This is a genomic window from Aeromonas sp. R7-4 (assembly GCF_040908055.1).
Classification (GTDB): domain Bacteria; phylum Pseudomonadota; class Gammaproteobacteria; order Enterobacterales; family Aeromonadaceae; genus Aeromonas; species Aeromonas sanarellii.
This window is the reverse complement of the sequence record NZ_JBFODA010000063.1, coordinates 1-114,967: the sequence shown is the minus strand read 5'-3', so window position 1 is coordinate 114,967 and position 114,967 is coordinate 1. Positions and strand designations below refer to the sequence as shown.

General features: G+C 63.8%; 95 protein-coding genes, 2 tRNA genes and 4 pseudogenes (1 of these 101 cut by a window edge). 42 read left to right on the top strand and 59 right to left on the bottom strand.

Annotation, left to right across the window (positions count from 1 at the left end):
• The 4 genes from AB5Y72_RS17395 to ompA form a co-directional block, all read left to right on the top strand.
• On the top strand, positions 1-412 hold the final stretch of the coding sequence (locus tag AB5Y72_RS17395) for a branched-chain amino acid transaminase (protein ID WP_325782744.1). 521 nt of this gene lie to the left of the window's left edge; the window shows 412 of its 933 coding nt (coding positions 522-933); its start codon lies beyond the left edge, outside the window; its stop codon occupies positions 410-412.
• 146 nt (positions 413-558) lie between these two features.
• Complete coding sequence (gene ilvD, locus AB5Y72_RS17390; RefSeq protein WP_042078188.1) at positions 559-2,400, top strand: dihydroxy-acid dehydratase; 1,842 nt, start codon at positions 559-561, stop codon at positions 2,398-2,400.
• A gap of 65 nt (positions 2,401-2,465) precedes the next feature.
• Complete coding sequence (gene ilvA, locus AB5Y72_RS17385; protein WP_325782745.1) at positions 2,466-3,998, top strand: threonine ammonia-lyase, biosynthetic; 1,533 nt, start codon at positions 2,466-2,468, stop codon at positions 3,996-3,998.
• Between the two features lie 253 nt (positions 3,999-4,251).
• Positions 4,252-5,379, top strand: a complete 1,128-nt coding sequence (gene ompA, locus AB5Y72_RS17380) for a porin OmpA (RefSeq protein WP_042078186.1) — start codon at positions 4,252-4,254, stop codon at positions 5,377-5,379.
• A 155-nt stretch (positions 5,380-5,534) separates the two neighbouring features.
• Here the strand turns inward: ompA and priA are convergent, their stop codons facing one another.
• Entirely contained in the window at positions 5,535-7,742 is a 2,208-nt protein-coding gene (gene priA, locus AB5Y72_RS17375) for a primosomal protein N' (RefSeq protein ID WP_325782746.1), read from the bottom strand.
• A gap of 147 nt (positions 7,743-7,889) precedes the next feature.
• Between priA and rpmE the strand changes: the two genes are divergently transcribed.
• The 3 genes from rpmE to AB5Y72_RS17360 all read left to right on the top strand — a co-directional run bounded on the left by rpmE (position 7,890) and on the right by AB5Y72_RS17360 (position 11,091).
• Entirely contained in the window at positions 7,890-8,105 is a 216-nt protein-coding gene (gene rpmE / locus AB5Y72_RS17370) for a 50S ribosomal protein L31 (protein WP_042078184.1), read from the top strand.
• Positions 8,106-8,221: 116 nt separating this feature from the next.
• Entirely contained in the window at positions 8,222-9,655 is a 1,434-nt protein-coding gene (locus AB5Y72_RS17365) for a DUF2867 domain-containing protein (RefSeq protein ID WP_325782747.1), read from the top strand.
• A gap of 179 nt (positions 9,656-9,834) precedes the next feature.
• Positions 9,835-11,091 carry a malic enzyme-like NAD(P)-binding protein gene (locus tag AB5Y72_RS17360; RefSeq protein WP_325782748.1) on the top strand — a complete coding sequence of 419 codons (1,257 nt, stop codon included), beginning with the start codon at positions 9,835-9,837 and terminating at the stop codon, positions 11,089-11,091.
• An 83-nt stretch (positions 11,092-11,174) separates the two neighbouring features.
• Here AB5Y72_RS17360 and AB5Y72_RS17355 read toward each other — a convergent pair whose 3' ends face one another.
• From AB5Y72_RS17355 to trmA, 5 genes and pseudogenes are all read right to left on the bottom strand, one after another.
• A complete protein-coding gene (locus AB5Y72_RS17355; protein WP_209794398.1) occupies positions 11,175-11,351 on the bottom strand; it encodes a hypothetical protein in 177 nt (58 codons plus the stop codon).
• Between the two features lie 54 nt (positions 11,352-11,405).
• The gene (rstB, locus tag AB5Y72_RS17350; RefSeq protein WP_325782749.1) at positions 11,406-12,731 is read right to left on the bottom strand and encodes a two-component system sensor histidine kinase RstB; all 1,326 of its coding nucleotides are present in this window, start codon (positions 12,729-12,731) and stop codon (positions 11,406-11,408) included.
• 118 nt (positions 12,732-12,849) lie between these two features.
• A pseudogene (locus tag AB5Y72_RS17345) lies at positions 12,850-12,939 on the bottom strand (two-component system response regulator RstA); the annotation flags it as partial.
• A gap of 25 nt (positions 12,940-12,964) precedes the next feature.
• Positions 12,965-13,672, bottom strand: a complete 708-nt coding sequence (gene rstA / locus AB5Y72_RS17340) for a two-component system response regulator RstA (protein WP_325782750.1) — start codon at positions 13,670-13,672, stop codon at positions 12,965-12,967.
• 340 nt (positions 13,673-14,012) lie between these two features.
• Positions 14,013-15,146 carry a tRNA (uridine(54)-C5)-methyltransferase TrmA gene (gene trmA / locus AB5Y72_RS17335; protein WP_325782751.1) on the bottom strand — a complete coding sequence of 378 codons (1,134 nt, stop codon included), beginning with the start codon at positions 15,144-15,146 and terminating at the stop codon, positions 14,013-14,015.
• 179 nt (positions 15,147-15,325) lie between these two features.
• On the opposite strand from trmA, the gene AB5Y72_RS17330 reads away from it, so the two are divergent.
• The gene (locus AB5Y72_RS17330; RefSeq protein ID WP_325782820.1) at positions 15,326-16,456 is read left to right on the top strand and encodes a DUF5610 domain-containing protein; all 1,131 of its coding nucleotides are present in this window, start codon (positions 15,326-15,328) and stop codon (positions 16,454-16,456) included.
• Positions 16,457-16,551: 95 nt separating this feature from the next.
• Entirely contained in the window at positions 16,552-17,085 is a 534-nt protein-coding gene (locus AB5Y72_RS17325; RefSeq protein WP_325782752.1) for an ATP--cob(I)alamin adenosyltransferase, read from the top strand.
• Positions 17,086-17,169: 84 nt separating this feature from the next.
• Here AB5Y72_RS17325 and malZ read toward each other — a convergent pair whose 3' ends face one another.
• From malZ to AB5Y72_RS17280, 9 genes are all read right to left on the bottom strand, one after another.
• Positions 17,170-18,999, bottom strand: coding sequence for a maltodextrin glucosidase (gene malZ, locus AB5Y72_RS17320; RefSeq protein ID WP_325782753.1), 1,830 nt, complete (start codon positions 18,997-18,999; stop codon positions 17,170-17,172).
• A gap of 245 nt (positions 19,000-19,244) precedes the next feature.
• Positions 19,245-20,093, bottom strand: coding sequence for an HDOD domain-containing protein (locus tag AB5Y72_RS17315; RefSeq protein WP_042077096.1), 849 nt, complete (start codon positions 20,091-20,093; stop codon positions 19,245-19,247).
• Positions 20,094-20,163: 70 nt separating this feature from the next.
• Entirely contained in the window at positions 20,164-20,583 is a 420-nt protein-coding gene (locus AB5Y72_RS17310) for an META domain-containing protein (RefSeq protein WP_318162387.1), read from the bottom strand.
• Positions 20,584-20,793: 210 nt separating this feature from the next.
• Positions 20,794-22,155 carry a molecular chaperone gene (yegD, locus tag AB5Y72_RS17305; RefSeq protein WP_325782754.1) on the bottom strand — a complete coding sequence of 454 codons (1,362 nt, stop codon included), beginning with the start codon at positions 22,153-22,155 and terminating at the stop codon, positions 20,794-20,796.
• A gap of 114 nt (positions 22,156-22,269) precedes the next feature.
• Complete coding sequence (locus AB5Y72_RS17300) at positions 22,270-23,259, bottom strand: 2-hydroxyacid dehydrogenase (RefSeq protein WP_325782755.1); 990 nt, start codon at positions 23,257-23,259, stop codon at positions 22,270-22,272.
• 77 nt (positions 23,260-23,336) lie between these two features.
• On the bottom strand, positions 23,337-23,813 hold the full coding sequence (locus AB5Y72_RS17295; RefSeq protein WP_042077103.1) for a CreA family protein: 477 nt from the start codon (positions 23,811-23,813) through the stop codon (positions 23,337-23,339).
• Positions 23,814-23,833: 20 nt separating this feature from the next.
• Positions 23,834-24,280 (bottom strand): Mpo1-like protein, encoded by a 447-nt coding sequence (locus AB5Y72_RS17290; RefSeq protein WP_325782756.1) that lies wholly within the window; start codon positions 24,278-24,280, stop codon positions 23,834-23,836.
• 52 nt (positions 24,281-24,332) lie between these two features.
• Positions 24,333-25,190 carry a hypothetical protein gene (locus tag AB5Y72_RS17285; RefSeq protein ID WP_368199317.1) on the bottom strand — a complete coding sequence of 286 codons (858 nt, stop codon included), beginning with the start codon at positions 25,188-25,190 and terminating at the stop codon, positions 24,333-24,335.
• 155 nt (positions 25,191-25,345) lie between these two features.
• On the bottom strand, positions 25,346-25,732 hold the full coding sequence (locus AB5Y72_RS17280) for a TraR/DksA C4-type zinc finger protein (protein ID WP_042077108.1): 387 nt from the start codon (positions 25,730-25,732) through the stop codon (positions 25,346-25,348).
• A 462-nt stretch (positions 25,733-26,194) separates the two neighbouring features.
• Here AB5Y72_RS17280 and AB5Y72_RS17275 point away from each other — a divergent pair, with 462 nt between their 5' ends.
• The 10 genes from AB5Y72_RS17275 (at position 26,195) to AB5Y72_RS17230 (ending at position 38,848) form a co-directional block, all read left to right on the top strand.
• Entirely contained in the window at positions 26,195-27,526 is a 1,332-nt protein-coding gene (locus AB5Y72_RS17275) for a glutamine synthetase family protein (RefSeq protein WP_042077110.1), read from the top strand.
• Positions 27,527-27,805: 279 nt separating this feature from the next.
• Positions 27,806-29,167 (top strand): aspartate aminotransferase family protein, encoded by a 1,362-nt coding sequence (locus AB5Y72_RS17270; protein WP_219143107.1) that lies wholly within the window; start codon positions 27,806-27,808, stop codon positions 29,165-29,167.
• Positions 29,168-29,221: 54 nt separating this feature from the next.
• Entirely contained in the window at positions 29,222-30,319 is a 1,098-nt protein-coding gene (locus tag AB5Y72_RS17265) for a polyamine ABC transporter substrate-binding protein (protein ID WP_201996861.1), read from the top strand.
• Between the two features lie 120 nt (positions 30,320-30,439).
• On the top strand, positions 30,440-31,525 hold the full coding sequence (locus AB5Y72_RS17260) for a polyamine ABC transporter substrate-binding protein (protein WP_084202771.1): 1,086 nt from the start codon (positions 30,440-30,442) through the stop codon (positions 31,523-31,525).
• 76 nt (positions 31,526-31,601) lie between these two features.
• The gene (potA, locus tag AB5Y72_RS17255; RefSeq protein WP_042077118.1) at positions 31,602-32,756 is read left to right on the top strand and encodes a polyamine ABC transporter ATP-binding protein; all 1,155 of its coding nucleotides are present in this window, start codon (positions 31,602-31,604) and stop codon (positions 32,754-32,756) included.
• The gene (locus tag AB5Y72_RS17250; protein ID WP_042077120.1) at positions 32,753-33,658 is read left to right on the top strand and encodes an ABC transporter permease subunit; all 906 of its coding nucleotides are present in this window, start codon (positions 32,753-32,755) and stop codon (positions 33,656-33,658) included. Before potA ends, AB5Y72_RS17250 begins: the two co-directional genes overlap by 4 nt.
• Positions 33,655-34,497 carry an ABC transporter permease subunit gene (locus tag AB5Y72_RS17245; RefSeq protein ID WP_042077122.1) on the top strand — a complete coding sequence of 281 codons (843 nt, stop codon included), beginning with the start codon at positions 33,655-33,657 and terminating at the stop codon, positions 34,495-34,497. Before AB5Y72_RS17250 ends, AB5Y72_RS17245 begins: the two co-directional genes overlap by 4 nt.
• Positions 34,498-34,545: 48 nt before the next feature.
• Positions 34,546-35,271 (top strand): MOSC domain-containing protein, encoded by a 726-nt coding sequence (locus tag AB5Y72_RS17240; RefSeq protein WP_042077123.1) that lies wholly within the window; start codon positions 34,546-34,548, stop codon positions 35,269-35,271.
• Between the two features lie 140 nt (positions 35,272-35,411).
• A tRNA-Pro gene (locus AB5Y72_RS17235) sits at positions 35,412-35,488 on the top strand.
• A 381-nt stretch (positions 35,489-35,869) separates the two neighbouring features.
• Positions 35,870-38,848 carry a hypothetical protein gene (locus tag AB5Y72_RS17230; protein WP_325782758.1) on the top strand — a complete coding sequence of 993 codons (2,979 nt, stop codon included), beginning with the start codon at positions 35,870-35,872 and terminating at the stop codon, positions 38,846-38,848.
• Positions 38,849-39,447: 599 nt separating this feature from the next.
• On the opposite strand, the gene AB5Y72_RS17225 is transcribed toward AB5Y72_RS17230, so the two are convergent.
• Together AB5Y72_RS17225 and AB5Y72_RS17220 are read right to left on the bottom strand one after the other, a co-directional pair.
• Positions 39,448-39,975, bottom strand: a complete 528-nt coding sequence (locus tag AB5Y72_RS17225) for a hypothetical protein (protein ID WP_084202773.1) — start codon at positions 39,973-39,975, stop codon at positions 39,448-39,450.
• Positions 39,976-40,099: 124 nt separating this feature from the next.
• Positions 40,100-40,564: a thioesterase family protein gene (locus AB5Y72_RS17220; protein ID WP_042077125.1), complete on the bottom strand. Its 465-nt coding sequence runs from the start codon at positions 40,562-40,564 to the stop codon at positions 40,100-40,102.
• A gap of 133 nt (positions 40,565-40,697) precedes the next feature.
• Here AB5Y72_RS17220 and recQ point away from each other — a divergent pair, with 133 nt between their 5' ends.
• Positions 40,698-42,521: an ATP-dependent DNA helicase RecQ gene (recQ, locus tag AB5Y72_RS17215; protein ID WP_216991438.1), complete on the top strand. Its 1,824-nt coding sequence runs from the start codon at positions 40,698-40,700 to the stop codon at positions 42,519-42,521.
• A gap of 51 nt (positions 42,522-42,572) precedes the next feature.
• Here the strand turns inward: recQ and AB5Y72_RS17210 are convergent, their stop codons facing one another.
• Positions 42,573-42,875, bottom strand: a complete 303-nt coding sequence (locus AB5Y72_RS17210) for a cytochrome c (RefSeq protein WP_368199315.1) — start codon at positions 42,873-42,875, stop codon at positions 42,573-42,575.
• Between the two features lie 103 nt (positions 42,876-42,978).
• Here AB5Y72_RS17210 and AB5Y72_RS17205 point away from each other — a divergent pair, with 103 nt between their 5' ends.
• The 3 genes from AB5Y72_RS17205 to AB5Y72_RS17195 all read left to right on the top strand — a co-directional run bounded on the left by AB5Y72_RS17205 (position 42,979) and on the right by AB5Y72_RS17195 (position 45,555).
• Positions 42,979-44,406, top strand: coding sequence for a YdiU family protein (locus tag AB5Y72_RS17205; protein WP_368199314.1), 1,428 nt, complete (start codon positions 42,979-42,981; stop codon positions 44,404-44,406).
• 17 nt (positions 44,407-44,423) lie between these two features.
• Complete coding sequence (locus AB5Y72_RS17200) at positions 44,424-44,711, top strand: DUF3630 family protein (protein ID WP_368199312.1); 288 nt, start codon at positions 44,424-44,426, stop codon at positions 44,709-44,711.
• A 169-nt stretch (positions 44,712-44,880) separates the two neighbouring features.
• On the top strand, positions 44,881-45,555 hold the full coding sequence (locus AB5Y72_RS17195; protein WP_368199310.1) for a 7-cyano-7-deazaguanine/7-aminomethyl-7-deazaguanine transporter: 675 nt from the start codon (positions 44,881-44,883) through the stop codon (positions 45,553-45,555).
• A 282-nt stretch (positions 45,556-45,837) separates the two neighbouring features.
• Here AB5Y72_RS17195 and rraA read toward each other — a convergent pair whose 3' ends face one another.
• Positions 45,838-46,323, bottom strand: coding sequence for a ribonuclease E activity regulator RraA (gene rraA / locus AB5Y72_RS17190; protein WP_042077135.1), 486 nt, complete (start codon positions 46,321-46,323; stop codon positions 45,838-45,840).
• Between the two features lie 145 nt (positions 46,324-46,468).
• Here rraA and AB5Y72_RS17185 point away from each other — a divergent pair, with 145 nt between their 5' ends.
• Positions 46,469-48,322, top strand: a complete 1,854-nt coding sequence (locus AB5Y72_RS17185; protein ID WP_368199308.1) for a methyl-accepting chemotaxis protein — start codon at positions 46,469-46,471, stop codon at positions 48,320-48,322.
• Between the two features lie 58 nt (positions 48,323-48,380).
• On the opposite strand, the gene mgtE is transcribed toward AB5Y72_RS17185, so the two are convergent.
• The 12 genes and pseudogenes from mgtE to AB5Y72_RS17125 all read right to left on the bottom strand — a co-directional run bounded on the left by mgtE (position 48,381) and on the right by AB5Y72_RS17125 (position 62,209).
• Positions 48,381-49,805, bottom strand: a complete 1,425-nt coding sequence (gene mgtE, locus AB5Y72_RS17180) for a magnesium transporter (RefSeq protein WP_325782764.1) — start codon at positions 49,803-49,805, stop codon at positions 48,381-48,383.
• Between the two features lie 132 nt (positions 49,806-49,937).
• Positions 49,938-51,344 (bottom strand): siroheme synthase CysG, encoded by a 1,407-nt coding sequence (cysG, locus tag AB5Y72_RS17175; protein WP_368199306.1) that lies wholly within the window; start codon positions 51,342-51,344, stop codon positions 49,938-49,940.
• 12 nt (positions 51,345-51,356) lie between these two features.
• Complete coding sequence (nirC, locus tag AB5Y72_RS17170; RefSeq protein WP_368199304.1) at positions 51,357-52,169, bottom strand: nitrite transporter NirC; 813 nt, start codon at positions 52,167-52,169, stop codon at positions 51,357-51,359.
• A gap of 57 nt (positions 52,170-52,226) precedes the next feature.
• Entirely contained in the window at positions 52,227-52,544 is a 318-nt protein-coding gene (nirD, locus tag AB5Y72_RS17165) for a nitrite reductase small subunit NirD (RefSeq protein ID WP_041204400.1), read from the bottom strand.
• A gap of 35 nt (positions 52,545-52,579) precedes the next feature.
• Positions 52,580-52,651: pseudogene (gene nirD / locus AB5Y72_RS17160) on the bottom strand (nitrite reductase small subunit); the annotation flags it as partial.
• Entirely contained in the window at positions 52,651-55,197 is a 2,547-nt protein-coding gene (gene nirB, locus AB5Y72_RS17155; RefSeq protein WP_368199302.1) for a nitrite reductase large subunit NirB, read from the bottom strand. The pseudogene nirD (AB5Y72_RS17160) and the gene nirB, both read right to left, overlap by 1 nt.
• 294 nt (positions 55,198-55,491) lie before the next feature.
• Positions 55,492-56,580: an ABC transporter permease gene (locus AB5Y72_RS17150; protein ID WP_368199300.1), complete on the bottom strand. Its 1,089-nt coding sequence runs from the start codon at positions 56,578-56,580 to the stop codon at positions 55,492-55,494.
• Between the two features lie 2 nt (positions 56,581-56,582).
• A complete protein-coding gene (locus AB5Y72_RS17145; protein ID WP_368199298.1) occupies positions 56,583-57,698 on the bottom strand; it encodes an ABC transporter permease in 1,116 nt (371 codons plus the stop codon).
• The gene (locus AB5Y72_RS17140) at positions 57,695-59,434 is read right to left on the bottom strand and encodes an ATP-binding cassette domain-containing protein (protein WP_368199296.1); all 1,740 of its coding nucleotides are present in this window, start codon (positions 59,432-59,434) and stop codon (positions 57,695-57,697) included. The genes AB5Y72_RS17145 and AB5Y72_RS17140 overlap by 4 nt, the downstream gene beginning before the upstream one ends.
• Positions 59,431-60,399 (bottom strand): secretion protein HlyD, encoded by a 969-nt coding sequence (gene hlyD, locus AB5Y72_RS17135; protein ID WP_368199295.1) that lies wholly within the window; start codon positions 60,397-60,399, stop codon positions 59,431-59,433. Before hlyD ends, AB5Y72_RS17140 begins: the two co-directional genes overlap by 4 nt.
• Positions 60,396-61,028, bottom strand: coding sequence for a TetR/AcrR family transcriptional regulator (locus AB5Y72_RS17130; protein ID WP_318162408.1), 633 nt, complete (start codon positions 61,026-61,028; stop codon positions 60,396-60,398). The genes hlyD and AB5Y72_RS17130 overlap by 4 nt, the downstream gene beginning before the upstream one ends.
• A gap of 257 nt (positions 61,029-61,285) precedes the next feature.
• Positions 61,286-62,209 carry a LysR family transcriptional regulator gene (locus AB5Y72_RS17125; RefSeq protein WP_325782772.1) on the bottom strand — a complete coding sequence of 308 codons (924 nt, stop codon included), beginning with the start codon at positions 62,207-62,209 and terminating at the stop codon, positions 61,286-61,288.
• Between the two features lie 164 nt (positions 62,210-62,373).
• Here AB5Y72_RS17125 and AB5Y72_RS17120 point away from each other — a divergent pair, with 164 nt between their 5' ends.
• Positions 62,374-63,798 (top strand): MFS transporter, encoded by a 1,425-nt coding sequence (locus tag AB5Y72_RS17120; RefSeq protein ID WP_325782773.1) that lies wholly within the window; start codon positions 62,374-62,376, stop codon positions 63,796-63,798.
• 144 nt (positions 63,799-63,942) lie between these two features.
• Here AB5Y72_RS17120 and hslU read toward each other — a convergent pair whose 3' ends face one another.
• From hslU to argS, 4 genes are all read right to left on the bottom strand, one after another.
• Entirely contained in the window at positions 63,943-65,271 is a 1,329-nt protein-coding gene (gene hslU, locus AB5Y72_RS17115; RefSeq protein WP_042078733.1) for an HslU--HslV peptidase ATPase subunit, read from the bottom strand.
• A gap of 53 nt (positions 65,272-65,324) precedes the next feature.
• Positions 65,325-65,858: an ATP-dependent protease subunit HslV gene (gene hslV / locus AB5Y72_RS17110; protein ID WP_042078734.1), complete on the bottom strand. Its 534-nt coding sequence runs from the start codon at positions 65,856-65,858 to the stop codon at positions 65,325-65,327.
• Positions 65,859-66,044: 186 nt separating this feature from the next.
• Positions 66,045-66,893 (bottom strand): SPOR domain-containing protein, encoded by an 849-nt coding sequence (locus AB5Y72_RS17105; RefSeq protein ID WP_216991453.1) that lies wholly within the window; start codon positions 66,891-66,893, stop codon positions 66,045-66,047.
• A 3-nt stretch (positions 66,894-66,896) separates the two neighbouring features.
• Entirely contained in the window at positions 66,897-68,642 is a 1,746-nt protein-coding gene (gene argS / locus AB5Y72_RS17100) for an arginine--tRNA ligase (protein WP_319919276.1), read from the bottom strand.
• A gap of 314 nt (positions 68,643-68,956) precedes the next feature.
• On the opposite strand from argS, the gene AB5Y72_RS17095 reads away from it, so the two are divergent.
• The 3 genes from AB5Y72_RS17095 to AB5Y72_RS17085 all read left to right on the top strand — a co-directional run bounded on the left by AB5Y72_RS17095 (position 68,957) and on the right by AB5Y72_RS17085 (position 70,871).
• On the top strand, positions 68,957-69,523 hold the full coding sequence (locus AB5Y72_RS17095; protein ID WP_209794335.1) for an LON peptidase substrate-binding domain-containing protein: 567 nt from the start codon (positions 68,957-68,959) through the stop codon (positions 69,521-69,523).
• 120 nt (positions 69,524-69,643) lie between these two features.
• Positions 69,644-70,213, top strand: coding sequence for a sigma-70 family RNA polymerase sigma factor (locus tag AB5Y72_RS17090; protein WP_042078738.1), 570 nt, complete (start codon positions 69,644-69,646; stop codon positions 70,211-70,213).
• A complete protein-coding gene (locus tag AB5Y72_RS17085) occupies positions 70,206-70,871 on the top strand; it encodes a ChrR family anti-sigma-E factor (RefSeq protein ID WP_368199292.1) in 666 nt (221 codons plus the stop codon). Before AB5Y72_RS17090 ends, AB5Y72_RS17085 begins: the two co-directional genes overlap by 8 nt.
• A 61-nt stretch (positions 70,872-70,932) precedes the next feature.
• On the opposite strand, the gene bacA is transcribed toward AB5Y72_RS17085, so the two are convergent.
• From bacA to AB5Y72_RS17035, 10 genes are all read right to left on the bottom strand, one after another.
• A complete protein-coding gene (gene bacA / locus AB5Y72_RS17080; protein WP_368199291.1) occupies positions 70,933-71,748 on the bottom strand; it encodes an undecaprenyl-diphosphate phosphatase in 816 nt (271 codons plus the stop codon).
• Between the two features lie 226 nt (positions 71,749-71,974).
• On the bottom strand, positions 71,975-72,970 hold the full coding sequence (locus AB5Y72_RS17075) for an aldo/keto reductase (protein ID WP_368199290.1): 996 nt from the start codon (positions 72,968-72,970) through the stop codon (positions 71,975-71,977).
• A gap of 292 nt (positions 72,971-73,262) precedes the next feature.
• Positions 73,263-74,549, bottom strand: a complete 1,287-nt coding sequence (locus AB5Y72_RS17070; protein WP_368199289.1) for a carbohydrate porin — start codon at positions 74,547-74,549, stop codon at positions 73,263-73,265.
• Between the two features lie 1,062 nt (positions 74,550-75,611).
• Positions 75,612-76,163, bottom strand: coding sequence for a family 43 glycosylhydrolase (locus AB5Y72_RS17065; protein WP_325782779.1), 552 nt, complete (start codon positions 76,161-76,163; stop codon positions 75,612-75,614).
• Positions 76,073-76,618, bottom strand: a complete 546-nt coding sequence (locus tag AB5Y72_RS17060) for a family 43 glycosylhydrolase (protein WP_325782780.1) — start codon at positions 76,616-76,618, stop codon at positions 76,073-76,075. Before AB5Y72_RS17060 ends, AB5Y72_RS17065 begins: the two co-directional genes overlap by 91 nt.
• Positions 76,619-76,661: 43 nt before the next feature.
• Positions 76,662-77,762, bottom strand: coding sequence for a sn-glycerol-3-phosphate ABC transporter ATP-binding protein UgpC (locus AB5Y72_RS17055; protein ID WP_325782781.1), 1,101 nt, complete (start codon positions 77,760-77,762; stop codon positions 76,662-76,664).
• A 71-nt stretch (positions 77,763-77,833) separates the two neighbouring features.
• Complete coding sequence (locus tag AB5Y72_RS17050) at positions 77,834-78,661, bottom strand: carbohydrate ABC transporter permease (protein ID WP_042078745.1); 828 nt, start codon at positions 78,659-78,661, stop codon at positions 77,834-77,836.
• A 1-nt stretch (position 78,662) separates the two neighbouring features.
• On the bottom strand, positions 78,663-79,502 hold the full coding sequence (locus AB5Y72_RS17045) for a carbohydrate ABC transporter permease (RefSeq protein WP_226989652.1): 840 nt from the start codon (positions 79,500-79,502) through the stop codon (positions 78,663-78,665).
• 116 nt (positions 79,503-79,618) lie between these two features.
• Positions 79,619-80,905 (bottom strand): extracellular solute-binding protein, encoded by a 1,287-nt coding sequence (locus AB5Y72_RS17040; RefSeq protein ID WP_368199286.1) that lies wholly within the window; start codon positions 80,903-80,905, stop codon positions 79,619-79,621.
• A gap of 56 nt (positions 80,906-80,961) precedes the next feature.
• Positions 80,962-81,960 carry a cellulase family glycosylhydrolase gene (locus AB5Y72_RS17035; protein WP_325782784.1) on the bottom strand — a complete coding sequence of 333 codons (999 nt, stop codon included), beginning with the start codon at positions 81,958-81,960 and terminating at the stop codon, positions 80,962-80,964.
• A gap of 395 nt (positions 81,961-82,355) precedes the next feature.
• On the opposite strand from AB5Y72_RS17035, the gene AB5Y72_RS17030 reads away from it, so the two are divergent.
• Positions 82,356-83,393, top strand: coding sequence for a LacI family DNA-binding transcriptional regulator (locus AB5Y72_RS17030; RefSeq protein WP_042078747.1), 1,038 nt, complete (start codon positions 82,356-82,358; stop codon positions 83,391-83,393).
• A gap of 309 nt (positions 83,394-83,702) precedes the next feature.
• Here the strand turns inward: AB5Y72_RS17030 and AB5Y72_RS17025 are convergent, their stop codons facing one another.
• The 7 genes from AB5Y72_RS17025 to galE form a co-directional block, all read right to left on the bottom strand.
• The gene (locus tag AB5Y72_RS17025) at positions 83,703-84,029 is read right to left on the bottom strand and encodes a SemiSWEET family sugar transporter (protein WP_084203018.1); all 327 of its coding nucleotides are present in this window, start codon (positions 84,027-84,029) and stop codon (positions 83,703-83,705) included.
• A gap of 89 nt (positions 84,030-84,118) precedes the next feature.
• Positions 84,119-85,465, bottom strand: coding sequence for an MFS transporter (locus tag AB5Y72_RS17020; RefSeq protein ID WP_325782785.1), 1,347 nt, complete (start codon positions 85,463-85,465; stop codon positions 84,119-84,121).
• Positions 85,466-85,528: 63 nt separating this feature from the next.
• On the bottom strand, positions 85,529-86,623 hold the full coding sequence (locus AB5Y72_RS17015) for a cellulase family glycosylhydrolase (RefSeq protein WP_042078749.1): 1,095 nt from the start codon (positions 86,621-86,623) through the stop codon (positions 85,529-85,531).
• Between the two features lie 305 nt (positions 86,624-86,928).
• Positions 86,929-87,900 (bottom strand): aldose epimerase family protein, encoded by a 972-nt coding sequence (locus tag AB5Y72_RS17010; RefSeq protein WP_325782786.1) that lies wholly within the window; start codon positions 87,898-87,900, stop codon positions 86,929-86,931.
• A 79-nt stretch (positions 87,901-87,979) separates the two neighbouring features.
• Positions 87,980-89,128: a galactokinase gene (gene galK / locus AB5Y72_RS17005; RefSeq protein WP_325782787.1), complete on the bottom strand. Its 1,149-nt coding sequence runs from the start codon at positions 89,126-89,128 to the stop codon at positions 87,980-87,982.
• Positions 89,125-90,171, bottom strand: a complete 1,047-nt coding sequence (locus AB5Y72_RS17000; protein ID WP_325782788.1) for a UDP-glucose--hexose-1-phosphate uridylyltransferase — start codon at positions 90,169-90,171, stop codon at positions 89,125-89,127. The genes galK and AB5Y72_RS17000 overlap by 4 nt, the downstream gene beginning before the upstream one ends.
• A 50-nt stretch (positions 90,172-90,221) precedes the next feature.
• A complete protein-coding gene (galE, locus tag AB5Y72_RS16995) occupies positions 90,222-91,235 on the bottom strand; it encodes a UDP-glucose 4-epimerase GalE (protein ID WP_042078754.1) in 1,014 nt (337 codons plus the stop codon).
• Between the two features lie 215 nt (positions 91,236-91,450).
• Here galE and AB5Y72_RS16990 point away from each other — a divergent pair, with 215 nt between their 5' ends.
• The 6 genes from AB5Y72_RS16990 to AB5Y72_RS16965 all read left to right on the top strand — a co-directional run bounded on the left by AB5Y72_RS16990 (position 91,451) and on the right by AB5Y72_RS16965 (position 101,646).
• Positions 91,451-92,455, top strand: a complete 1,005-nt coding sequence (locus AB5Y72_RS16990; protein WP_042078755.1) for a substrate-binding domain-containing protein — start codon at positions 91,451-91,453, stop codon at positions 92,453-92,455.
• 521 nt (positions 92,456-92,976) lie between these two features.
• On the top strand, positions 92,977-96,051 hold the full coding sequence (locus AB5Y72_RS16985) for a beta-galactosidase (protein WP_368199284.1): 3,075 nt from the start codon (positions 92,977-92,979) through the stop codon (positions 96,049-96,051).
• 217 nt (positions 96,052-96,268) lie between these two features.
• Positions 96,269-97,255 carry a galactose/glucose ABC transporter substrate-binding protein MglB gene (gene mglB, locus AB5Y72_RS16980; RefSeq protein WP_042078757.1) on the top strand — a complete coding sequence of 329 codons (987 nt, stop codon included), beginning with the start codon at positions 96,269-96,271 and terminating at the stop codon, positions 97,253-97,255.
• A 52-nt stretch (positions 97,256-97,307) separates the two neighbouring features.
• On the top strand, positions 97,308-98,828 hold the full coding sequence (gene mglA / locus AB5Y72_RS16975) for a galactose/methyl galactoside ABC transporter ATP-binding protein MglA (RefSeq protein WP_325782790.1): 1,521 nt from the start codon (positions 97,308-97,310) through the stop codon (positions 98,826-98,828).
• Between the two features lie 15 nt (positions 98,829-98,843).
• A complete protein-coding gene (gene mglC / locus AB5Y72_RS16970; protein ID WP_042078760.1) occupies positions 98,844-99,854 on the top strand; it encodes a galactose/methyl galactoside ABC transporter permease MglC in 1,011 nt (336 codons plus the stop codon).
• A 58-nt stretch (positions 99,855-99,912) separates the two neighbouring features.
• Positions 99,913-101,646: a methyl-accepting chemotaxis protein gene (locus AB5Y72_RS16965; protein ID WP_325782791.1), complete on the top strand. Its 1,734-nt coding sequence runs from the start codon at positions 99,913-99,915 to the stop codon at positions 101,644-101,646.
• A 779-nt stretch (positions 101,647-102,425) separates the two neighbouring features.
• On the opposite strand, the gene AB5Y72_RS16960 is transcribed toward AB5Y72_RS16965, so the two are convergent.
• On the bottom strand, positions 102,426-102,602 hold the full coding sequence (locus AB5Y72_RS16960; RefSeq protein ID WP_152551730.1) for a hypothetical protein: 177 nt from the start codon (positions 102,600-102,602) through the stop codon (positions 102,426-102,428).
• A 746-nt stretch (positions 102,603-103,348) separates the two neighbouring features.
• Here AB5Y72_RS16960 and arcA point away from each other — a divergent pair.
• From arcA to AB5Y72_RS16940, 4 genes are all read left to right on the top strand, one after another.
• Positions 103,349-104,569: an arginine deiminase gene (gene arcA, locus AB5Y72_RS16955; RefSeq protein ID WP_042078763.1), complete on the top strand. Its 1,221-nt coding sequence runs from the start codon at positions 103,349-103,351 to the stop codon at positions 104,567-104,569.
• A 61-nt stretch (positions 104,570-104,630) separates the two neighbouring features.
• On the top strand, positions 104,631-105,557 hold the full coding sequence (arcC, locus tag AB5Y72_RS16950) for a carbamate kinase (RefSeq protein WP_209794301.1): 927 nt from the start codon (positions 104,631-104,633) through the stop codon (positions 105,555-105,557).
• 80 nt (positions 105,558-105,637) lie between these two features.
• Positions 105,638-106,642 (top strand): ornithine carbamoyltransferase, encoded by a 1,005-nt coding sequence (gene argF, locus AB5Y72_RS16945; protein WP_033114793.1) that lies wholly within the window; start codon positions 105,638-105,640, stop codon positions 106,640-106,642.
• A gap of 123 nt (positions 106,643-106,765) precedes the next feature.
• Positions 106,766-108,172 carry a YfcC family protein gene (locus AB5Y72_RS16940; RefSeq protein WP_325782792.1) on the top strand — a complete coding sequence of 469 codons (1,407 nt, stop codon included), beginning with the start codon at positions 106,766-106,768 and terminating at the stop codon, positions 108,170-108,172.
• A gap of 130 nt (positions 108,173-108,302) precedes the next feature.
• Here the strand turns inward: AB5Y72_RS16940 and AB5Y72_RS16935 are convergent, their stop codons facing one another.
• From AB5Y72_RS16935 to AB5Y72_RS16915, 5 genes are all read right to left on the bottom strand, one after another.
• Positions 108,303-108,794: an arginine repressor gene (locus AB5Y72_RS16935; protein WP_042078766.1), complete on the bottom strand. Its 492-nt coding sequence runs from the start codon at positions 108,792-108,794 to the stop codon at positions 108,303-108,305.
• A gap of 220 nt (positions 108,795-109,014) precedes the next feature.
• The gene (gene pyrI / locus AB5Y72_RS16930) at positions 109,015-109,479 is read right to left on the bottom strand and encodes an aspartate carbamoyltransferase regulatory subunit (protein WP_042078768.1); all 465 of its coding nucleotides are present in this window, start codon (positions 109,477-109,479) and stop codon (positions 109,015-109,017) included.
• A gap of 16 nt (positions 109,480-109,495) precedes the next feature.
• The gene (gene pyrB / locus AB5Y72_RS16925) at positions 109,496-110,416 is read right to left on the bottom strand and encodes an aspartate carbamoyltransferase (protein ID WP_042078770.1); all 921 of its coding nucleotides are present in this window, start codon (positions 110,414-110,416) and stop codon (positions 109,496-109,498) included.
• Complete coding sequence (locus AB5Y72_RS16920; RefSeq protein WP_216991476.1) at positions 110,397-110,591, bottom strand: hypothetical protein; 195 nt, start codon at positions 110,589-110,591, stop codon at positions 110,397-110,399. The genes pyrB and AB5Y72_RS16920 overlap by 20 nt, the downstream gene beginning before the upstream one ends.
• Positions 110,592-110,690: 99 nt before the next feature.
• Positions 110,691-111,233, bottom strand: a complete 543-nt coding sequence (locus AB5Y72_RS16915) for a hypothetical protein (RefSeq protein WP_325782795.1) — start codon at positions 111,231-111,233, stop codon at positions 110,691-110,693.
• A 202-nt stretch (positions 111,234-111,435) separates the two neighbouring features.
• Between AB5Y72_RS16915 and AB5Y72_RS16910 the strand changes: the two genes are divergently transcribed.
• Positions 111,436-111,512 (top strand) — tRNA-Trp (locus AB5Y72_RS16910).
• Positions 111,513-111,718: 206 nt separating this feature from the next.
• A pseudogene (locus tag AB5Y72_RS16905) lies at positions 111,719-113,088 on the top strand (phosphatidylserine decarboxylase family protein).
• Between the two features lie 47 nt (positions 113,089-113,135).
• On the opposite strand, the pseudogene AB5Y72_RS16900 reads toward AB5Y72_RS16905, so the two are convergent.
• Positions 113,136-113,435, bottom strand: a pseudogene (locus AB5Y72_RS16900) (CYTH domain-containing protein); the annotation flags it as partial.
• 105 nt (positions 113,436-113,540) lie between these two features.
• On the opposite strand from AB5Y72_RS16900, the gene AB5Y72_RS16895 reads away from it, so the two are divergent.
• The gene (locus tag AB5Y72_RS16895; RefSeq protein ID WP_201972752.1) at positions 113,541-114,959 is read left to right on the top strand and encodes an IS66-like element ISUnCu16 family transposase; all 1,419 of its coding nucleotides are present in this window, start codon (positions 113,541-113,543) and stop codon (positions 114,957-114,959) included.
• The last annotated feature ends 8 nt before the right edge of the window (positions 114,960-114,967 follow it).

Below are 114,967 nucleotides of genomic sequence, written 5' to 3'. Positions count from 1 at the left end.
CGAGGCCAAGCGCAACGGCTTCGCCGAGGGGCTGGCGCTGGACGTGAACGGCTACCTGAGCGAAGGGGCGGGGGAGAACCTGTTCCTGGTGAAGAACGGCGTGCTGTTCACCCCGCCCGCCACCGCCGCCATCCTGCCCGGCATCACCCGCGACACCATCATGACGCTTGCGCGTGACTTGGGTTATGAGGTGCGGGAGCAGGCGCTGCCCCGCGAGGCGCTCTACGTGGCGGACGAGATCTTCATGACCGGCACGGCCGCCGAGGTGACCCCGGTGCGCTCGGTGGATCGGATGCAGGTGGGCGCTGGTTGCCGTGGCCCGGTGACCGAACAGCTGCAGAACGCCTTCTTCGGCCTATTCAACGGCAAGACCGAAGACAAGTGGGGTTGGCTGACCCCCGTCAACGACTGATGAGAGCGGGGAGGCGTCACGCCTCCCCGAGTCGCTTCCGGTGAAGGCTCCCCGAGGTGCCTTCACCAGGATCGATTCCCGATCCGCGAATCACACATTCATGTTGAAAGACAATGCGCCCTAGGGGCATTCAGGGAGTAGAGACAATGCCGAAGTTGAGATCCGCCACCACCACCCACGGACGTAACATGGCCGGGGCCCGCGCCCTCTGGCGTGCCACCGGCATGACCGATCAGGATTTCGGCAAGCCCATTATCGCCGTGGTCAATTCCTTCACCCAGTTCGTGCCCGGCCACGTCCATCTCAAGGATCTCGGCCAGCTGGTCGCCCGGGAGATCGAGGCGGCCGGCGGCGTCGCCAAGGAGTTCAACACCATCGCCGTGGATGACGGCATCGCCATGGGCCACGGTGGCATGCTCTATTCCCTGCCGTCCCGCGAACTCATCGCCGACTCGGTGGAGTACATGGTCAACGCCCACTGCGCCGACGCCATGGTCTGCATCTCCAACTGCGACAAGATCACCCCGGGGATGCTGATGGCGGCCCTGCGCATCAACATCCCGGTGATCTTCGTCTCCGGCGGCCCCATGGAGGCGGGCAAGACCAAGCTCTCCGACCAGATCATCAAGCTGGATCTGGTGGACGCCATGATCCAGGGCGCCGACCCCAAGGTCTCCGATGCCCAGAGCGATCAGATCGAGCGCAGCGCCTGCCCCACTTGCGGCTCCTGCTCCGGCATGTTCACTGCCAACTCCATGAACTGCCTGACCGAGGCGCTCGGTCTCTCCCAGCCGGGCAACGGCTCCCTGCTGGCGACCCACGCGGATCGCGAGCAGCTGTTCAAGCTGGCGGGCCAGCGCATCGTCACCCTGGCCAAGCGCTGGTATGAGCAGGACGATGCCTCGGCGTTGCCGCGCAATATCGCCACCAAGGCGGCGTTCGAGAACGCCATGGCGCTGGATATCGCCATGGGGGGGTCCACCAACACCGTGCTGCACCTGCTGGCGGCGGCCCAGGAGGCGGGTGTCGACTTCACCATGGCCGACATCGACCGCATGTCCCGCAAGGTGCCCCAGCTGTGCAAGGTGGCGCCCTCCACCCAGAAATACCACATGGAGGACGTGCACCGCGCCGGCGGCGTGGTCGCCATCCTGGGCCAGCTGGAGAAGGCGGGCCTGGTGCACGGGGATGCCCGCAATGTGCTCGGCACCTCGCTCAGCGAGCTGCTTGAGGCGTACGACGTGAGCCGCTGCGATGACAAGGCGGTGCACGACTTCTACCGCGCCGGCCCGGCCGGGATCCGCACCACCAAGGCGTTCAGCCAGGATTGCCGCTGGCCCGAGCTGGATCTGGACAGAGCGGAAGGCTGCATCCGCTCCTTCGACAACGCCTACAGCCAGGAGGGCGGTCTCGCCGTACTCGCCGGCAACCTGGCGCTGAACGGCGCCATCGTCAAGACCGCCGGGGTGGATGAGGAGAACCTCCGCTTCCGTGGCCCGGCCCGGGTGTTCGAGAGCCAGGAGAGCGCGGTGAGCGGCATCCTGGACGGCACGGTGAAAGCCGGTGAGGTGGTGGTGATCCGCTACGAAGGGCCGAAAGGGGGGCCGGGCATGCAGGAGATGCTCTACCCCACCACCTATCTCAAGTCGATGGGATTGGGCAAGGCGTGCGCCCTGATCACCGACGGCCGCTTCTCCGGCGGTACCTCGGGTCTCTCCATCGGCCACGTCTCGCCGGAGGCGGCCTCCGGCGGCACCATAGGCCTGGTGGAGGATGGCGACATCATCAACATCGACATCCCGGCCCGCAGCATGGTGCTGGAGGTGGCCGACAGCGTGCTGGCCGCCCGTCGCGTGGCCGTCGAAGCCCGTGGCTGGAAGCCGCTGGATCGTCAGCGCGAGGTCTCGTTCGCCCTGCGTGCCTACGCCATGTTCGCCACCAGTGCCGACAAGGGTGCGGTGCGCGATCGTACCCTGCTGGGGGAGTGAAGATGATGACCAGTCATGATGTGGGTGCATTGCGTGCCCTTCGCCACGAGACGGAGGAATAAGCCATGGTCTCTGCGGCGGATTATCTGCGCAAGGTGCTGCTCTCCCCCGTCTACGAGGCGGCGCGGGTCACCCCCCTGCAAACCCTGAAGAAGCTCTCCGAGCGGCTCGGCAATCACGTCAGCCTGAAGCGGGAGGACCTGCAACCTGTCCACTCCTTCAAGCTGCGCGGCGCCTACCACAAGATCGCCACCCTGACCCAGGAGCAGAAGGCGCGCGGCGTGGTGGCGGCCTCGGCGGGCAACCACGCCCAGGGGGTCGCCCTGTCGGCTGCCAAGCTCGGTATCAAGGCGATCATAGTGATGCCCAAGACCACGCCAGACATCAAGATCGACGCGGTGCGCCGTCAGGGCGGCAACGTGCTGCTGTTTGGCAACAGCTTCGACGAGGCCTATGGCGAGAGCCGCCGCCTCGCCGAGAGCGAGGGCTATACCCTGATCCCGCCCTTTGACGACGTCGAGGTGATCGCGGGTCAGGGCACCATCGGCAAGGAGCTGCTGGAGCAGGATACCCACCTCACCCACGTCTTCGTGCCGGTGGGGGGCGGCGGCCTGGCCGCCGGGGTGGCGGTCTACATCAAGCAGCTGCTGCCGGACGTCAAGGTGATCGGGGTGGAGGCGGAGGGCTCCGCCTGCCTCAAGGCCGCGCTGGCGGCCGGCGAGCCGGTCAACCTGGAGCGGGTCTCCCTGTTTGCGGACGGGGTGGCGGTCAAGCGCATCGGCGAGGAGACCTTCCGCCTGTGCAACCAGTATCTGGACGAGGTGGTGACCGTCTCCAACGACCAGATCTGCGCCGCGCTGAAAGACATCTTCGACGACTGCCGCGCCATCGCCGAGCCGTCGGGGGCCCTGTCCCTGGCCGGCCTCAAGGCCTATAGCGAGCGGGAGCAGGTGAAGGGCGGGCGGATGGCGGCCATCCTGTCGGGCGCCAACGTCAACTTCCACAGCCTGCGCTACGTGTCGGAGCGCTGCGAGATCGGTGAGAAGCGCGAGGGCATGCTGGCGGTGACCATCCCCGAGCGCAAGGGGGCTTTCCTCGACTTCTGCCGTCAGCTCGGGCCCCGCATGGTGACCGAGTTCAACTACCGCTATGCCGATGCGGTGCAGGCGTCGCTGTTCGTCTCGGTGCGCCTCAGCGGCGGTGACGAGGAGCTCGGCCAGATCATCGATCAGCTCGGCGGCAACGGCTATCCGGTGGTCAACATGACCGAGAGCGAGCTGGCCAAGAACCACGTGCGCTACATGATTGGTGGCCGGCCTGCCCGGCCGCTCGGTGAGCGGCTCTACAGCTTCAAGTTCCCGGAGCAGCCGGGGGCCCTGATGCGCTTCCTCGAGACCCTGGGCTGCCGCTGGAACATCAGCCTGTTCCACTATCGCAACCACGGCGCCGACTATGGCCGGGTGCTCTGTGCCTTCGAGCTGCCGGACGAGGACGTGGCCGCCTTCCACGATTACCTGCACGAGATCGGCTACGGCTGGAAGGAGGTGAGCGACGATCCCGCCTACCGGTTGTTCCTGGCGAGCCAGGGCAGTCAGTGACTGCGGCTTGACGATCCGCGCTACGAGATGAGAAACGAAGAGCCCGGCTCTTCGTTTTTTTATGGGCGACGTTCCAACCCCCCATGATTGGGGGCGCGGTGGTCGATAATGTCGCCAATATCACACTCCTGAGGCCCTGGTCGTTTGAGGCTGGTTGCAGATGGGATAATCTGAAGACGGGGCTTGGATTCGGGGCCCCGTCAGGGAAGAGAGGCGCAGTCGCGTCATAACAATTCATTGCAGGGGCTCATCCATGAACAGATCTATGCTCGCCGTCCTGATCGGCGCTCTGATGGCAACGGGGACGGTGCAGGCTGCCGCCCAGGACAACACCTGGTACGCCGGTGGCAAGGCCGGCTGGTCCAGTTTTTACGGGGTGGATTACGACGATCAGGTCAAGGATCTGCTCGATACCTATGATCCGGACAAGGATCACAGCGACCTGGGCCTGGGGCTCTTCGCCGGTTATCAGGTCAACCGGAACGTGGCGATCGAGCTGGGTTACGACTGGCTCGGCAAGTACCAGGTGGATCAGCGCTTCTCGGGCAACGGTGTCGATGCGGGTCTGAATGGGGAAGCCAAGGCCCAGATGATCCAGGCCACCATGAAGATCGGCTTCCCGGCGACCACGGCGCTGGACATCTATGGTCGGCTGGGGGGCGCCTACGCCTGGACGGAGAGCACCATAGATGCCTGGGCCAACGACGGCACCACCAATCTCACCGAGTCGGGTGGGGGCAAGTACCACGGTGCCGCCTTCGTGGGGGCCTTGGGGGTGGAATACGCCATCGACAAGGACTGGGCCGCCCGCCTCGAATACCAGTACACCACGCCGCTCGGCAAGACCTCGCTGGATGAGTCCGGCATAGAGATGGACAACGGCCTGCTGTCGGTCGGCATGCTCTATCGTTTCGGCCAGATAGGCGACGAGCCGGTGGCGCCGACCCCCGCGCCCGAGCCTGCGCCCGCCCCGGCTCCCGTGCTGGTGGAGAAGCAGTTCAACCTGGATTCCGACGTGCTGTTCGAGTTCAACAAGGCGACCCTGAAGCCCGAAGCCAGCCAGGCCCTGGACAACCTGTTTGCCCAGATCCTGGCCGCCAATCCCAAGGACGGGGTGGCGACCGTGATCGGCCACACCGATCGCATCGGCTCGGAGGCCTACAACCAGTCCCTCTCCGAGCAGCGGGCCCGTACCGTGGCGGATTATCTCATCGCCAAGGGGCTGTTTGCCGACAAGGTACGCGCCGAGGGGCGGGGCGAGTCTTCCCCGGTGACGGGGGGCAGTTGCCCGGATGGCGCCAAGGCGCAGATGATCGCCTGCCTGGCCCCGGATCGCCGGGTCGAGGTGCGGCTGACCGGGGTGTCCCAGGTCGCCGAATAAGCCATCTTTGCCTTGCTATTAAACAACGAGGGGGTCCTGGCCCCCTCGTTGCATTCTGGCTCCCCCCTCATCCCCAACCCTTCTCCCGCGAGGGGAGAAGGGAGCAGGGACGTAGGTTCGATTAGCGAAGCGTAATCGGACCAGCGCAGCGACCCTCAATTCAACTCCGTGGGGTCTATATCCAGGCTCCAGCGCACCTTCTTGGTCTCGGGCCAGGTCTCCAGCTCCTTCACCGCCCAGTCCAGCAGCTGGGCCAGCGGTGCACGGCTCGGTCCCTGCACCAGCAACTGCATGCGAAACTTCCCCGCCTTGCGCTCCATGAAGCCGCTGATGGGCCCCAGCACCTGCACCTGGGGATAGCGGGCGCTGCGCAGGGTATCGGCGAGGCGAGCGAGGAACAGCTGCACCTCGTCCCGGCCATTGGCCTCGGCCCGAAACAGCCCCTGATGGCTGAACGGCGGCAGCCCCAGCAGGCGGCGCTCCTTGAGCGCCGTGTCGGCGAAATGGCCATAGCCGTTCTGGGTCAGATCCTGCAGCAGGGCATGCTCCGGGTGGTGGCTCTGCAGCACCACCAGCCCGGGTTTGCTGGCCCGGCCTGCCCGGCCCGCCACCTGGGTGTAGAGCTGGGCCAGCTTCTCGGCTGCCCGAAAATCGGCGCTGAACAGGGCGCCATCCACATCCAGCAGACCCACCAGGGTCACGTCCGGGAAGTGGTGGCCCTTGGCCAGCATCTGGGTGCCGATCAGGATCTTGTACTTGCCCGCCTTGATGTCGCCGAGATGGACTTCCAGCTCCCCCTTGCGGCGGGTGTTGTCCCGATCGATGCGCACCACGGGGTATTGCGGGAAGATAGTGGTGAGCAGCTGCTCCAGCTGCTCTGTGCCCACCCCGGAGCCGATGAGCTCGCTGCTGCCGCATTCGGGGCAGTGGTGGGGCAGGGGGCGCACGCTGTCGCAGTGATGGCAGTGCAGCCGCCGCCCGGCCTGGTGCCAGGTGTACCAGGCGTCGCAGCGTTCGCAGGCGGCGCTCCAGCCGCACTGGTGGCAGATGAGGGCCGGCGCATAGCCACGGCGGTTGAGAAACAGCATCACCTGGTTGCCGGCCGCCAGGTGTTCCGCCATCAGCTGCTCCAGCTGGGGCGAAAGCCCGGCCTGCAGCCGCACGTTCTTGATGTCGAGGATCACCTGGCGGGCGGTCTGGGCGTTGCCGGCGCGCCGGGTCAGGCTGAGGTGGTGATACTTGCCGGTGCGGGCGTTGTGCAGCGTCTCCAGCGACGGGGTGGCCGAGCCGAGCAGGATAGGGATGCCGGCGCGATGGGCCCGCATCACGGCGAGATCCCGCGCGTGGTAGCGAAAACCGTCCTGCTGCTTGAAGGAGCCGTCGTGCTCCTCGTCGATGATGATGATGCCGAGATCCTTGAACGGCGTGAACACCGCGGAGCGGGTGCCGATCAGGATGGCGGCGCCACCGTCGCGACAGGCCAGCCAGGCGTCGAGCCGCTCCCTGTCGTTCATGGCGGAGTTCATCGCCACCACCGGCACCTTGAAGCGGCGCCGGAAGCGGTTGATGGTCTGCGGAGTGAGGCCTATCTCCGGGACCATCACCAGGGCCTGCTTGCCCGCCTTGAGCAGGGGCTCGAGGATGCTCAGGTAAACCTCGGTCTTGCCGGAGCCTGTGATGCCATCCAGCAGGAAGGCGCCGAACCTGTCGCTCTGGCTGGTGACGGCGGCCACCGCCAGCGCCTGCTCGCCGTTGAGGCGCAGACCCTCCCCCGGCTCGAAACGGGCGGCCCAGTCGCCGTCATGGCTCGGCTCCAGCGAACGCTTCTCCAGCAAGCCTTTCTTCTCCAGCGCGGTGAGGGCGGCGCCCTGGATCTCCTCCTGCTTGAGGGCGGATGGCGTCTGCGATCCCTTGCGCAGCAGGGCGAGCGCCTGCTGCTGTTTGGCCGCCCGCTTGAGCTCGTTGAGGTCGATGGCCATGCCGGCCTCGGTGGCGAACCAGAACTCCAGCTCCCGATAGGCGGCGGGCTCCCCCTTGCGCACCAGCACCGGCAGGGCGTGGGGCAGCACCTCCCCCAGGGGGTGCTGGTAGTAGCCGGCGCTCCAGGCCATCAGCGCCAGGATGTCGGGCCCCAGCACGGGGGCGCTGTCGAGTACGCGCTTGATGGGCTTGAGCTTGTTGCGCGGCACCTGGCTCTCGGCCGGATGATCGACCACCAGGCCGACCAGGGTCTGGGGGCCGAACGGGATCTCGACCCGGCAGCCGGGGGCAGGCAAGGGCAGGGGGGAGAGATAGTCGAAATGACGGCGCAAGGGCACCGGCACTGCCACACGAACCAGATCAAGGGTTTGGGAAGAATTCACCAGGGATTGCCTATTTTTTCTGCGAAGCCACTTGCCTGATCTCAGGCGTTTCCTATATTATTCGCAGCCTTTGAAACTGTGTTCAACAATCGTGTGGTGTCCGACAAGAGATCGGATGGCGACACGGCCTGATAATTGAGGTTGTCCATGAAAGCTGGTATCCATCCTGACTACGTAGCCATCACCTGCAAGTGCTCTTGCGGTAACGTCATCAACACTTTCTCTACCATCGGTAAAGATCTGAACCTGGACGTGTGCTCCGAGTGCCACCCCTTCTACACCGGCAAGCAGAAAGAAGTTTCTAGCGGCGGCCGCGTAGACAAGTTCAACAAGCGTTTCGGTGGCTTGACCTCCAAGAAGTAATCTTGCTTCTGAAGAATTCTGAAAAAGGCGCCCATCGGGTGCCTTTTTTATTGCGCGGCATTCTGTAATTCCCCGCTTTGCCCTATGGTGTTGGCTCAACCAAGGGAGAAGAGCCGATGCGCACATGTCTGGTGATGGGGGCGGCCGGGTACATAGGATCCTACCTGGTGCCCCATCTGCAGGGTCTGGGGTACAGGGTCATCGCCGGGGCTCGCCGCCCCTGCCGCCTGCCGGAGGGGGTGGCGTTTCGCCTCGCCGACAGCCTCAAGCCCATCACCCTGTTGCCCGCGCTGGCGGGGGTCGACACCGTCTTCTATCTGGTGCACGCCATGGGGGCGGGAGCCGGTTTTCACCGGCTGGAGCAGCAGGGGGTGAAGAACTTCGCCGCCGCCGCCCGCGCGGCCGGGGTGCGGCGCATCGTCTATCTCGGTGCCATCCAGCCCGACCCCTGCAACAGCCGCCACCTCAACTCCCGCCGTTACTGCGGCGAGCTGTTTCGGGAGGCCGGCGTGCCCACGGTGGAGCTGCGGGCCGGCATCATCATAGGTCCCGGATCGGCGGCGTTCGAGGTGATGCGGGATCTGGTGTTCAACCTGCCCATGATGGTGACGCCCAAATGGGTGCGATCCCGTACGCCCCCCATCGCCCTCTCCAACCTGCTGCACTATCTGGTCGGGCTGGTGGAAGCGGAAGGGGTGGATGGCCAGATCTTCAACGCCGCCGGCCCCGAGCTGCTCAGCTACCAGCAGCAGCTCCAGAAATTTGCCGCCCATATCGGCAAGCGTTGCCCCATCATACCGCTCCCCTTCCTGAGCCCGCGGCTCTCCGCCTGGTGGCTGCAGTTCGCCACCTCGGTGCCCCAGCCGGTGGCCAAGGCGCTGGTGGGCGGCCTCAAGCACGACATCCCGGCGGACGACGGCCCGCTGCGCGCCCTGCTGCCGCAAACCCTGCTCAGCTTCGACGAGGCGCTGACCGAGAGCCTGGCCCTGGAGCAGAGGCTCGGCGCTGAGCAGCAGGGAGAGGAGACGCCGCTCGGCCTGCGTTGGCGCCACCCCGAATACGGCTTCTACGACCGTACCGCCAGCGGCGAGGCAGACAGCCTCGCCTCCCCCGAGGTGGTGTGGCAGGTGCTGCAGCAGCTGGGGGGCGAGCAGCGCTACTTCTACATGAACGAGCTGTGGGTGGTACGGGAGTGGATGGATCACCTGATCGGCGGCCCGGCCCTGACCCGGGGGCGCACCAACCCGGATCGCTTCGTGAAGGGGGACATGCTGGACTCCTGGCAGATCCTCGGGGTGGACGAGGGGCGCAGGCTGGATCTGCTGTTCAACATGAAGGCCCCCGGCGTCGGGCGGCTGGAGTTCAACATCCAGCCGCTGGAGTCCGGCCTGACCCGGCTCAGGGTGACGGCCCACTGGCACCCGCAGGGGGCCTGGGGACTGGCCTACTGGCTCGCCATGCTGCCCTTCCACCTCTTCATCTTCCAGGGGATGACGGAAGCCATCGCCCGCCAGGCGGAGGAGCGGGCCGGCATACCCGTGATGGATTGAAACCATATCTATAACTAAATGGGTATTAATGTTTGGTGTTACCTGCTGACAAGCGCCTCATCAGTAGATCTGGGCAATACTTTCTGCTGTGAAAGGGGGCGGGTTTTCTTTATGATCCCCAGCCCTCGCCCATCGGCGAGCCAATGCACCACTCATTCACTTCCGTATCGGGGTCCCCCATGTCCGATCAGCAGCACGATCTTCGCCAACAGGCACTCGACTACCATGCCCAGCCCGTGCCGGGCAAAATCGCCATCGCCCTCACCAAGCCCGCCGAGACCGCGCGGGATCTGGCGCTGGCCTACAGCCCGGGTGTCGCCGAGCCGGTGCGCGAGATCGCCGCCAACCCGGCCGATGCCTACCGTTACACCGGCAAGGGCAACCTGGTGGCCGTCATCTCCAACGGCACCGCCATCCTGGGGCTGGGCAACCTGGGGCCGCTGGCCTCCAAGCCGGTGATGGAGGGCAAGGCCCTGCTGTTCAAGCGCTTTGCCGGCATCGACGCCATCGACATCGAGGTGAAGCACGAGACCAGCGCCCAGTTCATCGACACTGTGGCCGCCATCGCCGACACCTTCGGCGGCATCAACCTGGAAGATATCAAGGCCCCCGAGTGCTTCGAGATTGAAGAGGCGCTGATCGCCCGCTGCGACATCCCGGTGTTCCACGACGACCAGCACGGTACCGCCATCGTCACCGCCGCCGGCCTGCTCAACGCCCTGGAAGTGCAGGGCAAGGTGATCGGCAGCAGCCGCATCGTCTGCATGGGCGCCGGTGCGGCCGCCACCGCCTGCATGGACCTGCTGATCAAGTGCGGGGCTGCGCCCGAGAACATCTTCATGCTGGACCGCCAGGGGGTGATCCACAGCGACCGCACCGATCTCAACCGGTACAAGCAGCGCTTCGCCAACGACACGCCCCTGCGCACCCTGATGGAGGTGATCGACGGGGCGGACGTGTTCGTCGGCGTCTCCGGCCCGGACGTGCTGCCCGCCGAGGCGGTGGCCCTGATGGCCCCCAACCCGGTGATCTTCGCCTGCTCCAACCCGGACCCCGAGATCAAGCCCGCCCTGGCCCACGGGGTACGCGGCGACCTCATCATGGGGACGGGCCGCTCCGACTACCCGAACCAGATCAACAACGTGCTCTGCTTCCCCTTCATCTTCCGCGGCGCCCTGGACGCCCGCGCCAGCCGCATCAACGATGCCATGAAGATCGCCGCGGTGGAGGCGATCCGCGCCCTGGTGAAAGAACCCGTGCCGGCCGAGGTGCTGGTGGCCGCCGGGGTGAGCGAGCTGGCGTTTGGCAAGGAGTACGTCATTCCCAAGCCGATGGATGCCCGCCTGCTGCCGCGGGTCGCCCGCGCCGTGGCGCTGGCGGCGGTGGCCTCCGGGGTGGCCCGCATCGAACTGCCGGCGGACTATATGCTGGGGTGAACCTGAGCCGATGAGGGCAGGACAAGCGACAAGAGGGGCCCCGTGATGGGGCCCCTCTTCATTGCGGGAAGCTTGTGGCTGGATTACTTGGTCTTGGGAGCCACCTGGGCGGTCGGCGCCTTGGCGGCCTTGTGGTGTTTTTTCACCATCTTGGTCTGGGTAGCCTGGGGGGCGGCGGCCTTGGTCGGGGTGGCCGCCATGGTGAAGCCGGAGGTCAGGGCGAAGACAGCGGCCAGGCTCAGGGGGATCAGCTTGTTCATATTCCAGTTCCTCGTTCGGGTTGATGGCATGGAGCGTTTCTCCATGAGTTCATCCTAAGGCTGCCCCCGGTTTGCTTCAGTGAGGGAGTGGTGACGGTGTGTATCCAAATGTACGGGCAGGGTCAGGCAGAAACGGGCGCCGCTGGGGCTGGGCAGCAGCTGCACCTCGCCGCCGTGGTGGCGGGCAATGCTGCGCACTATGGCCAGGCCCAGACCGGCGCCGCCGGTGCGCCTGTCCCGGCTCTGATCCAGCCGCACGAAGGGCTCGAAGATCTGGCCCGCCAGTGCGGGAGCTATGCCGGGCCCGTCGTCGGCCACTTCCAGCAGATAGTCGTCCCCCTGCCGCGCCATGCGCAGGGTCACCTGGCGGGTGGCGTGACGCAGGGCGTTGCCGATGAGGTTCTCCAGCGCCCGATCCAGCAGGCGGGTGTCGCCGCGCCAGGGCAGGGGATCGACGGGGGACTCGAGTTCGAGCCGGGTCTCGGGGCGCAGCGCCTGCCAGTCGGCGAGGCGGCTGCCGGCCCAGTGGCCCAGCTCCAGTTCGCTGCACTGGAGCGGCAGCTCGGGGCGATCGAGCCTGGCGTAGGTGAGCATCTCCTCGATCAGGGCGTCCAGCGCGCCGAGGTCCCGCTCCAGCCCCTGCTGCTCCTCGGCCGAGGGGGCCCGCTCCAGCATGGCGAGCCGGTATCTCAGCCGCACCAGGGGAGTGCGCAGCTCGTGGGCGATGGCGTCGGTCAGCTGCTTGCGGCTGGCCAGCATGGCCTGCAACTGCTCGGCCATCTGATCGAAGGTGCGACCGACCCGGCCCAGGCTGCTGCCCGCAGGCAGGTCGGTGCGGCAGGAGAGATCCCCGTCGCCGACCCGGCGGGCGGTCTGCTCCAGCCGCTGCAGGCCGCGCCAGTGGGGGCGCAGCCAGAGCAGGATGGGCAGTCCCAGCGAGAGGCCGATGAGCAGCAGCAGCCCCACGTCCACCCAGCGTAGCTCGTGCAGGTAGGAGAGGTAGGGGACGGGGCCGACGATCAGCACCCGGTCCGTGCCTGGAATGCGCTGCAGGAAGGTGTCGTCCTCCTCGACGATGACGATGTTGCCCGCCGCGAGGAAGGCCCGATCCTCGCGGGCGAGGGGCTGGCTGGCGAGGGGGCCAACCTGCAGCGGCAGGTTGAGCTGGCGGCTCTGCTCCGCCGTGCGGGCGGCCCAGTGTTCCGGCGGCAGCCGGGCCAGCTCGCCGGTGAGCAGGCCGAGTGAGCCTTGCATCATCCGCTCCAGGTAGCGATCCCCCGCCCGCTCGGCGCTGACCTGATAGACCAGGCCGATGAGCAGGATGGCCAGGGCGAAGCAGCCCATCAGCAGCAGGTAGAACTGGATAAACAGGCGTCGCATCGGGAGGCTCTCCTCTTGCCTGGATTGCGTCTGGACATTGCCTTGTTGCCCCTCATCCCCAACCCTTCTCCCTCAAGGGGAGAAGGGCGCTGAGTGCATCAAGGTCATTCGGCGAGGCTTATTCCCAGGCCTGGGGCACCAGCAGGTAACCTTTCTGGCGCACCGTCTTGATCCAGATCGAGTTGTTGCTGTCATTCCCTGGCTTCTGGTGTGCAGGCGTGTGAGACACCAGCTCATTCCCAAGCCTGGGGTACGAGTAGATAACCCTTTTGGCGCACCGTCTTGATGCGGGTCGGGTTGTTGCTGTCGTCCCCCAGCCGGCGGCGCAGACGGGAGATGGCCACGTCCATGCTGCGATCCTGGCCGTCGTAGTCGCGCCCCCGCAGGCTGCGAAACAGCGCCTCCCGCCCCAGGATCTGGCCGGCGTGGCAGGACAGCTCCCACAAGAGGTCAAAATCGGCGGTGGAGAGGGGAATGCTCTCGCCATCGAGGCGCACGTCCCGGCCCGGGCCGTCAATCCGCAGGCGGCCGAACTGCAGGCGCTGGGGCGGGGGACTCGGGGCCACGGGGTGGGGAGCCTGTCCCTGCTGGCGGAACTGGACCCGCAACCGGGCCAGCAGCACGGGGGGCGGCGTGGTCTTGAGGATGTAGTCGTTGGCGCCCAGCTCCAGGCTGAGGATCTGGTTCATGTCGCTGTCCAGCGAGGTGAGCATGACGATGGGACCCTTGAAGCGCGGGCGCAGATCCCGGCACAGGGAGAGGCCGTCCTGCCCCGGCAGCATGATGTCGAGCAGCACCAGGTCCGGCTGCTCGGCCTCCACCCTGGCGAGTGCCCGATCGCCCCGGGTCTCCAGCAGCACCTCGATGTCGTGGCGACCGAGCCAGCTGCTGATGAGCTGGCCTATCTCGAGATCGTCTTCAACAAACAGAACGCGTGGCATGGTGGCGTGGCCCCCCGATCATGGCGCGAATGCGCGTGTCGCCAGCATAACGGCTGCGCCCGCGCCCTGCACCGGTATAACTAATCAAACAGGGCCCGCGGGCCCTGTCTTGTCTTGCTGGTCGAGTGGGGAGCTGTTCCCCGGCGGCATCAACCCGCCTTGCGCTTGAGATAGACCCCGGCCTCCATATGGTGGGTCCAGGGGGAAGTGGCTCGAACAGGGAGAAGCGGTCTACCCCTGTGACATCAGCCCGCCTTGCGCTTGAGATAGACCCCGGTTTCCATGTGATCGGTTCAGGGGGAAATGGTTCGGACAGGGCGAAGCGGTCTTCCCTGTGACATCAACCCGCCTTGCGCTTGAGATAGACCCCGGCCTCCATATGGTGGGTCCAGGGGAACTGGTCGAACAGGGCGAAGCGGGCGATCTCGTGGGTGTCGCCCAGCACCGCCATGTTGGCCTGCAGGGTCTCGGGGTTGCAGGAGATGTAGAGGATGTTGTCGTACTCCTGCACCAGTTTGACGGTCGCATCGTCCAGCCCGGCGCGGGGGGGATCCACGAAGATGGTGTTGCACTGGTAGCTCTTGAGATCCACCCCCTTGAGGCGGTTGAACTCCCGCTCGCCGCGCATCGCCAGGGTGAACTCCTCGGCGGACATGCGCAGGATGATGAGGTTGTCGACGCCGTTGGCGGCGATGTTGAACTGGGCGGAGTCCACGCTCGGCTTGGCGATCTCGGTGGCCAGCACCTTGCTAAAGTTCTGCGCCAGGGCGATGGAGAAGTTGCCGTTGCCGCAGTAGAGCTCCAGCAGATCTCCCTCGCTCCCCCTGGTCACGTCCAGCGCCCAGCCCAGCATCTGCTCGTTGATGGCGGCGTTGGGCTGGGTGAAGCTGTTTTCCACCTGCTTGTAGACCAGCTCGCGACCCTGCACCTTGAGCCGCTCTATGACGAACTCCTCCCCCAGGCAGATCTTCTGCTTGTGGGCGCGGCCAATCAGCTGCAGATCGAAGCCCTGGGCTCTCAGGTCGGCCTGCAGGGCCTCGGCGGCCTGCTGCCACTCGCTCTCCAGCTTGCGGTGGTAGAGCAGGCTGACGCAGATCTGGCCGGACTGGGTGGAGAGGTAGTCTATCTGGAACAGCTTGCGGCGCAGCACGGGGTGCGGGCGCAGCCCGGCCAGCAGCACCGGCATCAGCTGGTTGATGAGCAGGCTGGCGGTGGGGAACTGGTCGACCCGGATGATCTCCTTGGTGGCCGGTGCATACATGCAGTGGTAGAGGTCATCCCCCTCGTGCCAGATGCGGAACTCGGCGCGCATCCGGTAGTGCTCTGCGGGGGAGGCATGGACCTCCAGCGCGGGCGGGTTGAAGGGGGCGAACAGCTGGGCGAGGCGATCGCGCTTCTCGTCGAGCTGGGCCTGGTAGTCGGCGGGAGTCCGTCTGGCCTGGGTGTCGGCGGAAGATGGCTGGGATTGAGTCATGGATACCTCGCATGCGCCGGCTGAGCCGGGTAAAGACCGGGGGAGGGCCGCAGCCAAGCAACAGCCAACCAAAGGGTGGGGATTTTAAAAGGCCACCGCGGATTGTCCAAGTTTTTTGTGGTCAAGAAGTGGCCAGTCGGGCCGATAACCGATCCACCACTATAGGCGGGAGAGTGATGATGCAGATCGATGGCATGGGCGCGGCCCAACCCAAGGGAGTGGGCACTGCTCCCAAATCGCCCCAACAGACGGCGTCGAAAGCGGCGGACAAGGGGGAGGAGGTCTCCCTGAACAAGCCTCCGAAGTGGGCCCAGGTGCTGATCCAGCAGGCGCTGCAATTTGCACTGGAGATCAACGGCCAGCACTATCAGGCCCCCAGGAGTCAGGAGTTCAAGCTGGAATCGCCGGAGGCGATCACCCCGGAAACCCTGTTCGATTACGAGACGGTGGCGGACAACGTGCTGCAGTTCGTCACCGGACGGCTCGGCGCGGCCCGTGCCGACGGCAAGAGCGACGAGGATCTGGCCGAGATGATGGCCCAGGCCCGCAAGGGGGTGGACATGGGCTTTGGCGACGCCAGGAAGCAGCTCGGCGACTGGGCGGACAACGAGGATATCAAGACCGGCATGGATCAGAGCTACAAGCTGATCCAGGAGGGGCTGGAGTCCTTCGAGAAGGAGTTCTTCGGCGAGGTCTCGACCACGGATCTGGGGGCGGCCAGGATGGCCAGCCGGCAGCAGGCCTTCCTCGAGATCGAGACCCGGGACGGGGACAAGGTGATGCTGCGCTTCAGCGACAGCTGGCAGTTCAGGTCCCGTAACGACGGGAGCGGCAGCCAGTTCAGCCTGAAGTCGAGCCAGAGCTTCGACTTCTCCCTGGAGGGCGATCTCGACGGTGCCGAGATGGAGGCCATCGGCACCCTGGTCAAGGGACTGGACGAACTGGCCGGCCAGTTCTTCGGGGGAACGGATGGCAAGACCCTGGCCGACAGGCTGGCGGGGTTGCAGCTGGACGACAGCCAGCTGGTCTCCTACTCCCTCAAGCTCAAGCAGTCGGCCAAGCTGAGTCAGGCCTATCAGGGGGCTCACTCCCTGCAGGAGAGCCTCAAGCCCCTGGCGGACTACCTGCCACGGCTGAGCAGGGTGCAGCAGGCCGATGCCCTGCTGCCGACCGCCCAGCAGCAGGCGTTGACGCCGGCCGTGTTGGCGGCGCGGGGCCAGGACGGGGCGACGGGGGCCGGCTTCATGGGCTTCAACCAGCGGATGCTGGAAGCCATGCGGCTGCTCGGCCAGCAGATGGCCGCAGGCTAGCCTCGCCGCATCGCCCCTGATGTGCCCGAGGGAGGGCCGTTTGCCAGCCTGCCCCCGGGCTGGCACACTGCCCTTTTCCCCAGCCAGATCATGCCATGAACCCCAAGAAGCCAAGAGACAAGCGCGAACTCTGCTACCCCTTCATCTTCGAGACCCAGTTCCAGTGCGACTACGAGATCGCCACCGACGAGCTCTGCTGCCAGGTGGGGGCCGTGCTCTCCCATCTGGTGCCGGATGAGGATACCCGACCCGTGATGGCGGATCTGGCGACCCTGCAGCGGCTCATCTACAACCTCAACGGCTCGGTGCGGGGCAGGCTCGGGATCTTCGAGGAGGATCTGGCGTGGCTGAAGGGGCGTTACGATCACTACAACGAGGCGAGCCGTGGCCGGGTCACCGGCTTCGTGCTGCCCCAGGGGCCCCAGCCCATCCCCACCCTGCACCTGTGCCGCTGCGGCAGCAAGAAGGTGGTGCGCCTGCTGGTGCGCCTGGAGGAGAGCGGCGTGCGCTTCGATCCCATCCTCTACCGCTTCGCCAACCTGCTGGCCAACTTCTTCTTCGTGCTCACCGTCTACCTCAAGCAGGCTTGGGATGTGACCGAAGTCCCCTATGTCAGCATCAACTACTGAGGTCGCCGGGATTTGCCGAAGCGGCATAAAGAAAAACCGGAGCCTTGGGCTCCGGTTTTGCTTTTCAGCGCGCCAACAGCGCATTCAGCTGGAGAGCAGCACCCTGGCCGAGTTGGCGGGGATGGTGAGCTGCACCTCCCCCTGCACCACTTCGAACTTGTCGCCGTTGAAGGCGTCGGTGAAGCGGCTGGCGGGGCTGGCGGTCTGCCACAGGGGCAGGCTGATGGTGCGCGGCTCCGTGGGGTGGCGGTTGCAGGCCACCACCACCTGATCGCTTTGCAGGGTGCGGGCGAACACATAGCTGTGGGGGCCGGCGTAGAGGGTCTGGATGTCGCCGCGGCGCAGGGCAGGGCGCTGCTTGCGCAGCTGGATCAGGCGGCGATAGTGGTCGTGCAGCACGTGATCCCAGTCCGTGGTGTCCCAGGGGAAGCAGCGGCGGCAGTCCGGATCGTTGCCTCCCGACAGCCCCACCTCGTCGCCGTAGTAGATGGAGGGCACGCCTATGTAGGTGATCAGCAGGGTGGCGGCGAGCCGCATCCGCTGCTTGTCCTCCCCCAGCAGGTGCAGGAAGCGGGCGGTGTCGTGGCTGTCCAGCAGGTTGAACTGGGCCAGCTGGTTCTTGAACGGGATATGGGCCCGCGCCAGCTTGAGCCAGTGGTCCAGCTCGGTGGCGCTGATCTTGATGGGGTGGTAGGCGATGTCCTGCCCCGCCAGGAAGGCGCGGACGGGGTGGGCGAAGCCGTAGTAGTTCATGGCACCGTCCTCCTGATCCCCCTGCAGCCACTGGCTCGCCTCGAAGAAGTGCTCGCCGAGCACGTAGGCGTCCGGGTTCTCCTGCTTCACCGCGCCGCGAATGGCGCGCACGTGGCCACGGTTGCCCTCGGCGGTGCCCCGCTCCCCCAGCATGTGGATGACGTCGAAGCGCCAGCCGTCGATCTGGTAGGGCGCCCGCATCCAGTAGCGCAGGATGGCGTTGTCTGCCCGGTAGACGGCGTCCTGCACCTGTTCGCTGGCGAAGTCGAGCTTGGGCAGGCTGCGGATCCCCTTCCAGCTGACGTAGTCCCCCTCCTGGTCGAAGGTGTAGAAGCTGCGCCAGGGGGAGTCCGGGTTGCTCTGGGCACCGAGCGGCGGACAGAACCAGGGGTGCTCGGTGGAGGTGTGGTTGACCACGGCATCCAGGATGATCTTCATGCCGCGCTGGTGCAGGTTGCGGGTCAGCTCGGCGAACTGGGCGTTGTTGCCGAGGTGGACATCCACCTTGAAGTAGTCCTGGGTGTCGTATTTGTGGTTGCTCGGCGAATCGAAGATGGGGTTGAGGTAGAGCGCCGTCACCCCCAGGGATTGCAGATAGTGCAGCTTGGCGTCGATGCCCGCCAGATCCCCGCCGTAGAACTCGCAGGCGCCGTGCCCCTCCTCGTGACGGCTGACCGGCTCGCCCCAGGCCTTGCTGATGACCGCCTTGCCCCTGTACTCGTACTCGTGATGCTTGACGCTGAGGGACGGATCGCCGTTGCAGAAGCGATCCGGGAAGATTTGGTAGAACACCTGATCCTGCACCCAGGCCGGCGGCTGGTGGCGGCTGTTGAAGCGAAAATGTTGCTCGCGCGGCGGCATGGCGGCGCTGACGCCGGCGCCGTGCAGCCACCACTGCTCCTCGTCGGTGAGGCACTTGAAGCAGTAGAGGTGGATCTCCTGCCCTCTGGCGAGCGGCAGCTCGACCTGCCAGACCTGGAGCCTGTCCCGGGTGGCGACCGGCGTCATGGCGACCAGGTACTCCTCGTTGTCCGGCTCGTGGCGCAGCCACACCTCGCGGATGGGGGCGTCCAGCTCGCTGAACAGGGTGAGCTGCAGGGTGTCGGCACTCTCTTTGAACCAGGGTGCCGCCTGGGGGTGAAACAGGAAGGGATGGGTCATGGTGTCTACTGTGTCAGAGAGGCTACCGGGTCAGGGGATGCACGAGGGCCATCCTAGCCTGCCCATGGGGTTGAGTATGTGACGACCGACCAGAATGAGGCGGTTGCCCGGCTCCGCGGGTCGGCCAGCCGTGAGTCTATTGCGTCAGCAGCTCGGCCAGGGCATTGCCCTGCTCGTGGAGCTGTTCGAGCTGATCCGCCAGAATGAGACGGGGATCCGGCTCCTGATGATCGGCCGTTGTACATCTACTGGGTCAGCAGCTCGGCCAGGGCATTGCCCTGTTCGTGGAGCTGTTCGAGCTGATCCGCCAGGCTGGCGGGATCCAGCCCCAGCTGGTCGGCCAGGGGCCTGGGGAAGCGGGCGATGATGGCCTGGGCCGGTACTCCCGCATGCCAGGCGAAGGAGACGAAGACGGCGAGCCGGATCAGCACGGCCTCCTTGCTGACCGGTTCGTGGGAGAGGGGGTCGAGCTGCTGGGCGATGGCGTCGACGAAGGCAGTCGACAGGTTCCAGCGCCGCGCCAGCTCGGCGCCGAGCTGGGCATAGTCGTAACCCAGCATCTCCCGCTGGGCCTCGACCCGGCTGCTCCCCTTCTCGATGGCCAGATTGATGAGCCCGGCCTCCTCCGGCAGGGTGCTCTGGATCAGCAGCTCGCCGATGTTATGAATGAGGGCGCAGGTGAAGGCGGTCTCCGGATCCACCGCCCTGGTCTGCTGGGCCAGGGTGCGGGCTATGGTGGCGACCTGGAAGGTCTGGGTCCAGAAGTGGTGCTTGTCGAAACCGGGGGGCGCCTTGAAGCTGCTGATGATGCCGGAGGCGACCACCACGGAGCGCAACCGGTTGAAGCCGAGCCGGATCACCGCCTGCTCGATGGAGGTCACCTCGTTGCCCCGGCGCAGGGCGGCGGAGTTGGCCATCCGCAGCACCTTGACACTGATCACCTGGTCCATGGCGATCTTGGCCGCGATCTCGTCGATGCGGGCATTCTCGTCGTTGAAACTCTGCATCAGCTCGTGCAGCAGCTTGGGGATTGTGGGCAGTTGCTTGATCTTGCCAAACAGGCGATCCATCGACATGGCTGAGGCAGCCTCCATTGCTAACAGTGCCTCATATTGTGCCACAGCCTGGCCAGTTGTTCCTGTACCGGATCTGGTTTCGTCGGCCTCAGTACACCCAGTCTTGCAGTCTGTATTCCAAACGGTGCCGTTTTCCCTGCAGGATCAGGGTCTGGGTGGAACCGCTCAATGTGGCCCCCTCCGTCAGGGTGGCGAGCACGGCCTGTTCGACCTGGTCGAGCCCGGAGGGGCAGGCCATGGCGGTGCTGCCGAGGCTGGTGACCCAGAGCCGGTTCCCCTTGAGGTGACCCTGGCCGAAGTAGCGGTTGCAGCCGGCGATGCCGTTGACGGTGAAGTGCTCCCCGATCTCGAGATCGGGGGGATTGACGCGGCTGTCGGTGACGGCCTGGCCATCCAGCCGGTCGAGCACCCAGTGGTGGTGCTGCAGATCGTGCGAGGCGAAGCGGGGAGTACTGCTGCAGGCACTGAGCAGAAGCAGGGCGAGCAGCAGTAGCAGGTATCTGGGCATTGAAGGGGCTCCGGTGATGGGTAGGACAAGCATACCCGTCCCGGGGCCTGCGAGGCAGGGCGAGGGGGGAGGTGCCCGACCGCTTCTGTCGCCCCGGGGGAAGAGGGGGTGTCGGTAAATGGCAACACTTGCCCCGAGCGAGCCTCGTCACACACAAAAGGGGCCACGATGTGGCCCCCTGCTATCCCTGCGCCTTGGCGAGCCTGCCCATCAGCGGGCAAACAGCCGCTCGGCGTAGCGGGCGAGGCCGGAGGCGACCGAGCCGAAGTCGTCTCCCCCTTCCAGCGGTACCCTGGGCAGTTTCTGCTGGATGAAGGCCTTGATGAGGGGCGAACGGGCGCTGCCGCCTGTGATGAAGATCCGGTCAGGCTGCACCCCGGCGGCCTGGATCGCCTCCTCCATCAGCTCGCCTATCTTCTCCAGCAGCGGTGCGGAGGCGGATGCCAGCTGGTCGCGCCCCAGCTCGGCCTCCAGCCCCTTCTCCAGCTCGTTCAGGGTCTGGTGATTGCGCTCGTGTTCGGAGAGGGCGATCTTGCCCTGCTCGGCGCGCCACACCAGCTGGTGGCTCAGCTTGTGGGCCCGCAGGCTGGCGAGACGGGGCAGCTTGCTGCCGGGCTGGCTGTCGAGCTGGAGATCCTGCAGCTGGCGGCCCGTCTCCAGGCTGTAGAAGCGGCTCTGGGCGCTGACGTCGTTGATGGCTGCCGCGTCCCAGAACAGGGGGTGGGGCAGCGGTTTGCCGGTCTTGAGGGTCTCGTGCATGCCGAGCAGCGGCATCATGCCCTCCACCGTCAGGCGGATGTCGAAGTCGTTGCCGCCGATGCGCTGGCCGCTGTGGCCGAGCAGATCGCCGCTGCGATCCAGCCGGTCGCGATGGCTCGGGCCCATGCGCAGCACGGAGCAGTCCGTGGTCCCGCCGCCGATGTCCACCACCAGCACCACCGCATCCTCGCTGAGGCGCGCCTCGAACTCGAAGCCGGCGGCCACCGGCTCGTAGAGGAATTCCACCCGCTCGAACCCGGCGAGGCGGGCCGCCTCGCTCAGGATGGCGATGGCCTGGCGGTTGCTCTCCTCCCCCGCCAGCCCCTGGAAGTTGACCGGCCGGCCGATCACCGCCTGGCGGACGGGGGCGCCCGTCTGTTGCTCCGCCTGCTGGCGCACGTGCAGCATCATGGCGCAGACGATGTCCTCGAACAGGGCGATCTGGGGGGCCTTGAGGCCATAGGCGCCGAGGAAGGATTTCGGCGACTTGATGTAGTAGCCCTCGTCCGGCTCTTCCAGGTAGCGCTCCAGCGCCGCGCCGCCGAAGCTGAGCTCGTCGATCAATCCCTCTTCGCGCATCTGGCGGCGCACCGCCTGGGCCCGGGTCACCACGGGGCCGCGCAGCTTGAGGTACTCCGCCTGCTGGGCGGGAGCCAGCCCTTCGGCCAGCAGGCCGGCGATGGCATCCCGGTGCGGGGCGTGCAGGGTGGAGGGGAGGTAATGGGAACCGGAGAGGGTCAGCAGCCTGGGGCTGCCCTGTTCCATCACGGCGACGGCACAGTTGGAGGTACCGTAATCAAATCCGATAAACATGGGCGGCCAGACTCCTGCACAAAAAAAGGGCTGGTAGCCTACCCGAAGGCGCCGGGTCTCACAACCCGGCGAGTCTGAATGGTGAGCGAAAGGCGAGCGAAAGGCGAGGAGGGCTTATTCCACCTCGTTGTCGCAGCGACCCTGGCTCTCGATGGCCTGGATGTTGCTGAGGGTGGTGTCGGCGATGGCGTGCAGCGCCTCCCGGGTCAGGAAGGCCTGGTGACCGGTGAACAGCACGTTGTGGCAGGCGGAGAGGCGGCGGAAGACGTCGTCGGTGATCACCTCGTTGGACTTGTCCTCGAAGAAGAGATCCTCCTCCTCCTCGTAGACGTCCAGCCCCAGGGCGCCGATGCGGGCGGTCTTGAGGGCCTCGATGGCGGCGTTGGAGTCGAGCAGGCCGCCCCGGCTGGTGTTGATGATCATCACCCCGTCCTTCATCTTGGCGAAGGCCTCCTTGTTCAGCAGGTGGTAGTTCTCCTTGAACAGGGGGCAGTGCAGGCTGATGACGTCGGACTGGCGCAGCAGGGTGTCGAGGTCCACGTACTGGGCGCCAAGATCGATGGCCGCCTGGTTCGGATAGGGATCGCTCACCAGCAGGCGCATGCCGAAGCCCTTGAGGATGCGCAGGGTGGCGATGCCGATCTTGCCGGTGCCTATGATGCCGGCGGTGCGGCCGTGCATGTTGAAGCCCACCAGCCCCTCCAGGGAGAAGTTGGCGTCGCGGGTGCGCTGATAGGCCTTATGGATGCGGCGGTTGAGGGTCATCATCAGGCCCACCGCGTGTTCGGCGACCGCCTCCGGGGAGTAGGCGGGCACCCGCACCACTTTCAGCCCCAGCTCCTTGGCGGCCACCAGATCCACGTTGTTGTAACCGGCGCAGCGCAGGGCGATGACCTGGGTGCCGTATTGTGCCAGCTCGGTCAGCACCTCGCGGTCGGCGTCATCGTTGACGAACAGGCAGACCACGGGGAAGCCGTGGGCGAGGCGGGCGGTCTTGGCCTCTAGCCGCACGTCGAAGAACTCCAGCTCGAAACCGTACTGGCTGTTGGCCTGGTGGAAGTGTTCCTTGTCGTAGCTCTTGGTACTGAAAACGGCGACTCTCATGGTGCGCTCTCCGCAGATAATGATGTGGTTAAATTACAACAAATATGGGCCGTCATCACGGGATAAATGGCGGGGCATCAGCCCCAGGGCATGATGGGCACGGCGCTCACCGCACTCTTGTAAGAACCATCCACCAGCTTGGTGCTGTAGGTCAGATAGACCAGGGCATTGCGCTTCTCGTCGTAAAAACGCACCACCTTCTGTTCCTTGAACACCAGGGAGGTGCTGACGTCGAACACCTCCTCCCCCGCCTTCAGCCTGGCGGGCAGGGTGATGGGGCCGATCTGGTGGCACGAGAGGGAGGCGTGGGAGGGATCCTCCGCCAGCCCCAGGCCACCCTTGACGCCTCCTGTCTTAGGACGCGCCAGATAGCAGGCGACGCCGGCGATCTTGGGGTCGTCGAACGCCTCCACCAGGATCTTGTGGTTCGGGCCGACCAGCTTGAAGGCGGTGCTCACCTCGCCGACGGGGTCCGCCTTGTCGGCCAGCGCCGGGCCGGCCAGCAGCGCCAGCATCAGGGGCAGGGTACGGGCGAGGGGGGAAGGGTGTGTCATGGTTTCTCCTTCAGGCTCCCTCAGTAGGGGATGCCCAAGCGACGATAGAGGCTGGCCAGCACCCAGGCGGGGCCTACCAGCAGAAATTGCAGGTCGGTGAGGAAGGAGGGGCGTTTCCCCTCGATCCGGTGACCGACGAACTGGGCCAGCCAGAGCAGCACGAAACCGGCCAGGGCGGGCCACAGTAGCGGGCCTTGCCAGGTGTAACAGAACGCCAGCCCAAGGGTGGTCAGCGCCGCCATCCCTACAAACAGCGAAAACGACAGATGCAGATAGAAGGCCAGCACCGGGATGACCACCAGCCCCGCCCAGTTGAGGGACGCTGGCAGGGGCCCGGCCGGCAGGCACCAGAGCAGGGCCAGGGCGCAGAGGTAGATGCCGGGCACCGCCACCTTGTGGATGGCCACATTGACGGGATGCCGGTGGCTCTGGCCGTAGTCGCTGAACCATTCGTCGAGTCGTTTCATGGCACCTCCCTGGCGCGCGGCTTGTGCCACCCCGGTCGAGGTGGCCGAATCTTCATCCCTGCGGGGGATATTCCCAATATTGGGCCGGTATGCTCCTGAGCAAGGGGGTCATGTCCGGGTTGGGCAGGGAGATGGTGACCCTCTGCTCCAGGTTGGCGCTGGCCAGGGCCTCGCGGATCTTGGGATTCTCGTGGAAGAACTTCATGAAGCTGCCGTCGGCGTAGGCCCGCTCCAGCCCGGTCTGGATCGCCTTGGCCAGCTTGGGCGACTCCGGGCTGACGAAGAAGAACTCGGCGAAGGGGTAGCGGATCAGCAGGTGCTGATCGATGACCAGGTTGGGATATTGCGCCACCAGCTCGCTGCGCTCGGCGAAGATCTCCACCAGGCCGCGGGGGAAGAAGTCCAGCTTGTCGCCGTCATTCATCAGGCGGAACAGGTTGCTGTAGCGCCCCGCATAGGTGGGAATGCCCGCCTGCTCCAGGATCTTGTTGTCGGCCCAGCCCACCCCCTGCGCCGCCTTCAGCTTCTTGAGATCCGCCAGGGTGTTGACCTGGTTGAACTTCTCCTGGGCGTCGGCGTGGATGAAGGAGAGGCGCAGCCCTTCCAGCCCGCGAAAGAGCGGAATGGGGACGGTGATCAGGGAGGATTCGAGGGCGCTGGAGGTTCCCATCCAGAACACGTTGATGGTCTTGCCCCTGGCGAGCGCCTGCTGGAGGCTGTACTGATTGAGGTTGAGGTCGACCCGCTCCAGCTTGTAGGGCTGACCGGCACGGGTGAGGGCCAGATCCAGCAGCTTGAGCTGGTACTCGTTGTCGAGGTCGTTGATCGGTCGGCTGGGGACCTTGACGGTGAGGGTCTGTGCCTGTGCCAGCAGCGGCAGGCACAGGCACAGCCTGATGAGCCATTTCACGCTTTGATCTCCTGTAGAGTCCGGGGCCTGCCCGGAGTCTAACAGAAGTTGTCACGCCCTTGCGTGATGCCGTGGGTGGGGGTCAGGCTCGCCGCTGGCGACACGGCCCCCGGCCTGCGGGGCTGGCCCAGGCGGGACGGGGGTCTGTCGGAGCATCAGGCGACGCGGCGGAACACGTGGGTATCGTTGAATTCCTTGGTGCTCTGACACTCGACGCAGAAGCGGGACTCGGGCCGCGCCTGCAGCCGCTTGAGGGAGATCTCGTCGCCGCAGGATTCGCAGTAGCCGAAATCCCCTTCATTGATACGCTTGAGCGCCCCCTTCAGCTTGCGCAGATGCAGCTTGTCGTGCTCGATGCGGTTCAGCTCCAGACGGCGGGCCTCCTCGACACTGGCGCGATCGATCTCGTCCGCCATTTCGTTGGTATCGGTGGCGATAGCCTGGCTGGCCTGGGAGTTGAGACGTTCTTCGAGCTCGAGGATCTGCCGCTCGATCTGGCCCTTGTAAAAGGCCAGTTGGTCTTCAGTCATGAAATCACACATATGGTTTGCTACCAGTCAGTTTCCCAATTTTTCCCATTTATGGGGGCTGTCTGTCTTCAGACCAAGCCCTTGTATCCCGATTTGCACCAAATCCAGGCAGGAGAGTGCAAATCAGGGCGGGCCTTGTACCAAAAAAATGCAGGCATGCAAAGAAAATTGGATAAGGAGTGTGCGCCCTTGCAAAGAAATGAGCCTTCTCCGACAGGGGCTGACTGAGTATCGCGCGGCGGCTGTCCGCTGTTGGCATCCGGCTTGCAGTGGGCTGATCGTGGCACCGAGTGTTTAGTATTTGGTGCCGCCCTGGTCATTTTACAGGCCGTTGTTTATAGTTTTTTAAACACCACCGCTTGACAAAGGGCTTTATGGCGGGCTTTTATGGTGTTGTCGATTACATTTTCTTAACAAGGGTGTTCCTTATATTAGACACCCTTGCCTATGACAACCGTAGAGTCGGGGTTTAACATGGACAGTATCAAGGGCTGGATGGAGAGCAATCGCATCACGGAAGTGGAGTGCCTGTTCCCGGATTTCACCGGCAATGCCCGAGGCAAGATCATTCCAGCCAACAAATTTCTGCGCGAGGGGGGCATGCGGCTGCCCGAGGTCATCTTCACCCAGACGGTGACCGGCGAATACCCGGATGACGACAGCATGATAGACCCGCTGGAGCGGGACATGCAGCTCTATCCCGATCCCAACACCATTCGTTTCGTCCCCTGGGCGCTGGAGCCCACCGCCCAGGTGATCCACGACTGTTTCGACGTCAACGGCAAGCTGATCGACATCGCGCCGCGCTCCGTGCTGCGCCGGGTTCTGTCATTCTACGAGAAGCAGGGCTGGAAGCCGGTGGTGGCGCCGGAGCTGGAGTTCTACCTGGTGACCCGCAACGAAGACCCCGACTACCCGCTGGTGCCGCCGGTGGGTCGCAACGGCCGCCCGGAGACCGCCCGCCAGTCGTTCAGCATCGATGCGGTGAACGAGTTCGACCCCATCTTCGAAGACATGTACGACTACTGCGAGGCCCAGGAGCTGGAGGTGGACACCCTGATCCACGAGTCCGGCGCCGCCCAGATGGAGATCAACTTCCTGCACGGCGATGCCATCGATCTCGCCGACCAGGTGTTCCTGTTCAAGCGCACCATGCGCGAGGCGGCCCATCGCCACGGCATCTATGCCACCTTCATGGCCAAGCCCATGAGCAACGAGCCGGGCTCCGCCATGCATATCCACCAGAGCCTGGAGGACATGGACGGCAACAACCTGTTCGGCACCAGCGAGGGGGGCAACTCCGCCCTCTTCATGCACTTCATCGCCGGCCTGCAGAAGTACACCCCGGCGGTGACCGCCCTGCTGGCGCCGAACGTCAACTCCTACCGCCGCCTCACCTTCGGCGAGAGCGCGCCACGCAACGTGCAGTGGGGGGTGGAGAACCGCACCTGCGGGTTGCGGGTGCCCTTCTCCGAGCCCAGCGCGCGCCGGGTGGAGAACCGCTTCGCCGGCGCCGATGCCAACCCCTATCTGGCCCTGGCCGCCACCCTGGCCTGCGGCTATCTCGGCATGCTGGAGAAGCTGGAGCCCATGCAGGAGATGAAGGCGAGCGCCTACGACCTGCCCTACAGCCTGCCCCGTTCCCTAGAGGAGGCGCTGAGCCATCTGGAGCAGTGCGAGCCCATCAAGGACATGCTGGGCGAGCGCTTCATCCGAGCCTTCGTCGCGGTCAAGCGCAAGGAGTACGAGACCTACTTCGGCGTGATCAGCCGCTGGGAGCGCGAGTTCCTGCTGTTGAACGTGTGACCCGTTTTGGGGAGAGGCGTCGGCCTCTCCCGTCAGATCGCAAGCAAGAGTGCACTGGACTCGTGAGTGCCGGCAGACGGTGCCGGCCTCGCGACGGCGTGCGCGAAGCCGCGTGACCGTGCCGAGCGCCTTCTAATGGATGGGCGGCGACGCTCGCCACATGGAAAGGCATCGAGGAGCAGGCGAGGCAGCATACCCGCGACTGGCAGTGACCGGGGGCCCGCACCCTCATCAAGGGGCGGCAATGACCGCCGAATCGAAGGAACCGAGGAGCAAGCAATGCAGCACACCACCCGTGAGTGGCAGCAACTGGAAGCCAGCCACCACCTGCACCCCTTTACCGACTTTCAGGCCCTGAACAAGAAGGGCAGTCGCATCATCACCAAGGCCGAGGGGGTCTATCTGGAAGACTCCGAAGGCAAGCGAATCCTGGACGGGATGGCGGGCCTGTGGTGCGTCAACCTGGGCTATGGCCGTCAGGAGCTGGTGGACGCCGCCACCCGGCAGATGCAGCAACTGCCCTACTACAACCTCTTCTTCCAGACCAGCCACCCCCCCGCCGCCGAACTGGCGACCCTGCTGGCCGAGATCACGCCCCCGCACCTCAACCACGTCTTCTTCACCGGCTCGGGCTCCGAGTGCAACGACACCGTGCTGCGCATGGTGCGCCACTACTGGGCCAGCAAGGGGCAGCCGGACAAGCAGGTGATCATCAGCCGACACAACGCCTACCACGGATCCACGGTGGCGGGTGCCAGCCTGGGTGGCATGAAGGGCATGCACGCCCAGGGCGGGTTGCCCATCCCCGGCATAGTGCACATCGACCAGCCCTATCACTTCGGCGAGGGGCAGGGGATGAGCGCCCACGAGTTCGGGCTGGCCCGTGCCCGCCAGCTGGAGGAGAAGATCCTGGCGCTGGGGGTGGACAAGGTGGCGGCCTTCATCGGCGAGCCCATCCAGGGCGCCGGCGGCGTCATCATCCCGCCCGACAGCTACTGGCCCGAGATCCAGCGCATCTGCGATAAGTACGGCATCCTGCTCATCGCCGACGAGGTGATCTGCGGCTTCGGTCGCACCGGCCACTGGTTTGCCAGCGAAGGCTTCGGCATCAAGCCGGATCTCATGTGCCTGGCCAAGGGCATCACCTCCGGCTATCTGCCGATGGGGGCCGTGATGGTGGGGGACAGGGTCGCCAGGGTGCTGGTGGAGGAGGGAGGCGAGTTCAACCACGGCTTCACCTACTCCGGTCATCCGGTGGCCTGCGCCGTGGCCATCGCCAACATCCAGCTTATGCAAAGGGAGAGCATAGTTAAGCGCGTTCATGATAGTATCGGCCCCTATTTGCAGCGCCGCTGGAGCGAGCTTGCCGATCACCCTCTGGTGGGAGAAACCCGGGGCAAGGGCCTGGTCGCCGCGCTGGAAATAGTCCAGGACAAGCAGACGAAACGTCGTTTCCCGGCCGAACGCCATGCCGGGATGACTTGTCGGGAGTTCTGCTTTAACAATGGCTTGGTGATGAGGGCGGTCGGCGATACCATGATCATATCGCCCCCCTTGGTGATCACCGAGGAACAGGTGGATGAATTGGTCAAACTGGCCAGGCTCAGTCTGGACCTGACGGCGGAAAAGCTGCGGGAATAGGCCGTGCCAGGCTGGGTTGGCTTACGCATACAATTTGCTTAGGAGACAAGGACTATGTCTTTTAAAAAGGGAATGATGGCTGCTTCCGTGGCGCTGGCCATGATGAGTTCCGGGGCGATGGCCGACGAGAAGGTGCTGCACGTCTACAACTGGAGCGACTATATCGCGCCGAACACGCTGGAAGACTTCCAGAAGGAGACGGGCATCAAGGTGGTGTACGACGTGTTCGACAGCAACGAGGTGCTGGAAGCCAAGTTGCTGGCGGGCAGCTCGGGCTATGACATCGTCGTGCCGTCCAACTCCTTCCTGGCCAAGCAGATCCAGGCGGGCGTCTTCCAGAAGCTGGACAAGTCCAAACTCTCCAACTGGCAGAACCTGGATACCGCCTTGCTCAAGGCGCTCGAGCCGAGCGATCCGGGCAACCAGTACTCGGCGCCCTATCTGTGGGGCACCATCGGCTACGCCTACAACATCGACAAGGTGAAGGCCGTGCTGGGCAAGGACGCGCCGGTCGACTCCTGGGATCTGGTGTTCAAGCCGGAGAACATGGCCAAGCTGAAGGAGTGCGGTGTCTCCTTCCTCGACTCGCCGACCGAAATGCTGCCGGCCGCCCTGTTGTATCTGGGCTTCAAGCCGGACAGCCAGAAGCCGGACGAGCTGAAGAAGGCTGAGGAGCTGTTCCTCTCCATCCGTCCCTACACCGCCTACTTCCACTCCTCCAAGTACATCTCGGATCTGGCCAACGGCAACATCTGCGTGGCGGTCGGCTACTCCATGGACCTGCAACAGTCCAAGGCCCGGGCGATCGAGGCCAAGAACGGGGTCGATCTGACCTACGTGATTCCGAAGGAGGGGGCTGGCAGCTTCTTCGACATGCTGGCCATTCCGGCCGATGCGAAGAACGTGGAAGAGGCCCACGTGTTCCTGAACTACCTGATGAAGCCCGAGGTGATCGCCAACATCACCAACCAGATCCATGCGCCCAATGGCAACAGCGCGTCCACCCAGCTGGTGGACAAGGCCATCAGCTCGGATCCGGGCGTCTACCCCGATGCGGCGACCCTGCAGAAGATCTATACCTTCCCGGCCTTGCCGGCCAAGGTGCAGCGTCTGATGACCCGCAGCTGGACCAAGATCAAGTCAGGCAAGTAAGCAAGACGAGCAGTACCCCTCCCGGTCCGCAGTTCGGCCGGGAGGGGAGTGACCACCCGACAGGTTGGACGGCGCGTAAGGATGCGCGACTGGCAAAATCACACAAACGAGGACTGACAAGTGCACATGACCAAGATGGCAACGCTGGCCCTGACCCTGGGGTTTGCAAATCTGACCCAGGCAGCCCCTGTGGTTCATTTTTACAACTGGTCCGATTATATCGGCGAGACCACCCTCAGCGACTTCCAGCAGAAGACCGGGATCAAGACCGTCTACGACGTCTTCGACTCCAACGAGACGCTGGAAGGCAAGTTGCTGACCGGACGCACCGGTTACGATTTGGTCGTGCCCTCCAACAATTTCCTGGCCAAGCAGATCAAGGCGGGGGCCTTCCAGAAGCTGGATCCCGCCCTGCTGCCAAACCTGAGCAACCTGGATCCCGTGCTGCTCAAGCAGCTCGACAAGGTGGATCCGGGTCATCAGTACGCCGTGCCCTATCTGTGGGGCACCAACGGCATCGGTTACAACGTCGAGAAGGTCAAGGCGGTGCTCGGGGTCGACAAGATCGACTCCTGGGCCGTCATCTTCGAACCTGAAAACATGAAGAAGCTCTCCCAGTGCGGGGTGGCCTTCCTCGACTCGGCGGACGAGATGATCCCGGCCGCGCTCAACTACCTGGGGCTCAACCCCAACAGCCATGAGCCGGCGGATCTCAAGCGGGCCGAGGAGCAGTTGCTGAAGGTGCGTCCCTACGTGACCTACTTCCACTCCTCCAAGTACATCGGCGATCTCGCCAACGGCGACATCTGCGTGGCGGCGGGTTTCTCCGGCGACATCCTGCAGGCGGCGGCCCGGGCCGAGGAGGCGGGCAAGGGGATCCAGATTGCCTACAGCATCCCCAAGGAGGGTGGCAACCTCTGGTTCGACATGATGGCGATCCCGGCCGATGCCACCAACGTGAAAGAGGCGCACGCCCTGATCAACTACATTCTCGAGCCGCAGGTGATCGCCAAGGTGAGCGACTACGTGGGCTACGCGAACCCGAACATCAAGGCGGGCGAGTACATGGACAAGGCCGTCCGCGAGGACGAGTCGGTCTATCCCCCCCAGGCGGTGCTTGAGCGGCTCTATGTGCAGGAAGCGCATCCCCGCTCGGTGCAGCGTCTGATCACCCGGAGTTGGACCAAGATCAAGTCCGGAACCTAACCTTGGCGCCCATCCCGGGGCGCCAGATTGTATTGATGGATCGGCCCAGGCCGATCTCACCTTTGGGAGTTTGGTAATGGCGATAGCCTCCAGTGCCTACAAGAAAGCCCTCGAGGGCAGCCAGCAGCGTAAAGAAGTGCTGGTCAAAATAGACAGGGTAAGCAAGCAGTTCGACGAAACGCTGGCGGTCGACAACGTGTCTCTCAACATCCACAAGGGCGAGATCTTCGCCCTGCTGGGTGGCTCCGGCTCCGGCAAGTCCACCCTGCTGAGGATGCTGGCGGGGTTCGAGCGCCCCACCGAGGGACGGCTGTTCCTCGACGGTGTCGACATTACCGACATGCCGCCCTACGAGCGCCCCATCAACATGATGTTCCAGTCCTATGCCCTGTTCCCCCACATGACGGTGGCGCAGAACATTGCGTTCGGCCTCAAGCAGGACGGCCTGCCCAAGGCGGAGATCGACGCCCGGGTGGAGGAGATGCTCAAGCTGGTGCAGATGACCCAGTACGCCCGCCGCAAGCCGCACCAGCTCTCCGGCGGCCAGCGCCAGCGGGTGGCCCTGGCCCGTTCCCTGGCCAAGCGTCCGAAACTGCTGCTGCTGGACGAACCCATGGGGGCGCTCGACAAGAAGCTGCGCTCCACCATGCAGCTGGAGCTGGTGGAGATCATCGAGCGGGTCGGCGTGACCTGCGTCATGGTGACCCACGACCAGGAAGAGGCCATGACCATGGCCGAGCGGATCGCCATCATGCACCTGGGCTGCATCGAGCAGATCGGCAGCCCCATGGACATCTACGAGACCCCGGCCAGCCGGCTGGTGTGCGAGTTCATCGGCAACGTCAACCTGTTCGACGGCCTGCTGGTGGAGGATGAGCAGGACCACGCCACCATCGCCTGTGCGGATCTGGAACAGCCCATCTACGTGGGCCACGGCATCAGCTCCCGCGCCGAGAACAAGAAGGTCACCTATGCCCTGCGTCCGGAAAAGCTGCTGATGAGCCTGCACAAGCCGGAGGAGATCGAGCATCCGGACTTCAACTGGACCAAGGGCGAGGTCTACGACATCGCCTATCTGGGCGGCCACTCCGTCTATCACATCCAGCTGCCCTCGGGCAAAATCGTTCAGGCTTTCATCGCCAATGCCGAGCGCCACGGCAAGCGGCCGACCTGGGATGACCAGGTGTTCCTGTACTGGGAAGATGACAGCGGCGTGGTGCTGCAATCATGAAGGCATTGAGACGACTGCAACAGGCGGGGGGGCGCCAGCTGGTGATCGGCATCCCCTTCTTCTGGCTCTTCCTCTTCTTCCTGCTGCCCTTCATCATCGTCGTGAAGATCAGCTTCGCCGAAGCGGACGTGGCGATCCCGCCCTACACCGACGTGGTGAGCTGGGCGGACAACCAGCTCACCATACTGCTCAACATGGGCAACTACCTGCTGCTGGAGGAGGATGAGCTCTACATCGCGGCCTATCTCGGCTCCCTCAAGATGGCCCTGGTCAGCACCATCCTCTGCCTGCTGATCGGCTATCCCATGGCCTACGCCATTTCGAAGGCCAACAAGGAGACCCAGACCGTTCTGCTGCTGCTCATCATGATGCCGACCTGGACGGCTATCCTGATCCGGGTCTACGCCTGGATGGGCATCCTCAGCAACAACGGCCTGCTCAACGGCCTGCTGCTGGAGCTGGGCCTCATCAGCGAGCCGCTGCAGATCCTCAACACCAACCTGGCGGTCTACATCGGCATCGTCTACTCCTACCTGCCCTTCATGGTGCTGCCGCTCTACGCGAACCTGGTCAAGCACGATCAGAGCCTGCTGGAGGCGGCCTCCGACCTCGGCGCCCGCAACCTGACCCGGTTCTGGCAGATCACTGTGCCGCTCTCCAAGAACGGCATCATCGCCGGCTGCATGCTGGTCTTCATCCCCGTGGTGGGGGAGTTCGTCATCCCCGAGATGCTGGGCGGCCCGGAGACCCTGATGATCGGCAAGGTGCTGTGGCAGGAGTTCTTCAACAACCGTGACTGGCCGGTGGCCTCCGCCCTGGCGGTGGTGATGCTGGCGGTGCTGATCGTTCCGATCATTCTCTTCAACCGCAACCAGGCCAAGGAATTGGAGGGCAAGGCATGAGACGTTTCGGTTTTGCCAAGCTGATGCTGTGGCTGGGGCTGCTGTTCATCTACCTGCCCATGATCATCATGGTGATCTACTCCTTCAACGCCTCCAAGCTGGTGACGGTGTGGGGCGGCTGGTCCATGAAGTGGTACTTCGGCCTGCTCGACAACAAGCAGCTGATCGGCTCCGTGTTCCGCTCCCTGGAGATCGCCTTCTACACCGCCATCGCGGCGGTGGCGCTGGGGACGGTCGCTGCCTTCGTGCTGACCCGGATCCCCCGCTTCCGTGGCCGGACACTGTTCGGCGGCATGGTGACGGCGCCCCTGGTCATGCCCGAGGTGATCACCGGTCTGTCGCTGCTGCTGTTGTTCGTGGCCATGGCCCAGCTGGTGGGCTGGCCCGCCGAGCGGGGCATGCTGACCATCTGGATAGCGCACACCACCTTCTGTACCGCCTACGTGGCTATAGTGGTGTCGGCGCGACTGCGGGAGCTGGATCTCTCCATCGAGGAGGCGGCCATGGACCTGGGGGCCAAGCCGTGGAAGGTGTTCTTCCTGATCACCATCCCCATGATAGCCCCGTCCCTGGCGGCGGGTGGTATGATGTCATTCGCCCTGTCGCTGGATGACCTGGTGCTGGCGAGCTTCGTCTCCGGTCCGGGGTCGACCACCCTGCCGATGGAAGTGTTCTCGGCGGTGCGTCTCGGGGTGAAGCCCGAGATCAACGCCATCGCGAGCCTGATCCTGCTGTCCGTATCCCTGTTCACCTTCGGTAGCTGGTACCTGATGGCGAGGGCGGAGAAGCGTCGCCGCGCCGAGATCGCCATGACCACCCAGATGCAGGCAGTGGCCTGACCTGCCCCGTGATAAGATCCGCATTCCCCCATCCGTCAGGAGAATGGAATGCGGATCTCCCTCTTTATCGGCCAGAGCGCCGAACTGAACCCCGAACAGGCTCCCGGCCTCGTCAGCGCCATCCACAAGCAGCCTGTCGACACACCCCTGTGGTGCGGCTTCCTCGGCCTTCGCGGGGATGAGCAGAGCGACCGACGCCATCACGGCGGCCCGGATCGGGCCCTGCACCATTATCCTGCGGATCACTACCCCTGGTGGAAGACCTGGCAAACCGCGCTGGGCCTGCCCGCGCCCCGCACCCCCTGGCAGCCCGCCGCCTTCGGCGAGAATCTCTCTGGCCTGGGGCTCGGCGAGACGCAGGCCTGCATCGGCGATGTCTATCGTCTCGGCGAGGCGCTGATCCAGATCAGCCAGCCGAGATCCCCCTGTTTCAAGCTCAACCAGCGCTTTGGCTATGGTCAGCTGTCCCAGGTGATGCAGCTCAATGGTCGCTGCGGCTGGCTGCTGCGGGTGCTGGAAGAGGGAAGGGTGGCCCCCCAGGCCGAGCTGGTATTGGTGGACAGGCCCTACCCCGAGCTGACGGTGAAGCGCACCGCCGACATCCTGTTCAACCAGACCCGCAACGAGGAGGATCTGCAACTGCTGCTGGAGAATCCTGCCCTCTCTCCCAACTGGCGCCAGCATGCGGCTCATTGGCTGGAGCATGGTGTGGTGGCGGACTGGCGCCGGCGTCTGCTGGGGCCGGCCGAGTTCCAGGTGCCGCCGCAGGCGTGATGACGTCACAGGAGGACGGTCGCGCTCGTTTTTTCCTCGATGCGCTGAATTGTTGAGCGGAAAGCCATTTTTTTGATGTGAATGCAAAAAAAGGCTTGTGTCGGGTCGGGGCTTTCGGTAAATTCTCGCCCCGCAGACATCGGTGTGTAGCGCAGCTTGGTAGCGCACTTCGTTCGGGACGAAGGGGTCGGAGGTTCGAATCCTCTCACACCGACCAAATTCAACAAGGGCTTAGCTTCGGCTAGGCCCTTGTGCTTTTCCGGCCTTCCCGTTCTGGTGGGCATGCCCTCTTCGCCCCCTTCTTCTTCTGTTGCATGACCCTGAACTCCCCAGTATCAATCCCGATACAGTGTGTGCCTGGTTCGTTTGGTTTATTTATCAACGCATTGCCGTTCCCCATGACGGGTTGCGGGGTGCCCCCTGTTTCAGGCCTGTGACAGGTCTCGGCATCAGTTCCTGTAACCCCTTGTTTTTTCACTCTCCACCCGCTGGCATATGGCTTGCTCCATCGCTCTCGTCATGACGACAGGCGGTCGCAGGTGTCCGTGTTGATCGGCGCCACCCGGCCACACAAGGACAACGTCAAGGAGAGATCGACATGTTCGTCAGTAAACGATGGGCGACTATGCTGGGGGCCGTGCTCACGCTCGGACTGCTCGGCACGACGCCGGCACAGGCCGCCGACCCCGTTGGGGTCCAGACTACGCTGGAGGGCTGCCGCAAAGACGCGAGCTTCACCTTCCCCGATGGCGGTCCCTTCATCTGCCCCGACGAGGACTACACCACAGGCAACCTAGGCAAGACGTGGAACGAACTCGACCTCGTTCCTTACCGCATCACGCTGCAGGCCGGCAATTCGGCCCCGGCCAGCCAGACATACACCCTGGGGGTGGTACTGGACAACGAGGACGCAGGCAAACCCGGATATGACATCCTGTCGGCCCCCGTGCTGAATGTGGGCAAGTCGAACGCATCCTGCGTGGCGGCCCAATCGACACAGCAAACGCCATTGGATCCCGGCATCGGCGGAACCGACGTCTCGATTTACCGGCTGATCACGGTCACTCAGGCGAAAAACACCACCTGCGTTTACGACTACTACGGCCGGCTGGCCCTGGGGTCGCACCTGTTCCCGGGCTCGTCGCTGCACGCCAATCTCCTGGCCGAGGATCTCGGCACGGGGGGCGCTGGCGCACGGGATGTGTCGATCCCCGTCAAGGAGATCGAACCGCAGGAAATATCCAAGACGATGACGGCTCACCAGGGGGCGGAGCAGACCTGGAATATCTCCAAGGGAACCGAAGATACCCTGGACTTCGGCAACGTCTGTCGCAGTGACGCGCCGGCATCCCTGCCCGTCCAGATCACGGTGACCTGGACCAAGGCGGAGGTCATCGGCGGCAAGGTCGCGGTCAACATAGTGCTGAACGCGAAGAACCCGGCCGCGCGCACCATCACCATCGACTTGACGGACAAGCTCTATAAGGGCTCGAACAACAGTGGCACCCTGCTGGGCACCTACAATGAGGGTCCATTCGACCTCGCCCCCGGCTTCAACGGCATGGTCGCCGAATTCACGGTCGAATTCGACGCGGCCACGGCGGGCAAGGTCGGCGACTGGCTGCACAACGAGGTGTCAGGAGTCTATACGGACAAGGCAACCGGCATCGCGGTGCCGGGCACGACGACGGCGGTCGCGGACGCCCAGATCCAGCAGGGCGCCATCACCAATGCTTCGACGACCATCAAGGACGTGGAGGAGATCGACGGCGATGGCCTGACCTATTCAGTCGCAACACCGTCACTCGGCGGCTTCCTGGACGGCTACCTCGCGGGCGACAAGACGGATGGCGTGGTAGGGTGGCAGGTGACAGGCCAGACAGACAGCGGTTCCATTACCTTCAACAAGGAGGTCTACCTCGATGATCCCAAGCGGGTCACGACAGGCGTATTGAGAGATACCGCCTACCTGACCGCGTCGGACGGATTCGCAGCCAGCACCGACGAGCTGCAGATCCCGATCGCCTCCTCGGCCAAGGCCAAACTCACCATCGAGAAGAGCATCCCCAGCTTCCTGGATACGGGCGAGAAGCTCGAGATAACGTTCCACATTACCCGCGCCAATGATGGCACATTCAGCAAGACCAAGGTCATCACCTTCACGGGCGGTGGCGCGACGACGCAGTCCGTCACGGCATGGGGCCTGGTTCCCGACACCTATTACGTCGAGGAGCAGGGCAGCATGTTCTTCGCCGCCGGCAGCGACACGGGCGTTCCCATCGGTCTGGCCGATCCGCGCGATCCAACGGTGTACCCGAATCCCAGGACGGTGAACCTCCAGCTCGAAGACGGTATGGCGACCCGTTGCTCGGCAACCGTCGACTTCCAGAACGAGCCGACGGACGAGCCTGCCAAGGCACAGGTGGAGAAGACCACTGAGCCGGCGCTGGAAAGCTCGGATGACGACTACTACTGGACCTTCAAGCTGTATGGTCCGGGCGGCGCGCTGCTGAGCACGCAAGAAGTCGGCGCGGGTGCGGGTTACGGTACCTTCCAGGGGGGCGGTGGTGACCTGCTGCTCATGACCGAGGGTACCTACACGGTCGTGGAGACCACCAAGGCGGGCTGGGATCTGATTTCGGCCAATCCGGACTCACCGATCCAGGACAAGGTCTGCGACTTTACGGTCGACTATCCGGAGGATGCAGGCAAGGTCTTCTCCTGCTCGTTCCTGAACCGGGAACGCGGCAGGGCACAGGTCCTCAAGACCGTGAATGGCAGCGGCGATCTGGGCAGCTACTCGTTCACCTTCGTGCTGCGGCAGGGGGCGACTACCTTCTCCATCGGCGAGACTCTGGAGTCGATGTCGGCCAATGCCGGGAACGGCGGCACCCTGGCGTTTACGCAGGAGCTCATCCCCGGCCAGACCTATCAGATCTGCGAGATCGTGGGTCCGGGGTGGCTCACCAACTTCGGAACCTTCGTGCCGAATGCCTTCATGCCACCGGATGGTGTCGTCATCAACCCGAATGTCGACAACAGCATACTCTGTGGCGACTTCGAGGTGGGTCCGGGGGAAACCAAGGTGTTCAGGATCGACAACACACCGCCCCCAGGGGGTCGTGCATTGACCATCGGTTTCTGGCGGAACTGGGCGTCCTGCGCCAAATCCAATGGCAAACAGAACCCCGTGCTTGACCAGACGCTGGCCTCCTTCGCCGGTGGCGGAGTCTACATCGGCAACCTGTTCGTGGATACCTGCCAGGAGGCCGTACGTATCCTGAGCAAGCAGGATGTCGGGAGCGGCAAGCAGAAGTCGAGCGATCCGGCGTTCAACATGGCGGCGCAACTGCTCGCCGCGAAGCTGAACGCACAGGCCGGGGCCGGTGTGTGCCCGAATGCGGCCACGGCTATGGTTGCTGGCCAGGCCATCCTCGATGGCGCACCGCCGAGCTATGCGGTGAGCTTCACCGGGATGGGGGATTATCCGAAGAAGGGTCAATTTGCGACCGAGGCGAACAACCTCGCCACGTCGCTTGACCAGTACAACAACAACTACCTGTGTGCCGGGCCGTAAAGAGGCCGCACACAAGGTGTCCAGCGAGGGCCCGGCGCAAGCCGGGCCCTCTTTTTAATCTGGCGGGCAAGGCGGTGGCTGTATGTGGTGGGTTTGGCAGCACCTGCTCGGTGCCTTGCCACTGTGCGGTCAGACAGGGGGCAGGGCTGCTGCTGGTGTCTTGTGGCCGGCATACGGACGGTCAGACGTGAGGGAGCCGGGTTGGCAGAGCATCGGCGAGCTTCGACAAGATGAGGCACCAGCGCGCCAGCCGGCGGCTTGCGGGAGTCGGAGCCTGCCGTCATCTTGTCGCGCTGAGGCGGTTCACCCCCATGGCAGCCTGTCTGCAGGGATCGTGGGGAACATGGGGTGACGCTGTCCCGGACCTGGGGTCTTGCTGACAGCTCTCCACCAAGGGCCGCATCGCGTGCAGTTGGACATTCGGCACTGACTGGCGTGTCTGAATGGCGGGGAGATAGACGGGGCATGGCGCCCAATTAAAAGGGCCACCGCTCGGTGGCCCCACGGGTGGAGTCTGATCCTGACTCCGGCACTCTAGATTGTGGCAATCTCGTTGTGGGTCTTGTCGATGGTGCCCTCCTTGCGCGCCAGGCGCGTGATCAGATATGCCAGTGTTGATGGCGCAATGCCTTGAAGCCGTGTTGAGTTTGCAGAGCCGCATGCTTGGGGTACTCGCTGATGAAGTGTTCGAGACCCTCCACCAGTTGTGAGCGCAACGAAGACACGGGCTCATGCCAGGCTTGCAGGCAGAGATGGCCGGGGATCAACTGCTCTCGATACGCTTCCAGCAGTTGTTCTGGCCAGGGCTCGATATGGGAATCATGACGCAGCAAATAGTGGGCGGCGGGTTCACGGGCATAGATGAACTGAACTTGGGCCAGGTCGCGTTGGCTTAGCGTTTGGCTGCCGATGTGGCAAGTCAGATATTTTCCCGTCTTCAGATTCAGGAAGTGACCGCGTTGCCGACAGGCAATGATGCGATACCAGGGCAGGGGTGAACAGAGAGAATACCCCTCCAGCTCCTGTTCCAACCAGTGACGACACTCAGGCGTCTGCACCTGTTCGCGCATGGCCTCGAGCTGTGTCAACAAGGCTCTGGATGGTTGGGTAGCCAGTGTCGCGCTCATCGTCTGCAATCCTCCCTCTGCACAGAATCCCGACTTTCAGTATGGACCTTGGCCGACGGAGGGGGGTAGCAATTCTAATGATTAAAATCGGCTTAGAAGCGCACTTTTTATTCAATAAAGGCCACTATCCGACCAGGTAGGTGCCGGTGCCGAAGGCGATGTGGGTCCCTTCTTCGTTGTGCAGTTCCATACGGGCGACGGCCACCTTGCTGCCGGCCCGGATGATGTGGGCGGTGGCGATGAACTCGTTGCCGCGCCCCGGGCGCAGGTAGTCCACCCGCAGGTCTATGGTGCCGAGGCGGGAGAAGCGCTCCTTGAGGTAGCTGGGGGAGAAGTCCTCCAGCTCGTCGATGCAGGAGGCTGCCACTATCATGCCGCCGGCCACGTCCAGCAGGCTGGCGGTGACGCCGCCGTGCAGGATGTTGTGGAAGGGGTTGCCGACCAGCTTCTCCTCCATCCTGATGCGCAGCTCCACCCGGTCGAAGTCGTAGTGGGTCACCTGCATGCCGATCAGCTTGTTGAAGGGCATCTTCTCGGCGAACAGGTTGGCAATGCCACTGAGCGCCATCTTCTTGAGCATCTGTTTCATTCTCTGAGTCCGATCCCTGTCATCAAAGCCGAGTAAAAACTCCAGCCAGTCTGCAACACTTCCTTAACAGTCGCAATGCCAGGTTTATTGTGAGCGGCGGCTGCTTTAGAATGGCGACCCCAAAGGAGAGCCCATGACCGCGATTGCCGATACCTTGCCCGATACCCCCCTTGCCCTGCTGCAGGCGGTGTTTGGCTATCAGCAATTCAGGCCGGGTCAGCTCGAGATCATCGAGCAGATAGTGGCGGGGCGCGATGCCCTGGTACTCAAGCCCACCGGTGGCGGCAAGTCCCTCTGCTACCAGATCCCGGCGCTGCTGCGCCCCGGCCTGGGGGTGGTCGTCTCGCCGCTTATCTCGCTGATGAAGGATCAGGTGGACAGTCTGCGCGCCAACGGGGTGGCAGCGGTCTACATCAACTCGGCCCTGAGCCGGGAGGAGATGATCCAGAACTTCGCCGCTATGCGCCGCGGCGAGATAAAGATCGTCTACGTCTCCCCCGAGCGGCTGCTGCAACACGAATTCATGGATCGGCTGGCGGAGCTGCCGCTCGGCCTGTTCGCCATCGACGAGGCTCACTGCGTCTCCCAGTGGGGCCACGATTTTCGGCCGGAATACGCGGCGCTGGGGCGGCTCAAGCAGTGGTTCCCCCAGGTACCCGTGGTGGCGCTCACCGCCACCGCCGACGAGGCGACCCGCAGCGATATGCTGCACCGGTTGGAACTGAGCGATCCCTTTATCCACACCGCCAGCTTCGACCGGCCCAATATCCGCTACAGCCTGGTGGAGAAGTTCAAGGCGGCGGAACAGCTGCTGCGCTATGTGCAGAGCCAGAAGGGCAACTGCGGCATCGTTTACTGCTCCAGCCGCAACCGGGTGGAGGAGGTGGCCGAGCGGCTCTCCCGCCACGGCTGCAAGGCGGCCCCCTACCACGCCGGCCTGCCGCTGGAGCTGCGCCAGCAGACCCAGGAGGCCTTCCTCAAGGACGACATCGAAATCGTGGTGGCGACGGTGGCGTTCGGCATGGGCATCGACAAGCCGAATGTGCGCTTCGTGGTGCACTACGACATCCCCAAGAACATCGAGTCCTACTATCAGGAGACCGGCCGCGCCGGTCGAGACGGCACCCCGGCCGAGGCGTTGCTGCTCTACGATCCCGCCGACATCGGCCGGGTGCGGCGCCTGCTCGACAACATCGAAAACCCCCAGCAGTTGCAGGTGGAGCAGTACAAGCTCAACGTGATGGCGGCCTTCGCCGAGGCACAGACCTGCCGGCGCCAGGTGCTGCTCAACTACTTCGGCGAGTACAACGACAAGCCGTGCGGTAACTGCGACATCTGCCTCGATCCGCCCCAGAGCTATGACGGCACCGAAGATGCCCAGAAGGCGCTCTCCTGCGTCTGGCGGGTGGGGCAGGCCTTCGGGGTGGGCTACGTGGTCGAGGTGCTGCGCGGCTCGCTCAACCAGCGCATCAAGGATCACGGCCACGACAAGCTCTCCACCTACGGCATCGGCAAGGATCAGAGCCACGAGTACTGGATGAGCGTCATCCGCCAGCTGATCCACAAGGGGCTCTTGACCCAGAACATCACCCGCAACCTGGTGCTGCAGCTCACCGAGGCGGCCCGCCCGGTACTGCGCGGCGAGGTGAAGCTGGATCTGGCGGTGCCCCGCTTGCAACCTATCTCCAGCCGCAAGGAGAAGCGCAACGGTCTGCTCGACAGCGCCAACTACGACAAGCGGCTGTTCAAGGAGCTGCGCGCCCTGCGCAAGCAGATTGCCGAGGAGGAGGAGGTGCCGCCCTACGTGGTGTTCAACGACGCCACCCTGGTGGAGATGGCGCAGCTCATGCCGATGACCGAGGACGAGATGCTGGCGGTCAACGGCGTCGGTCACCGCAAGCTGGAGCGCTTCGGTGAGGCCTTTATGGACCTTATCATCGACTACTGCCGGCGGTAGGGTCGATTAGCGCAGCGTAATCGACCGCATCGGGGATAGGGCGTCGCCAGGCTACTTCAGGCTGGCGTAATAGGCTGCCAGGTTCTCCATGTCCGCCTCGGTCAGGGCCACCATGAAGGGCACCATCAGGGGCTCCTTGCGGCTGCCATCCTTGAAGGCCTTCAGCTGTTTCACCAGATAGGCGGCATTCTGGCCAGCCAGGTGGGGATAGACGGGCACGCTCGCCTTGCCATCCACGCCGTGGCAGGCGGCACAGACCGCCGCCTTGGCCTTGCCCGCGTCGATGTCGGCGGCCTTGACCTGATGTCCCCAGGTCAGCGCCAGCAGGGGCAGGGTATAGACCCACTTTGGCATCTTCTTCTCCTTGAAATGAATAATCGCGATCGCCTGTTAGCCTCAAGGGGCTGGCGGCGGTATAAAGGTGACACGAGCATACGCAGGGACAACCCCCATCACCATGAAGCTGATCAACACTTTCGCCACCGAGCTGCCCTGGGCCTGCGAGCCCGTCGCGCCCCAGCCCCTGCATGAGCCCAGGTTGCTGCACCTCAACCAGGGGCTGCTGCGGGAGCTGGGACTGGACCGGGTCAGCGCGGCCGATTGGCTGGCCTGCTGTGGTCTGGGGCAGCCCCTGTCCGGCATGCAGCCGGTGGCCCAGGTCTATGCGGGCCACCAGTTCGGCGGCTACAGCCCACGCCTCGGCGATGGCCGGGCGTTGCTGCTGGGGGAGCAAGCGGCGCCGGATGGCAGCCGCTGGGACCTGCATCTCAAGGGAGCGGGCAAGACCCCCTTCTCCCGTTTCGGCGACGGCCGCGCCGTGCTGCGCTCCAGCATTCGCGAATACCTCGCCTCCGAGGCGCTGCATGCCCTCGGCATCCCTACCACTCGCGCCTTGGTGCTGGTGGGGAGCCAGGAGCCGGTCTACCGGGAGCAGGTCGAGACGGGGGCGACCGTGCTGCGCACCGCACCCAGCCACCTGCGCTTTGGCCACGTCGAGTATTTCGCCTGGAGCGGTCAGGGGGAGAAGATCCCCTTGCTGATCGACTATGCGCTGCGTCACCACTTCCCCGAGCTGACCGATGGCGCAGAGCTGTTCGCCGAGGTGGTGCGGCGCACCGCGCGCCTCATCGCCAAGTGGCAGGCGGCGGGGTTCTGCCACGGAGTGATGAACACAGACAACATGTCCCTGCTCGGCCTGACCCTGGATTACGGCCCCTACGGCTTCATCGATGCCTATGTGCCGGACTTCGTCTGCAACCACTCGGATCCGGGCGGTCGCTATGCGCTGGATCAGCAGCCGGCGGTGGGGTACTGGAACCTGCAGAAGCTGGCCCAGGCGCTGGCCGGTCATGTGGATGGCGACGCCCTGGCGTCGGCCCTGGCCCAGTATGAACACCAGCTGATGCTGCACTACTCCGAGCTGATGCGCGAAAAACTGGGACTGGCGAGCTGGGAGGATCAGGATCCTGCCCTGTTCCGCGAGCTGTTCCGGCTGCTGGCGGCGCACGGGGTGGATTACCACCTCTTCCTGCGAAGGCTCGGGGCGCTGACCGTACAGGGGACCTGGCCCACCGCTCTGCTGGCGCTGTTGCCGGACCCGGCCGCCTGGCAGGAATGGCTCGAAACCTATCGGGCGCGCCTGGCCAGGGAAGGGAGCGAGGATGGGGCGCGCAAGGCGCGCATGGATGCCGTCAACCCCAAGTATGTGCTGCGCAACGCCCTGGCCCAGCGGGTGATAGAGGCTGCCGAGGGAGGTGAGATGGCGCCGTTCGAGCGGCTGTTTGCGACCCTGCAGCAGCCCTATGCAGAGCAGCCCGAATACGAGGATCTCGCTACTCCGCAACCGGCATGGTATTGCGGCGGCGAGCTCTCTTGCAGCAGTTGAGGACCCGGATGAAAGAGATGAACTGGCAAGTGGTGGGCATTGATGAGGGCGCTAGCGTGCTGATGCTGGATTGCCCGGGCCTTGACTGGGACAACTTTCCGGCCCTGGCCGAGGGGCTGCTGCGGGAGTGGGAGCTGGCGGCGATCGAGCGGGAGTGGGGCGCCGATCGCCACGGCTGGCTTCTGGAGTTCGAAGGCAGCCGGCTGCGGCTGGAGTATGAGCATCACAGCGGCTGCTGGCTGACGGCTGTGCACCCCGCCGATGGCGAGGTCGTGCTCTGGCTGGGGCGACGGCATAAAGGGTGAGCCGTGGCTGGAGGAGCCCATGACGTCGTCCTTTGGCGACTGCCGTGGCGAGCCAGCGCGACAGCATAAAGATTGAACTATCGGTATTGGGGCGTATAATCGCGCCCCTCGATTATCGCCATGGTGGCGATATGGGTTCCCTAACCCCATTAACCAAAAAGGTCACAATATGAACCTGACTCCGGCTCAGTACCAGACGGCACTGATGCGTCTCTCGTTGTTCCACATCCTGATCATCGCCGGCAGCAACTACCTGGTGCAGCTGCCGATCACCATCTTCGGCTTCCACACCACCTGGGGCGCCTTCAGCTTCCCGTTCATCTTCCTGGCCACCGATCTGACAGTGCGGATCTTCGGTGCCGGTCTGGCCCGCAGGATCATCCAGACCGTGATGCTGCCGGCGCTGGCGGTCTCCTATGTGCTCTCGGTGCTCTTCTTCGAGGGCAGTTATCAGGGGGTGGGCAACCTGGCAGAGTTCAACCTCTTTGTTGCCCGGATCGCGTTAGCCAGCTTTATGGCCTATCTGGTGGGCCAGTTCATGGACGTGGTGGTGTTCAACCGCCTGCGCCTGCTCAGGGCCTGGTGGGTGGCACCGGCGGCTTCCACCCTGTTCGGCAACCTGGTGGACACCATCGCCTTCTTCAGCATCGCCTTCTGGTGCAGCACGGATCCCTTCATGGCCGAGCACTGGGTCGAGATAGCAACCGTGGACTACGTGTTCAAGCTGCTGATAAGCCTGGGGTTGTTTGTGCCGCTCTACGGCGTGCTGCTGCGCTACCTCAGCCGCAAGCTGGTGGGGGAGGCAGGGCTGGACGGCCTGCAAACCGCGGCCCGTCAAGCCTGATGGAGGATGACCACCCTGGGGTGGTCATTTTTTTCGCATTTCTTGCAAATAAGGCTTGCACAGTTAAATGAGAATGATTATTGTTACCTTGTTTTCCGGGAAAGACTTCATTTGTTCCAACGTGATGGACTTCTTGTGAAGGCACGACATTGCTCACATTGCTTCCAGTTAAGGGGCCAGTAGTTTACTGGCCCTCTTTTTTTGTTCTTTTTCAGACCCTTGCAGACTGAGCCCGGTCATAAAAAATGGGAGCCAGGGCTCCCATCTTCAGTCTGTGTCCGCTTACTCGATGTCGAGGGCATCGGGGGAGAGGATGACCCCTGTGGTATCGGCGTAAAGGTGATCGTCTGGCAGGAAGGTAACGCCGCCGAAGTTGACCGGCAGGTCGGTCTCTCCGATATCCTTGCTGTCGGCACCCACCGGAATGGCAGCCAGCGCCTGAATGCCGATATCCAAGTCTTCCAGAATGTCGACCTCGCGCACGCAGCCGTAGCAGACGATCCCTTCCCACTCGTTCTCCGCCGCCGTGGTGGCGATCTCGCTGTCGATCAGGGCGCGGCGCATGGAGCCGCCACCGTCGATCAGCAGCACGCGACCGGCGCCGTTCTCCTTGACCAGTTCACGGATCAAGCCGTTTGATTCGAAGCATTTGACCGTGGTGATGACGCCGCCGAAAGAGGCGCGACCGCCGAAGGAGCAGAGCATGGGTTCGAGCACATCCACCATGTCCTGATAGATGTCGCACAGTTCTGAAGTGTTGTATTCCATTGTGTCAGATCCACCGCTGGAAACAGGTGGATCCAGTATAAGGAGTGGGGTTGGCATTTCAATGAATATTCCTTGAACGGACATATGGATAACGTATTCTGCCCGCGATCGATGCAGTCCACCCCCAGAGCCCCAGAGGTTTATCGTGCTGATCCGCCACAAGTTGATATTGAATACCGCCCTGGTTGCCACGGCCATGCTGACCCTGAGCGGGCTCTTCTTCTACGCCAGCCAGGAGAGCCGGCACATGATGGAGGCACAGCGCAGCGTCGATGCACTCGAGCGCGCCATGTTGCAACTGAGGGGGGCCGAGCAGGACTTCTTGCTGCACAAGGATCCGGCCGACGTCGACCGGTTCAACGCCGTGCTGGCGGATGTGCACTCCCTGGAGCAGACCCTGGAGGCGGACGACCGCCTGGGCAACGCCCGGGCCGGGTTGACGGGCCTGGATCGCCAGTTCGGTGCCTATGGCAAGGCCTTCAACGAGCTGGTGGCCCAGCAGCAGAAGATAGGGCTGGGGCCGGAGGATGGCCTCTATGGCCGGTTGAGGGCGGCGGTGCACAAGGTGGAGGAGGCCCTCAAGGCGCAGGATCAGCAGACTCTGCTCATCACCATGCTGCAGCTGAGGCGCGCGGAGAAGGACTTCATGCTGCGCTCGGACATCCAGTACCTCGAGCGTTTCCAGACCCTGCATGCCGCCTTCCAGCAGGGGCTCGGCGGCCTGCCACAGACGCAGCGCAACGAGCTGGAGCAGGCCAGCGAGCAGTACCGGCAGGATTTAGTCGCCCTGGTGCAGGGCATGCAGGTACTGGGGCTGAAGGAGACGTCCGGACTGCGCGGCCAGATGCACACCCTGGTGCTGCAGGCCGAGCAGGCCCTCAAGGGCGCCAGCCAGCAGGTCGCCGACGAGCTGGCCCGCCAGACCACGGGTTTCAATCGGCTGATGTTGGCCTGTGGCGCCCTGATCATCCTGGGCATCGGTTTTATGAGCGTGCTGCTGGGCCGCAGCATCGACAGGCCCATCGCGCGGGTCAATGACACCGTCAACCGCATCCGCCGGGACAACGACCTGCGCCTGCGCATCGCCCTGAAGGGGGATGACGAGATGGCGCAGCTGGCGGGCAATCTCGATGTGATGCTGGATGGCTTCCGCCATCTGATAGGGGACGTGAAACAGAGCGTGAACACCCTGACCGGGGCGGCGGATCACCTCTCTGACAATGTGCGCCGCACCAGCGAGGGGGCCCAGCGCCAGCTGCTGGAGACGGATCAGGTGGCGACCGCCTCCACCGAGATGGGTTCCACCATAGAGGAGATAGCCCGCAACACCGAACAGGCCGCCAGCGATGCCGCGGCCACCAACCACAAGGCCAGCGAGGGGCGTGGCGCGGTCGAGCAGACCGTCAACCAGATCCACGCTCTGGCGATCCAGCTGGAGCAGGCGTCCGGCGAGGTGGCCCGTTTGCAGCAGGAGAGCGAGACCATAGGCTCGGTGCTGGGGGTGATCCGCGGCATCGCCGATCAGACGAACCTGCTGGCCCTCAATGCGGCCATCGAGGCGGCGCGGGCAGGGGAGCAGGGTCGCGGTTTCGCCGTGGTGGCGGACGAGGTGCGCAGCCTCGCCATCCGTACCCAGCAGTCGACCCAGGAGATCGCCGTCATCATCCACTCCCTGCAGCAGCAGACCGACAGCATAGTGGCCAGGATGGCGCTCTGCCGGGAGCAGGGCGATCAGAGCGCGCAGCAGGCGAGGGTGGCCGGCGGGCTGCTCGGCCAGATAACGGAAGATGTCACCCGTATTATGGACATGAGCACCCAGATCGCCGCCGCCATCGAGCAGCAGAGCCTGGTGGCCAACGAGGTGAACCGCAACGTCAGCAGTATCCGCGACATCGCCCAGGCGTCGAGCCAGATGGCGGAAGACAACGCCAGCTCCAGCCAGGGCTTGAGCGAGCAGGCCAGGCTGCTGAATCGGGCGGTGGAGCCGTACCGGGTGTGACTGACCTTCTGATGGAAAAAGGGAGCCATAGCGGCTCCCTTTTTATCGCAGACCGGATTCAGAGCAGGAACAGGGTGGCCAGGCCGAGGAAGATGAAGAAGCCGCCGGTGTCGGTGATGGCGGTGATCATCACGCTGGCCCCCACCGCAGGGTCGCGCCCCAGCCGGCTCATGGTCATGGGGATGATGACCCCCATCAGCGCCGCCACCAGCAGGTTGAGCATCATGGCGAGCGTCATCACGGCGCCGAGCGCCGCATCCTGATAGAGGAAGTAGGTGGCGACCCCCATGGTGCCGCCCCACACCAGGCCGTTGATCAGGGCCACCCCCAGCTCGCGCCACAGCAGGAAGGAGACGTTGCCGGTCTGGATGTGCTGCAGCGCCAGCGCCCGCACTATCATGGTGATGGTCTGGTTGCCGGTGTTGCCGCCGATGCCGGCAACGATGGGCATCAGCGCCGCCAGCGCCACCAGCTGGGAGATGGTGTGCTCGAACAGGCCTATGACCCGGGAGGCCACGAAGGCGGTGCAGAGGTTGATGGCGAGCCAGGCCCAGCGGGTCTTGACCGCCTTGGAGACGGGCGCGAACACGTCTTCTTCTTCGCTGATCCCCCCCATGCGGCGCAGGTCGGTGTCGCTCTCCTCATAGACCAGGTCCACCACCTCGGCGACGGTGAGCCGGCCCATCAGCTTGCCCCTGGCATCCACCACGGCGGCGGAGACCAGGTCGTCCCGTTCGAAGGTACGGGCCGCCGCCTCGTCGTTGTCTTCCGGATCGAAGGTGACGGGGTTCTTCTCCATCACGTCCCCCACTCGAGTCTCCGGCTTGTGCAGCAGCACGGCGGTGAGGGGCAGCTCCCCCTGCAGCCGGTTGCGCCTGTCGGTAACGAACAGCTTGTCGGTGTTGGCGGGGATCTTGCCGCGCAGGCGCAGGTAGCGCTGCACCGTGGCCAGGCTCACCTCGGCCCGCACCGTGATGAGCTCGAAGTCCATCATGGCGCCGACCGTGTGCTTGCCGTAGCGGATCACCTCCCGCACCCGGTCGCGCTGATCGGGGGCCATGGAGGTGAGCAGCCGCCCCATCAGGTTGCGAGGCAGGTACTGGCCCAGATAGATCTGATCGTCGATCTCCAGGGTGCGCAGGGCGTGCAGCAGCTCCTTGTCGCTCATGCCGCTGATGAGGCTGTCCCATACCGTCTCCGACGCCTCGACCAGGATCTGGCCGCGTTTCTCCTCCTCCACCAGTGCCCACAGGGCATGACGCTCATCGGGCGGCAGCGACTCCAGCGCATCGGCGACGTCGGCGGCGGGTAGCCCGTTGACCAGCGCGGTGAGTTCGCCAGCCTGATCGCGCAGCTCGGCGTCCTGCACCCCTTGCGGGTCGAGCAGGCTGTCGGTGAGGGCATCGTCGGCCAGCAGCAGGGTGAGAATGCGGGCTCTGTCTTGTTCACGCTGTTTGGCGCTGTTCTTGGCGGGGAAGGACATGAAGCAGAATTCCTGAATGCGATGGTCCGGCTGACACACCCCATAGGATACCAGAATCAAAACAAGAGGTTATGACAGTAAATGCAGAAAAAGAAACGCCACCCCAGGGTGGCGTTGGCTTATGAAGTGATATCAGGCCGAGGCCAGGGCCGCGTCTGCGGCACCTCCTTGCCCGAACCAGGCAAGCTGGTCCGCCAGGGTCACCACAGATCCCACCATGATCAGGGCCGGGCTCTCGACGCCGACCGCCAGCTCGGGCAACTGATCCAGGGTGCCGCGAATGACCCGCTGGCTTGGCTGGGTGCCGCGCTCGACCAGGGCCACCGGAGTGTCGCCCCCCTTGCCGTGGGCCAGCAGCTGTTCGCGGATGGTGGCGCAGGAGGAGAGCCCCATGTAGAAGACCAGCGTCTGCTTGTCTCTGGCCAGCAGCGGCCAGTCGAGATCCCGGGCGCCTCCCTTGCCGTGGGCGGTGACGAAGCGCACGCTCTGGGCGTGATCGCGGTGGGTCAGCGGAATGCCGGCGTAGGCCGCGCAGCCGCTAGCCGCGGTGATCCCCGGCACCACCTGAAAACCGATGCCGCTGCCCACGAGCGTCTCCAGCTCCTCGCCGCCACGGCCGAAGATGAAGGGGTCGCCCCCCTTCAGCCGTACCACCCGTTGCCCCTTCTGCGCCTCCTCCAGCAAGAGCTGGTTGATCCCCTCCTGCGGCACGCAGTGGTTGCCCGCCTGCTTGCCGACGAAGATGCGCCTGGCATCCCGGCGCACCAGCGCCATCACCTCGTCCGAGACCAGCCGGTCATAGACCACTACGTCCGCCTGCTGCATCTGGCGCAGGGCGTGCAGGGTGAGCAGGCCGGGATCGCCGGGGCCAGCCCCCACCAGCACCACCTCGCCAGCGCTCTGGCTCTCGTCAGCAAACAGGCTGTCGGCCAGCTGGTGGGCAGAGGCGTGATCGCCCCGTGCCAGCGCCTGCCCGAGCCGGTCCGCCCCGAGCAGCCGCTCCCAGAAGCGGCGCCGCTCCCCCATGCTGGCGAAGCGCGCCTTGACCCGCTCCCGCAGGCTGCCGGCGAAGGTCGCCACGGCCCCCAGATGCTGGGGCAGCAGGGCTTCGAGTTTTTCCCGCAGCAGCCGGGCCAGCACCGGGGCCTTGCCGCCGGAGGAGATGGCCACCATCAGCGGCGAGCGGTCGATGATCGACGGCATGATGAAGCTGGAGCGTTTCGGGTCATCCACCACGTTGGCAAAGATCCGCGCCTGGTTGGCGCTCTGGTAGACCAGGGCGTTCACCTCGCGCCGATCGGTGGCGGCCACCACCAGCCACTTGCCCGTCAGTTGCTGCGGCGCGAATTCACCGGCCAGCCACTCGATGCTGCCGTTGGCAGCCAGTTCCGCCAGCTCGGGGTCGAGCTCGGGCGCGACCACGGTGAGCTGGGCACCGGCATCCAGCAGCAGGCGCGCCTTGCGCTCCGCTACCTCGCCGCCGCCGACCAGCAGCACGGGTTTGTTGTCGAGTCGGCAAAAGATGGGCAAGTAGTCCATGGGGCCTCCTGATCAGGCGGTTTGGGTCTGGCTGGCAGTGGTGGTGGTCTCGTTCACCGCGACCGGGCGCTCAGCCTTGGGGGTGGCATACCAGTAGCCGAGACCCATAAAGAGGGCGCCGGAGACGGTGTTGCCCAGGGTTACCCACAGCAGGTTGTGGCCGATGCCGCCCAGGGTGTAGGCATCGGAATGGGCACCGAACCAGGAGAGGGCGAACAGGGTCATGTTGGCGACCGAGTGCTCGTAGCCGGAGGCGATGAAGGCCAGCAGGCACCACCAGATGGCGATGAACTTGGCGGCACCCTCGGTGCGCAGCGCCATCCAGATGGCGAGGCAGACCAGCCAGTTGCACAGCACGCCCTTCATGAACAGGGTCAGGGCCGGTGCCTGGGCCTTGGCCAGCGCGACCTTGTGGGCCAGACTGCCCGCGTCCGGCAGCAGGCTGCCGCCGTAGGAGTAGATCAGCGCCACCGCGATGGAGCCGAGCAGGTTGCCGGCCCAGGTCTGCGGCAGGATGCGCAGCAGGTCGGCCATGGCGATCTTGCCGCTCTTCACCCCGAAGGTGAGGAACATGGTGTGGCCGGTGAACAGCTCGGAGCCGGCGATGATGACCAGGGTCAGGGCGATGCCGAAGGTGGCCCCCATCACCAGCGGACGGATGCTCGGATCCACCAGGTTGCCCAGGGTGAAGATGAGGATGATGCCAAGGCCCACATAGGCCCCCGCCATGGCGGAGCTGAGCCAGAAGCCGAGCTTGTCGCTGCGCTCGAAGCGGTTGATGCGGGCCGCGTTGGCGGCGCACTTGTTGATGGTGTCGGTATACATCTTTGTTTCCTTCAAGAGGGCCGCCCGCGGGCAGCCCGAAAGAGAGTGAAATCGGTTTTAGACGGCGACCCAGACCTGCTGGTCGCGTACTTCAACGGGATAGCTTTGCACCGACATGGCGGCGTTCTCGAGGCAGTGGCCGTCGCGCAGACGGAAATGCTGCTTCTTGAGCGGGCTGGCGACCCAGAGCTCACCCTCGTGTTCACCTACGATGCCGCGCGACAGCACGTTGGCGGCGAAGAAGGGATCCCGGTTGTCGATGGCGAACACCTCGGCCGCCGCGCTCGGGCGGAACAGGGCGATCTGGCGCCCCTCGAGCAGAGCACAGACGCCGGTGCCAGGGAGTATGTCGTTGAGTTGGCAGGCGAATTTCATGATTGAACCTCCACATCGAGCGAAACAGGCATATTCTGGCGGCCTTCAATGAGTGCGCACACACCGGTTCCCGGCAGGATGTCGTTGAGTTGGCAGGCAAGTTTCATCATTTGGTCTCCACCTCGATCTGGTAGACGGGGATGCGCTCGGCCGGGGTGGCCGGTCTGTGCTGGTCGCGCTCGCTGACGAACTGAACGTCCGGGTCGCGCTTGTCGCTGTTGATGAAGTGGCTGAAGCGCTGCAACGCTTGCTCTTCGTTGAGGGTGCGCGACCATTCGCACTCGTAGCTGTCGATAAGGCGTTGGATATCGAGCTCCAGCGTCTCGGCCAGCCCCAGCTTGTCGTCGACGATCACCTCGCGCAGGTAGTCGACGCCCCCTTCCAGATTGCCGAGCCAGACCGAGGTACGCTGCAGTTTGTCGGCGCTGGTGACGTAGAACATCATAAAGCGGTCTATCAACCGGACTAACGTCTCGCGGTCGAGGTCAGACGCCAGCAGGTCGGCGTGGCGCGGTTTCATGCCGCCGTTGCCGCCCACATAGAGGTTCCAGCCCGCGTCGGTGGCGATGATGCCGACGTCCTTGCCCTGGGCTTCCGCACATTCACGGGTACAGCCGGAGACACCGAACTTCATCTTATGGGGGGTGCGAATGCCCTTGTAGCGGTTCTCGAGGAAGACCCCGAGGCCGACGCTGTCCTGCACGCCGAAGCGGCACCAGGTGCTGCCGACGCAGGTCTTGGCCATGCGCAGCGCCTTGGCGTAGGCCTGACCGGTCTCGAAACCCGCCGCCAGCAGTTTGCGCCAGATGGCGGGCAGATCATCCTTCTGGGCCCCGAACAGGCCGATGCGCTGGGCGCCGGTGATCTTGGTGTAGAGCTTGTAGTCGCGGGCCACTTCGGCCACCGCCAGCAGCCCTTCCGGGGTCACTTCGCCACCGGCCATGCGCGGGATGACGGAGTAGCTGCCGTCCTTTTGCATGTTGCCGAGGAAGATGTCGTTGGTGTCCTGCAGCTGGGTGTTGAGCGGGCTCAGCACATAGTCGTTCCAGCAGGAGGCGAGGATGGAGCCGACGGTCGGTTTGCACACCTCGCAGCCATGGCCGTGACCGTGCTTGGCCAGCAGCTCGTCGAAGCTCTTGATCCCTTCCACCTTGACCAGGTGGAACAGCTCCTGACGGGAGTAGGGGAAGTGGCCGCAGAGGTGGTTGTTGACCTCGATGCCCTGCTTCACCAGCTCGGCGTTGAGCACCTGGCTGATGAGCGGCACGCAGCCGCCACAGCCGGTGCCGGCCTTGGTGTGCTGCTTGATGGCGGCCAGGGTGGTGTGACCCTCGGCCACCGCCTGGGCGATGTCGCCCTTGGAAACGTCGAAGCAGGAGCAGATCTGGGCGCTTTCCGGCAGGGCATCCACCCCCAGGGTCGGCTTGGCACCGGCGTAGGCAGGCAGGATCAGGGTGTCCGGGTGGCTCGGCAGCGGCAGAGCGTTGAGCATCATCTGCAGCAGGTTGCCGTAATCTTCCACGTCACCCACCAGCACGGCGCCGAGCAATCGGCTGTTGTCTTCGCTCACCACGATCTTCTTGTAGACGCCGGCCTGGTCATCCTGGAACACATAGCTGTGGCTGCCCGGGGTGCGGCCATGGGCATCGCCGATGGAGCCGACGGAGACGCCGAGCAGCTTGAGCTTGGCGCTCATGTCCGCCCCCTCGAAACGGCTGTCGCCGCCGAGCAGATGGTCGACGGTGATCTGGGCCATCTTGTAGCCCGGTGCCACCAGCCCGAAGAAGCGGCCCTGCCAGGCGGCGCACTCGCCGATGGCGTAGATGTCGGGGTCGGAGGTGAGGCAGTGATCGTCGATCAGCACGCCGCCACGGTCGGCAATGGCCAGTTCACAATAACGGCCCAGGGTATCCTGCGGGCGGATGCCGGTGGAGAAGACCACCACGTCTACTTCAAGCTGGCTGCCATCGGCGAAGGCGAGGCGGTGCTGGGCGTCGCGGCCGCCGTGCATCAGGATCTCGCTGGTGCTCTTGCTGGTGTGCACCTGCACGCCCATGGATTCAATCTTGCGGCGCAGCAGCTGGCCGCCCTGACCGTCGAGCTGCTCGGCCATCAGCACGGGGGCAAACTCCACCACGTGGGTCTCGAGACCCAGTGCCTTGAGGGCACCGGCGGCTTCGAGGCCAAGCAGACCGCCCCCAATCACCACCCCGCTCTTGCCGCTCTTGGCGGCGCTGCGGATGGCTTTCAGATCCTCGATGGTGCGATAGACGAAGCACTCGTGGTGCTGACTGCCCGCAATGGGCGGCACCCAGGGGTAGGAGCCGGTGGCCAGCACCAGCTTGTCGTAACCGACCACTGTGCCCTTGTTGGAGTGCACTTCGCGGTTGGCCCTGTCGATTTTTTTCACCGCTTCGCCGAGCAGCAGGCGGATGCCGTGCTTGTCGTAGAAACCGGGTTTGACGAGGGAGAGATCTTCGCTGGTGTGATGGGAGAAGTAGGAGGAGAGATGGACGCGATCGTAGGCGGGACGGGGTTCTGCACCGAAGACGGTGATCTCGTAGCGGCCCGGGTCGGCCCGCTCGATCAGCTCTTCGATGAAGCGGTGCCCCACCATGCCGTTGCCCACAACGACCAGTCTGACTTTGCTCATAGTTGCCTCAAGTTTGGAGTAATAAAACATCATTCTGAGGCTAGGCTACCCAGTCGGCAGGGGTGGGCGATTGATGCAAATCAAGTGTCTATTTATATATCTCCTCAGGGGTAATTCGAGAAAATTCAACACTATACAAAAATAGGTATACCAGTTAATGATTTCTGGGCTGGCTCGGGGTGAGGGATGGTGGAGGGAAAGCCTGGTTTACCAACTGCCGGGGAGTGAAAACTTATGTCGGAAAAAGGCCGGCCTCGCACTGGGTGAGACCGGCATCGCAAGTCGGGTGGCGAATCAGGCAATATGGCGGCGGAACAGGGCGAGCGCGAGGGACAGGCTGATGCCGCCGATGGCGATCAGGGGCCAGAGCAGGGGCCAGGCGGTCGACCAGCCCAGCCCCTTCAGGAAGACCCCCTTGAGCAGCACGATGAAGTGGGTGAGGGGGTCTATGGCGGCCAGCCACTGGAACAGGGTCGGCATGTTCTCCACCGGCGAGACATAGCCAGAGAGGATCACCGCCGGCACCATGAAGCAGAAGACCCCGAGAAACGCCTGCTGCTGGGTGGTGCAGAGGGAGGAGATGAAGAGGCCGATCCCGGCGAGCGCCAGGCCGTAGCAGACCATGCCGGCCAGCAGCAGGGTCAGGCTGCCGGAAAAAGGCACCTGATAGACGAAGCGGGCAGCCAGCGCGACTATGCACCCTTGTCCCACCGCCACCAGGATGCCGGGCACCGCCTTGCCCGCCATGATCCAGCCTGCGGTGAGGGGGGAAACCAGCAGCTGATCGAAGGTGCCCTCCTCCCGCTCCCGCGCGACCGAGAGGGCTGTGACGATAAGACAGCCGGTGGTGGTGATGATGGCCACCAGCGCCGGCAGGATATGCCAGTGGAACTCGATATTGGGGTTGTAGAGGTGGCGCACCGGCAGCTCGGGGGCGCCGCGCCCCTCGCTCTGCCAGCGGGCGATCACCTGGTTGATGTAGCCCGCCGCCACCTGGCCGCCGTTGGAGCGACGCCCATCGATGACAAGCTGCAGCGGGGCTGCGTCGCCGCGGGCCAGCCGGCGGGAGAAGTCGGGGGGGATGATCAGCCCGAGCAGCGCCTGCTGCCCGGTGATGGCCTCGGTCATGCCCGCCTCGCCTTGCACCGGAATGATGGTGGTGAAGGCGGGCATGTGGGTGAGGCGCTCGATCAGCTCGCGGCTCTCGGCGCCGCCGTCCTGGTTGTAGACGGCCAGCGTGTTGCCGGTCACCTCCAGGGTGGCGGCGAAGGGGAAGAGGGCGGTCTGCAGCAGCACCGGCATGATCAGCAGGAAGCGCCCCTGGGTGTTGCCCAGCAGGATGGCGAGCTCTTTTCGCACCAGCCACCAGAGTCGGGTCAGCATGTTTACTCCAGGGTGCGCCGCGTCTGGCGGGCGGTGAGGGCGAGCCAGAAGAGCGCCAGCAGCAGCAGGCTGAGGGCGTTGACCAGCAGGATCGACAGCACGTTGCCCGCCTGATAGAGGGTCTGCAAGGAGCTGGCAAAGTAGCGGGCCGGAATGAGGTGAGTGATGGCCCGAAGCCAAGGCGGCATGCTGGCGATCTCGAACACGAAGCCCGAGAGCATCATGGCCGGCAGGAAGGCCGCCGTCAGGGCCGCCTGGGCGGCGTTGAACTGGCTGCGCATCAGGGTGGAGAGAAACAGCCCCAGCCCCAGGGCGCTGCCGAGAAACAGGCTGGTGACCAGGAACAGGACGACCAGGGAGCCGCGCCAGGGTACCCCCATCACCACCACGGAGAAGAGCAGGCAGATGAGCATGGCGGCGATGCCGAGCCCGTAATAGGGCAAGAGCTTGGAGAGCAGCAGCTCGGTCCTGGTCACCGGGGTGGCGAGCAGGGCCTCCATGGTGCCGCGCTCCCACTCCCTGGCAACCACCATGGAGGTGAGCAGGGCGCCTATGATGGTCATCACCACGGCGATGGAGCCCGGCACCAGGAAGTTGCGGCTCACCAGCGCCGGATTGAACCAGGCCCGGGTGCGCAGCTCCACCGGCTGGCTCTGGGGCTTGCCCTCACCGAGAAGCCAGCCTTGCCAGATCCCCTGCACGTAGTTGGTGACGAAGTTCGCCGTGTTGGGCTCGGTGCCGTCGGTGAGCAGGACGATGGACGCCGCTCCCCCTCCCTGGCCGGTCATAGCGCGGGAGAAGCCCTCGTCGATCACCAGCAGCCCCCGGATCTCGCCGTGCTCAAGGCTCCCCAGCAGTGCCTCCTTGCTCGGGCCGCCCTGCACCTCCAGGGCGGTGGAGCCGCGCAGAGCCTGCTCTAAGCGGATCGCCGGCGCCCCGCCGTCGGCACGCCAGACCCCGAGGCGCAGGTGGTCCACATCCAGGTTGATGGCGTACCCCATCACCACCAGCAGCACCACCGGCATGATGAAGGCGACCAGTATGCTGCTCGGGTCGCGCACTATCTGCAGCGACTCCTTGCGGCAGAGGGCCAGCAGGCGGCGACGGCTGATGCTCATGGGGTCTCCTCGTCGGCCCGCTCGACCAAAGTGATAAAGGCCTCTTCCATGGTTGGCAAGGCGGTGCTTGTGTCCTTGGCGGCCAGCCCCTTGAGCTCGTCCGGGGTGCCAAGGGCCAGCAGCTTGCCGCGGTAGATGAGGGCGATGCGGTCGCAATACTCCGCCTCGTCCATGAAGTGGGTGGTGACCAGCACGGTCACCCCGTGATCGGCCAGGGCGTTGATGTGGGACCAGAACTCGCGCCGGGTGACAGGGTCGACTCCGGAGGTGGGCTCGTCGAGAAACAGCAGCGGCGGCGCGTGCAGCAGGGCGCAGGCCAGCGATAAGCGCTGGCGCAGCCCCAGCGGCAGGGACTCCGCCTTCTGATCGAGCCAGGGGGCGAGGGCGAAGGCCGTCACCATGGCGTCGATGCGTGCCTGCTGGGCACGACCGAACAGGCCGTAGATGCCGGCGAAGAAGGCGAGGTTCTGGGCCACGGTGAGCTGCTTGTAGAGGGAGAACTTCTGGGCCATGTAGCCGAGGTGCTGGCGCGCCGCCGAGGGGCTGCGGGCCAGATCGATGCCGGTCACCAGGGCCTGGCCACCGCTTGGGCGCAGCAGGCCGCACTCCATCTTGAAGGTGGTGGACTTGCCGGCGCCGTTGGGGCCGAGCAGGCCGAAGATCTCGCCCCGGCGCACCGCGAAGCTGACGTCGTCGGTGGCCGCGAAGTCGCCGAAACGCTTGGTGAGGTGGCGCGCCTCGATCACCGCTTCGGGGGAGACCCCTGCCGGCAGCGCGGCCTCGCGCATCCCGGCCGCCAGGCTCGACTCTCCGCCGGGGCCGCCGCCGAGCAGATCGATGAAGGCATCCTCCAGCCGCGCCGGGGTCGGCACGAAGGCCCCCTCAGAGAGCCCCAGCTCCGCCAGCGGGGGGGTTGCCACGCCGGCGTGCAGCAGCAGGCGCACCCGCTCCCCGGCCACGGCGCCATCCATCACGGCGGGGTGGGCCAGCGCCCGGCGCAGCAGGGCGCGCCGCTCCCGGCCATCCAACTGACCCGCCTCCAGCAGCCAGCAGCGGTGCGCCATGGCCCCCATGAGTTCCGCCGGGGTGCCGCTGGTGCGCAGCTCGCCGTCCGCCATCAGCAGCACGTGATCGCAGAGCTCAGCTTCATCGAGATAGGCGGTGCTCCAGAGCACCGTCATGCCTCCCTGGGCGAGCTCGCGCACCATCTTCCACAGGGCGCGGCGGGAGATGGGGTCGACCCCGACCCCGGGCTCGTCCAGCAGCAGCACATCCGGGGTGCCGAGCAGGGCGCAGGCCAGCCCGAGTTTCTGCTTCATGCCCCCCGAGAGCTTGCCCGCCGGCCTGGCGGTGAAGCGGGCGAGATCGGTGAAGGCGAGCAGCCGGGCAAACGTCGTGCTGCGCTCGGGCTCCACCACGCCGCGCAAGTCGGCGTAGAGGGCGAGGTTCTCCAGCACGCTGAGATCTTCATAGAGCCCGAACTGCTGGGGCATATAACCGAGGCGCTGGCGCAAGGCATCGCCTTCCTGCACCGGATCCAGCCCCAGCACCCGGCTCTGCCCCGCCTCCGGCACCAGCAGGCCGGCGAGCAGGCGCAGCAGGGTGCTCTTGCCCGCCCCGTCCGGTCCCACCAGGCCCGTGATGCCGCCGCTCGGTATGGTGGCCGAGATGGCATCCAGCGCCACGCGCTCGCCAAAGCGCTTGGTCAACCCCTCGAGCCGGATGGCGGCGCTCATGGGGCCAGCCTGACGGTGACCGGCATCCCCTGACGCAGGGCCGGGTCGGGATCCTGCACCACTATGCGCAGCCGGTAGACCAGGTGGGTGCGAAGATCCGGCGTCTCCACCGATTTCGGGGTGAACTCGGCGGTGGGCGAGACAAAGCCCACCACCCCCTGATAGGGCTTGTCCGGCCGCGAGTCGGTGGTGAGCTGCACCCTGGCACCGCTCGGGAAGTGGCCAAGCCAGGGCTCCTCCACATAGGCGCGCACCCAGACCGGCGCGGTCAGGGAGAGGTTGAAGGCGGTGGCCCCCGGTTGCACCAGGGTGCCTGGCTCGATGGCGCGGGTCAGAATGATGCCGTCGCTCGGGGCGGTCAGCACGGCGTCGGCGAGCGCCAGCTCGGCGCTGGCCAGCGCCGCCTTGGCGCCGTCCAGTTGGGCGTCGGACTGGGCGATCTCCTCGGGGCGATAGCCGGTTTCGAGCTGGGCGAGCTGCTCGCGGGCGGCGCGCACCCTGGCCTGGGTCTGATCCCGCTGGGAGCGGGCGCTGTCGAGCTGGCCGCGGGAGATGGCACCGGTGGCCGCCAGGGCGCTCTGGCGGCGCCACTGCTTGTCGGCCTCCAGCGCGGCGGCCTCGGCGGCCGCCAGCTCGGCCCGGGCACGGTCCGTCTCCTCGCTGCGATATCCCTTGTGCATCAAGGTGTTGGCCGCAGTGAGCGCGGCCAGATTGGCGCGGGCACTGTCGCGGCTGTGGGTGAGGGGCGCCGGATCCAGGCGTGCCAGCAGTTGACCGGCTTTTACCCTATCCCCCTCATCCACCAGCACCCGTTCGACGCGCCCCCCGACCCGAAAGGCCAGATTGACGTCGCGAATATCGACGTTGCCGTAGAGGATGGAGCCGTCGGCGGGCCGGCCCTGCCACCAGAGGTAGCCGCCGATCAGGGCCAATAGGAGGGCCACCAGCGCAATGCGTTGTTTCATACCCGTTCTCCTTCGGTGGGGCGCAGGCCACGCAGGGCCCACGCCAGCCGCTGCCGGGCAGCCTCGGGGTTGTCGATCTGGGCGAGGAAGGGCGCGGCCTCCCTGGGCAGCCAGCCGAGCTGGCGCCCGCCACCGGCGATCACCAGGGGCAGGCCCACGGAACCCATGATGAAGATCATCAGCTGCAAGGGGTTGGCCGCCACCAGGGATCCTTCCGCCTGCGCTTTTTGCACCTGTTCGAGCAGCAGCAGGGGGTGGCGGCGCGGCAGGCTCAGCAGAAAGCGCTGGGCCGCGTTCTCGCCGGCCAGAGCGTCACCAAACAGGTGGTTGATGAAGCCACGCTGGCGGGCCACCAGGGTGATCAGCGCCTGCATGGTGGCCTCGAAGGTTGCCAGGGCAGAGGGGTAGGCGCCGCGGGCCGCCACCGCCTTGAGCTCGTCGTAGAGGGGGGCGTACCAGAGCTCCACCAGCTCGTCGATATAGGCGTCGCGGTTGCCGAAGTGATAGACGAAGGTGCCGAGATTGACCTCGGCCGCCGTCGCCAGCTCGCGCACCGTGAGGCCGCGCAGCCCCTTGTCGGTGGCGATGGCAAGGCCGGTATCGAGCAGTTTCTGACGGGTCGGGTGCATCCTGCGATCGCTCCTGGTGTACAAACTTTGCACGTAATTATACGTGTGTATAAAAATAGCGGAAGCGGGTGACGGGATTTTTTTCAGCAGTGTGATCCGCGAGCGCTATGGGAGGTCGGCGATCGCCGTCCGATAAGAAGGAGGAGGGGGCTCACCGATCCAGGCCGCGCAGCCGGCGCTATGGGGTATCGGCGATTTCGGTCCGATAAGAAGGAGGACGGGCGCAGGTCTCTCCGGTTCAGGCCGCGCTGCCGGTGTTATGGCGTGTCGGCGACCCTTGTTCGATAAGGCGGATGGGCGCAGGTCTCGCGGATGAGGGTGCGCAGCCAGCGGTGGGCCGGGTCCGCATCCTGGCTGGGGTGCCAGAGCAGGGCGACCCGGATCCCGGGCAGCGAGAAGGGCAGGGGCAGGGTGACCAGGTCGCCGAGCAGGCTGGCGCAGTGCAATCTGGGCACGGTCGCCACCAGATCGCTGCCGCGCACCAGGGCCAGCGCCGTGGCAAAACCGGGCACCAGGGTCGCAATGGTCCGCGTCAGTCCCTGCGTGGCGAGCACCTCGTCGACGGGGCCGTGGAGTTGACCCCGGCGGGACACCAGTACGTGGCGGGCGGCGGCATAGCGGGCCGCGGTCAGGGGGCCGTCACAGAGCGGGTGAGCCGGGCGCACCACGGCGACGAAGTGGTCCTGAAACAGGGCCTGGGTACGCAGCTCGGGCGCCGTCTGTGCGCCTATCACCCCGGTCTCGAAGTCCAGCTCGCCGCGGCGCAAGGGGCCGCTCTCCTTGTCGGGCTTGGCCAGAAAATGGAGTCGCACTCCGGGGGCCTCGGCAGCGAGGCGGGCCAGCAGGGCGGGACCGACCGCCTCCACGAAGCCGTCGCTGGATCTCAGGCGAAAGGTGCGCACCAGGCTCGCCGGATCCACCGCTTGCTGGGGACGCAGCACGCTTCGGGCCTCCTGCACCAGCCGGCCGACTCGTTCGCCCAACTCCCGCGCCCTGGGGGTCGGTACCAGGCCACGGCCGGCCCGCACCAGCAGGGGATCCCCCGTGGTCTCCCGCAGCCTGGCCAGGGCCCGGCTCATGGCGGAGGGGCTCAGGGAGAGGCGTCTGGCGGCGCCGGCCACGCTGCCTTCCTCCAGCAGGGCCTCCAGGGTGAGCAGCAGGTTGAGATCAGGTGTGGTTATGGTCTTGCCCTCGCAGCCGGTACTTGTGAGTCTTCCCATCATACGCGAGCTGCGGCTCTTTGATATGGCGTCTGGTGCAGCTATACGCTGCAAGCCGTGCGTCTTCCGCCTTGTCAGCGTGCCCACTAGCCTTGTCGGCATCATCACTTGCCGGAGATACTGCCATGTCCACAAAGCCTCTCGTTTCCCCTCCCGTGACGCACCGCCTGGGGCTCGCGGGGCTCGGGCTCGCCACCCTGCTGCCCATGCTGGCGGGGAGCATGGCCAACCTGGTGCTGCCTGCCCTGGGGCCGGTATTTGCGGTGCCCTTTGCCAGCCTGCAGTGGGTGCTGGTGGCCTATCTGCTGGGGATCACCTGCCTGACGGTGGTGGCCGGTCGGCTCGGCGATCGTCTCGGTCGCCGTCGCCTGCTGCTCTGGGGCTCCGGGGTGTTCGTGCTGGCCTCCCTGCTGTGCGCCCTGGCGCCCTCCATCGGCTGGCTGATCGCGGCCCGTGCCCTGCAAGGGGCGGGAGCGGCCTGCATGCTGGTGCTCTCGCTGGCCATGGTGGGGCAGCTGGTGCCGCCGACCCGGCGCGGCTGGGGCATGGGGTTGCTCGGCACCCTGTCGGCCTGCGGCACGGCGCTCGGCCCCTCGTTCGGCGGTCTGCTGATCGCCGGATTTGGCTGGCAGGCCCCCTTCCTGCTGCTGCTCCCCCTCGGGCTACTGGCGTCTGGGTGTCTCTGGGGCGGTCTGCCGCCGGATGACGGGCATCCGTCCCGGGGCGAGCTCCCTCTCCCCGGCCTGCTGGCGCTGGTGGCTGCGCTGCTCTGCTACGGGCTGGCGCTGACGTGGGGTAGCCTGGCCGGGATCTGGGCTGGACTGGGGGCCCTGTTGGCGACCACGCTGTTTGTGCGCCTCGAGGCGCGCTCCCAGGCTCCCCTGTTGCCGCCTGGGCTGCCGGGGGATGCCGGGCGGCGCAACGGCATCGTCGCCAGCGCCCTGGTGGCCAGCGTCATGGTGGTGACGCTGCTCATCGGCCCCTTCTACCTGCACGGGGTCTTCGCCCTCGACATGGGCACCGTGGGCCTGATGATCTCGGGCGGCCCCCTGCTGGCGGCGCTGTCCGGCATGCCCGCCGGCTGGCTGGTGGACAGGGTCGGCGCGACCTTTGTGGTGCGGCTGGGGCTGCTGCTCATGGTGGGGGCCGTGACCTGTCTCGTCCTCCCGGGATCGGCCCTCGGCCCCCTCGGCTACTTGCTGCCCATCCTGCTGCTGACCGCCGGCTACGCCCTGTTCCAGACCGCCAACAACAGCGCCGTGGTGGGTGGTGTGGATGAGCGGAGCAGGGGGGCCGTGGCCGGCCTGCTGACCCTGTCGCGCAATCTGGGCCAGCTGACGGGGGCGGCGGGGCTGGGTGCCCTGTTCGCCACCCTGGTGGGGCGGCCCGATCTCGCCACGGCCACGGCGGACGAGCTGGTGTTCGCCACCCGGGTCACCTTCGCCCTGACGGCCTTGCTGCTGGTGACGGCATTCTGGCTGGCGGGAAGAGGGGAGTGTGTCGTGCAGGGTGACGCGACCCGGGACGGCCGCGAGTTGGGAGAGCGCTGAAAACGAAGACGCCTCCACAGGGGAGGCGTCTTGCTATGAGATTGAGTGGTTCGCTTACAGGCTATTAAACCACTCAGAACCTCGTCTTCGATCAGTCTGTTACAGGATACTGAACCGCTCAGACTCTCGTTTTCTATCAACCTGTTACAGGATAAAGCGGCTCAGGTCCTCGTCTTCAATCAGCTTGCCGAGGTGGGCGTTGACGTAGTCGGTGTCGATGACGAAGGTCGCGCCGGACTGCTCGGAGGCATCGAAGGAGATGTCTTCCATCAGGCGCTCCATCACGGTGTGCAGACGGCGGGCACCTATGTTCTCGGTGCGCTCGTTGACCTGCCAGGCCGCCTCGGCCAGACGGCGGATGCCGTCCTGGGTGAACTCGATCTTGACCCCTTCGGTGGCCATCAGCGCCTGGTACTGATCGGTCAGGGAGGCGTTCGGCTCGGTCAGGATGCGCTCGAAGTCTTCGGTGGTCAGCGCTGTCAGCTCGACCCGGATCGGCAGGCGCCCCTGCAGCTCGGGGATGAGGTCGGACGGCTTGGCGATCTGGAAGGCGCCGGAGGCGACGAACAGGATGTGGTCTGTCTTGACCATGCCGTGCTTGGTGTTGACGGTGCAGCCCTCGACCAGGGGCAGCAGGTCGCGCTGGACCCCTTCACGGGAGACGTCCGGGCCCGAACTCTCGCCGCGCTTGCAGATCTTGTCGATCTCGTCGAGGAAGACGATGCCGTTGTTCTCGACGGAGGCGATGGCCTTCTGCTTGAGCTCTTCCGGGTTGACCAGGCGGGCCGCTTCCTCTTCGATCAGCGCCTTCATGGCCTCCTTGACCTTGACCTTGCGCTTCTTCTTCTGGCCCTGGCCCAGGTTCTGGAACAGCCCCTGCAGCTGGTTCGCCATCTCTTCCATGCCCGGCGGGGTCATGATCTCCACGCCCATGGGGGTGGCGGCCAGATCCAGCTCGATCTCCTTGTCATCCAGCTGGCCTTCCCGCAGCTTCTTGCGGAAGATCTGGCGGGTGTTGGAGTTGTCGGCCTTCTCCTCCTCGCCCCAGCTGTTGCGCGGGTTCGGCAGCAGGGCGTCGAGGATGCGCTCCTCGGCGGCCTCCTCGGCGCGGTATTTCATCTTCTCCATCTCGGTCTCGCGCACCAGCTTGATGGCGACGTCGGTCAGATCGCGGATGATGCTGTCCACTTCCTTGCCCACATAGCCCACCTCGGTGAACTTGGTCGCCTCCACCTTGATGAAGGGGGCGTTGGCCAGCTTGGCCAGGCGGCGGGCGATCTCGGTCTTGCCGACGCCGGTCGGGCCTATCATCAGGATGTTCTTCGGGGTCACCTCGTGGCGCATCTCCTCATTGAGTTGCATCCGGCGCCAGCGGTTGCGCAGGGCGACGGCGACCGCGCGCTTGGCATCGGCCTGACCAATGATGTGCCTGTCCAGCTCGTGGACGATTTCTCTCGGGGTCATCTCGGACATGATGGGATTCCTGTGTCGGGGGCGGCCTGGCCGCCCCTAAGAAGAGGGGGCGCTTACTTGGCGCTGTAGTCCAGCACTTCCACTGTGTGGTGCTGGTTGGTGAACACGCAGATGTCGCCCGCGATCTTGAGGGCCTTCTCGACGATGCTCTTGGCGTCGAGGTCCGTGTTCTCCAGCAGGGCGATGGCGGCGGACTGGGCGAAGTTGCCGCCGCTGCCGATGGCGATGAGATCGTGCTCCGGCTGCACCACGTCACCGTTGCCGGTGATGATGAAAGACTTGTGCTCGTCCGCGACCGCCAGCAGGGCCTCAAGGCGGCGCAGGGCGCGGTCGGTGCGCCAGTCCTTGGCCAGCGCCACGGCGGCGCGCTCCAGGTTGCCCTGGTGGGCCTGCAGCTTGGCTTCGAAGCGTTCGAGCAGGGTGAAGGCGTCGGCGGTGCCGCCGGCGAAACCTGCCAGCACCTTGCCGTTGTAGAGGCGATGAACCTTGCGGGCATTGCCCTTCATGACGGTGTTGCCAAGGGAGACCTGGCCATCGCCACCGATGACGACCTGACCGTTGCGGCGAACTGAAACTATGGTAGTCACTTCATTTACCTCGCTTGAGCCGAATGACGGCCTGACTGTGCATGGCAACAAAGATGGGGATGGCCAACCGGCTTTTCAAGCCTGTTCAGTGACCGGATCGAGGGAGGGAAGAGAGGGGCTCAGGAAGGGGGTCGAAAGAAACAGGGCCGGGTGTTGTCACCCGGCCCTGTGCCTGGCAAGCGGCGATCACCCCTTCTTGGGGATGCAGCCGCTGATGCCGGAGCCCTGCAGCTTGCGGTTGGCCGCGTCGGCCGCCGCCTTGCCGTTGAAGGGGCCCACCATCACCTTGTAGACGGCGCCACCGGCCCCGTTGACCACCTGCAGACTGGAGGAGAGGCCGGCGGTGAAGGCGATGCGCGCCTTGAGCGACTCCGCGGAGTCCTGGGAGCGCAGGGCGGCGCACTGCATCATGTAGCGACCGCCGTCGGCGGCTGCGGTCTGTGCAGTCTGGGTCGCCGCCTTGGCCCTGGCGGCCTCGGCCCGTTCCCGCTCCAGTTCGGCGCGGATCTCCCGCTCCATCCGCTCACGCTCGGCCTTCTGGTCGATCACCTGCTCCCGGGCGCTGGCGACCGGGGCGCCGGTGGCCGGCTTGGTCGGCTGCACCGGCTGCGGCTGGTACGGCTTGGCCTGGCCGATGGGGGTCCCCGGCTGGGGGATCTCGGTCGGCACGGGTTGCGGCAGCTTCTCCGGCTGCAGGGTCAAGGTCTCGGCGGGCGGCGGCGGCAGCACGCCCGGCTGGGGCGGCGGCTCTATGATGTCCACCTGCTTGTTCTCCAGCCGCTCGATGTAGCTCCACTTCTCCTGGGGCAGGCCATTGCCCTGCGCCTTGGGCTTGTTGGCCTTCACCTGCTCCTCGATGGTGGGGGCGTCGGCCCCCTTGCCGTTGATGAGGTAGAGGAAGGCGCCGAAGCCGACCACCAGGGCCCCGGCCAGCAGTGCCGGGATAACAGGAAAGCGGCGAGGCGCCGCTTTCTTGATGTTACGGCCACCCGCCCGTCGTCTCGGGCTGTTGCCGACGTAATCCCGGGTCGCCATCTATTACATGCGCTCCAGGGTGTGGATGCCCAGCACGCCCAGGCCCAGCTTGAGCACCTTGGCGGTGGCGGCACACAGCAGCAGACGGCTCTGGCGGGTCGTCTCGTCCACGCCGTCCTTGTTGATCGGGCAGGCTTCGTAGAAGGTCATAAAGTTGCCAGACAATTCATAGAGATATGTGCACAGAAGGTGCGGCATCCCCTTGTCAGCCACGCCGTTGACCGCGTCGGAGAACTGGATCAGCTTCTGGGCCAGGGTCTCTTCCGCCTCTTCGGCCAGGATCACCTTGCCGCTCAGGGTGTCGGCATCGACGCCGGCCTTGCGGAAGATGGACTGGATCCGGGTGTAGGCGTACTGCAGGTAGGGGGCCGTGTTGCCTTCAAAGGAGAGCATCAGATCCCAGTCGAAGATGTAGTCCGTGGTGCGGTTCTTGGAGAGATCCGCATACTTGACTGCGCCCATGGCGATGGCGTGGACCACCTCGGCCTTCTCTTCGGCTGAGAGGTCGCTGTTGCGGCTCTCCAGCAGGGCGCTCGCGCGCTCTTCCGCCTCGTTCAGCAGGTCGACCAGCTTGACGGTGCCGCCGGAGCGGGTCTTGTAGGGGCGGCCATCCTTGCCCAGCATCATGCCGAAGGCGTGGTGCTCGAGGGGCACGGACTCCGGCACATAGCCCGCCTTGCGGGTGATGGTCCAGGCCTGCATCAGGTGCTGGTGCTGACGGGAGTCGATGAAGTACATCACCCGGTCGGCGCCCAGGGTCTCGTAACGGTACTTGGCACAGGCGATGTCGGTGGTGGTGTAGAGGAAGCCGCCGTCGCTCTTCTGGATGATGACCCCCATGGGCTCGCCATCCTTGTTCTTGAACTCGTCCAGGAAGACGACGGTGGCGCCTTCGCTCTCGACCGCGAGGCCCTTAGCCTTCAGGTCGGCGACGATCTCCGGCAGCATGTCGTTGTACATGGACTCGCCCATGATGTCCTTGTTGGTCAGGGAGACGTTCAGGCGGTCGTAGTTGCGCTGGTTCTGCTCCATGGTCATGTCGACCAGCTTCTTCCACATGGTGCGGCAGTACTCATCGCCACCCTGCAGCTTGACCACGTAGTTGCGCGCGCGCTCGGCGAAGGCTTCGTCTTCGTCGTAGTGACGCTTGGCCTGGGTGTAGAAGGCCTCCAGATCGCGCAGCTCCATGTCGGAGGCGTGCTCGTTGGCCATCTTCTCCAGGTAGGCGATCAGCATGCCGAACTGGGTGCCCCAGTCGCCGATGTGGTTGGCGCGGATCACCTTGTGGCCGAGGAACTCCAGGGCGCGGGCGGCCACGTCACCGAGCACGGTGGAACGGATGTGGTGCACCGCCATCTCCTTGGCCACGTTCGGCGCCGAGTAGTCCACCACCACGGTCTGCGGCGCGGGCAGGCGCACGTTGGCGTTGGCGCTGGTCACCATGGCCTCCACCTGGCCGGCCAGCCAGCTCGTGTCGAAGAAGAAGTTGATGAAGCCGGGGCCGGCGATCTCGACCTTGGCGATCAGATCGGAGGCGGGCAGGTGCTCGATGATGGCGGCGGCCAGCTCGCGGGGATTCTTGCGGGCCGGTTTGGCCAGCAGCATGGCCAGGTTGGTGGCCAGGTCGCCGTGAGCCTTCTCCTTGCATCGGTCTACTTGCACGCGGGCTTCCAGGTCCGCCGGCAGGACGCCCGCAGACTTGAGATTGGCTACCGTTTGTTCAAGTAGATGATGAATATGCTCTTTCATAACTGACCACCGAGGTTGCGCGTCGAAAAATGACTGACTGGATAAGGGCGTGAATTTTACCCGCATCGGGCCGAGAAAACTATAGGAACGGCCCGTACCCGTGGGTGCGACGGATATTTCACTGCGTTTTCCACCACATGGCAGGATATTGATTTGAATAAGTGGTGGTTATCCATTTCTACTGCATATCGAAGCGGCTTGTCCAGGCTATTTTCCCCTGATTATTGCGGGGCTATTTATACCGTTTCGGTCTGAATGATCTCGCTGCCTACGGCGGTCGTATCCTTAGAGGAAGCCGCTGGAGGACGATTCCCATGACACTGGTACTGTTTCCACTCTCCGCTCACCTGCTGCCCGGCGGCATCATGCCGCTGCGCATCTTCGAGCCCAGATACCAGCGCATGATCGCCGAGTCCCGGGAGCGGGAGTTCGCGCTCTGCATGCTGGATCCCCGCCAGCCCGATGCGCTGCGCAACATGTATCCCATCGCCACCCGGGTGCGGATCATCGACTTCGATCTGCTGCCTGACGGCCTGCTCGGCATCACAGTGCTCGGGGTGGAGCGGGTCAGGATCACCGATCTGTGGCAGGAAGAGGACGGCCTGCGGGTCGGCGAGGTGGAGCCGCTGCCCCCCTGGCAGAGCGGCCGGCTCAAGGCCGACCAGCACTCCCTGGCCAAGGCGTTGCAGGACGTGTTCAACGACTACCCCGAATACGCGGCCCTCTATCCCGAGCCGGACTGGGAGGACGCGAGCTGGGTGGCCCAGCGCTGGCTGGAGGTGCTGCCCATCCCGGTGGAGCAGAAGCAGTGGCTGGTCGCGGCCAAGGACAACCAGCCCGCCCTCTCCCTGCTGAGCGGCCTGCTGGTCGCCAGCCACTGACAGTCCGGGGTGATCCTTTTTCCTTCCCGCACGTACTGGTGAAGACCACGACACGCGAGGGATGGCGCAATGGCATATACTGGCCAACCACAATCGGCTCCACGCAGGACATCGCCCCCCATGGACAACCCAGATGGCGATCTGACATCTCTACTCATCCGGGTGGCCGAGCAGGCCGACAAGGCTGCCTTCGCCACCCTGTTTCACCACTTCGCCCCGCGCATCCGCAGCTACGGGCTGCGCCACCTCGGCAGCGAGGCCAACGCCATGGAGCTGGTCCAGGAGACCATGCTGCTGGTGTGGCAGAAGGCGCGCCTCTACCACCCCGACAAGGGGGCTCCGACCACCTGGATCTATACGGTGATGCGCAACCAGAGCTTCGACATGCTGCGTCGCCGCCGAGCCAGCAAGGAGGAGCTGTGCGCCGAGGAGATCTGGCCCCTGCTGGAGTTCAGGGCGGAGGAGGAGCACCTGAGCGGGGGCGAGGACGCCGTGCTGACACGCCAGATGGCCCACTATGTGGCCACCCTGCCGGAGCCGCAGCAGCAGGTGGTGCGCGGCATCTATCTGCAGGAGCTCTCCCAGCAGGAGCTGGCAGACCGGCTCGGCGTGCCGCTCGGTACCATCAAGTCCCGCCTCCGGCTGGCATTACAGAAACTGAAGGAACAAGTGGAGCAAGGCCATGATTAAGACCCATCCGACTGCACTCATGCTGCGCGCCTTCGCCGCCGACGAGCTGCCCCTGCCGCTGGCCGTCGGCGTCTCCGCCCATTGCGAGCTCTGCCCGGACTGCGCCGCCCGGGTCAAGGATTGCGAAGAGGAGCTGGCCCGCGAGCACCTGGCGCCCGCCGAGCCGGACGAGGCGCTGCCGGCCGGGTTCGATGCCATGCTGGCCGGCATACTGCATCAGCCGGTGACGACGTCGGCCGAGCGGGATCCCCCGGCGGGCCCCCGGCCCGAGCTGCGGGTGGCGGGCCACAGCTACCGCCTGCCACGGGTGCTGGCCAGGTACCATGACCCCAGGTGGCGCCACATCGGCGCCATTCGCCAGCACAGCCTGCCGCTCGACGAGATGGGGGCCCGCGCCAGCCTGCTCCACATCGAGGCGGGCGGCCGCATCCCCGAGCATACCCACAGGGGCTATGAGCTGACCCTGCTGCTGGCGGGCACCATAGAAGATGGCGACACCCGCTATCAGGCCGGGGATTTCATCTGGCGCGACGCCAGCCACGCCCACAGTCCGCATACCCCGGACGGCTGCCTCTGCTACACGGTGCAGGATGCGCCCGTGCAGTTCACCAAGGGGCTGTCGCGGCTGCTCAACGGCATCAGCCATCGCCTCTACTGAGCCTTCAATGGTAATAAAAAAGGGACCCACAGGGTCCCTTTCTCGTTCCATGGCATGGTGATCAGGCCACAAACACCAGGTAGACGGCGAAGGCCACCACGAAGCGGTAGATGGCGAACGGGATGAAATCGAGGCGACGGATCAGCGCCAGGAAGGTCTTGATGGCGATCATGGCCACCACGAAGGCGGTGACGAAACCCACCGCAAACATGGGGAAGTCGGCCATGGAGAGGAAGTCACGGCTCTTGTAGAGATCCAGGCCGCTGGCCGCGATCATCATGGGCACCGCCATGATGAAGGAGAACTCGGCCGCCGCGTGGCGGCTGATCCCCATCAGCATGCCGCCGCTGATGGTGGCGCCGGAGCGGGAGAAGCCGGGCCAGAGCGCCAGGCACTGGAACAGGCCGATGCCGAAGGCCTGCTTGTAGCTGATGTCGTCAAGCGTCTCGGCGCGAACCGCCGGACGGAACTTCTCGGCGATGATGAGCAGGATGCCGCCGGCCACCAGGGCATACATCACGGTCTGGGGGCCGAACAGATGGGCCTTGATCCAGCTGTGGATGACCAGCCCGATGACCACGGCGGGCAGCATGCCGAGGATGATGTGCACCAGCGACAGGGTGGCCTGGCCCTTCGGCGGCTTCTGGCTGAAGTGGATTCCGATGAGACCGAACAGGCGGCGCCAGAACATGACGACCACCGCCAGGATGGAGCCCAGCTGGATCACCACCTCGAAGGTGGCGGCCTTGGGCCCCTCAAAACCGAGCAGGTGGCCGACGATGATCATGTGGCCGGTGGAGGAAACGGGCAGAAACTCGGTCAGGCCTTCCACTATGCCCAGCACGAAGGCGACAAACAGGGCGTAGGATTCGGTCATGGTGCAGATCTCTTGGTTGATGGGTCTGGATAAAATCAGCCCCGAACAGGGTCGGGGCGGCCAATGATGGCGGAAAATCGCGCGGGCAACCAGAGATTATTGGAAGGGACCGTCGACCCCGACCTGTGCCGTGCGGCCGGGGTCGTCTGTCTGCGGGCTGCGCGGGGCAGGGGTCGGCCGCCCTCTGGTCCAGTCATCTTCTGGCATGGTCAGCGGCATAGGCCCGTCACGCCAGCACGGACAGGATCTGCTGCTGCAGCGTCTCCTCCAGGGGCGGCAGGGCCAGGGCGTCGACGGCGCTCGTTATCTGTTGCGGGTTGCTGGCGCCGATGAGGGCGCAGCTCACCACGGGGTCGCGCAGCACCCACTGCAGCGCGAGCTGTGACAGGGATTGTCCCCGCCGCTGTGCCAGATCGTGCAGGGCGCGGATACGGGCGAGCCTGTCCGGGGTGATCTGTTCGGGCTTGAGGAAGGGGCTGGCGCTGGCGGCGCGGGAATCCGCCGGAATGCCGGCCAGATAGCGATCGCTCAGCAGCCCGCCCGCCAGGGGCGAGAAGGCAACCACCCCCATCCCCTGCTCCCGGCAGACCGGCAGGGTGTCGGCTTCGATATCGCGCTGGAACAGGGAGTACTTGAGCTGGTTGACCAGGCAGGGGGTGCCGAGTTCCGCCAGCCGGGTCGCCGCCTGGGCGGCAAGCGGGGCCGGGTAGTTGGAGAGGCCGACGTAGAGCGCCTTGCCCTGGCGCACCATGAGCGCCAGAGCCTGGCAGGTCTCCTCCAGCGGGGTGCGGGGATCCGGCCTGTGGTGATAGAAGATGTCCACGTAGTCGAGGCCGAGCCGGCGCAGGCTCTGGTGCAGGCTGGCAAACAGGTACTTGGCGCTGCCGCCGTCGCCGTAGGGGCCGTCCCACATCACGTAGCCCGCCTTGCTGGCGATGATCAGCTCGTCCCGGTAGGGAGCCAGGCTGCCCTTGAGCAGCTTGCCGAAGGTGGTCTCGGCGGCGCCCGGGGGCGGGCCGTAGTTGTTGGCGAGATCGAAGTGGGTGATGCCGAGATCGAACGCCCGGTGCACCATGGCCTTCACCCTGGCGGGATCGCTCCCTTCGCCGAAGTTGTGCCAGAGGCCGAGACCGATGCCGGGCAGGCGGAGGCCGTGGCGACCGGCGGGTCGGTAGGCCTGGCGCTGGTAACGATCCGGCGCGGCGAGGTAGGGATCATCCATGGGTACTCCTGAATCAGCTTTCATGTGCGGGACCTTAGGCCTCAAGCCGTTGCTGGCGCGGGCATCGACACGCCGGGGGATGTCTGAATGCATCGTCATACAACGCCAGAAGCCATCGCGGTTGTCAACGGCAATGACGGGGGCAACCACGGCTTGGCCACACATTGTAAACTCAATATAAAACAACGGGTTGGCATAGTTTCTATGCCAACCCGTCGCGCCTCAATTCCTGCCGGTTCTCAGCCCCCGTCCCTGTGGAGCAGGGGATCGGCAGCGAATCCTGGCCGGGTGGTTACCACCATACGTTGGCTTGCAGGCCCACGGTCCAGGTGTCATCGGCGGTGCCGTTGTCGAAGGCGTGGGAGCCATCCCAGTCGGCGTTGTCGCTGTCGAGGTAGCTGGCGAACACGCGCAGCTCCGGTTCGCCACGGCCGAAGGAGAAGGCCTGGGCGATGGTGGTCTTGGAGCCACTGCGGGAGTCGACGTCACCGTTCCCGGTCTTCTCGTCCTCGAAGTAACCGGCTTCCACATAGGTGCGGGTGATGTCGGTCCAGTGGTAGGTCACCTTGGCGCTCACGGCGAAGGCGCTTGCGTCACCCTCGACGCCATCCCACTGCTTGATGTCGTTCGCTTCGGCGTAGTTGATGGCGTGGCTCAGATCCCAGTCCGCGGCCAGCGGGATGATGCCGTAGTTGCGGATGGCGAAGCCGTTGCCGCTCTCGACACGGCCGCTCAGGGTATCGGCAGAACCGAAGGTGACCCCTTGCAGGGCGGAGCCGTCGGCGTAGTACTGGAGGGTGGTCTTGTTCCAACCAGTTCCCAGGAGCGACTGATTCAGTTCCAGCATCACCGCATGGCCGTCGGCGTAGTCATGGTTGCCCAGATCGGCATCGATCTGCTCCGCGGTGGCATCGGCCTTCAGGAACTTGTAACCCATGGCCAGGGTGGCGCCATTCCACAGCGGCAGGTCGGTGTAGAGCAAGTCCAGCTGGTTGGAGTCGATCATGTCCTCTATCGGATCGCCGACGCTGTTGTTGTAGGTGCCGGCGATGTCGCGGTGCAGGGCGGCGACGGAGAGCTTGCCCTGGCCCAGCTGCATGTCTTCGATACCGCCACCTATGTTGGTCTGGTTCCAGTAGAAGAAATCATTCGAGTCGATGACGAAGCCTTTCTTGTACTGACGGATACCCGCCCAGGAAGTCTCACCCAACCCCATGAAGTTGCGCAGCTGCATGTTCATGTTTTCCCAACCGAAGTTGGAATCGCCCATGTTGCTGTTGGTGTCGCCGTCGTACATGTTGAACATGGTCTGGATATAGACGGACTTGGTTTCGTCGCTCTTCAGCTCCTTGCCGAAACCCACCTCGGCATAGGTATCGAATTCGTTGCCCAGACGGCCGACCTTGTTCTTCTGGAAGCTGCCCCCCACGGCATCTTGCATGGAGCCGCTGTCGCCCGTTCCCATGCCGGAGCGGAAATAGCCGTAATAATCGAAGCCGGCCGCCTCGGCAGAAACGGCAGCTTGCGCGGAAAGCGCAGACACGACGGCGACGGCAACTGGAAGCCACTTGGTTTTCATGATCTCTTCCTTATAACAATGATGAATTGGGTAACGCCGAAAACAATCAGCATTCCACTGAGTCAATTCCCTGACCGATTTGAAACTCGACACTTCTCTGTGCTGAGCCTTGCAAACATAAATAATGGGAATAGCGGCGTGACGGCATGGGAGCCTGCCACAGGTGGCCGTTATTTTAGGAAACCGTGTTATCCATTCTTTAATAAAAAAATGGAGCATTGTCAGGACATCATTGCCGGCGGCATGTCTTCGCAACTAGCTTTCATTGATCGCAATGGTTAACAACGAGGACGCGATAATGGCAAATCCGTTGACCGTTTTTCGAAATAGCATTGGGGCGACGCGCACATCTGCCTGCCCCTCGCCTGGCGAGCAGCCTGTCACAGGCAAGCATCACAGGTGTCTCGACCCTTAGCGTGGCGTTCAGGCGCTGAGCTGACGTCGCTGTTCTGGGGCGCGTTCAACCCTTGTCTGTCATGAGGCGAGCAGCCCTCATGGCACATCCAAAATAGATGGAACCTGTTCACGCATATTTTGACCTTGCCAGACAAGCGCATCAAAAAGGCATGCTTGTGGAGTCAGCCTGACTATAGCAAACAGACCATGCAAGAACATCAGCAGCAATTTATTTTGCCATGCGCTTCACACAATTCTTTCTCTATTTAATTCAAGTGGACTCATTCCAGTTCATATTAATTTGATGATGTGTTTTGCCAGTATTTAGGCTGAACTGGAACTTAACTAATAAAATAATAAAGACTGTTCAGCTTGCTTGATTAAAGCTGAATGAAACAAATTAATGTTCAATCCATGTCGCCACCATATTGACAATTATTGAGGTATGGTGAGGCCGATATATGACCCGGTACATCGCACCGAGTGAGGTGGTGAACTTTATGGGTCAAATGACACTCTCCTGCATCAGGTTGCTGCCGACAACCACAAAAAGCCTCTCAGGAGGCGATGGCGCTGTCGCGGGCAGCATCCTGGCCTCTCTCACGGGCGGCGAGTGCAGGGCGCTCTCCTCCCACCATGTCGTTGAAGCCCCCATCGGGGTCTCCATCAGTGCGGGGCTGTCCGTGGGCGTCCGGCCCCCAGGGGGGAGCCAAACAGAGGCAGGCCCTGCTCGTCCCAGTGGAAGGGCTGCATGTGTATCTCGCGGTTCCGGCCTGCCCCCTTGAACTTGGCGGCGTGATAGATCAGCCAGGGCTGTCCCGCGCCATCGGCAAAGAAGCCGTTATGGCCGGGACCGTAGACCTCCTTGCCTTCGTCTTTGCTAAACACAGGCTCGGGTTGCTTGCGCCAGTGTGCCGGGTTCATCGGATCCTCCCCCTCCAGCGTCAGCAGGCCGAGGCAATAATCGTCCGTCCAGCTGCCGCTGGCGGAGTAGGCGAGGAAGAGGCGCCCTTCCGGGCCCAGCAGGACTTGCGGGGCCTCATTGACCTGGGGTGTGCCGATGCGCTCCCACGCCAGCTCGGGGCGGGAAATCTCGACCCGCGCTCCTGCCAGTCGCCAGGGGAAGCTCATCCTGGCGATGTAGATGCGCTGCTGCTCGTTGACGTCCCCCTCCCAGCCCGACCAGATGAAATAGCGCTGGCCCTCGTATTCCAGCACTGTGCCATCGATGGCCCACTTGTCGCTGGCATCGGCGATCTTGCCGGCGCGGTATCTTGCGGGAAGGCGTAGCTGCCGAACGGGTCGTCCTCCTCGGATTGCAGCACGTACATGCGCTGCCGGGCCATATCCCCTGCCGAGGCGGCGAAATAGATGTACCAGCGGCCATCCAACCGGTGCAGCTCGGGCGCCCAGATGTGGGAGCCGTTGACGGCGCCCTGAGGCGGCATCCAGACCACCTTGCGCTCGGCATGCTCAAGGTCGGCGATATCTCTGGTTCGCCATAGGGTGATGTCGTTGCCGGTTGTCTGGGTGTAGTAGTAAAAGCCGTCGTCATGGCGCACGACCCAGGGGTCTGCGCCATCACTCAGGATGGGATTGGTAAACGTCGAACCGGCCTGTGCTGGCATGATGGCTCCCACCAGGATGAAGAGAGTGAACAGGATGCGAAACATGACTGATGCTCCATGAAGGGGCGAGGCTTGCCCGCCCCTCGGCTCAACGCCGCAGGCTCTGTCCCTGCTCGCCGAAGAGGTGGACGTATTCGAGGGCGATGGTGAGGGAGACGGCCTCGTCGCACGCGGGTACCCGCCGATCCGTGTTGACCTTGGCCAGCAGCAGTCGCTCCAGACCCTCGCACTTGATGTGCAGGATGGCGGAATCGCCGAGGTTCTCTACCAGAGAGACCCGGCCCTGGAGATGGGCGCCCGACGCCCCCTCTGCACCGACCAGCAGATGTTCGGGGCGGATCCCCAGCTTGATGCTGTGCTGGCCGGTGCAGTCGAACGAGGACTCAGGCACGGCCAGCGCGATCCCTCTGCCCGCTGTCAGCTGCCAGTGTTTCCCCTCTGCTCCCGCCAGTTTGCAGGTCAGCAGGTTCATTTTTGGCATGCCGAGGAAGGTGGCCACGAATTCGGTGGCGGGGCGCTGGTAGAGCTCCAGCGGTGAACCCACCTGCTCGATGTGTCCCTTGTTGAAGACCACGATCCTGTCCCCCAGGGTCATCGCCTCCACCTGATCGTGCGTCACGTAAATCATGGTGGTGCCGAGCTTCTGGTGCAGGCGCGCCAGCTCGGTGCGCATCTGTCCGCGCAGGGCCGCATCCAGGTTGGAGAGCGGCTCGTCGAACAGGAAGACGTCGGGTTCGCGCACTATGGCACGACCGATGGCAACCCGCTGACGCTGGCCCCCCGAGAGCTCGGCGGGCTTGCGATCCAGCAGGTGGGCCAGTTGCAGGGTCTCCGCCACCCGGTTCACCTTGGTGGCGATCTCCGCCTTTGGCGTGCCGTTGAACAGCAGGGAGAAGCCCATGTTCTCGGCCACCGTCAGGTGGGGGTAGAGCGCATAGGACTGGAACACCATGGCGACCCCCCGCCTGGCGGCATCCAGATCGTTGGCGCGCTTGTTGCCGATGTGCAGATCCCCTTCGGAGATCGCCTCCAGCCCGGCGATCATGCGCAGCAGGGTGGATTTGCCGCAGCCGGAGGGGCCGACGAAGACGACGAATTCCCCCTGCTTTATTTCCAGATCCACGCCGTGGATGACGGCATTGCCGTTGGGATAGGTCTTCTTGATGTTGTTAAGCAATACGCAGGACATATGAATGTTCTCTCACGAGGGCCCGTGCTGGCCGTAAAACAAGGGGCTCGCCTCGGCGGGCCCGTGAATGGTCAACCCTTGAGACCGGTGGCAGCGAGGAAGCCCGATGCGACTCGTTTCTGGAATATGACGTAGAGGATGGCGACCGGCAGGCCACCTATCAGGGCGGAGGCCATGTTCTGGGCATAGCGCACCCCGTAGGTGTCGTTGAGCTGGGTCAGGCCGATGGGGATGGTCATGTTCTCGGTGGAGCTCACCACCAGGAACGGCCAGAGGAAGTTGTTCCAGGCCCCCATGAAGGTGATGATCGCCATGGCATAGATGATGTTTCGAGACAGGGGCAGATAAACGCGCAGCAGCACCTGCCACTCCCGTGCGCCATCCAGGATGGCCGCCTCGCGAAAGTCCTTGGGGATCTGATCGAAGAAGCGCTTGAGCACGAACAGCACCATGGGCGACACCACCTGGGGCAGGATCACGCCACCGAGGGAGTCGGCCAGTCCGAGGTGATAAATCTGGCGGAAGAGCGGGATCACCAGGGCCTCGAACGGGAAGATGATGCCGAACATGCAGCACCAGAACAGCAGGTTTGCCCCCCGAAAGCGGAGCTGGGAGAAGCTGTAGGCGGCCAGCACTGTGACGGACAGCGTCAGCACTGTGACCGCCAGCGAGGTGAACACGCTGTTCATGAAGAAGATGGGCAGATCCCCCAGGGTCAGCACCTTGATGAAGGCATCGAGGGTGACGGGGTCGGGCAACCACTGCAGCCCGGCGACGGTCTGCTCCTCCGGACGCAGCGCAGTGCTGATGGCCCACAGCAGCGGGGCGCCCCACAACAGGCAGAGCAACAGGGTCAATGAGATGGCCAGCAAGGCGGTAAATGTCAGTTTGCTCTTCATCTTAGCCTCGACGATTGATGAATCTATTAGCCAGGGATTGCAGCACCAGAATGAGCAAGACGATCAGCACGAAGACCACGGCGATGGCCGAGGCATAGCCGGCGTTCTGGTTGACGAACCCGGTCTCGTACATGTAGTGCAGAACGACCTTGGTGCTGTCGAAGGGGCCGCCGCCAGTCAGCAGGTAGGTCTGGCCGAAGATCTTCAGGGAGGCCACCAGTTGCAGGCCGAAGACCATGACGGTCACGGGGCGCAGCTGGCGCCAGGTGATGTAACGGAAGATCCCCCACTCCGAGGCGCCGTCGAGCCGGGCCGCCTCGTAGAGGTCCTGCGGGATGTTCTTGAGCGCCGCGAGGAACAACAGCACGTTGAAGCCGACGGTCCACCAGATGGTCGCCATCGCGACCATGGGCATGGCGAAGTCCGGGTCGTTGAACCAGGCGATCTCGGTGCCCGCGATCAGGTTGACCACCCCAAAGGTGGGGTGCAGCATCCATCCGCCTATCATCGCCATGACGGCGATAGGCAAGATATTGGGGATGAAGAAGATGGCCTGCACCAGGCCGGCGAAGCGGGTGAGCCGGTTGATCAGCATCGCCATCACCAGCCCGAGCGCGGTCAGGGGGATCACGGTGAGCAGGGCGAAGTAGGCGGTTTGCAGCAGCGAATCCCAGAAGCTCGGGTCTTGCAGCAGTTCCACATAGTTGGCAAGGCCAACATAGCCGTGGGTCTCGGTCAGCCCGCTGTCGGTAAAGCTCAACTGCAACGTTTGCAGGGCCGGAATGACAAAGAAGAGCAAAAAGGCGAGCAGGAAGGGGGCCAGCATGAGCCAGGGCGTCATGAGGGCCCCCAAGCTGCCGGCGGGGGTTCTGGTAGTGTCTTTATGATCCATGTCTGCGATCGAGCCTGGAATGAAGGAAACGGAGGGGCAGGGGGTGACCCTCTGCCCCGGGGTCATTAACGGGCCGGGCGGCTCATGAACTTGCCCGCGTCGCGCTCGAACATCTGCAGTGCCTTTTCGGTGGGCAGCTGACCGGTCAGGGCGGCAGGGAAGTACTTGGAGGCGGTGGCCTGCAGGGGGCCTGCGGCTCCGCTGTACCAGCCGTCCGGGTCATAGACGATGTGGCTGGCGGTGTCGCTGACATAGTCGGCGAGCAGCGGCATCTCCTTGAACTCCTTGGTCTCCACTACCGGTTCATAGGCCGGGATATGGCCACCCTCGGCCCAGGTGATGGCGTGCTGGTTGATGTAGGTGGCGAACCGGGCGACCCCTTTCATCTTCTCGGCCGAGATGGGCTTGCCCTTGTTGTTCGGAATGGCGAGCGCGTGGGAGTCGGCCCAGGCCGCCTGCACACCGTTGAAGAAGGAGGGCAGCGAGGCAACCCCCACCTCGAAGCCAAGCCTGCCGCCCTTCATGCCGTCGTTGACGGAGGGCACTTCCCAGACGCCGTTGAGCATGAAGGCGGATTTGCCCGTCATGAATTCGGTGGTGGAAGAGGCGTAATCCAGCCCCTTGGTGGCGTAGCCGTCGGCATACCACCTGGCCATGGCCTCCATGGCCTTCTGGCCCGCCTCACCATAGACGAACTTGTTGTTCTCTATGGTCTTGCCCCCCTGCTGGGTGATCATGGATAGCCAGAGGCGGTACGGCATATAGGACATGGGAGAGGTCTCCATGCTCAGCCCCATGGCGCCCTGACCTTTGACGCTCTTGAGCGCCGCGTCGAACTGTGCCAGCGAGGTGATGGGCTTGAGCTTGCCCTGCTCGTCCAGCAGGCCGGCCTTGGCCGCGATGGACTTGTTGTAGTAGAGCACCAGGGCATGGGTATCGATGGGCAGCGCATAGGTCTTGCCATCGACGTTCGATTGCTTCCAGAGCAGCGGGAACAGCTTGCCGCTGTCATAGCCGGCGGCCTGCATCGCCTGTGCCGTGATGGGCTCCAGGCCCTGGGTCTGGGTGAAACCGGAGATCTTGGAGAGGTGGATGGTGGCCATGTCCGGGCCGCTACCCATGGCGGAGGCGGTCTTGAGCTTGGTGTAGAAGGGTTCGCCCCAGTTCAGGGTGGTGGTCTCTATTCTGTAGTCGCCCTGGCTGGCGTTGAAACCGTCGACCAGCTGTTTCATGCGGGCGCCGTCGCCGCCGTTGAGCAGGGTCCAGTATTGCAGTGTGGTCTGCGCCAGGGTGACGGGAGAGAGCGTCGCGCCCGCGACCAGCAATGCCAGCAGCTTTATCTTTTTCATCATTTGACCTCTATGCGTAGGGTGAGGCGATGCCTGGTGGATCGCCCCGGAAGGTTTTTTTATTCGTCGGTCAGGGACCGGATCAGGGCAACTTCGCGTCCGTCATAAGGGGAGCCATCCGCCTCGAGCAGGTCGTGGAACCAGGTGTCCGCATACTCTGGGAGTTCGCGCTGGATATTGGGCCAGGGCAGATGGGTCTGGGTTTTCCCCTTGACCAGCCCCCACTGGTAGCAGGCGATTTTCCGTTCCTTGAAGAGGGGCAGTTGTTCATGCATGAAGGACTGGGCATGGCGAGCGAGCCATTCGGTGCAGAGCAGGGGGCGATCATAGGCCGCGACTATTGCCAGGCTCTTTTCCAGCAGCGCCAGGGGCTGATAGGCATGGAAACTGATCACGTCTGACAGTTCCATGGCCCGGATGTCGGTGGGATGGGCAAAGATGGGCTCATCCGGGCTGAAGTGGTTGGCGGCATGCCAGGCACAGACGGTGAGCGGCTGGCTGGGATCCGCTTCGCGTGCCCAGGTGAAGGCCAGCTCCATCAGATGGTGGCTGTAGGGCTCCATGGCCGGATCGAACTCTTCAGACAGACCGGGGCCGCGGAAGATGCCGCGATTGGTCGGCTCGTTGTAGAGGTCCCACACCAGGATGCGATCGTCCTTGGCAAAGGTGCCGACGATGTCCTTGATATAACGCCCAATCTCATGCCACTGCGTAATATCCATGACGACGTTGCGCCCTGGGCTTGCCGCCGCCTGGCTGTTGTGCAGCTGCTCGACAGGCCCTTTCTGCGGGCCAAGGTAGGGATGATCGCCGGAGAAACCGCAATCATCCATGGGGGTCAGCATGACGCCGATCCCTTCTGCGGCCGCAGCCGCGAGGAAACTGTCGATGCGGGCGATCAGGCGATCCCTGTCTGCCTGCCAGACGATGAAGGGTAGGTTGGTGCGCAGGGTGTTGTAGCCCACCTCTCTGGCCCAGGCCAGCTCCTGCCTGATGGTCGGGAGATCGAAGGTGTCCCGCTGCCACATCTCCGTCCAGTTGACGGCGGTTCTGGGCAAGTAATTGAACCCTCTCAACCAGGGTTGCCTGCTCCACCATTGCCAGGCCCGGTCTGTGGACCACTGTTGTACCGCCATCGAGACTCCCCATTGCTAATCTTTTTTTTGATTAGCTAATTTTTATTAGCTAATCATGTTGATGGCAAAGGATGAAGGGTGAAATTTGGTGGCTGGTCACAAAATGAGCCTGAGCAGGGCTCATTCCAATCTCTGGTTTCGCCGTCGCGGTTCACCGCACGGCACCTGTCGAGTGAACGGTGCAAGCCGCACGACGCCATGGTGAGGGCGATAACTTGGCTGGCTCCCCCCTGTTCCCTGGGTTATGATTGGCGAGAAAAAATAACTAATAATATTACCTGGGCGACAGGGACAGCCCGTAATCAATGGCCATATCGATGAACAAGAAACGCATAACCATGAGTGCCATCGCCGCCGCGGCGGGCGTCTCCCAATCCACCGTCTCCTTGGTGCTCAATGGCTCTACCGCGGTGAAGCTCTCCGAAGAGACGAGGCGTCGGGTGATCGAGAAGGCGTCCGAGTTGGGCTACCAGCACAAGCGGGTGGAGCATCAGCCCAAGGGTCCGGCTCCTCGCAAGATTGCCTTTGTGTTCAACGGGCTCACCCTCTATGACCCCTTCCTGGATGCGATCAATGCCTGCAATGAACGCGCCTGGGAGGCCGATCGCATGCTGGTGACCTTCGATTATCGCAACAGCCGGGATCTCACCGAGCTGATCGAGCAGGAGATCAATCAGGGAGACTATATGGGGATGATCTTTGCTTCCTCGATGACGCGGCAGCTCCCCGAGATGGAGCTTTCTCCCCAGGTTCCCACCGTCCTGCTCAACTGCTATCTGGAGGCATCAGGCTCACCCGATCGCCCCTCCATCCTGCCTGCCGACAAGCTCGGGGGATACAAGATGACGGCACACCTGTTGGCGCAGGGCTGCCGGCGGATCGCGCTGATTCAGGGAGAACCCTGGATGGAGGCCAACAACCTGCGGCTGGAGGGGTATCGCCAGGCGCTGATCAATCATGACGTGATCCCGGACCCACAACTGGTGCGCGTCGCTAACTGGTCCTTGCACGAGGCCTATGAGCAGACGCGGCAGTTGCTGGCGCTCCCCCAGGCACCCGACGGTATCTTCTGCTGCAGCGACTACATGGCGCAGGGCTGTTATCAGGCCATTGCGGAGGCAGGGTTACGCATTCCGGAAGATATCCTGGTGGCTGGTCACGATAATCAGATGCTGGCCAACGAGATGGTCCCCCCGCTGAGCTCCATCGAGCTGCCCTACGACGAAATGGGCAAGCTGGCGGTGGAGACCCTGATGCAGCTGGCGCAGGGGGAGAGACCGATTGCCCCTGTGATGAAGCTGGAGGGGGAGCTCTTTATCCGGACATCCAGCCAGCGGTTGGTGCATGAGTCGTGAGAGGGGGCGTGGCGTTTGTCTGGGATTGGCACCACGGCATGGGATTGAGATAAAGACTTTTCTCTCTCCCCTCTAAAGCACGCCGTCGCCCTCCTGAGTCAGCGTCATCGCCTATCTGGCATCCGCCCGCTGCAACCGCATGCTCGGCGTCTCGCCGGAGACTCGCTGGAAGAGCTGGCTGCCGGGAGTGCCCGGAACAGCCAGTCGTCAAGGCGCCCTGTCCGCAGGCGGGAAGCGGCTGGTCGGCTTGAGCTTCACATTCCGGATGGTGGGCGCGACCAGATGAGCCCGTTCTTTTCCATCGGAACCTCAGGTACGCGACTCGTTGCGCAGCTTGAGCAGCAGCACAGTGCTGGCCAGCGCCAGCGTGATGCTGTTTGCGATGGTGACCGGCCTATCGCCAATCTTCAGACCGTACACCAGCCACAGCAGCACGCCACAGCCGAAGGCGAGATACATGCCGAGGGAGATGGCCTTGGTCTCCCGGGTTTTCAGGATGTGGACAACTTGCAGGGCAAAGGAGCCGGTGGTGAGAAAGGCGGCGCACAGGCCGAGATAGGCGTCATCCAGCCAGAGCACCAGACCCCCCAGGGAGAGTGACAGGGCGATGGCTCCGGGCCAGAACAGGGGCGGCATAATCAGGTTCCTCGATAGCGATGGGGGCGGCGATGGCCGGAGGGCGGGCCAGATGATGATCCGGCCCGCCGCATCTTTGTATTGTCCGGTTAAATAGCGTTGGTGGAGCGCCACTTCAGCAGGGCATGACGGACCTTCGCATGCTTGTCTTCGGTGAAGTTGTAACGGGTCATGATGATGACGCGCATGACGCTGCCCACGATCGGCACCAGCGAGATGCAGATGAAGAGCCCGTCCATGGTGGCCTGCGTCTGCGCCATGTTCGGCTGATAGCCGAGCCAGATCAGCAGGGTGCCGGAGATGCCGCCCGCGATGGCCCAGGCCAGTTTGCCGGTAAAGGTCTGCCCGGAGAAGGCGATGGCGGCGCAGCGGCGGCCGGACTTGAGCTCGGCATATTCGATGGTCTCGCTCAGCATGGCGGAGATCAGCGGGTTGGTGATGACGTTGGCGGCGTGGATCAGGGCGAGGAAGCCGAACACCAGCATCAGGTTGTCGTAACCCGTCGTGTAGAAGCCGACGCGCAGGGCGATCTCCAGCATGGTGAGCATCAGGAAGAGATCGCGCTTCCTGAAGCGCTTGGTCAACACCGGCACCAGCATGCAGGCCATGGAGGTGGCCACGCCTATGGTCCCCATCACAGAGAGCAGCCCGGCATCACCCATGTTGTAGGTGAAGAAGAATATGTAGAGCCCGGTCGCCAGGTTGAAGAAGACGTTGCAGAAGAAGGAGCCCAGCACATAGGCCAGCGGCTTGTTGGAGCGCAGGACGCGGAAGGAGTCCCGGATGGTGATCTTGTCATCCGGATTGGGCCTGACGCGCTCCTTCATCTGGCTGGCGCCGATCACCATCAGCGGCAGGGCGATCAGCATCAGGCAGATGGCGCCTTCCATGTAGCCCTTGGTGCTGCTGGTGGCGGCGAACAGCTCGGTGAGCTTGGGGAAGATGATGGAGGCCCCGCCGATGCCGATGTTGACCCCCAGCATGGCCACGGTCACGGCCTTGGCGCGTTCTTGCGGCTCCTGACTCATGACAGACGACATGGTCCAGAACGGCACATCGGAGAGGGTGTAGATCATGCCCCAGGCGATATAGGTCACCGCCGCATAGGCCACCTTGGTCGCCATCGGCAGATCCAGCCCGATGAAGCTGAGGGAGGTGACGCCCGCGATCAGGAAGGGCACGAACAGCATGTAGGGGGTAAATTTGCCCCGCTTGAAATTCAGCGTGTCCATGTAGCCGGCGATCAGGGGATCGTTGATGGCATCCCAAATACGGGCGACGAGGAAAATGGCCCCGGCCGCAGCGGGCGATATTCCAAGGATATCGGTGTAAAAATAGAGAATGAAGGAGCCCACCAGGCCGAAGCTCAGGCATTGCCCGACGGCGTAGCTGAAATATCCCGCCAGCTCTCTATTTTGTATCTTCTGGTCTGTCATCTGCCAACCTCTACGACATGAATGGGTTGCGAAGGGCGCCACCTCTGTGGCGTCCTGTTGGTGTTATGCGCGGGTCAATGTGCGGATAAGCGCCGTCTCGCTGGCGGAGTAGGGGGTGCCGTCCTCTTCCAGCAGGTCATGGAACCAGACCCGGCGAAAATCGGGGTCGATATTGCGGACGAAGGGCCAGGGCAGGTGGGTCTGGGTCTTGCCTTTCACCAGGCCCCATTGATAGGCGCCAATCTTCAGCTCCTTGAACAGGGGCAACTGCTGCTCCACCACGCTGCCGACATGGCGTGCCAGCCACTCGGTGCAGAAGATCGGGCGGCGATAGCTGCCAACCACCTCCAGTGAGATCCTCAACCCCTCCATGCGCTGATAGGAGTGGAAGCTGATGACGTCAGACAGCTCCATGGCGCGCCGGTCGGTGGGGTGGGTGAAGGTGTTTTCCGGGGTAAATTCCGAGTCACCCTGACCGATGCTGTAGGGGGCGTGCCAGGCGCCGACGGTGAGCGGCTGGGTGGGGTTCTCCTCCCGCGCCCAGACGAACGCCAGCTCCATCAGATAGTGGGCGTAGGTCTCCAGCGCCTCGTCGAAGCGTACCTCCACATCGCCCTCCGCGAAGATGCCGCGGTTGGTCGGCTCATTGTAGAGATCCCAGATGAAGATCCGTTCGTCATTGGCGAAGGTACGCACCAGATCGCGGATGTAACGCTCCAGATCGCGCCACTGGGTCGGATCGATGACGACGTTGCGGCCTGGGCTCGCCGCTGCCTGGCTGTTGTGCACGTCGTCCCGCGGCGGTTTCTGGCTGCCCAGATAGGGGTGATCGCCGGAGAAGCCGCAGTCATCCATCAGGGTCATCATCACGCGGATGCCGTGCTTGGCGCACAGGCCGAGGAACTGCTCGATGCGGGCGATCAGGCCGTCGCGGTCGTGCTGCCAGACGATAAACGGCAGGTTGGTGCGCAGGGTGTTGTAGCCCAGCTCGCTGGCCCAGCCCAGCTCCTGATCGATGGTGGCGGGATCGAAGGTCTCGGCCTGCCACATCTCGGTCCAGTTGACCGCGGTGCGGGGCAGATAGTTGAAGCCCAGCAGCCAGGGCTGCTCGTCATACCAGGCGTTGGCCTGCTCGATCGTCCATTGTTGTACCGCCATCGGAACCTCTCGCTAAAGTTTATTTTGATTAGCTAATTTTATTAGCTGATTTTCGCGATGGCAAAGGAGGAAGGGCAGAAGTTGGTGCTCAGTCACAAAATGAGCTCCCTGGTTGCACTATCGCTTAGAGACGCGCGGTTCGCATCGAGCCCGCGGTGATAAGCCACAGAAGTCGAGCACGAGGGGGATCACGCGGCGGGAGCCCCTGATCTTGCGGGTCATGACTGGTGAGAGAGAACCAACTAATAATATTAGTTGGCGGCAGGCTGCCAACGCCTATGGGAGATGGCAGCCTGCTGAGGGGGCTATTTGTCTGTCGGGATCAAGCGATATCGGGTCTGATGCCGATAGGTCTGACCGGGCAGCAGCCAGGGATCGCCGAGCTCGGGGCGGTTCGGGCTGTCCGGCAGTTGCTGCGCCTCCAGGCAGAGCCCCTGATAGTTCTGCCACTCGCCGCCGCCACGGGCCGGGGTGCCGGCCAGCCAGTTGCCGGTGTAGAGCTGCACGCCGGGCTGATCCGTGTACATCTCCAGGCAAAGGCGCTTGTCGCCCGAGACCAGGGTCACGGCGGGCTCGTCCTGCGGCCCGTCCAGCAGGAAGCAGTGATCGTAGCCACGGCACCGCACCAGCTGCGGATGGTCCTGCGAGTCGGCGCCGATGCGGCGTGGCTGGCGCAGGTCGAAGGGGCCGTCCACCTCGGCCTTGCCGAGCGGGATCGAGCGTTCGTCGGTCGGCAGGTAGCGATCGGCGGCGATACGAATGCTGTGGTCGCGCACGTCACCACCATCCAGGTTGAAGTAGGCGTGGCTGGTGAGGTTGACCGGGGTCGGCGCATCCGTGGTGGCGGTCAGCTCGATCACCAGATCCCGCTGCTCCAGTCGGTACTCCACCTCGACTTCCAGATTGCCGGGGAAGCCCTGCTCGCCATCGGCCAGCCGAGTGCGCAGGCGCAGGCGGTCGGCAGCCTGCTCGACCAGTTGCCAGGCCCGGTTGTGGACGGATTCATGACCGCCGTGCAGGCAGGTGGTGCCCTCGTTGGCGCTGAGGATCCACTCCCGACCATCCCGTACCAAGCGGGAGCCGCCGATGCGGTTGGCGAAGCGACCGACGATGGCGCCGAGATAGGCCTGCTGGCGCGGGTAGTCGGCGGGCTCGCAGGCCAGCGCCACGTTGCGATACTGGCCGTCGACGGTCAGTCCCAGCTCGGTGAGGGTGGCGCCGAAGTCGAGCACGCTGGCCTTGAGGCCTGCATCGTTTTGCAGGTGAAATTCTTGCATCAGATGGCTCCCGCCCCGGTGTCGTTGCTGGGGCAGACGTTGCGGCCTGCCCTGATGATGGTGCCTGTGTTGAATGTGGTCATAGCTGGCCCGCCCCGGCGCTGGCGCGACAGACGTAGCAGTCTGCCTTGAGGCCGAAGCGAGCCTGATACTCGGCCTCGACCGCCGCGATCGCCGCGGCCACCTTCTCCGGACGCAGCACGGCCACCACGCAGCCGCCGAAGCCGCCGCCCGTCATGCGCACACCGCCCTCGCTGCCGATCTGGGCCTTGATGATCTCCACCAGGCCGTCGATGGCGGGCACGGTGATCTCGAAGTCATCGCGCATGGCGGCGTGGGACTGGCCCATCAGCTCGCCGAGGCGCGCCAGATCGCCGGACTCCAGCGCATCGGCGGCGGCCAGGGTGCGGGCGTTCTCGCCGACCACGTGGCGGGCGCGGCGATAGCTCGCCTCGTCCAGCCCCGCCTTGCCGGCTTCCAGCGCGGCCAGATCGAGGTCGCGCAGCGCCTTGACGCCGTAGTGGCGGGCGGCGGCCTCGCACTGCTGGCGACGGGTGTTGTATTCGCTGTCCACCAGGCCGCGGCGCACGTTGGAGTTGACGATCAGCACCGCCAGATCACTCGGCATCGGGATGAGGCGGGTCTCCAGGGAGCGGCAATCCAGCAGCAGGGCGTGATCCTTCTCGCCGCTCGCGGAGATCATCTGATCCATGATGCCGCAGTTGCAGCCGACGAACTGGTTCTCCGCCTGTTGGCCGTTGAGGGCGATCTCGGCCTGGCTGATGTCAAGTCCCTGCGCCTCCTTGAAGGCCTGGCCAATGGCCACCTCCAGGGAGGCGGAAGAGGAGAGCCCGGCCCCCTGGGGCACGTTGCCAGAGACCACCATATTGAGGCCGCGCAGCTGATAGCCGCGCCCTTGCAGGCACTTGACCACGCCGCGGATGTAGTCGCTCCAGCGTTGATCCGGATGATGGGCGATGGGCTGGTCCAGGCTGAACAGATCGCGCTGGTTGCCGTAGTCGGCGGCGACCACGTGCACCAGGTTGTCGGTGCGGTGGCCGATGGCGACGCAGGTCTCGTAGTCGATGGCGCAGGGCAGCACGAAGCCGTCGTTGTAGTCGGTGTGCTCGCCGATGAGGTTGACGCGGCCTGGGGCTCGGACCAGCAGGTCGGGTTGCTGTTCAAACTGCTCGGCGAAGACGGCGCTGACGCGCTGGCTGGGGGTCATGGGGTCACCTCATTGGCTTTGTAATGAACGGGGGAGAGGGAGCGCAGGCGCTCGGCGGCCTGTTCCGGGGTCAGGTCTCGCTGGGTTTCGGCCAGCATCTCGAAGCCCACCATGAATTTGCGCACCGTGGCGGAGCGCAGCAGGGGCGGATAGAAGTGGGCGTGCAGCTGCCAGGCCTCGGGGCAGTCCGACTTGGGCGGCGCGAAGTGCCAGCCCATGGAGTAGGGGAAGCTGCACTCGAACAGGTTGTCGTAGCGGCTGGTCAGCTCCTTGAGCGCGATGGCCAGATCCTGCTGCAACTCCGGGGTGAGATTGAGCAGGGAGGGCACATGGCGCTTGGGCAGCAGCAGGGTCTCGAATGGCCAGGCGGCCCAGAACGGCACCACGGCCAGCCAGTGCTCGGTCTCCACCACGATGCGGGAGCGGTCTTTGAGCTCCCGCTCCACGTAGTCGACCAGCAGCGGGCGGCCGTGCTCGGCCAGCCAGGCGCGCTGGTGTTCCTCTTCCCGGGCGATCTCGTTGGGCAGGAAGTCGCTGCCCCACAGCTGGCCGTGGGGGTGGGGATTGGAGCAGCCCATGACGGCGCCCTTGTTCTCGAACACCTGCACCCATTCCCACTGGGCTGACAGCTCGGCCACCTGGCTCATCCAGGTGGTGATCACCGCCTCGATGGCGGGCAGTTCCAGCTCGGGGAGGGTCTTGCCGTGGTCCGGCGAGAAGCAGATGACCCGGCTGGTGCCGCGGGCGGCCTCCAGCTTCAGCAGGGGATCCTGCTCGCCGGCGGCGGCCGGGGTGTCCTGCATCAGGGCGGCGAAGTCGTTGGTAAAGACGAAGGTGCCCCGATAGTCGGGGTTCATGTCGCCGGTGACGCGCTTGTTGCCCGCGCAGAGGAAGCAGTCGGGATCGTGGGCCAGGCTCGGCGCCTGGCTCACCTTCTCGACCTGGCCCTGCCAGGGGCGCTTGGCCCTGTGGGGGGAGACCAGCACATACTGGCCGGTCAGCGGGTTGAAACGGCGGTGGGGGTGATCAACGGGGTTGAACATCATCACTCCAGTCAATGAGTTGGGAGAATCGTCATGGAGAGGCCGGGGGCCTACTCCTCGTAACCGTTCGGGTTGGCGGACTGCCAGCGCCAGCTGTCGGCGCACATGGCCGCGAGATCCCGGCTGGCGTGCCAGCCCAGCTCACGCTCGGCCTTGGCCGGGTCTGCCCAGCACTCGGCGATGTCGCCGGGGCGCCTTGGCTCGATGCGATAGGGCAGGGGGCGGCCGCTGGCCGCCTCGAACGCCGCCACCATCTGCAGCACGCTCTGGCCCTGGCCGGTGCCCAGGTTGTAGGCATGGACGCCGCCCTTGTGGGTGCAATGCTGCAGCGCCTTGACGTGGCCCTCGGCGAGATCCATCACGTGGATGTAGTCGCGTACCCCTGTGCCATCCGGGGTTTTGTAATCGTTTCCAAAGACCGAGAGGCAGTCGCGGCGACCGATGGCGACCTGGGTCAGAAAGGGCATGAGGTTGTTCGGGATGCCCTGGGGATCCTCTCCCAGGGTGCCGGACTCGTGGGCGCCGACCGGATTGAAGTAGCGCAGCAGGGTCATGCTCCAGTGGGGCTCGGCAGCCTGCAGATCCTCGAGGATCTCCTCGATGATCAGCTTGGATCGCCCATAGGGATTGGTGGCGCTGCGGGGGAAGTCTTCGCGGATGGGCACGCTTGCCGGGTCGCCGTAGACGGTGGCCGAGGAGCTGAACACCAGGTTGTGGACCCCGGCGCGTTTCATGGCCTGCAGCAGCACCAGGGTGCCGCCGAGGTTGTTGTCGTAGTAGTCGAGGGGAATGCGGGTCGACTCGCCGACCGCCTTGAGGGCGGCGAAGTGGATCACGGCCCCTATCTCCTGCTCGGCGAAGATGCGATCCAGCAGGGCCGGGTCGCGGATGTCCCCCTGGTAGAACGCGGGCGCCTGCCCGCTGATGGCGGCGATGCGCGTCAGCACGCCGGTCTTGCTGTTGCACAGGTTGTCCACCACCACGGGCTCCATGCCTGCGGCCTGCAAGGCCAGGCAGGTGTGGCTGCCGATATAGCCGCAACCGCCGGTGACCAGTACTTTCATCCTCTTCTCCACCCTTGGATCCTCACACAGGAAAGTCTGAGAAGGAGTCTAGCCGAGGGGTTGGAAGGTAAACTGTGATCCGGTTAACGGTTTTGTGTAAACGATTACACTTGTTTTTGTCGTCACGAATGCCGTGGGGTGACTTTTTCCACTGTTATCAGGGACATTGCCCGGTATAATGCGTCATATCGAACCGTGAAATAAGTGAAAACAGCATGAGCACCATCAAGGATGTCGCCCGTTTGGCCAATGTGTCGGTGGCAACGGTTTCACGGGTGATGAACAATTCACCCAAGGCCAGCGCCGCCTCCCGCGAGGTGGTGCTGAAGGCCATGGCCGAACTGGGCTACACCCCCAACGCCAACGCCCGGGCCCTGGTCAGCCAGACCTGCGACACCATGGGCGTGGTGGTGGGCGACGTGGCCGATCCCTTCTTCGGTGCCCTGGTCAAGGGTGTGGCGACGGTGGCGGTCGAGCAGGGATTGCACCTCCTGATGGGTAATGGTTTTCACCGAGCCCAGCAGGAGCGGGAAGCGATCGAGCTGCTGATCGGCAAGCGTTGCGAGGCGCTGGTGGTGCACAGCAAGGCGCTCGGCGACGAGGAACTCATCGACTATGCCCTGCGGGCCCCCGGCATGGTGCTGATCAACCGCGACATCCCGAGCCTGCGGGGGCGCTGCATCGCCCTCAACAACCGTCAGGGGGCCGCGACCGCGACCCGCCATCTGCTGGAGCTGGGCCACCGCCACATCGCCTTCCTGAGCTCGGATCACGCCATCGAGGATGCCTTGCTGCGCCATCAAGGCTATCAGGACGCCCTAGCCGAGGCGGGGTTGAGCGCCGATCCCGAGCTGGTGGAGAGCGGCATGCCCAATGAGGAGGGTGGGGAGCGCGCCATGCTCAACCTGCTGGCCAAGGGGCTGCCCATCACGGCTGTGGTGGCCTACAACGATGCCATGGCGGCGGGGGCCATCTCGGTGCTGGCGGACAACGGCTTCAAGGTGCCGGAGGAGGTCTCGGTGGTGGGGTTCGATGACATCATCTACGCCAGATACTTGCGGCCCAAGCTCTCCACCATGCGCTATCCCATCGAGCTGATGGCGGCGCAGGCGGCCAAGCTGGCATTGCAGCTCGCCGCGGGGGAGAGCGAGTCGGTGCAGAGCCGCATCTACACTCCGACCCTGATCAACCGTCACTCGGTCGCCCCCGTCAGGCCCTGATCCTTCCCGCCCATTTCACCTGCGACGGGGCCGTCCCCTGCGCCTGCACCAGCGCAGGCGGGGGCTGACTCCTCCATCCCGCGTCCATCGCTGCGTCCGGGCTGCGACAGCTCTCACCGCGGCGACAGCGCTTTGGCGCGCCTAAGATGGGGTCACAGCCGCCATCTACCCTAGTCTCTGCGCCATCATCAGCATCGCTGCACCCTCAGGGGCCGGGCGCGCTTCTATGCCGTCTCCGGCCCGTGGAACCGCAGCTGCATGGGCTTCCACCCCTGCCAGCCAGCGCCCTGGCCCCGCAGTGTGCCAGCGAAGCCTGTGCACCTGCGGTACGCCACTCGGCCCGACTGGCTGCCGACGCCCCGGTGTGGCGGCCCTTTACCCCTATTTATCCGATTTTTACTCCGCTTTACTTAACAAAATAAGTGTAATCGTTTACATCTGTGTGAGCGAGATCGCCGATCGCCGGTCAAAACTTCCCTACACTGCAATGGTTTTCAGCGCTCATGCAGGGAGAGAGAAGCATGCTCAGGGAGATAGTGGCCCGTCAGGACTGGCAGACCCAGGCGATTACGTCGGTGAATCGTCTGCCCACCCATACCCCCTTGTCCAGTTGGCGCAGCGAGGCCGAGGCGCGAGTCGGGCTTCCTTCGCCTTCCAGCATGCTGCTCGACGGCGAGTGGCGTTTTTCTTTCTTCGGTGCCCCCGAGCAGGTGCCCGAGCGCTGGGTGAATGAGGATCTGCCCGACGCGACGGCCATCCGGGTACCCGGCAACTGGCAGCTGGATGCGGCCTACCCAGGGTTGCGGCCTGCGACCGACGTGCCCATCTACACCAACATCAAGTATCCCTTCCCCTGCGATCCGCCCAGGGTGCCCGCCGAGAATCCCACCGGCTGCTACTCTCGCGGGTTCGCACTGCCCGCCGACTGGCTGGCCGGCGGCCAGACCCGAGTCATCTTCGACGGGGTGGACAGTGCCTTCCACCTGTTCTGCAACGGCCGCTGGGTCGGCTACTCCCAGGACAGCCGGCTGCCCGCCGAATTCGATCTGAGCCCCTTCCTTCAGGGTGGATCCAACCGGCTCGCCGCCCTGGTGCTGCGCTGGTCCGACGGCTCCTATCTGGAGGATCAGGACATGTGGCGCATGAGCGGCATCTTCCGCTCCGTGAGCCTGCTGCACAAACCGGCCCGTCATCTGATGGATATCCGGGTGACGCCCGAGCTTGACGCTTGCTACCGGGATGCCCGCCTCAAGGTCGATCTGCAGGTCAATGAGGGCAGCGGCCTGGCGGTGGAGGCCAGGCTCTATCTCGGTGAGACGCTGATCGCCGAGCGACGCCAGCCGCTCGGCACCGGCGCCATCGACGAAAAAGGGGTTTACGACGACCGTGCCGAGCTGTGGCTGGCGGTGGCGGCGCCGCACAAGTGGAGCGCCGAGACGCCCCATCTTTATCGTCTGACCCTGACCCTGCTGGACGAGCAGGGGGCGCCCATCGAGAGCGAGGCTTATGACGTGGGCTTTCGTGCGGTGGAGATCCGTGGCGGCCTGCTGCGGGTCAACGGCCAACCCCTGCTGATCCGCGGCGCCAACCGCCACGAGCACCATCCCGCCACGGGACACGCGGTGGCGCCTGCCGACATGGAGCAGGATCTGCTGCTGATGAAGCGGCACAACTTCAACGCGGTGCGCTGCTCCCACTATCCCAACCACCCCGAGCTCTATCGCCTGTGCGACCGGCTGGGCCTCTACGTGGTGGACGAGGCGAACCTGGAGACTCACGGCATGACCCCCATGGGTCGGCTGGCGCGGGATCCCGCCTGGAGCACCGCCTTCCTCGAGCGGGTCACTCGCATGGTGGCCCGGGACTTCAACCACCCCAGCATCATCATCTGGTCCCTCGGCAACGAGTCCGGCTACGGCCCGGCCCACGACGCCATGTATCGCTGGGTCAAGGGGAGCGATCCGAGCCGCCCCGTGCAGTACGAGGGGGGCGGGGCCGACACCCCGGCCACCGACATCATCTGCCCCATGTATGCCCGCACCCACCAGGATCAACCCTTCCCGGCGGTGCCCAAGTGGGCGCTCGGCAAGTGGATCGGCCTGCCAGGAGAGACCCGGCCGCTGATCCTGTGTGAGTACGCCCACGCCATGGGCAACAGCCTGGGGGGCTATGCCCATTACTGGCAGGCGTTTCGCGATCATCCCCGCCTGCAGGGCGGCTTCGTCTGGGATTGGGTGGATCAGGGGCTGGACAAGCAGACAGACGAGGGTCGCCACTTCTGGGCCTACGGCGGCGACTTCGGCGACGCCCCGAACGATCGCCAGTTCTGCTGCAACGGCCTGCTGTTCCCGGATCGCACCCCCCATCCCTCCCTGTTCGAGGCCAAGCGGGCCCAGCAGCCGTTCGCGCTGACGCTGATCGAGCGGCAGCCGCTGACGGTGGCGATCCACAGCGAATACCTGTTCCGCCCCACGGACAACGAAGTCTTGCGGTGGCGGCTGTGTGAGGACGGCGTGGCGTTGAGCCAGGGAGAATGCCTGCTCGACCTGGCGCCCCAGGCCAGCGTGACGCTGACCCTGCTGGATCGGCTGCCGGCTTTCACGGCAGGCTCCCTCGCCTGGTTGGAGCTCGCCATGGTGCAGCCGGCCGCCACCCCCTGGGCCGAGGCGGGGCACGAGGTGGCACGCCAGCAATTCATGCTGCCCACGCCGCTGGCGCTGCCCGGCCTCTCTGCCCCCGCCAGCTTGCAAGAGCAATCCGATCGATGGCTGGTCACGGCGGGTGGCACCGAATGGCGGCTGGACAAGGCCAGCGGCCGCATCCTGAGCTGGCGCAAGCGGGGACGCGAACAGTTGCGGGAGGCGATCTGCGATCACTTCTACCGGGCGCCGCTCGACAATGACATTGGCACCAGCGAGGCGGATCACGCCGATCCCAATGCCTGGATTGCCCGCTGGCAGGAGGCCGGACTGAACGATTTGAGTCATCGCTGCCTCGGCCTGGAGGCGAACCCGGCGCAGGGGCTAGTCACGGTACGCCACGGCTACTTCGTGGGCGACGAGCCGAAGGTGCTGACCCGCTGGCACCACAGGTTTGGTGATGATGGCGCCATGGCGCTGGAGATCGAGGTGGAGATCGCCGCCGACATGCCCTCCCTGCCCCGCATCGGGGCCAGGCTCTGGCTGGCCGACGAGGTCGCTGGGAATGGCGAGGTGAACTGGCTGGGGCGCGGCCCCCACGAGAACTACCCGGACCGCCTGCTGGCCGCCGACCTCGGTCGCTGGCAGTCGTCGCTCGATTCACTGCACACCGCGTATGTGTTCCCGACCGACAACGGCCTGCGCTGCAATACCCGCCAGCTGCGGCTGGGGGAGCTGGAGGTGGAGGGACACTTCCACTTCAGCGTCAGCCGTTACAGCCAGCAACAGCTCGCCCTGGCGCGTCACCAGACCGATCTGGTGGCCGAAGGGGGAGTGCACCTCTGCCTCGATGGCTTCCACATGGGGGTGGGAGGCGATGACTCCTGGAGCCAGAGCGTGCGGCCCGAATTCTGGTTGTTGCCGGGAAGTTACAGCTGGCACTGCATTTTGCGCTAGATGGGCTAGTCTTTCATGGCGAGGCCTCGAAAGAGGCCTTAACTTACATAACTATTTAATTTTTAACAATATTGCTTCTATGTAACAGAGTGTAAACGTTTTCATTTTGTTGCCATGATCACAGACCATCACACAACAAACTGATTACATTAGGCTGGCGCCAGTTCACATGGTGTACGCATTCCCTACAAAAACAGATAGAGATCGGAGCATAACAATGAAAAAACTCACGACAGTTGCCACCTTGCTGATGGGACTGATGGCGGGAGCCCAAGCCCAGGCCGATACCCGTATCGGTGTCACCGTCTACAAGTATGACGACAACTTCATGGCCGTGGTGCGCAAGGCCATCGAGAAGGAAGCGGCAGCCAATCCCGGCGTGGAGCTGCTGATGAACGACTCCCAGAATGACCAGTCCAAGCAGAACGACCAGATCGACGTATTGCTGGCCAAGGGCGTGAAGGCGCTGGCCATCAACCTGGTCGACCCGGCGGCGGCCCCTGTCGTGATCGAGAAAGCCCGTGCGGACGAGATCCCCGTGGTGTTCTACAACAAGGAACCGAGCGCAGCCGATCTGGCCAGCTACGACAAGGCCTACTACGTAGGGACCGACTCCAAGGAGTCCGGCATCATCCAGGGCGAGCTGATCGCCAAGCACTGGAAGGCCCATCCCGAGTGGGATCTGAACAAGGATGGCGTCATCCAGTTCGTGCTGCTCAAGGGTGAGCCGGGCCACCCGGATGCGGAAGCCCGTACCACCTACGTCGTCAAGACCCTGAACGACGGCGGCGTCAAGACCGAGCAGCTGCACATGGATACCGGTATGTGGGATACCGCCATGGCCAAGGACAAGATGGATGCCTGGATCTCCGGCCCCAACGCCAACAAGATCGAAGTGGTCATCGCCAACAACGACGGCATGGCAATGGGCGCTGTTGAATCCCTGAAGGCCCAGGGCAAGACTGCCATCCCGGTGTTCGGTGTCGACGCCCTGCCGGAAGCCCTGGCCATGGTCAAGAGTGGCGCCATGGCGGGCACAGTGCTGAACGATGCGGCCAACCAGGCCAAGGCCACCTTCGAGCTGACCAAGAACCTGGCGGAAGGCAAGCCGGCCGGTGAAGGCACCAACTGGAAGATCGACAACAAGGTCGTGCGTGTTGCCTACGTGGGCGTAGATAAAGACAACCTGTCCCAATTCGAGTAATTCCCACCTCCAGGGCAAGGGAGATCCCTTGCCCTTTTTTCAACCAGATGTGATGGCTGATATGACAACACGGCAACAATCAGAATGGCTGTTGGAGATGATTGACGTCAGTAAGAGCTTTCCCGGCGTCAAGGCACTCGATAATGTCAATTTACGGGTCCGTCCTCATTCTGTGCATGCGTTGATGGGCGAGAATGGCGCAGGGAAGTCCACGCTGCTCAAGTGCCTGTTCGGCATCTACGAGAAGGATCAGGGCAAGATCTTCTTCAAGGGCGAGGAGGTCAACTTCACCTCGTCCAAGGAGGCGCTGGAGAACGGTGTCTCCATGGTGCACCAGGAGCTGAACCTGGTTCTACAACGCACCGTGATGGACAACATGTGGCTCGGCCGCTACCCCATCAAGGGGTGGTTCATCGATCACGGCAAGATGTATGACGACACCAAGCGCATCTTCGAAGAGCTGGACATCGACATAGACCCGCGGGTCAAGGTCGGCACGCTGTCCGTCTCCCAGATGCAGATGATCGAGATCGCCAAGGCATTCTCCTATGACGCCAAGATCGTCATCATGGACGAACCCACCTCCTCCCTGACCGAGAAGGAGGTCAACCACCTCTTCAAGATCATCAACAAGCTCAAGGAGAAGGGGTGCGGCATCGTCTACATCTCCCACAAGATGGAAGAGATCTTCCAGCTCTGTGACGAGATCACCATATTGCGGGATGGCCAGTGGGTGGCGACCCAGTCCCTCGAAGGGCTCACCATGGACAAGATCATCGGCATGATGGTCGGCCGCGAGCTCACCCAGCGTTTCCCGGAAAAAACCAACCAGCCGAAAGAAGTGATCCTCGAGGTCGAACACCTGACGGCCAAGAACCAGCCTTCCATCAAGGACGTGACCTTCAACCTGCACAAGGGGGAGATCCTCGGCATCGCCGGTCTGGTGGGGGCCAAGCGCACCGACATCGTGGAGACCCTGTTCGGCATTCGCGAGCACAGCGAGGGGAGCATCAAGCTTCACGGCAAGGAGGTCGCCAACCGCAACGCCCACGAGGCGATCCAGAATGGCTTCGCCCTGGTCACCGAAGAGCGCCGCTCCACCGGGATTTACTCCCGTCTCGATATCGCCTTCAACTCCCTGATCGCCAACATGGACAACTACAAGGGATCCATGGGGCTGCTCAGCGACAACAAGATGAAGAGCGATACCCAGTGGGTCATCGACTCCATGCGGGTCAAGACGCCGACCCAGCAGACCCAGATCGGCTCCCTGTCCGGCGGCAACCAGCAGAAGGTGATCATCGGCCGCTGGCTGCTGACCCAGCCGGAGATACTGATGCTGGACGAACCGACCCGCGGCATCGACGTGGGGGCCAAGTTCGAGATCTACCAGCTCATCCTGGAGCTGGCGAAGAAGGACAAGGGCATCGTCATCATCTCGTCCGAGATGCCGGAACTGCTCGGGATCACCGATCGCATCCTGGTCATGAGCAATGGCCGGGTCGCTGGGATCGTCAACACCAAAGAAACTGACCAGAGCGAGATCCTGCGCCTGGCATCTCTGTACCTATAAAGACAGGAAGACATTATGGAGTCGGCTAAAAATTTCAACCTGATGCAGGCGCTCAAAGAGAACGGCATCTATGTGGTGCTGCTGGTATTGCTCATGATCATCGTGATCAAGGAGCCCTCCTTCCTCAGCCTCACTAACCTCAGCAACATCCTGACCCAGTCCTCGGTGCGGGTCATCATCGCCCTCGGGGTGGCGGGCATCATCATCACCCAGGGCACCGACCTGTCGGCCGGTCGCCAAGTCGGCCTGGCGGCGCTGATCGCGGCCACCATGCTGCAGGCCCTGACCAACGTCAACAAGGTATTCCCGACCCTGGGTGAAGTGCCCATCCCCGCAGTGATCCTGCTGGTGTGCGTGGTGGGGGCCCTGATCGGCCTGGTCAACGGCCTGATCGTGGCCTACCTGAACGTGACGCCCTTCATCACCACCCTGGGCACCATGATCATCGTCTACGGCATCAACTCGCTGTACTTCGACTCTGTGGGCGCCTCCCCGGTGGCAGGCTTCGATCCCCGCTTCTCCAACTTTGCCCAGGGGTTCATCCGGATTGGCGGGTTCAAGCTCTCCTACCTGACCTTCTATGCGGCCATCGCCAGCGTCTTCGTCTGGGTGCTGTGGAACAAGACCCGCTTCGGCAAGAACATCTTCGCCATCGGCGGCAACCCGGAGGCGGCCAAGGTGTCCGGCGTCAACGTCGCCGTCAACCTGGTGATCATCTACGCCCTGGCCGGTGTCTTCTATGCCTTCGGCGGCATGCTGGAAGCGGGCCGCATCGGCAGCGCCACCAACAACCTCGGCTTCATGTATGAACTCGACGCCATCGCGGCCTGCGTGGTGGGTGGGGTGTCGTTCGCCGGCGGTGTGGGCACTGTCGCCGGTGTGATCACCGGGGTGCTCATCTTCACGCTGATCAACTATGGTTTGACCTACATAGGGGTCAGCCCTTACTGGCAGTTCATCATCAAGGGCGGCATCATCATTCTGGCGGTCGCGCTGGACTCCATGAAGTACGCCAAGAAGAAGTAAGCATTGGCAGAGAGGGCTGGAGCAATTCCGGCCCTTTCTCTCTGGAGGGACCCATCCCATGCCATTCAAAGTCAAGATCAACGTCCTCCTGCTGCTCGCCATCCTGGCCACCATCGGCACCGCCTGGTTCAGCGTCAACCACTTCATCAGCGGGTACATCCGCACCCAGGCCACCCAGAACATCAACGAGCAGATAACCTTGGTCAGGGAGAAGCTGGCGGGGGACATCAACCAGAGGGTGTTGCTGGCCGCCAACCTCAATCTCGGGGTGACCAGCGTCAAGAAAGCCCTCCAGGAGACCGGCTTTCACAACATCGTCAAGATCATCGGCGACATGGCATTCGACGTGAACGGGGTGATCGACGACAAGGCCAGGGTCGAGGCCCTGCGCAAACAGATCCCCGCCGCCAACAACCAGATCACCGTCAGCCCGCTGGAGCAGCTGGACGGCAAGCCGGTGATCTCCATCCTGGTACCCCGTGGTGCCGATTCCGCCTACCTCTACTACCTCGACATGAGCGAGTTCAAGACGCTGCTGGAGAAGGTGAGTGGGGAGGGGCGCTATTTCTCCCTCACCGACAGCCAGGGCCGGGAGCTCTACAGCAGCAAGCCCAGGGGAGAGACGGAGAGCCGTCCCAACACGCTGGATATTCGGGGCAGCAGCTGGACCCTGACCGGCTATATCGATCTCGATTACATCCGGGCCATGACCCAGGCGCTCAACCGCAAGATCACCCTGGCCCTGCTCGGGGTCGCGGCCCTGGTGCTGGTGATCTCCATGGTGGCCCTCAACCTGGCCTATAGACCCATCCTCTCCCTGCGCGACCTGGTGCAGGAGCTGTCCCAGGGCAACGGCGATCTGACCCGCCGTCTCGCGGTGACCAGCAAGGACGATCTCGGCCAGATCTCGGCGGGCATCAACCGCTTCATCGAGCAGTTGCAGGAGATGATGGGGGAGGTGCGGCAGGCCAGTGGCCAGCTCAACGAGGGGATTTCGGATCTCGCCAGGCAGACGGGCTCGGCACAGGGGCTGCTGGCCGAGCATGTGCGGGAGACGGAGCAGGTGGTCACCGCCATCAACGAGATGAGCCGCACCGCCGTCTCGGTGTCGGAGAGTGCGGCCAGCACGGCCCAGCTCACCGGCCAGAGCCAGCAGCTGGCCAACCAGTCGCGTCAGGTGGTGGATCAGGCCATGGCCAGCGTGACCGCCCTGGTGACCGAGGTGGAAGCCACGGCACGTTCCATCGAGGCCATGCAGCAGGATGTGCAGCAGATCGGCTCCATCCTCGGGGTCATCGGCGGCATCGCGGAACAGACCAACCTGCTGGCCCTCAACGCCGCCATCGAGGCGGCCAGGGCCGGTGAACAGGGGCGTGGCTTCGCCGTAGTGGCGGACGAGGTGCGCTCCCTGGCAGGCCGTACCCAGAAGAGCACAGCCGAGATCCAGACCATGCTGACCCGGTTGCAGCGGGGCACCCAGACAGTGGTGACCGCCATGGGCAACACCCGGCAGAGCTGTCAGGATGCGGCGGAAAACACCAGCAAAGTGAATGCGTCGCTGGATCTGATGGCGGGGGAAGTGGTGGAGATCAACGATCTCATCAGCCATATCGCCACGGCGGCGGAGCAGCAGAGTGCCGTTGCCGAGGAGATCAACCGCAACATGAGCGCCATCGCCGAGGTGATCACCCAGCTCAAGGGCAATGGGGAGCGGACCGCGCACAGCTCGACCGCCATGCAGCACACCTATGACAGGCTGAGGGAGATAGTGGGGCACTTCCGGCTGGAATAAGGTCTGGTCGTGGACACCCTGGCCGACAGCGCCGTGGCCGGGGTGACCCACCAGCGGGCAGGAGTGAAAAATGCCCAAAAAAGATGGGGGCGACTCGCGTCGCCCCCGATAGTCTTATCGCTCAGATCCTTGAACGAAGTTGCTCCCTGCAATCCCTGACTATACCTCTTCCTTTAGGTTTCCCCTTCCCAATCCTTTGGGGTGTCCTTTAGCCATCATGGCCTGACGAGTCATCCTTTCCCGTCGCACTTTCTCCGTCCTGGGAGGTGTCCTTTACCACATCCTGTGGTGAGTCCATTTGCCCAACCCTGGCAGCCAGTCTTCCTGACCGACTTCATTGCGTCCGTGCAGGAGTAACTATAAGGATTTCGCGCAGGGCGACAACGGCATGTTGAAAAACGTTTTTTCTCAACTCGTTTCTCGCGAAATGATATAGACATTATTTTGTTATTAATCATTGTGTTGTCGGTGTTGCCTGCGGTTTTTTCACGCTTATCTTCCGACTATGGCGAGAATTTTTATGGCGTTTTACTCACTCATGTAATGGCGAATGTCTCACGGGGCGTTTACCTGGGGTTCAGAAATGTCGGCGCTACCGGTGTCGATCGCAGATGGGCGCGTGCGGGAGCCGACATCCAGGGGCGTGGTGTCGGCCAAATGGCAATTCCGGGGGAGTGAAGCGACGGATCTGGATGGGGGCGAGGGCGAACGAGGGAGGGGAATGGCATCACCCAAGAGGAGTGCATCCCCCCTTGGGTGAGAGGACGTGGGTGGGAGGATCAGTGGTGCTGGCTGCCGCCATACCATTGGCAAAGGTAGGCGGGCACCAGCATCTGGGGTGCCTGGTCGACATGGCATACCACCAGCGGCATGGCGGGGGCGCCCTGGGCGTGGACCAGGGCCGGGGCCATGGGCAGGACCAGGGCGACGAGCAGAAACAGCGACTTGATCTTCATGGTTATCTCCTTGGTGACAGAAAAGCGTGTGATCCCGATCACTTTCTGAGTTAAGGCGAACCACGGTTTGGTGCAAGGCGCTGCAATAAATTCAACTAATGAAAAAACTTTGAATCCCGGCTGCAATGGCGCTGATGAGAAAACCCCCGCCGGGATGCGTCCAAAATGCATATCCATATAAAAGACATGGCGTGAAAGCCGTGGGCGCGAAGCCTGCCGTGCGACCTGGCGCAAATGCCATGATCTGGAACAAAAGATGGATTATTCAACCGGAATGGCGAAAGTGACTATTTATGTGGTGAACTCAAGGGGAGTGAATGACGATAAATTCATGGAGAGATATAAAAAATTCAAAAACTGAAGTGGATTATTTTATCTTGCTGATTTTCAAATAATTTTAAAACAACAGCTATCTCTTTATGGATAATCAGAATGAATGAAAACGCTATCTTGCCGGGATTTTACGGGCGTTTTTTGCTTGTTTATGCCATGGCGACCCTGGGGCAAATATCGTTTATGTACACTCCGTCATAAATTAACTCCGGAATTTATGCAGTCTGAGTTGAATGTGATCAATGTCTAAGTTTGATGTGACCTCCAGTCCTAATCTCTGCGTCGAAAGGCAAGGGCAGGATAGAACATAAGCCGAATACCCTACATAAAGAATATCCCGCCTTAGCCACGAGCCAGAATAGAAGGAATCTATTCAATCACTCGCAGGGACCACTGCTAGACGGAATATAATCATGAGCAAATTTTATGTAGGTTCTGAAGTTGGCCAGTTGCGCCGCGTCATGTTGCACCGCCCCAACCTCAGTCTGAAGCGTCTGACCCCCTCCAACTGCCAGGATCTGCTGTTCGATGACGTCCTGTCCGTTGAGCGCGCCGGTCAGGAGCACGACAAATTCGCTCAGGTGCTGCGCGATCAGAATGTCGAAGTCTTCCTGCTGACCAACCTGCTGGCGGAAACCCTGGATGTACCGGAAGCCAAAACCTGGCTGCTGCAGCATCAGGTCTCCGACTATCGCCTCGGCACCGCGCTGGCCAACGACGTGCGCTGCTTCCTGGCCGACATGCCGCACCGCGAGCTGGCCCGCATCCTCTCCGGCGGCCTGACCTACTCCGAGATGCCCTACAGCGGCGTCAACATGGTGGTCGGCATGCACGCCCCAACCGATTTCATCATCGAGCCGCTGCCCAACCACCTCTTCACCCGCGACACCTCCTGCTGGGTCTACGGCGGCGTCTCCATCAACCCCATGGCCAAGGCCGCCCGTCGCCGCGAGACCAACCATGTGAAGGCCATCTACCGCTGGCACCCGCAGTTCGCCGGCCAGGACTTCATCAAGTACTTCGGTGACGAAGACCGCGACTACGACAACTCCACCATCGAGGGGGGCGACGTCCTGGTCATCGGCCGCGGCGCCGTGCTCATCGGCATGTCCGAGCGCACCACGCCGCAAGGGGTGGAACACCTGGCCCGCGGCCTGTTCAAGCACGGCCAGGCCAAGCAGGTCATCGCCATGCAGTTGCCGAAACACCGCAGCTGCATGCACCTCGACACCGTCATGACCCACATGGACATAGACACCTTCTCCGTCTATCCGGAAGTCATCCGCAAGGACGTGAACTGCTGGAGCCTGACCCCGGGTGGCGCCACCGGCATGAACATCAAGGAGGAGGGTTACTTCGTCACCGCCATCGAGAAGGCGCTGGGGGTGGATCAGCTCAAGCTCATCACCACGGGCGGCGACAGCTTCGAGGCCGAGCGCGAGCAGTGGAACGACGCCAACAACGTGCTGACCGTGCGCCCCGGCGTGGTGGTGGGTTACGAGCGCAACACCTACACCAACGAGAAGTACGACAAGGCCGGCATCACTGTGCTGCCCATCCCGGGTGAAGAGCTGGGACGTGGTCGCGGCGGCGCCCGCTGCATGAGCTGCCCGATGGAACGTGACGGCATCTGACAAGACGGCGTGGCGCCGGCAGAGGCTGGCGCCACACTCACCAAGACTCGAGAGTAACACCATGAAAAAACCAACTGTCGTCGTCGCCCTGGGTGGCAATGCCCTGCTCCGTCGTGGCGAGCCCCTCGAAGCTGACATCCAGCGCAAGAACATCGCCACCGCCGCCAAGACCATCGCCCTGATCGCCCAGGAGTACAACGTGGTGCTGGTGCATGGCAACGGTCCGCAAGTCGGCCTGCTGGCCCTGCAGAACAGCGCCTACACCAAGGTCTCCCCCTATCCCCTGGATGTGCTGGGCGCCGAGTCCCAGGGCATGATCGGCTACATGCTGATCCAGGAGCTGAAGAACCTGATGCCGAGCCGCAACGTCACCGCGCTGCTGACCCAGGTGCAGGTCGACCCCGAGGATCCGGCGTTCGCCAACCCGACCAAGTTTATCGGCCCGGTTTATGAAGAAGTGGAGGCCCGTGCCCTGGCTGCAGAGAAGCACTGGTCGGTCAAGGCCGACGGCAAGTTCTTCCGCCGCGTGGTGCCGTCCCCGCTGCCTCAGCGCATCGTCGAAGGTGACGCCATCGAAACCCTGATCGCCCAGGGCCACCTCATCATCTGTACCGGTGGTGGCGGCATCCCGGTGACCTGGGATGGCCAAAGCCTGACCGGTATCGAGGCCGTCATCGACAAGGACATGTCTGCCGCCTACCTGGCCAAGCAGATCAAGGCCGACGCCCTGCTGATCCTGACCGACGCCGATGCCGTCTACCTGGATTGGGGCAAGCCGACCCAGCGTCCGCTGCGGGTCACCAGCCCGGACGAGCTGGCCGGGGTCAAGTTCGATGCAGGCTCCATGGGACCCAAGGTCGAGGCCTCCTGCGAATTCGTCAAGGCGACCGGCGGCATGGTCGGGATCGGTTCCCTGGAAGATGGTCTGGCCATCCTCAGGGGCGAAGCCGGCACCAATATCGTTGCCACCAATACCGTCAATGCCTGAGCCAATGCTCTGGCCTGAACAACTGCGTAGTTAACAACACTGCCCAAATTGGTCTGAACAAATAATAGAGAGAACTCATCATGGCTTTTAATCTGCGTAACCGTAACTTCCTGAAACTGCTGGACTTCACCCCGCGCGAAATCCAATACATGATCGATCTGGCCATCGACCTGAAGAAGGCCAAATACGGTGGCTATGAGCGCAAGCATCTGGTCGGCAAGAACATCGCCCTGATCTTCGAGAAGACCTCCACCCGCACCCGCTGTGCGTTCGAAGTAGCGGCCTTCGACCAGGGCGCCCAGGTCTCCTACCTCGGCCCGAGCGGTTCCCAGATCGGCCACAAGGAGTCCATGAAGGACACCGCCCGCGTACTGGGCCGCATGTATGACGGTATCGAGTACCGTGGCTACGGCCAGGAGATCGTGGAAGAGCTGGGTGCCTACGCCGGTGTCCCGGTCTGGAACGGCCTGACCAACGAATTCCACCCGACCCAGATCCTGGCCGACTTCATGACCATGCTGGAGCACGGCAAGGGCAAGCGTCTGGATCAAATCAAGTTCGCCTACCTGGGTGATGCCCGCAACAACATGGGCAACTCCCTGATGGTCGGTGCCGCCAAGATGGGCATGGACATCCGCCTGGTTGCCCCCAAGGCCTTCTGGCCGGAAGAGGAGCTGGTCGCCAAGTGCCGCCTGATCGCCGAAGAGACCGGCGCACGCATCACCCTGACCGAAGATGTCAAAGAGGGTGTGCTGGGTACCGACTTCCTCTACACAGACGTCTGGGTCTCCATGGGTGAGGCGAAAGAGGCCTGGGATCAGCGCGTGAAACTGATGACTCCGTATCAGGTCAACATGGACGTCATCAACGCCACCAAGAATCCGGATGTGAAGTTCATGCACTGCCTGCCGGCCTTCCACAACGACGAGACCACCATGGGCAAGGAAGTGGCCGACAAATATGGCATGAAGGGCCTGGAAGTGACCGAGGACGTGTTCGAATCCGAGCACAGCATCGTATTCGACGAGGCCGAAAACCGGATGCATACCATCAAGGCAGTGATGGTTGCTACGCTGGGCGACTGAGGTCGCAGTAGTGGTGCCGGGGGGTGACCCCCGGCTTTTCGACCATGTGACAGCGGAACAACACCTCTAACCCTACGACCCGCAGCCTGCATGGATACCACACCCACAGAAGGAAGCTGGACCATGACCAAATTCAAGTTCCCGTCAGCCTACACCATATTGTTTGTGCTGATCGCCCTGGTGGCCGCCCTGAGCTGGATAGTGCCCGCCGGCAAATATGAAATGACCATGAACGAGGCCCTCGGCAAGGAAGTGCCGGTGGCAGGTACCTACAAGCTGGTGGATGCCAATCCCCAGGGGATCGTCGACGTGCTGCTGGCCCCCATCGACGGCCTCTACAACCACGACACCTATGAGGCGGGCGCCATCGACGTCTCCCTCTTCATCCTGATCATCGGCGGCTTCCTTGGCATAGTGACCAAGACAGGGGCCATCGATGCCGGGATCGAGCGCGTCACCGACCGCCTGCGCGGCCGCGAGGAGTGGATGATCCCGATCCTGATGGCGCTGTTTGCCGCGGGTGGCACCATCTACGGCATGGCGGAAGAGTCGCTGCCGTTCTACACCCTGCTGGTGCCGGTGATGATGGCCGCCCGCTTCGACCCTGTGGTCGCCGCCGCAACCGTATTGCTGGGGGCCGGCATCGGTACCCTGGGTTCCACCATCAACCCCTTTGCTACCGTTATCGCCGCCAACGCGGCCGGTATCTCCTTCACCGACGGTATCTGGTTGCGTGTCGCCATGCTGGGGGCCGGCTGGCTGCTGTGCGTGGCCTACGTGATGCGTTACGCCAAGATGGTGCGCAACGACCCCAGCAAGTCCCTGGTGGCCGACAAGTGGGATGAGAACCGTGCCCACTTCCTCGGCAACAAGAGCGACCAGATGCTGGAGTTCACCCTGACCCGCAAGATCGTGCTGGGTATCTTCGTCGCCGCCTTCGCCGTGATGATCTACGGGGTGGCCGTGCTGGGCTGGTGGATGGCGCAGATCTCCGGCGTCTTCCTGGCCGCCGCCATCATAGTGGGCGTCATCTCCCGCATGAGCGAGGAGGAGCTGACCTCCAACTTCATCGACGGTGCCCGCGATCTGCTCGGCGTGGCCCTCATCATCGGTATCGCCCGCGGTATAGTCGTGGTGATGGACAACGGCATGATCACCCACACCATCTTGCACAGCGCGGAAGGCATAGTGACCGGCCTCTCCACCGTGGTGTTCATCAACGTAATGTTCGCGCTGGAAGTGGTGCTCTCCTTCCTGGTGCCCTCCTCCTCCGGTCTGGCCGTGCTGACCATGCCGATCATGGCGCCACTGGCCGACTTCGCCAACGTGGGCCGCGAGCTGGTGGTCACCGCCTACCAGTCCGCCTCCGGGCTGGTGAACCTGGTGACCCCGACCTCCGCCGTGGTCATGGGGGGCCTGGCCATCGCCAAGGTGCCCTATGTGCGCTACCTGAAGTGGGTGGCCCCGCTGCTCGGCCTGCTGACCGTGCTGATCGTGGCCTGCCTGAGTCTTGGCGCCATGCTGGCCTGACGAAGAGATCGACACCGCACACGGGAGCCAGTGGCTCCCGTTTTTTTTTATAGTGGGGGGCTGATCCCCGGCGAACCGCAGGCAACAAAAAGGCGACCCAAGGGTCGCCTCGCTGCGTCGAAGGGAGGTGCTAGCGCGCCTGCTCCAGGGTGCGCACCACGGCGGCGTGGGCCTGGCGGGTGCGGCTGATGTGGCGCGGGGCGATCAGCACCACGTCGTTGCCGGCCACCGCCCCCAGGATCTCCGGATCGGCGTGGCGATCCAGCAGGCGGGCGACCACGGTGGCGGCCCCCGGGGTGGTGTGCACCAGCACCATCTGCTGGTTGTGGACCACGGCGCGCACCATGTCATGTACCGAACGGGTGCTACCGGCGGGCTCCAGCTGCTCGTCCACCAGGGTGTAGACCTTCTTGCCGTTGGCGTTCTGGGCTTTGGCCACGCCTAGGCGGCGCAGCAGGCGGGAGATGGTGGACTGGCTGATGTCGGCGAAGCCGCGCTCCGACAGCTCGCGGCGGATCTCTTCCTGGGTGCTGTAGCAGTGCTGGCCGATGATCTGGCGGCAGGCATCCAGCTGAGCCTGGTCGGACTCTGGTTCCTGGGGGCGAGTGAGGGTCTTGACCATGGCGACTTTCCTTTGATGATGACCGATGGCTATCCTCGCTCAGTCTGTCATTCCGGTTTTTCATAGCAAAAAACACTGATGACGAGCGTTCAAGCAGGTGATGAGCAATGCCTAGCCGTTCTGAGATGGCAAATTATAACCAAAGGGGGAATAAGTGATGTGACAGGGTTCAAAAATGGGCCCGATGGGGCCCACATGGATATCTGTTGCAGGCGAGAAATCAGTAGCGCTCGCTGACGATCTCCTGGGTGAAGGACTTCTCGCAGTACTTGCACTTCATGCGCACCGCACCTTTCACCTCTCGCACCCGGAAGTAGCTGTCCACCGGCTCGTTGTGGGAGATGCAGTTGGAGTTGGGGCAGTGGAACACCCCGGCGATGAACTCCGGCAGCGCCAGCTGGTGCTTCTTCACCACCACGAAGTCTTCGATGATGTTGACGGTGGCCTTGGGGGCGAACAGCGCCAGCTGGTTGGCCTGCTGTTCGGTCAATCGGGTGTTCTCGATCTTGATGAGATCCTTCTTGCCCAGGGCGCCGGATTTCAGGTTGAAGCCGACGGTGATCCGCTCCTGGGTCTCGATCAGCTGGAACAGCTTGAGGATCTTGATACCCTGGCCGGCGGGGACGTGGTCGATGACGGAGCCGTGACGGATGGCTTCGACTTGCAGTTGGTTCTTCTCGGACATGATGTTCCCCTTTCCCTTAGACGGTTTCGTTCAGTACCAGTGCCAGCAGTGCCTGGCGCGCATAGACCCCGTTCTCCGCCTGCTGGAAGTAGTAGGCGTGGGGGGTCTTGTCGACGGCCACGTCGATCTCGTCGACCCGGGGCAGGGGATGCAGGATCTTCATGGTCGGCTTGGCCCCTTCCAGGGTGGCCAGTTCCAGCACGAACTTGGCGGCCATGTGCTTGTACTCGGTCTCGTCGAAGCGCTCCTTCTGGACGCGGGTCATGTAGAGGATGTCGAGCTCCGGCATCACCTCTTCCATGGTCTCGTGCACGCTGAACTGGATGCCCTTCTCCTCCAGCTCCTCGCACAGGTAGTCCGGCATGGCCAGCGCCTCGGGGGAGATGAAGAAGAAGCGGCAGTTGAACAGGCTCAGGGCCTGGGCCAGGGAGTGGACGGTGCGGCCGTATTTCAGGTCGCCGACGAAGGCGACGTTGAGGCCGTCCAGGCGCCCTTGCGTCTCGTGGATGGAGAAGAGATCGAGCAGGGTCTGGGTCGGATGCTGGTTGGAACCGTCACCGCCGTTGATGACCGGCACCCGGGAGAACTCGGAGGCGAGGCGGGCGGCGCCCTCCTTCGGGTGGCGCATCACCACCGCATCGGAGTAGGAGCCGATGATCTTGATGGAGTCGGCCAGGGTCTCGCCCTTCTTGGCGCTGGTGTTGCCGCCGTCGGCGAAGCCGATGATGTTGCCGCCCAGGCGCTGGACGGCAGTTTCGAACGACAGTCGGGTACGGGTGGAGGCCTCGAAGAAGCAGCTGGCGACCAGCTTGTCTTTCAGCAGGCGGCTGTCGGGTTCGGCCTTCAACCGCTGTGCGGTGGCGACCACCAGTTCCATGTCGGACCGGGTCAGATCCGAGATGGAGATGACGTGTTTGTTATAGAGTGGATTGGTCATCGTCTGCATTCCCTTTGACATCAATGAAGGTTTTTCCGGCACAAAAAAAAGCCCCTGAAACAGGGGCTCTTTTTAAAAACAACTGGGGATCTGTGGGGCGGGAACCGGAAACAACGGGGCCGCTCTGGTGCGCTCCACCCGTCTGCAAGGCTGCTTTTTTCATCAAAAACGGCATCGTCCTGTCCCGACCTTTTTTCAAACCGGACAGATTATAGGGCCGCTTTTTGAATTGTCAAAAATTTATTTGATAGGCAGGATTGGCCTGGAAAAACGTTTAAGTGTCGCGAACGGGCCGGCAAATCCACAACTCGTGTTCATCTCGCAGCGGCGCGCCGTCTTCGGCCATGCTGCGCAGGTAGCCGAGTCTGTGGTGTCCCTCCAGCAGGCAGTATGGGCGGGGCAGGGGCTGGCCGTCGGGGTAGCAGGCATCGGGCTTGGGTTCCAGCACTATGATGGGTTCGGACCAGGTGCCGAGACTCAGCATCTTCTCCCCGAGCCAGGAGCGGCGCACGTAGCGATTGTGGCGCAGCATCTCGCCCCAGCGGTCGATCACCTCCATATGGCGGGAGTCGATGTTGGCGACAATCTGCGCCGTGGGCCAGCGTTCCCGCTCGAAGCGGTGGCTGGCGAGGTCGATAAAGCTCCAGTTGGATTCAAAACCGCGCCAGTGGCGGTAAATCCACTGGGCAAGCACGTTCGGGGGAATGAAGGGCACCAGGGGATAGACCCGCTCGAGGTAGTCAGCCAGTGACTCGGTTTTGCGCTCATCCCGGAAGTTGAGCGGTGCAAGTTGTTGCAGCAGTCGGTAATTGAGCATGGGCGGCCTCCCTGTACCTGATTTCACCCTACCCCCATTTGTGTCCCATTCCTACCCCGTTGGGGCTGCAAATACAGCAGCTTACCCCTGCTCCTTGCAAGAATGACGGGGATTTGCTCGCCATTTGTTCGATCGCATCGAAAGTGAGAAAAAAAGCCTTTACCTTTGAACCCCGCTTTGTATACTACGCCTCGTTTGTTGCAGGGGCGTAGTTCCAATTGGTAGAACAGCGGTCTCCAAAACCGATGGTTGCGGGTTCGAGTCCTGCCGCCCCTGCCATTTTTCAGAAAGGCCAGCTCATTGAGCTGGCCTTTCGCATTTCCGGCGTTTGCCGCCTCCGTTAGCCTCTTTTTCCCCTCTTCGCCGCTGCCATTTCTGCCAATGGAGGCCGCTTTTCCCCTGTGCTACACCTTGCTTCCTGCCAGATGGCGCCCTCAGGCGCATCGCATCCGGCGGGCCCAAGGCGCTTCAACAAGGAGAGAGCGATGAACAAGGCAGTGGATACGCGTCACGCCCATGCCCATGCCGGTGGCTGGGTCCCCCGAGATCAGGCCCATGTGGCACGCTGGGTGCAGCGGCTGCGTCAGGCGGTCACCCGCCAGCCGCGCCCGCTGGTGGCACCAATCGCCGGGCTGAAGGCGCTGGTGGAGCAGGATCCTGTCCTGCATCTGCAGGCCAGGGGATGTTTGACGAGGCGTGGCAGCACGAGCAGAGCACGCCGCTCGGCCAGATCGAGGTGCGCAGCTTCGACGAGTTCCTGCTGTTGCTCAACGGCATCATGACCACGGCCCCGGAGGCCTATCAGGATGTGAAAACCCAGGAGCCCGCCGGGCTGATCGGATTTCCCATCAATGCCCTGCTCAACTGGCCCATGGCGACGGTCGCCGGCTACGACTTCTTCGCCAATGCGCTGGTGAACCAGCAACTGCGCAAGATCCTCGGCTACTGGGCCGACTTCCTGCAAAGCCCCGCGTCCCGCTATGTGCTGACCGAGTCGGTGAGCCCCCTGGATCGCCAGACCCTGATCGTCCCCTGGCTCGGCGAGGTGGCGAAGGAGGAGATGGTCCGGGTGGCGCAGGGGGCGCTCGGGGCCGGCGACAACCCCACCCCAGACCGCTTCGAGGAGATCTTCCACACCGTGCCGGGAGAGCAGTACGAGGGCTTTGCCAGCTGGGACGACTTCTTCACCCGCCGTTTCTGCCCCGGCGTGCGGCCGGTGACGGCCCCGGATGATGACCGCGTGATCGCCAATGCCTGCGAATCGGCCCCGCTGCAGGTGGTCAGAGGGGTACGGCGGCAGGATGCCTTCTGGCTCAAGGGGCAGCCCTATTCCCTGGACAACCTGCTGGACTTCGACCCGCGCGCCGCCGCGTTCGAGGGGGGCACTCTCTATCAGGCCTTCCTCAGCGCCCTCAGCTATCACCGCTGGCACAGCCCGGTGAGCGGCACGGTGCGCTCGGTCAAGGTGGTCAACGGCAGCTACTACCTGGCCAACCGCCATCAGGGTTTCGACAACCCGGAGGGGCCCGACCCGAGCGCCCCGAACCAGTCCCAGCCCTTCCTCACCGCGGTGGCGACCCGGGCACTCATCTTCATCGAGGCGGACAACCCCAAGATCGGCCTGATGTGCGTGGTGCCGGTGGGCATGGCGGAGGTGTCGAGCTGCGAGGTGACGGTGCAGCCGGGGCAGCGGATCGCGAAGGGGGAGCAGCTCGGCATGTTCCACTTCGGCGGCTCCACCCACTGCCTGCTGTTCCGCCCCGGGGTCGAGCTGGCGTTCGACTTCTACGGCCAGCAGCCGGGGCTGGAGGCGACCAACCTGAGGATCAACACGGCGCTGGCGCGGGTCGGATAACCCCGCCTCCGATAGCACGAGGCCGCCTTCGGGCGGCCTTGTTGCATTCAGGCCTGCTGCCGGAGAAGCAGATCCAGGTAGGCACCTTCTATCAGTTGGGAGGGCTCTACCTCAAGCTGCGCCATGATGTCGTTGGCTTCCTGCATCCCCGCCTCAAGCGGTTCGTCCTCCTCCAGCACCACCTCCAGTTCGAGGAAGTGGCCAAGCCCCTGCACCTGATCGAGGTGGATCCGGGTTCTGCCGACCAGCAACAGGGTGCGCTTCTTCTGCACCCTGCCGATCTGGCCCCAGGCCAGGCTGAGGGTCTCCCGCAGGCGATCTGGCTCATGTGTCGGGGTCAGCTGATAGGTAACGGTTCACCCAGACCAGTTGACAGGTAAAAAATGAGACGATCGTCCGGTGATCCACTATTGCCTCTTGCGTGATCCTGTCAGCTTGGCACCATCAGGGGCATGAGCACATCCATGACCCCACCGGCCGCTTCGCCGCTGACCCTTGAGCAGGCTAATGAACTTATTCAGAAGCTGATGGCGCGCATCGCCGAGCTAGAAGACCGACTCAACCAGCACAGCGGCAATTCCTCCAAGCCTCCTTCCAGTGATGGGCCAGGCTCACCACCACCTGCTCGGCCGCGCCTTGCCTCAGGTAAAAAACGCGGCGCCCAACCGGGCCACAAAGGCGCTCGGCGTGAGCGTCATCCAGCGGATGAACGGCTGACGGTAATACCCCATTACCCTGCCAGACAGTGCGCCTGCTGTGGGGGCAATGTGGTATTTCATGACAAACCCTACCGCGTCCATCAGGTCTTTGACCTGCCCGAGGTCAGCTACAGGGTGACCGAACATCAGCTCTTTAGCGGCACCTGTTGTCATTGCATCGAGACCAGCCCGGCTCCGTTGCCCGAGACGGTGAGCAGCAGCCAGATGGGGACCAACCTGCTGAGCTACATCGCCCTGCAAAGTGGTCTGTTTCACCAGAGCATTAGCCAGATACAACAACAGCTTAAACAGCACTTCGGCCTGAGCTTCAGTCGCGGCGCCATCAGCGAGGCGCAAGGGCGAGTCAGTGCCATGTTGACCCCGACGCACCAGGCCATCAAACAACAAGTGCAATCAGCCTCCTGTATCCATGCCGATGAAACACGGCATCAGCGTGGTGGTGAGCGGCGCTGGATGTGGCTGGCACTGAGCAAGGTGGCCGTCTGTTTCATGACGGCGTTTGGCCGGGGTCAGGATGCGGCCAAACGGCTGCTGGGCTCAGAATTGGATGGCGTGTTGGTGACAGACCAGTACGCAGGATACCGTTTCATCGACAGCAGCCAGCGTCAGCTGTGCTGGGCCCATGTACTGCGCAATGTGGCAGCGATTGCCGACAGCGGCGAAAAGGTCAATCAGCCCATTGGGGCCCGACTGGTGCTTCTCGCAAATAGCGTATTCAGGGTTCGACATGGCTATGAACAAGGCGTGTTGAGCCAGAAACAATATCAGCGAAGGCTTGAGCGATGTCGGCAAAGCTGGCGAAAAGAGCTGGGGCGAGGCAGTTTGCTGTGCAGCAAGCGCTACCGAGGTCGCTGTCGGCTACTGCTCAAGGATGATGAAATGCTGTGGCGTTTTCTGGAAAACGACGAGATAGCCTTGACCAATAATGAGGCGGAACGGGCGCTACGCGGGTATGTGCTGTGGCGCAAGGGGAGCTATGGCGTTTGGTCACATCGGGGAGAGCTGTTTCGGCAGCGCATCTTGTCTTTGATAGAGACAGCCAAGCGGTTAGGTCGCTGTCCGCAGGAATGGCTGAGGGCCGTGGTCGGTGCCTGCATAGAGAAAACAGACTACCCGCTCCCGGAAGAGTTGTTGTCAACATCCTCCCGGTGAACGGTTAC

Bases quoted from the DNA above. Each gene is read 5' to 3' on its own strand.
- ilvD (WP_042078188.1), top strand. From the start codon at position 559: ATGCCGAAGTTGAGATCCGCCACCACCACCCACGGACGTAACATGGCC.
- ilvA (WP_325782745.1), top strand. From the start codon at position 2,466: ATGGTCTCTGCGGCGGATTATCTGCGCAAGGTGCTGCTCTCCCCCGTC.
- ompA (WP_042078186.1), top strand. From the start codon at position 4,252: ATGAACAGATCTATGCTCGCCGTCCTGATCGGCGCTCTGATGGCAACG.
- rpmE (WP_042078184.1), top strand. From the start codon at position 7,890: ATGAAAGCTGGTATCCATCCTGACTACGTAGCCATCACCTGCAAGTGC.
- AB5Y72_RS17365 (WP_325782747.1), top strand. From the start codon at position 8,222: ATGCGCACATGTCTGGTGATGGGGGCGGCCGGGTACATAGGATCCTAC.
- AB5Y72_RS17360 (WP_325782748.1), top strand. From the start codon at position 9,835: ATGTCCGATCAGCAGCACGATCTTCGCCAACAGGCACTCGACTACCAT.
- AB5Y72_RS17355 (WP_209794398.1), bottom strand. From the start codon at position 11,351: ATGAACAAGCTGATCCCCCTGAGCCTGGCCGCTGTCTTCGCCCTGACC.
- rstB (WP_325782749.1), bottom strand. From the start codon at position 12,731: ATGCGACGCCTGTTTATCCAGTTCTACCTGCTGCTGATGGGCTGCTTC.
- rstA (WP_325782750.1), bottom strand. From the start codon at position 13,672: ATGCCACGCGTTCTGTTTGTTGAAGACGATCTCGAGATAGGCCAGCTC.
- trmA (WP_325782751.1), bottom strand. From the start codon at position 15,146: ATGACTCAATCCCAGCCATCTTCCGCCGACACCCAGGCCAGACGGACT.
- AB5Y72_RS17330 (WP_325782820.1), top strand. From the start codon at position 15,326: ATGCAGATCGATGGCATGGGCGCGGCCCAACCCAAGGGAGTGGGCACT.
- AB5Y72_RS17325 (WP_325782752.1), top strand. From the start codon at position 16,552: ATGAACCCCAAGAAGCCAAGAGACAAGCGCGAACTCTGCTACCCCTTC.
- malZ (WP_325782753.1), bottom strand. From the start codon at position 18,999: ATGACCCATCCCTTCCTGTTTCACCCCCAGGCGGCACCCTGGTTCAAA.
- AB5Y72_RS17315 (WP_042077096.1), bottom strand. From the start codon at position 20,093: ATGGAGGCTGCCTCAGCCATGTCGATGGATCGCCTGTTTGGCAAGATC.
- AB5Y72_RS17310 (WP_318162387.1), bottom strand. From the start codon at position 20,583: ATGCCCAGATACCTGCTACTGCTGCTCGCCCTGCTTCTGCTCAGTGCC.
- yegD (WP_325782754.1), bottom strand. From the start codon at position 22,155: ATGTTTATCGGATTTGATTACGGTACCTCCAACTGTGCCGTCGCCGTG.
- AB5Y72_RS17300 (WP_325782755.1), bottom strand. From the start codon at position 23,259: ATGAGAGTCGCCGTTTTCAGTACCAAGAGCTACGACAAGGAACACTTC.
- AB5Y72_RS17295 (WP_042077103.1), bottom strand. From the start codon at position 23,813: ATGACACACCCTTCCCCCCTCGCCCGTACCCTGCCCCTGATGCTGGCG.
- AB5Y72_RS17290 (WP_325782756.1), bottom strand. From the start codon at position 24,280: ATGAAACGACTCGACGAATGGTTCAGCGACTACGGCCAGAGCCACCGG.
- AB5Y72_RS17280 (WP_042077108.1), bottom strand. From the start codon at position 25,732: ATGTGTGATTTCATGACTGAAGACCAACTGGCCTTTTACAAGGGCCAG.
- AB5Y72_RS17275 (WP_042077110.1), top strand. From the start codon at position 26,195: ATGGACAGTATCAAGGGCTGGATGGAGAGCAATCGCATCACGGAAGTG.
- AB5Y72_RS17270 (WP_219143107.1), top strand. From the start codon at position 27,806: ATGCAGCACACCACCCGTGAGTGGCAGCAACTGGAAGCCAGCCACCAC.
- AB5Y72_RS17265 (WP_201996861.1), top strand. From the start codon at position 29,222: ATGTCTTTTAAAAAGGGAATGATGGCTGCTTCCGTGGCGCTGGCCATG.
- potA (WP_042077118.1), top strand. From the start codon at position 31,602: ATGGCGATAGCCTCCAGTGCCTACAAGAAAGCCCTCGAGGGCAGCCAG.
- AB5Y72_RS17250 (WP_042077120.1), top strand. From the start codon at position 32,753: ATGAAGGCATTGAGACGACTGCAACAGGCGGGGGGGCGCCAGCTGGTG.
- AB5Y72_RS17245 (WP_042077122.1), top strand. From the start codon at position 33,655: ATGAGACGTTTCGGTTTTGCCAAGCTGATGCTGTGGCTGGGGCTGCTG.
- AB5Y72_RS17240 (WP_042077123.1), top strand. From the start codon at position 34,546: ATGCGGATCTCCCTCTTTATCGGCCAGAGCGCCGAACTGAACCCCGAA.
- AB5Y72_RS17230 (WP_325782758.1), top strand. From the start codon at position 35,870: ATGTTCGTCAGTAAACGATGGGCGACTATGCTGGGGGCCGTGCTCACG.
- AB5Y72_RS17225 (WP_084202773.1), bottom strand. From the start codon at position 39,975: ATGAGCGCGACACTGGCTACCCAACCATCCAGAGCCTTGTTGACACAG.
- AB5Y72_RS17220 (WP_042077125.1), bottom strand. From the start codon at position 40,564: ATGAAACAGATGCTCAAGAAGATGGCGCTCAGTGGCATTGCCAACCTG.
- recQ (WP_216991438.1), top strand. From the start codon at position 40,698: ATGACCGCGATTGCCGATACCTTGCCCGATACCCCCCTTGCCCTGCTG.
- AB5Y72_RS17210 (WP_368199315.1), bottom strand. From the start codon at position 42,875: ATGCCAAAGTGGGTCTATACCCTGCCCCTGCTGGCGCTGACCTGGGGA.
- AB5Y72_RS17205 (WP_368199314.1), top strand. From the start codon at position 42,979: ATGAAGCTGATCAACACTTTCGCCACCGAGCTGCCCTGGGCCTGCGAG.
- AB5Y72_RS17200 (WP_368199312.1), top strand. From the start codon at position 44,424: ATGAACTGGCAAGTGGTGGGCATTGATGAGGGCGCTAGCGTGCTGATG.
- AB5Y72_RS17195 (WP_368199310.1), top strand. From the start codon at position 44,881: ATGAACCTGACTCCGGCTCAGTACCAGACGGCACTGATGCGTCTCTCG.
- rraA (WP_042077135.1), bottom strand. From the start codon at position 46,323: ATGGAATACAACACTTCAGAACTGTGCGACATCTATCAGGACATGGTG.
- mgtE (WP_325782764.1), bottom strand. From the start codon at position 49,805: ATGTCCTTCCCCGCCAAGAACAGCGCCAAACAGCGTGAACAAGACAGA.
- cysG (WP_368199306.1), bottom strand. From the start codon at position 51,344: ATGGACTACTTGCCCATCTTTTGCCGACTCGACAACAAACCCGTGCTG.
- nirC (WP_368199304.1), bottom strand. From the start codon at position 52,169: ATGTATACCGACACCATCAACAAGTGCGCCGCCAACGCGGCCCGCATC.
- nirD (WP_041204400.1), bottom strand. From the start codon at position 52,544: ATGAAATTCGCCTGCCAACTCAACGACATACTCCCTGGCACCGGCGTC.
- nirB (WP_368199302.1), bottom strand. From the start codon at position 55,197: ATGAGCAAAGTCAGACTGGTCGTTGTGGGCAACGGCATGGTGGGGCAC.
- AB5Y72_RS17150 (WP_368199300.1), bottom strand. From the start codon at position 56,580: ATGCTGACCCGACTCTGGTGGCTGGTGCGAAAAGAGCTCGCCATCCTG.
- AB5Y72_RS17145 (WP_368199298.1), bottom strand. From the start codon at position 57,698: ATGAGCATCAGCCGTCGCCGCCTGCTGGCCCTCTGCCGCAAGGAGTCG.
- AB5Y72_RS17140 (WP_368199296.1), bottom strand. From the start codon at position 59,434: ATGAGCGCCGCCATCCGGCTCGAGGGGTTGACCAAGCGCTTTGGCGAG.
- hlyD (WP_368199295.1), bottom strand. From the start codon at position 60,399: ATGAAACAACGCATTGCGCTGGTGGCCCTCCTATTGGCCCTGATCGGC.
- AB5Y72_RS17130 (WP_318162408.1), bottom strand. From the start codon at position 61,028: ATGCACCCGACCCGTCAGAAACTGCTCGATACCGGCCTTGCCATCGCC.
- AB5Y72_RS17120 (WP_325782773.1), top strand. From the start codon at position 62,374: ATGTCCACAAAGCCTCTCGTTTCCCCTCCCGTGACGCACCGCCTGGGG.
- hslU (WP_042078733.1), bottom strand. From the start codon at position 65,271: ATGTCCGAGATGACCCCGAGAGAAATCGTCCACGAGCTGGACAGGCAC.
- AB5Y72_RS17105 (WP_216991453.1), bottom strand. From the start codon at position 66,893: ATGGCGACCCGGGATTACGTCGGCAACAGCCCGAGACGACGGGCGGGT.
- argS (WP_319919276.1), bottom strand. From the start codon at position 68,642: ATGAAAGAGCATATTCATCATCTACTTGAACAAACGGTAGCCAATCTC.
- AB5Y72_RS17095 (WP_209794335.1), top strand. From the start codon at position 68,957: ATGACACTGGTACTGTTTCCACTCTCCGCTCACCTGCTGCCCGGCGGC.
- AB5Y72_RS17090 (WP_042078738.1), top strand. From the start codon at position 69,644: ATGGACAACCCAGATGGCGATCTGACATCTCTACTCATCCGGGTGGCC.
- AB5Y72_RS17085 (WP_368199292.1), top strand. From the start codon at position 70,206: ATGATTAAGACCCATCCGACTGCACTCATGCTGCGCGCCTTCGCCGCC.
- bacA (WP_368199291.1), bottom strand. From the start codon at position 71,748: ATGACCGAATCCTACGCCCTGTTTGTCGCCTTCGTGCTGGGCATAGTG.
- AB5Y72_RS17075 (WP_368199290.1), bottom strand. From the start codon at position 72,970: ATGGATGATCCCTACCTCGCCGCGCCGGATCGTTACCAGCGCCAGGCC.
- AB5Y72_RS17070 (WP_368199289.1), bottom strand. From the start codon at position 74,549: ATGAAAACCAAGTGGCTTCCAGTTGCCGTCGCCGTCGTGTCTGCGCTT.
- AB5Y72_RS17060 (WP_325782780.1), bottom strand. From the start codon at position 76,618: ATGTTTCGCATCCTGTTCACTCTCTTCATCCTGGTGGGAGCCATCATG.
- AB5Y72_RS17055 (WP_325782781.1), bottom strand. From the start codon at position 77,762: ATGTCCTGCGTATTGCTTAACAACATCAAGAAGACCTATCCCAACGGC.
- AB5Y72_RS17050 (WP_042078745.1), bottom strand. From the start codon at position 78,661: ATGAAGAGCAAACTGACATTTACCGCCTTGCTGGCCATCTCATTGACC.
- AB5Y72_RS17045 (WP_226989652.1), bottom strand. From the start codon at position 79,502: ATGACGCCCTGGCTCATGCTGGCCCCCTTCCTGCTCGCCTTTTTGCTC.
- AB5Y72_RS17040 (WP_368199286.1), bottom strand. From the start codon at position 80,905: ATGATGAAAAAGATAAAGCTGCTGGCATTGCTGGTCGCGGGCGCGACG.
- AB5Y72_RS17030 (WP_042078747.1), top strand. From the start codon at position 82,356: ATGAACAAGAAACGCATAACCATGAGTGCCATCGCCGCCGCGGCGGGC.
- AB5Y72_RS17025 (WP_084203018.1), bottom strand. From the start codon at position 84,029: ATGCCGCCCCTGTTCTGGCCCGGAGCCATCGCCCTGTCACTCTCCCTG.
- AB5Y72_RS17020 (WP_325782785.1), bottom strand. From the start codon at position 85,465: ATGACAGACCAGAAGATACAAAATAGAGAGCTGGCGGGATATTTCAGC.
- AB5Y72_RS17015 (WP_042078749.1), bottom strand. From the start codon at position 86,623: ATGGCGGTACAACAATGGACGATCGAGCAGGCCAACGCCTGGTATGAC.
- AB5Y72_RS17010 (WP_325782786.1), bottom strand. From the start codon at position 87,900: ATGCAAGAATTTCACCTGCAAAACGATGCAGGCCTCAAGGCCAGCGTG.
- galK (WP_325782787.1), bottom strand. From the start codon at position 89,128: ATGACCCCCAGCCAGCGCGTCAGCGCCGTCTTCGCCGAGCAGTTTGAA.
- AB5Y72_RS17000 (WP_325782788.1), bottom strand. From the start codon at position 90,171: ATGTTCAACCCCGTTGATCACCCCCACCGCCGTTTCAACCCGCTGACC.
- galE (WP_042078754.1), bottom strand. From the start codon at position 91,235: ATGAAAGTACTGGTCACCGGCGGTTGCGGCTATATCGGCAGCCACACC.
- AB5Y72_RS16990 (WP_042078755.1), top strand. From the start codon at position 91,451: ATGAGCACCATCAAGGATGTCGCCCGTTTGGCCAATGTGTCGGTGGCA.
- AB5Y72_RS16985 (WP_368199284.1), top strand. From the start codon at position 92,977: ATGCTCAGGGAGATAGTGGCCCGTCAGGACTGGCAGACCCAGGCGATT.
- mglB (WP_042078757.1), top strand. From the start codon at position 96,269: ATGAAAAAACTCACGACAGTTGCCACCTTGCTGATGGGACTGATGGCG.
- mglA (WP_325782790.1), top strand. From the start codon at position 97,308: ATGGCTGATATGACAACACGGCAACAATCAGAATGGCTGTTGGAGATG.
- mglC (WP_042078760.1), top strand. From the start codon at position 98,844: ATGGAGTCGGCTAAAAATTTCAACCTGATGCAGGCGCTCAAAGAGAAC.
- AB5Y72_RS16965 (WP_325782791.1), top strand. From the start codon at position 99,913: ATGCCATTCAAAGTCAAGATCAACGTCCTCCTGCTGCTCGCCATCCTG.
- AB5Y72_RS16960 (WP_152551730.1), bottom strand. From the start codon at position 102,602: ATGAAGATCAAGTCGCTGTTTCTGCTCGTCGCCCTGGTCCTGCCCATG.
- arcA (WP_042078763.1), top strand. From the start codon at position 103,349: ATGAGCAAATTTTATGTAGGTTCTGAAGTTGGCCAGTTGCGCCGCGTC.
- arcC (WP_209794301.1), top strand. From the start codon at position 104,631: ATGAAAAAACCAACTGTCGTCGTCGCCCTGGGTGGCAATGCCCTGCTC.
- argF (WP_033114793.1), top strand. From the start codon at position 105,638: ATGGCTTTTAATCTGCGTAACCGTAACTTCCTGAAACTGCTGGACTTC.
- AB5Y72_RS16940 (WP_325782792.1), top strand. From the start codon at position 106,766: ATGACCAAATTCAAGTTCCCGTCAGCCTACACCATATTGTTTGTGCTG.
- AB5Y72_RS16935 (WP_042078766.1), bottom strand. From the start codon at position 108,794: ATGGTCAAGACCCTCACTCGCCCCCAGGAACCAGAGTCCGACCAGGCT.
- pyrI (WP_042078768.1), bottom strand. From the start codon at position 109,479: ATGTCCGAGAAGAACCAACTGCAAGTCGAAGCCATCCGTCACGGCTCC.
- pyrB (WP_042078770.1), bottom strand. From the start codon at position 110,416: ATGACCAATCCACTCTATAACAAACACGTCATCTCCATCTCGGATCTG.
- AB5Y72_RS16920 (WP_216991476.1), bottom strand. From the start codon at position 110,591: ATGCCGTTTTTGATGAAAAAAGCAGCCTTGCAGACGGGTGGAGCGCAC.
- AB5Y72_RS16915 (WP_325782795.1), bottom strand. From the start codon at position 111,233: ATGCTCAATTACCGACTGCTGCAACAACTTGCACCGCTCAACTTCCGG.
- AB5Y72_RS16895 (WP_201972752.1), top strand. From the start codon at position 113,541: ATGAGCACATCCATGACCCCACCGGCCGCTTCGCCGCTGACCCTTGAG.